This window comes from Streptomyces griseomycini, assembly GCF_014203535.1.
Lineage (GTDB): Bacteria > Actinomycetota > Actinomycetes > Streptomycetales > Streptomycetaceae > Streptomyces > Streptomyces griseomycini.
Genome location: NZ_JACHJI010000010.1, coordinates 1 through 115,343, shown reverse-complemented (window position 1 = coordinate 115,343; position 115,343 = coordinate 1). Strand labels below are relative to the sequence as shown.

The window sequence follows — 115,343 nt, the reverse complement described above, 5'->3', positions numbered from 1 at the left end:
CAGCGCGCAGATCCATGTCGACGTACCCGACCGGGACACCGCCGTGCGCGCCATGTGCCTGGTCTCGCCGTGGCTGCCGCCGCTGCTCGCCCTGTCGGCCAGTTCGCCGTTCTGGCTCGGTTCCGACACCGGCTACGCCAGCTGGCGCACCATGCTGTGGCAGCGCTGGCCGACCGCGGGCCCCGCCGGCTGCTACGAGGACGCGGCCCAGTACGACGCCGCCGTGGAGGAGCTGATCAGCTCGGGCGTCATCAGCGACCCCGGGATGCTCTACCACGACGTCCGGCCCTCGGCCCATCAGCGCACGCTGGAACTGCGCATCTGCGACGCCTGCCCCCGCGTCGAGACCGTGGTGCTGGTCGCCGGGCTCTTCCGCGCGCTGGTGCGCGACGCCCGCGACCGCCTGGAGCGCGGCGAGGAGTCCCGCTGCGACGGACACCACGAGTGGCTGCGCGCCGCCACCTGGCGCGCCGCGCGCTCGGGCCTCGAAGGACAGCTCGTCGACCCGGCGACCCGCCGCGCGGCCCCGGCCCCCGTGGTGCTGCACGGCCTGCTGAACCGGCTGCGTCCCGCCCTGGAGGCGTCCGGCGACTGGACCACCGTCCGCGGCCTGCTCGAGGAGGCCCTCGTCACGGGGAGCGCGGCGCACCGCCTGCGGCGGACGGCGCAGGACGAGGACCTGCTCGCCAGCATCGACCTGATGGTCGCCGAGACCCGCGGCGGCCGCATCGCGCCCTCCGCCTCCGGCCGCCGCCCCCGGCGCCCCTCCGCCCGGCCGGCCGTCTCCCGCACCACCCGCGCCCACGTCCGCACGCCCGCGGCCCCGGGCCCGACCGGCTGACCCGGCGAGGCCGTCACGGCGCCGGCCCGTGGCCGTCCCCCACACCCCTGCGCGTTCCCGCGCGCAGCCGACCAAGGAGAGTGTCACACCGTCATGTCCAGTACGCGTACGTCCACCCACCAGGCCCCGGAACCATCCCCGGAGGGCGATGCTCCCTGCCCGTCCGCCGGGCGGGCGCCCGCACCGGGGCGCGGACAGCGGCTCCAGGGCTGTGTGCTGCCGCCCTGCCGAGGCGCGGCCTCCGGGGGAAGGAGGGCCCTCTGATGTGCGGGCTCAGCGGTGAGATACGTTTCGACGGCGGTCGCCCGGACGTCGCGGCGGTGGAGCGCATGACCGACCGGCTCGCACCGCGCGGCCCCGACGGACGCGGCCTGTGGGCACAGGGGCCGGTGGCCCTCGGACACCGCCGATTGAAGATCATCGACCTGTCGGACAGCGGCGCCCAGCCCATGACCGACCCGCGCGGCCGGATCGCCGGCGTGTTCAACGGCTGTGTCTACAACTACCGCGAACTGCGCGACCAACTGCACGCGCTCGGCCACAGCTTCTTCTCGGAGTCCGACACCGAGGTGGTGCTCAAGGCCTACCGGCAGTGGGGCACGGCGTGCGTCGAGCGCTTCCGGGGCATGTTCGCCTTCGCGATCGTCGAGCAGGACACCGGGCGCGTCGTCCTGGCCCGCGACCGGCTCGGGATCAAGCCGCTCTACCTGTCCGGGACGCCCGAGCGCCTGAGGTTCGCCTCCTCCCTGCCCGCACTCCTCGCGGCCGGCGGCGTCGACACCTCGCTCGACCCGGTCGCCCTGCACCAGTACCTCAGCTGGCACGCCACCGTCGCCGCGCCCCGCACGGTCCTCGACGGCGTGCGCAAGCTGCCCCCGGCCACCGTGCGGGTCGTCGAGCCCGACGGCAGCCACCACGACCACCGCTACTGGCAGCCCGCCTACACCCGCCGCCCCGAACACGCCGGCCTGAGCGCCGACGACTGGACGGACGCGGTCCTGGACGCCCTGCGCACCGCCGTGCGCCGCCGCATGGTCGCCGACGTGCCGGTCGGCGTGCTGCTCTCCGGCGGCCTGGACTCCAGCCTCATCGTCGCCCTGCTGGCCGACGAGGGGCAGCACGACCTCGCGACCTTCAGCGTCGGCTTCGAGTCCGAGGGCGACGAGGAGGGCGACGAGTTCCACTACTCCGACCTCGTGGCCCGGCACTTCGACACCCGTCACCACCAGCTCATGGTCCCCTCCGACCGGGTCGCCGGCGCCCTGGACGGAGCGGTCCGGGCCATGAGCGAACCCATGATGAGCCACGACGTGGTGGCCTTCCACCTGCTGTCCGAGCAGGTGGCCAAGGAGGTCAAGGTCGTCCAGAGCGGCCAGGGCGCCGACGAGGTGTTCGCCGGCTACCACTGGTACCCGGAGATGGCCGGTGTGCCGCGCACACGCGCCGCCGAGGCGTACATCGACACCTACTTCGACCGCTCGCACACCGAACTCGCCCGGGTGCTCCACCCCGACCTGCTGCCCGACCGCGACACCTCCGCCGAGTTCGTGCGCGCCCACATGGCGGCCGACGGCGCCGAGACGGCCCTCGACGCCGACCTCCGCCTCGACACGCACGTGATGATGGTCGACGACCCGGTCAAACGGGTCGACAACATGACGATGGACTGGGGCCTGGAGGCCCGGGTGCCGTTCCTCGACCACGAACTGGTCGAACTGGCCGCCGCCTGCCCGCCGGAGCTGAAACTCGCCGACGGCGGCAAGGGCGTCCTGAAGGCCGCCGGCCGCAAGGTCCTCCCGCGCCAGGTCGTCGACCGGCCCAAAGGCTACTTCCCGGTCCCGGCGATCAAGCACATGGCCGGTCCCGTGCTCCAGCGGGTCCGTGAGGCCCTCACCGCCCCCGAGGCCAGGGCCCGCGGCGTCTTCCGGGAGGAGTACGTCACCGAACTGCTCACCGCACCCGACGCGCACCGCACCAGGCGAGGGGCGAACGCGCTGTGGCAGATTGCGTTGCTGGAGATATGGCTGCAGACGCACGGAATCCGCTGACGGAAGCGGGGCCGGTCACGGCGGCCGCCGCCCCGAACGGCGCCGGCCCCCCGCGCATCCCGCGGCCGACGGCCGACGTCGGTGCCTCGGCCCCCCACCACGCACCGGAGGCCCTGCTCCTCGCGGACACCTCGGCGCCGTACGGTGCTCCGCTCGAGCCCGCCCACGGCTGCTGGTACCCCTCGGCGGACCCCGGGGGCCGGCACGTCGCCTTCGTCTGCGACCGGGCCGGGGTGCCGCAGCTGTGGACCGGCCCCGTGGACGGCGCGGAGGTGCACCTGCTCGACGCCGACCCGCATCCGGTCACCGAGGTGTCCTGGTCCCCGGACGGCCACTGGATCGCCTACACCACGGCTCCGGGCGGCGGCGAACTCACCCGCGTCCTGTGCGTACGCCCGGACGGCACCGGGCGGCACCTGCTGGCCGGCGGCGAGGTCGGCACGTCCGCGCTCCTGGGCTGCTGGCAGCACGACGGCTCGGCGGTCGCGGTGACGGTCACCGACCCCGTCCCGCCGCGCTCCGCGCACGCCGGCCCGACGGCCCCGGAGCCGCCGAGCGCGTCCGAGGCCGCCCACCGCGACGGCCATGCCGTCCTGCTGGACGCCCCGGCGTCCTGGCGCACGGCCGGACGGGGCCCCGCGGACGAGGTCGCGTCCGTCCAGGAACCGGCACCGAGGACCCTCTCCGCGTACCTCGTCGACCCGGAGGGGGTCGGTGCGCCCGTGCTGCTCGCGAGCGAACGCGGCGCGTCCACCCTGCGGGTGTGCGACCTCAGCCGGGACGGCCGGCTCGCCCTCCTCTACCGGGGACCGCGAGGCCGCCGGGAGGCCCTCGTCGTCCGCACCCGCGACCGGGCGGTGACCTGCGCGCTGCCGGTCGCCGACGGCGACCCGTGGATCGGCGGCTTCTCCCCGGACGCGGGCACACTGTGGCTGCGCAGCGACGGCGGCCGGGAGCACGCCGCCCTCGTCGCCGCCCGCCTGGACCCGCAAGGACAGTTGCTCGGCACCACGGTGGTGGCACAACGACCGGACTGCGACCTCGAGTTGCTCGCCCTGGGACGCGACGCGCGACGCGCGGTGCTGGTGTGGAACGTGCGCGGGGTGAGCGAGTTGGAGATGGTCGGCCTGACCGCGGCAGGCCGCGGACCGGACGCCTCCGCGTCCCCCGGAGCCGCGCCGTCCGGGACCGCCCCCGCGTCGGCCGGAGCCGCGCGGACCGTCACGCTGCCCCACGAGGTGGTCACGCGCATCGCGCCCACCGCCGACCCCGACGCCCCCGTCGTGGCGCTGTCCGGGTCCCGGCGGCATCCCGGCGTGTGGTGGCTGCCCCACGGGCTGCCGCTGCGCACGCCGTGGTCCTCGCGCGACGAGGACGCGGCCCTGGCGGGGCGCACGCCGGTACGGCCCCTGCCCATGAGCCCCGTGGCCCGCGACGGCCTCGTCCTCGGCGGCTGGTACTACCGCGCGCCGGGCCGCTCACCGGGGGAACCGGCGCCGTGCGTCCTGCACCTGCACGGCGGACCGGAGGAGCAGGAACGCCCGATCCTCGAACCGCTCTACCTCGAGCTGCTCGGCCGGGGCCTGGACGTCTTCGCGCCCAACATCCGGGGCTCCTCCGGCCACGGCCGCTCCTTCGTCGACGCCGACCTGGGCGCGGGGCGGTTCGGCGCGATCGACGACGTCGCGGACTGCGCGGCGCACGCGGTCGTGGAGGGCCTGGCCGATCCCCGGCGGCTGGCCGTGATGGGCCGCTCGTACGGCGGCTACCTGGTGATGGCGTCCCTGGTGTGGCATCCGGAGCTGTTCCGCACCGGTGTCGCGGTCTGCGGCATGTCGGACTTCGCCACCTTCTTCGCCGGGACCGAACCCTGGATCGCCCAGTCCGCCGCCCACAAGTACGGGCACCCGGACCGCGATCGTGACCTGCTGCGCGCGCTGTCCCCGATGAGCCGCATCGAGGCGCTGCGCGCCCCGTTCCTGGCCGTCCACGGCGAGCACGACACCAACGTGCCCCCGGGCGAGTCCGAGCAGTTCGTCCGGGCCGCCAGGGAACGCGGGCTGGAGGCGGAGCTCCTCCTCCTGCGCCACGAGGGCCACGACTTCCGCCGCGCCGACAACCGCCGCCTGTTCCGCCGGACCGCGGCCGACTGGATGGAGCGCCACCTGGTGGACCGGGGCCGTGAGGGTGCCTGACGGGCCCGGTCCCGCGCGGGACCCGGCCGCGGCGGGCGATGTCACAGGTACCTGTCACACTTCAGGGGGCGTGCGGGGAAGCGGCGCGGGTAGTCGCGCGGGTGTGATCGGTGAGTGAAGGCGGACCGGATGGAACCAGTTCCTGTCGACGAGGGGGCCACGGCGCCGGGCGCGTCACGGCTGCGGGCTTCCTACGCCCTGGAGGGGGGCGGCGCGTGGATAGCGCAGGCCCGCCATCTCGCCGCGGCGTTCCTGACGCGGGCCCGGGCGGAGGACGACCTGCCGGTGTCGACCCGCGTGGTGGAGATCACCCAGCTCGTGGTCAGCGAGCTGGTCACCAACGCCCGTAAGTACGCGCCCGGCCCCGTCCGGCTGGATCTGCGCGTCCTCGACGACGCCCTGGAGGTGGTGGTCCGGGACGGCAGTTCCGTGCTGCCGGTGCCCAGGGCCGCGGATCCGGGCCGGGTCGGCCAGCACGGGCTGGAGATCGTGATGGCCGTCGCCCAGGAGCTGGACGTGCGGCAGGAGCCGACCGGCAAACGCGTCACGGCCCGCATCTCCCTCCTCGACACCCCGGCCGCCGGTTAGTGCTCCGACCGGGCTGACGCCCTCGTCCTCCGGCCTCGACGTCGACCCCACGGCACCCCTCGCGGAGAGCCGGGCGACGGCGCCTGCGCGCGGACGGCGCAGCGCCGTGAGGAGCAGGCCGGCGACCGGACCGACACGGCCCTGCTGCACCGGCCGTTCGACCACACGGCCGGCTTCGGCACCGGGGACCTGCATGCCGGGGGCCGGGTCGCGATCCTCCCGGCGGCCACCCCCTCGGCGTCCGCCCCCACCCGCGGCTCGTCGAGACCACCGGCCCCCCGGGCGGCCCCGGCTCCCAGGTGCGCGACCGCACACGACTCACCCGGCTCATCGCCCTCGGCCGTGCCCGCGTCGTCGTCCCGGAGGCGGGCGGCACCGGTCTACGCAAAAGCATCGCCCCGGACCGGTTCCCGAGGCCCCGCGGTCATCGCCCGACCCCCGTACGGTCGTTCGACACGTCGAACGGTAGGTGAGGGGCCGGCTCGGGAAACCCCGCGCCACGCGGGACCGAGGGAAGGTTCGCGCTCGATGCTCCGGTAGACGGCGGCCCTCCCGGGTACTCGCCGCAACGTGAAAGGAGGTCCGACATGAGCACCGTCAAGGAAGCAGTGGAAGTCGAAGTTCCGGTTCGCACCGCCTACAACCAGTGGACCCAGTTCGAGGAGTTCCCGAACTTCATGGAGGGCGTCGAGGAGATCACACAGCTCGACGACCGCCACAACCACTGGACCACCAAGATCGGCGGCGTACGGCGGGAGTTCGACACCGAGATCGTCGACCAGCTCCCTGACGAGCGGATTACCTGGCGCACCACCAGCGGCGACATCCAGCAGAAGGGCATGGTCCGCTTCCAGCGCGTGGACGACACGCACACCCGAGTGGAACTCGTCATGGACGTCGAACCGAGCGGAATGGCGGAGAAGGCCGCGGACATGCTGGGGACGATCGACCGGCGCGTCAAGGGCGACATGCGGCGCTTCAAGGACTACATCGAGCAACAGGGGGATGAGTCCGGGGCCTGGCGCGGCCGCATCACACCCGGCTGAGCGCGATCGGCTCGACGCCACCGCGGTGGGGCCGTGTCGTCCGTACGCGCGCCTCACCGCGGTGCGTCGGCCCACCGAGAAGCCTTCCGGGCCGTCTCTCGCCGGTCACCGGCAGGTGACCGGCACGACCGCGTAGAAGTTCCAGACGGATTCGTGGCGGATGCGTCCGCCCGCGAGTGCGGCTCGTGGAAAGGCAGGTGCACCCGACTGCGGAACCGGGTGGTCGACGGCGCCGGGGGCGCGGGTCTTCACCGCTCTGCTCGCTCAGGCGACGCCGGGGGCGACCTGGAGCGGGGTGGTCGCGGTCGACTCCACGACCGCGCGCCGGAACGCCGCCGGGGCCACGAAGAAGGGCCTCCGGCCGGCGAGCCCGCCCGTCGTGCGAGCGGACGCTCCCGCTGCGGGCCGACCGCGAAGACCCACCCTGCCGCGGGCAGCCGCTGCCACCCGTCGTGCTCCGTCCTCGACTCCCGGTCAAGCGGGCGGCGCACCCGCGATTCGAGTACCTCCCGGTCGTCCCGCACACCCTCAGGGCCGCCGGCCGCCCGTCGGCGGAGGACCGCCGCCGGCTTCCGGGCGGGCCGCGCCGAGCAGCCGCGGCAACGGCGGCCGGGGTACAGCGCCGGGACGGTGCCGGGCCACGGCGGAGGTCTCGCTCACCCCCTCGTCCGCCACCTGCCGCCCCGCGCGGCCGACCGCGTAGCCGGCAGGTGCCGTACGTCGCGGTGGAGCGTGCCCCGCCAGCCGGCGACCGCGCGCTCGCGGTCCCGCGGGGCGGTCCGCCCCCGGAGCCCTCGACGAGCGAACAGCCGGCCCCCGCCGCCCTGCCCACCGGGCACGGGGGCCCGGAGGGCGTGCGGAACAATCGTGTGCGCGGCGGAGTTGTCGTTGCTGAACGCGATCAGCGGTGATCGATGACGGTCGACAGCGCGTCCGGCGCGAGCCGGACGAACCAGCCGGAGACCCGGGAGAAAGGCGAGACGAGATGACCAGGACCGAGGAGAGGGCGCTGCTCGCGGGCGGCTGCTTCTGGGGCATGCAGGAGCTGATCCGCACGTTCCCGGGCGTGCTGACCACGCGGGTGGGCTACAGCGGCGGCGACGTGCCCAACGCCACCTACCGCAATCACGGGACCCACGCCGAGTCGATCGAGATCACGTACGACCCCGCGGTCACCGACTACCGCACGATCCTGGAGTACTTCTTCCAGATCCACGACCCGACCACGAAGAACCGCCAGGGCAACGACATCGGCCTGAGCTACCGCTCCGCCATCTTCTACCTCGACGACGAGCAGAAGCGCATCGCCGAGGAGACGATCGCCGACGTCGACGCGTCGGGACTGTGGCCGGGGGCCGTGGTGACCGAGGTGGCCCCGGCCGGCCCGTTCTGGGAGGCCGAGCCGGAGCACCAGGACTACCTGCAGCGCTACCCGGACGGCTACACCTGCCACTTCGTGCGCCCCGGCTGGCGCCTGCCGAAGCGCGCGGAGTCCTGAACCGGGGCCCACGGCCCGGGAGGCCGGGGCCCACGGCGTGGAAGGAGGGGCGTGCCCGCCCCTCCTTCGCGTCCGGGCCGGGACGGACGCCGGTCAGCCGAACTGGCCGGGCCGGTAGTCGCCGGCGGGCTGCTGGTTGATGACGTTGATGCGGTTGTAGGCGTTGATGACGGCGATCAGGGAGACCAACGCGACGAGCTGGTCCTCGTCGTAGTGCTTGGCCGCGTCCGCCCAGGCCTCGTCCGTGACCCCGCCGGCCGCGTCGGCGATGCGGGTGCCCTGTTCCGTCAGTTCCAGCGCGGCGCGCTCGGCGTCGGTGAAGACCGTCGCCTCCCGCCACGCCGCCACCAGGTTGAGGCGCTGCTGGGTCTCCCCGGCCGCCGCGGCGTCCTTGGTGTGCATGTCGGTGCAGAAGCCGCAGCCGTTGATCTGGCTGGCCCGGATCTTCACCAGTTCCTGGGTCGCGGCCGGCAGCGTCGAGTCCGACACGGCCTTGCCCGCCGAGTTGATGTGCTTGAGGAGCTTGGCCCCGAGGGCGTTGCCGAAGAAGTCGAGACGTGCGTCCATGATGAGCTCCTTGGTCAGCTTTGCGGTGTACACAGCACTGACGGGTCGGCCCCACCGTGTGTGACAGGAACGCGGGTGTGACCTACGTCTCTTTGCCGGGCGGCGCCGTGCGACGCGTCGTCCGCGGCGCGCCGGACGACCGATAACCTGGCCGAGTGGACGGGGAGCGGAGCGTCGGTGAGTGAGCGTCGGGAACGCGACTGGACGGACATGACGCCCGGGGACTTCGACCGCGACGCCCCGCTGTGCCTCAACGTGGGAACCGGCCCCGTGGTGGTGCCGGCCGAGCCGGACGAGTACGGCACGGCGCCGCTGTTCGGGGAGGAGACCCCGGTGCGGCGCCCCGGACCGCCCCGTGCCCCGCGCCGGGCCGCCCCCGCCGAGCAGGGGCGGCTGTTCTGATCCGGGCGCGGGGCGTCACGCTCAGGGGAGCCGGACGACCTCGGGCGGGGTGGTGTCCGTTCCCGACGCGGGGGCGTCCGCGTCATTGGTGACGATGTGTGGTCGCAGTAGCCGACCGGTGCCCACGCCTCGTGCTCCTCCATCGAGTCGGCGACCCTGTGGGCCGCGTGCTCGACGAACAGGCCCGTGGCGAGGGCGTCGTCGCCGTCGACGACGACGGAGCCGGTGGCGCGGCCCGGGCCGGCACCGCCGATGCGGATGAACACGTCCTGCATGGTGGCCGGGTTGGCGGAGTGGTCCGCGGAGGAGCCGTCCGGGCCGATCCGCGGCAGGGTGCCCGAGGTGACCGGTCCCGCGTCGATCAGGAAGCCGGCCGGCCGGGCACCGTCGACGTCCGCCACGCGCATGGCGTCGATCCCGCCGTCCGGGACGATCGTCGCCAGACCGAGCCCGGGCGCGACCGTGCCGGCGCGGTCGACCTCGACGGTCTCGTCGATGTGGTGAACCCCCGGCGTGAACAGCGGGTCGAGGCCTTGGTCGAGAGCCGCGTCGACGGTCGCGGCCGTGGCACCGGGCCTGACCGCGTAGAACCGGTCGGGGGCAGCGAGGTGCCGCCGGTGTCGGCGGGCCAGGGGACACCGCGCGCGCCGGTGCGCTTGGCGGGCGCGAACACCCTGTACTCGTCGCCGGCGAGACGGGGGAACGGCTTCTCGCGGGGGACCGGGGTGGTGCCGAACGTGGTGTACGGGCCGGTCGCGAAGTCGGTCGCCGGAGCGCCCTGGACACCCGAGAACGTCATGTTCCCCACGCCGTTGGCCCAGCCGCCGACGGAGCTGTCCCGCGTGTACCGCTGCCGCTGGGAGTACCCCCGGATGCGAATCGGTGCACGGGCGCCCGCAGGGGGCGCGTGTCGCGCCGGATCCGCATGCCTCGACTCCCGGGACGGGGGTACGAGAGCGGGGCGGCGGATCCGGCGGGGGCGGAGAAGGGGAGTGCGGAGCGCGGTGCCCCGGAGGGGAGGGGTCACCTCGTCGGAGGGGGCTCGCCGCGGGAGCGGTCCCTCCGTGAGGCGTTGGCGGCGCCCGGTGCACCTTTCGGGCGCTTTGCCCCGTTCGATCGCCCGCAGTCGACAACCGAACGCACGGCCACCCGTCCGTGGCCGGTCCGAACGTGGAGGAGTGTCATCCCATGAGCGAGGCCAACCCCGTCAAGCGGGTGGCGAAGAAGATCGCCGGAAGCCTGCAGGACTCCGTGTCGGCCCCGGCCGACGGGATTCCCGGACGGCCGGGCCCCCAGCCGCCGACCGTGGCCGAGCCGACCGAGCCCCGCGAGCCGCTGCCGCCGAAGCCGGACCAGAGCGGCCCGGACGGCATGTCGCCCACCGGCCAGCCGACCGGGGCCGACCGGGCCAGGACGGCGCAGTCCGGGAGCTACCTGACGAACGCGCAGGGAACGCGGCTGTACGACACCGACCACTCGCTCAAGGCGGGCCCGCGCGGCCCCGTGCTGCTCCAGGACCACCACCTGCGCGAGAAGATCATGCACTTCGACCACGAGCGCATCCCGGAGCGCGTGGTCCACGCCCGCGGCGCGGGCGCGCACGGGGTCTTCCGGAGCTACGGCACGGCGGCCTCCGTGACCAGGGCGGGATTCCTCGCCCCGGACGTCGAGACGCCGGTGTTCGTGCGGTTCTCCACGGTGGTCGGCTCGCGGGGGTCCGCGGACACCGTGCGCGACACCCGCGGATTCGCGACGAAGTTCTACACCAGCGAGGGCGTCTTCGACCTGGTCGGCAACAACATCCCGGTCTTCTTCATCCAGGACGCCATCAAGTTCCCCGACGTCGTCCACGCCGCGAAGCCGCACCCCGACCGGGAGATCCCGCAGGCGCAGAGCGCGCACGACACCTTCTGGGACTTCGTCTCGCTGCACACCGAGGCGACCCACCACACCATCTTCTTCATGGGCGACCGCGGCATCCCGCGCTCCTACCGGATGATGGAGGGCTTCGGCGTCCACACCTTCCGGCTGGTCGACGCCGAGGGCGCCACGACACTGGTGAAGTTCCACTGGAAGCCGAAGCTGGGCGTGCACTCCCTGGTGTGGGACGAGGCGCAGCTGATCAACGGCGTCGACCCGGACTTCCACCGCCGGGACCTCGCCGACGCCATCGAGGCGGGCGCCTACCCGCAGTGGGAGCTGGGCATCCAGACCTTCCCCGACACCCCGGAGCAGACCTTCGAGGGCATCGATCTGCTGGACCCGACGAACATCGTCCCCGAGGAACTCGCCCCGGTGCAGCCGGTCGGGCTGATGACCCTCAACCGCAACCCGTCCAACTTCTTCGCCGAGACGGAGCAGGTCGCCTTCCACGTCGGTCACCTCGTGCCCGGCATCGACGTCACCGACGACCCGCTGCTCGCGGGACGGCTGTTCTCGTACCTGGACACGCAGATCACGCGCCTGGGCGGTCCCAACTTCCCGCAGCTGCCGATCAACCGGCCGCACGCACCGGTCAACGACATGCTGCGCGACGGCGTGCACCAGACGGCCGTGCACCGGGGCGTGGCGCCCTACCGGCCCAACTCCCTGGACGGCGGCTGCCCGTTCACCGCGGGCGCGGACACCGGGGCGTACACCGAGGCGCCGGTGCGCGTGCCGGAGGCGAGGAAGGTGCGGGAGGCGCCGGAGTCGTTCGCCGACCACTTCAGCCAGCCCAGGCGGTTCTGGCTGAGCATGAGCCCGGTGGAGCGCGAGCACATCATCGGCGCCTACACCTTCGAGCTGGGCAGGTGCTACGAACAGGCCATCAGGGAACGGACGCTCCAGGTCCTGGCCAACATCGACCCCGAGCTGTGCGCCGGCGTCGCCGAGGGCCTCGGCCTGCCCGCTCCGCAGCCGACGGTGCCCCTGGCCGACGTCGAACCGAGCCCGGCCCTCTCGCAGGTCGGGCGGACCTGGCCGGTGGACGGCCGCGTCATCGGCATCGTCGCCGGCCCGGACGGCGACCTCGACGGCGTGCACGCGGTGCGCGAGGCGGTGCTCGAAGCCGGCATGGTGCCCCTGGTCGTCGCGCCGACCGGCGGCGCGCTCGGCACGGGCGAGGGCGCGCTGACGGCACAGCGCAGCTACGTCACCGCGCGTTCCGTCGAGTTCGACGCCGTCCTGCTGGCCGGCGCGCCGGCCGTGGGCGACGACGCGTACGGCGCGCGCGACGCCAAGGGCGAGCCCTCGGCCGCACGGCTGACGACGATCGACCCGCGGATCGACCTGCTGCTGTCCGAGGCGTTCCGGCACGGCAAGGCGATCGGCGCGTGGGCGGGCGGCGAGGCGGCCCTCGAGGCGGCCGGCGTCCCCACCGACGCGCCCGGCGTCGTCGTCACCGACTCCGGCCCCGCCGCCCTCGGGCGGGTCCGCGAGCTGCTGGGCTCGCACCGGGTCTGGGAGCGCTTCACCACCCGGGCCTGACGCCCCGGCCGCGGCCGTCCGCACGGACGCGATCACGGCCGCGGCGGGGCTCACGCCACCGGCGCCCGTACCGCCGCTCCGGGGTACCGACGGGCGCCGGTGAGTCCCCCCGCGGCCTGCCCGGCCGCGGACCGCCGCCCCGCCGCCGGGCAGGCCGTACAGTGGGAAGGACGGCCGTGCCCCCGACGGGTTCCGCTGAACCCGGCCGACGGGCGCTCCGCACCGCCTCCCCGCCAGAGAAGCCGACGAGTACATGCACCACCGCCCCTCCCCGTCCCACGGCCCGCAGGAACCGCTCTTCGGTCTCGACGAGATGCCACGGTCCCCGGCGGCCGAGCCGGCTCCGTCCGCCCGCGCCTTCCGCGACTCGGAGCAGGCGCGCCGGCTCCTCGCGATCCGCGAGATCCACGCCGAGCCGGCCGCCGCCGCCTCGCCCCGGGGCCGGCAGGTCCTCGCCCGCTTCCCCGGGGCCCGGCTGATCGAGGTGGACTCCCACTGGCGCATCCCCGAGCTGCACGGGAACGAGGGCAGCGCCGACGACTGGATGCGGATCAAGCGCCGGACCCTGGTGCTGGGGGTGAAGAAGACCCTCACCACGCGCCCCAACGGCCGCTCCGCCGACTGGATCGCCCCCGGCCCGTCCAACGGCTGCGCACTCTCCTGCGTGTACTGCTACGTGCCCCGCCGCAAGGGCTTCGCCAATCCGATCACGGTCTTCACCAACATCGACCGCATCCTCGCCCACCTCGGACGCCACGTCGCCGCCCAGGGCCGCAAACCCGAACCCAACCAGTGCGATCCCGAGGCGTGGGTGTACGACATCGGGGAGAACGGCGACTGCGCGGTCGACGCCCTCGTCTGCGACAACACCGCCGACCTGGTGCGCGCCTTCCGCGACTGGCCCACCGCGAAGGCGTCCTTCGCCACCAAGTTCGTCAACCCCGACCTGCTGGAGCTGGACCCGCGGGGCCGCACCCGCGTCCGGTTCTCGGTGATGCCGGCCGACGACTCACGCCTGCTGGACCTGCGCACCAGCCCGGTCGACCGGCGGATCGCCGCCGCCGCGGACTTCCTCGACGCCGGCTACGAGGTGCACTTCAACCTCTCACCGGTCGTCGTACGGCCCGGCTGGCAGGACGCCTGGGCACAGTTGCTGCGGCACATGGACGACGTGCTGCCGACGCGCGTCAAGCGGCAGGCGCGGGCCGAGGTGATCATGCTCACGCACAACGCCGGCCTGCACGAGGTCAACCTGCGCTGGCACCCGCGCGGCGAGGACGTGCTGTGGCAGCCCGCGGTGCAGCAGACCAAGCGGTCCCAGAACGGCGACCTCAACCTCCGCTACCGCGACGACGTCAAGCGCCGGGCCCTCGCGGACCTGCGTGGACTGGTCGCACGCCACGCCCCGTGGCTGGGCGTCCGGTACGCCTTCTGAGGGCCGGTCCGAGGGCTCGGCCGGCACGTCCTGCCTCCCTGAAGATCACCGCCCGATAACGCGAAATAAGGCTAGGCTAACCTTGCTGCGTGATACCTGGTGAAGAGGCGGCCCTGGGCCCGCGTGGTCACGAACTGTCGGCCACCGATGTGACCGTGGCGTACGACGGCGCGGACGTCGTGCACGACGCCGAACTGACCCTGCGGCCGGGCGAAGTGACCGTCCTGGTGGGTCCGAACGGCAGCGGCAAGTCGACGCTGCTGCGCACCGTCGCCCGGTTGCAGCGGCCACGGCGGGCCACGCTCACGATCGACGCCGGCACCGACGCCCTCGCGCTCAGCCCCCGGGAGTTCTCCCGCCGCGTGGCGCTGCTGCTGCAGGGACGTCCCACCCCCAGCGGTCTGAGCGTGCGGGACGTCGTCGAGTTCGGCCGCTACCCGTACCGCGGCCGCTGGGGCGGGGCGGACCCCGGCGGCCGCGCCGCCGTGGACCGCGCACTCGCCCTGACCGGTGTCGCGGAACTCGCCGAGCGCGGGGCCGAGCACCTCTCCGGCGGACAGCTCCAGCGCGTGTGGCTGGCCGGCTGCCTCGCCCAGGAGACGGGCGTCCTCCTCCTCGACGAGCCCACCACCTACCTCGACCTCCGCTACCAGGTCGAACTCCTCGACCTCATGCGCGACCTGGCCGACGACCACGGCATCGCCGTCGGCGTCGTCCTGCACGACCTCGACCAGGCGGCGGCCGTCGCCGACCGGATCGTGCTGCTCGCGGGCGGACGCGTCGTCGTCGAAGGGCCGCCCGAGGACGTCCTGACACCGGAGCGTCTGACCGAGGTCTACGGCATCCGGATCGAGGTCGACACCGACCCCCTGACGGGCCGGCTGCGCACCCGCGCCATCGGCCGCCACCACACCCGAACCGAAAGGCTCCGCACCACCTCATGAGACGTCTCCTGCTCACCGCGCCCGTGGCCGCCGCCGCCCTGCTGCTGACCGCCTGCGGCACCACCGAACCCGCCGCCGACGACTCCAAGGAGTCCGCGGAGGCCATCACCCTCACCGACGCCTCCGGCGCCGAGGTGGAACTCGACGGCCCCGCCAAGAAGGTCGTCGGCACCGAGTGGAACGTCGTCGAGCACCTGATCTCGCTCGGTGTCGACCCGGTCGGCGTGGCCGACGTCAAGGGCTACAAGACCTGGGACACCGCCGTCCCGCTGAAGAACGAGCCCAAGGACATCGGCACCCGCGGCGAACCCAGCATGGACACCATCGCCTCGCTGAAGCCCGACCTCATCGTCGCCACCACCGACCTCCAGCCCTCCGCCGTCAAGCAGTTGCGCGAGGTCGCCCCGGTCCTGGAGGTCAAGTCCGCCGACGCCTCCGACCCGATCGGGCAGATGCTGGAGAACCTCGACCTCATCGCCGAGGCCACCGGCACCACCGAGCGGGCGGCCACGCTGAGGAAGGACTTCGAGGCGAAGCTCGCCGAGGGCCAGAAGACCCTCGCCGACGCCGGCCTGGACGGTGCGGAGATCGCCTTCGCCGACGGCTACGTCACCTCCAACCAGGTCTCCGTCCGCCCCTACACCGCCGGTTCCCTCATCGGCGCGGTCAACGAGCGGCTCGGTCTGAAGAACGCCTGGAAGATGAAGGGCGACGAGGCGTACGGCCTGGCCGCCACCGACGTCGAGGGGCTGACCGACCTGGGCAAGGTCCACTTCGCCTACATCGGCAACGACAAGGACCCCAGCAGCGACCCGTTCGGCAAGGAGCTCGCCGAGAACTCCGTGTGGAAGTCGCTGCCGTTCGTGAAGTCCGGTGACGTCCACCGACTGCCCGACGGCGTCTGGATGTTCGGCGGCACCGGCTCGATGGAGGCGTACGCCGGCTCCGTCGTCGAGGCACTGACGAAGAAGTAGCGCGATGGCCGTCACCGCTACGACTCCCACCGCCCGTCCGGCGACGGCCACGTCCCGGACGGGCGCGGCCGCGGTGACGGGCGCGCTCGTGCTCCTGGTCGCCGTCCTGGCCGTCGTCGACATCACCCAGGGCACGGCCGCGGTCGGCCCGGCCGAGGTCCTCAAGGCCCTCACCGGACGGGCCGACCCGGCCGACGCGTCCGTGGTCATCGCCTCGCGGCTGCCCAGGATGGCCGCCGGCCTGCTCGTGGGCGCGGTCCTCGGCATGGCCGGTGCCGCGCTGCAGGCCGTCAGCCGCAACGTCCTCGCCTCCCCGGACACCCTCGCCGTCAACGCGGGCTCCTACTTCGCCCTCGGGCTCGCCGCCGTCAGCGGCGTGTCGCTGCCCTTCCTGGCCTCCTCGGGCGTCGCCTTCGCCGGGGGACTCGCGGCGGCGGCCGTGGTGCTCGGCCTGTCCGGGCTCGGCGCGGGAACCGTCCGGCTCGTCCTCGCCGGCACCGCGCTCGCCCTCGGGCTCACCGCCGTCACCGAGGGTCTCCTGCTGCTGTTCCCGCAGGAGACCGAGGGCCTCTACCAGTGGAACCAGGGCAGCATCGCCCAGAACGGCTTCGACGGCGTGGTCCAGATGGTGCCCGTCGCCGTCGTCGGACTCGCCGGGCTGCTGCTCGTCGCCCGCCGGGTCGACGCCCTCGCCCTCGGCGACGACGCGGCCCGCGGACTCGGCGTCCCCGTACGGGCCACCAGGGTCACGGCGGTCGTGCTGGCGACGCTGCTGTCCGCGGCGGCCGTCACCCTGGCCGGTCCGATCGGCTTCGTCGGCCTGTGCGCCCCGGCGCTCGTCCGGCCGCTCGCCCGCCGGCTCCGCGGGTTCCTCCGGCTGCGGGCGGCCGTGCCGGTCGCCGGCCTGGTCGGCGCCGCGCTGGTGCTCGGGGCCGACGTGCTGCTGCGCGCCTTCGTGGCCGCGGACACCGCCGTCGCGGTACCCACCGGTGTGGTCACCAGCCTCCTCGGCGCGGCGTTCCTCGTCGTGATGGCGGCCCGGCTGCGCGACACCGCCGGCGCCGCCGCGCCGGACAAGCTGCGCATCCGCAGCCGCCGCGTCTTCCTCACCACGCTCACCGTGCTCGTCGTCGCCCTGGTCGGCGTCACGATCGCCGCCGTCCTGCTGGGCGACAGCAAGCTGCTGCTGGGCGACGTCGTCAACTGGGCGCAGGGCCGGGCCGGCCGGACCGTCTCCTTCGTCCTGGACACCCGCACCCCCCGGGTCCTCGGCGCGCTCCTCGCGGGCGCCGCGCTCGCGCTGGCCGGAACCCTGGTGCAGGCCGTCACCCGCAACCCGCTGGCGGAACCCTCCGTCCTCGGCGTCTCCGGCGGCGGCGCGCTCGGCGCGGTGATCCTCGTGACGACGGTGCCCGCCGCCGGGGCGTGGGGCGTCGCCGGAGCCGCCTTCGCGGGGTCCGCGGTCACCGCGGTCGTCGTGTTCGGTCTCGCCGCGCGCGGGGGCTTCCAGCAGAACCGGCTGGTGCTCGTCGGCATCGGTGTCGCGACCGCGACGACGGCCCTGATCAGCCTGCTGATCGTGCTCACCGACCCGTTCAACGCCACGAAGGCCCTCACCTGGCTGTCGGGTTCGACCTACGGCCGGACCCTGCCCGACGTGCTGCCCCTCGCGGGCGTTCTCGCAGCGGGCATCGCGGTGGCCGCCGTGCGGCACCGGGAACTCGACCTCGTCTCCCTCGACGAGGACACCCCCCGGCTGCTCGGACTCGACCTGGGCCGGGGCCGGTTGGGCTTCCTCGTCATGAGCGTGCTGCTCACCGCCACCGCCGTGGCCGCCGCCGGCACCATCGGCTTCGTCGGCCTGGTCGCCCCGCACGCGGCACGGGCCCTCGTCGGACGGCGGCACACCCGCGTCGTGCCGGTCGCGCTGCTGCTCGGCGCCGTGCTGGTGTGCACGGCGGACCTGCTGGGCCGCACGGTGATCGCACCGGCCCAGCTGGGCGCCGGGCTCATGACGGCCGTGATCGGAACGCCGTACTTCCTCCACGTCCTGGTGCGCAGCCGCCGGTAGGCCGCGCCCGGCCGGGGCACCGCGGGTCCTGCGGGGGGCGAGGAGAGGAACGCCCTCGTCGCAGGAACCCGCGGTGTCCTCCGCCGCCGGCGGTCCCCGGCCCGGCGTGCGGTGTGCTCAGCCGAAGGCCCTGACGGCCTGGTAGTACGTCCACGCGGTGCTGTTGCAGGCGGTCTTCGTGGCGCCGCCGTAGTTGGCGCAGACCCGCTTGAGGTCCTCGTAGAAGGCGCTGTCCAGTCGTGCCTTGTTGGCGTCGAAGGTGCCCATGGCCTTGTAGTTGCGGTAGCCGAAGTCGTGGCGGGCGCACGACGTCGAGAAGGGGAAGCCGAACGGGTTGTCGGGGGAGGACGAGCAGTGGTCGGTGGTCCAGTCGAATCCGTAGGCGGCCCAGGCGGACTGGTTGGCCCGTGCCGCGCTCCAGAGGCTGTAGCTCGATGCGCTGGTCTGCGTCCAGCTCGCGAGGACCCGGGCCTTGTCGGCGGGGGCGGCGTCGGCCGCCGTGGCGGTGCCGACGACACCGGTCAGGGCCAGGGCCGAAGCGGCGAGCGCGGTGGCGAGTCTTCGGTGCATCCCACACCTCCATGAGACTGCGGCCCGCCCCTCGGGCCGCAGGTTCATGACAAGACAATGCCCGTGATGCCCGCCCCTCCACACCACATGCCGCCCAATGGTCCGTTAACTCTTGGCTGCGGGCGCCATCCCCCGGGGCCGCCCCGTCGAGGGACGAGACCCTTCTCCGCAGCGGGAGGACCGCCGCGGCGCTCGGCTCCGGTCCGCTTCGGCACCACCGCCGGTACGCCGAAAAGCACCTGACAGCTCATGGGCGGCGGGCTATGCTCGCCGCGATGACCACTCATTCCGTTCTCAGATTGGGGGTCCTGTCCGCGCAAGGTGAGTGCTGATGCACCCACGGACCGCGAACGGGAATCCCCGCCTTTCCTTCTGGCGGCGCGTACGTGAGTACGCCGTGCCGCCCTCCATGATCGAGACCGCGACCGCCCGCCGACGCGTCGGGGACTGGGCGGGGGCGTGCGCCGCCGCGGGCGTCGACGTCGACCTGAACCTGCGTCACCTGGCGCGCACCCACGGGCGGGAGCTGGCGACCCGGGTCCGGGCCGACCTCCGGCACCTGGCGCCCGACCTGCTGCGCTGGCACATGCCGCGGATCGCCCCGGACGGACTCCTGCGGCCCGGCCTGACCGTCGCCCTGGCCCGGTACCACGTCCCGGGCCGCGACGGGCCGTGCCGGGTGCACCTGGTGGTCCGGACTCCGCCCGCCTGGGCGGAGGGCGGTCAGCGGATCAGCCTCGCCCTGTGGGACGGCGACCGCCTCCAGGCCGGTGCCGCCCCGCATCCGCATCCGCGTCCCGGCCCGCGGTTCCGCCTCGACCTGCACCGCCACCTGTGGGACGCGCGCAGGTCCGACGAGCTGCGGCTCCGCACCGGAGCCGACCGGCCGGCCCGCGACGACACGCCTGCGACGGACCCGGATCCGCCGGGGCCGCTCCCGCCCGGCCACCACTGTGCCGTCGACCGCTGGGCCGACGAGACGCGGATCGTGCTCCACGACCTGGGACGGACGACCGGTTCCGTCACCGTGCGCGTCGGGGCCCGGCAGCGGCTGCGCCTGGACCTCGCCGAGGACGGGGACAGCCGCGCGGCGCCCGCCCTGCGGATCGGTCCGGCACCCACCGGCGGCTCCGCCCCCGCCCTGCCCGTCCTGCCCGAAGCGGCGACCTACGTACTCCCCGACCTGGAACTGCTCCGCACCGGTGCGATCGAGGCCGGCCGGCTGCACCCGCTGGTCGCCTCCGCACTCGTACCGGAGCGGGCGCCGACCGGCCCGCCCCGGGCCCCGGAGCCGGCAGGGCGACCCCATCTCGTGGAGTGCCGGGGGGCCCGGCACCGGATCGGTCCGGTCGACGGCGTACTGGCCCCGCTGGACCACGACCCGGAGGAGATCGGACGGGAGGAGCTGCTGGTCGCGCTGACCGGCACTCCGCTTCCCTGCCTGCAGGCCATCGACCGGGCACACCGGCGTCCGGACTGCCTCACCGGCGTCCGGGAACGCCTGGACCACGGCGACATCGCCGGCGCGCTGGCCGTCGTCGAGGACCTGCTGGGACCCGAGGCGCGCCTGCGCAGCGGCCCGCTGCGGGACGAACTCGAGGCGGCCGCGGCGCGGCGGCTCGCGTACGGGCTGTACCGGTCGGGTCTGAGCGGACCCGCACCCCAGTGGGTCTACCCGGCCCGCCCCCGTCCCGACGACCGACGCGCACACCCGCGCCACGCCACCCGCGGCTGACGCGCGCCCCGGACACCCACACGCCTGCACCACGACACACACCCCAGGTGATCACCCATGCCTTCACACGCCCTTCCCGCCGCCTCCCGACTCGACGTCGCCGGTGACCTGCTCACCCTCCTGCGCGACACCTCCACCGAACCGCGGCCCGACGTCCAGCTGGAGGCCCTGACCCTGGCCGTCGCCGCCGACCTGCCCGTACTGCTCCGGGGCGAGCCGGGGATCGGCAAGACCGCGGCACTGAACCAGTTGGCCACGTCCCTGGACCTGCCCCTGACCACCGTGATCGCCAGCGTCCACGAGCCGTCGGACTTCTCCGGGCTCCCCGTCGTCGGGGACGACCCCGCCGAACAGGGCGTGCCGATGGCCCCGCCGGACTGGGCCGTGCGCCTGGTACGGGCCGGCCGGGGGCTGCTGTTCCTGGACGAGCTGTCCACCGCGCCCCCCGCCGTCCAGGCCGCCCTGCTGCGACTCGTGCTGGAACGGCGCATCGGGGCTCTCCGGCTGCCGCCCGGCGTACGGATCGTGGCCGCCGCCAACCCGCGCGCCTCGGCGGCCGACGGCTGGGAGCTCAGCCCGCCCCTGGCCAACCGGTTCGTGCACCTGCAGTGGACCCACGACCACGAGGTCGTCGTCCGCGGTCTCGGCGGCACCTGGCCCCGGGCCACCCTGCCCCGGCTCGACCCGGACAGGCTGCCCGAGGCGGTGGACTTCGCCCGCCGCGCGGTGTGCGGGTTCCTCACCGCCCGGCCCCCGTTGGTGCACCGGCTGCCCAACGGCGAAACACGCCGGGGCGGCCCCTGGCCCTCGCCGCGCAGCTGGGAGATGACCCTGCACCTCATCGCCTTCGCGACCGCCGCCGGCTCCTCCCGCGACGTCCTCTCCCTGCTGGTCCGGGGCACCGTCGGCGACGGACCGGGGCTGGAGCTGCTGGCGAGCCTGGACCGGATGGACCTCCCCGACCCCGAGGTGCTGCTCGCCGACCCGGCGGGCGCCGACCTGCCCGAGCGGGGCGATCTGCGCCAGGCCGTGCTCGACGCGGTGGTGGCCGCGGTGCGCGCCCGCCCCGAGAAGTCCCGCTGGGACGCCGCATGGGCGCTCCTCGCCCGTGCGGCCGACACCGGGGCGCCCGACCTGGTCGTCGTCCCCGCGACCACCCTCGCCGCACTGCGCCGCGAGGACTGGGACGTGCCGGCGAGGATCGAACGGCTCACCTCCGTGGTGTCCCTGTCCCGGCGCGCGGACCACGCCGCGGCCCGGACGGCGGCCGGGGCGAAGGCGGGCCGATGACCACCCGCCCGCCGAAGACCCCGGCCCCCGCACTCGACCTCGACAAGCTCCTCGCCGCCCGGCTGCACGCCGCCCGCGTCCGGCCCTACCTCGCCACGGCGTTGTTCGCGCTGCGCCCCGTCGGGTCCCGGCGCGTCCCGACGATGGCCGTCGACCGGCACTGGAGGTGCTACGTCTCGCCGGCGTTCGTGGACCGTACGCCGGTGGAAGAACTGGCCGGCGTCTGGGTGCACGAGGTGTCGCACCTGCTGCGCGACCACCACGGACGCGGCGACCGGGTCGCCCGCGAGCGCGGACTGCACGGCCCGGGGGAACGGCTGCGGATGAACATCGCCGCCGACTGCGAGATCAACGACGACGTGTACGGCGACGGGCTGCCGCGACCCGGCGACGTGGTCCTGCCCGAGACGCTGGGGCTGTCCGCCGGGGAGCTGATGGAGGACTACCTGCGCCAGTTCCGGCTGGGCCCGTACACCCAGGGCATGGTCTGGCTGGACTGCGGCAGCGGTGCCGACGGACTCGAACGGGAGTGGGACCTGGGCCCGGACGGCGCGCACGGACTCAGCGAACAGGAGCGCGACGCGGTGCGCTTCCGGGTCGCGCAGGGCATCACCGCCCGGCCGGGCGACGCGCCGAAGGGGTGGCGGCGGTGGGCGGAGGAGGCGTTCCACCCGCCGCAGCCCTGGCGGGAGCTGCTGGGCGCGGCGCTCCGCTCGGCGGTCTCCGGCTCCGGCGCGGGCGACGACTACAGCTACGGCCGGCCGGCCCGGCGTTCGGCCGGGGTGCCCGGCGCCGTGCTGCCGAGCCTGCGGCGCACACCGCCCCGGGTGTCGGTCGTCATCGACACCTCCGGCTCGGTCAGCGACGGCGAACTGGGCAGCGCGCTGCTGGAGGTGGCCGCGATCTCCCGTGCCGTGGGCGGCCGCCGTGACATGGTCTCCGTGGTGCCCTGCGACGCGGCGGCCGGCGGGGTGCACCGGCTGTGCCGCGCCGAGGGGATCCCGCTGACGGGCGGCGGCGGCACGGACCTGCGGACCGGCTTCGCCAGGGCGCTCGCCTCGCGGCCCCGCCCGGACGTCGTCGTCGTCCTCACCGACGGCCGGACACCCTGGCCGGACACCCGGCCACCCTGCCGGACGGTGGTGGGCCTGTTCCCCCGGCAGTGCTCGGACCCGTCAGGGAACGAGGACGACCCCTACTACGCACCGGACACCCCGCCCGACTGGGCCCGCGTGGTGACCATCGGCGCCGGGCCCGGTGCCCGGTGAGCGGCGCCGGGCCCGGCTCAGGCCCGTGCGGTACCGGGCGGCCGGTACGTCCACTGCCGGTCCGCGTCGGTGATCGGCCGCAGGACGCGGGCCGGGGTCCCGGCGACGACCGTCATCGGCGGCACGTCGGCGGTCACCACACTGCCCGCGCCGACGACCGAGCCCCGCCCGACGGTCACGCCGGGCAGGATCACCGCGCCGGCCCCGATCCACACGTCGTCCTCGATGCGCACTGGCGCCGAGAACTGGCTGCCGTCCCGGCGCAGTTCCGGGTGGACGGGATGGCCGGTGGTGCTGATGGTGACATGGGGTGCGAACATCACGCGGTCGCCGACGAAGACCTCGACGTCGTCGACCAGGGTGAGGCCGAAGTTGACGTACACGTCGTCGCCGAGGTGCACATGGCTGCCGTAGGCGACGTACAGCGGCGGTTCGATCCACACCCCTCGTCCCACCGAACCGAGCAGCTTGTCCAGGAGGGCGCGGCGGGCCTCCTGGTCGCGCGGGCCGGTGGCGTTGTACTCGGCGGCGAGTTCCTTGCCGCGGAACCGCTCCTCCTCGAGGCGTTCCAGGCCGGGCGCGGAGTCGGTGTACAGCTCGTGGTGCGCCATGCGGCGGCGTACCTCGCGCTCGGGGTCGTCGTGTGCCATGGATCCTCCGATGGGGCGGCCGGGTCGTGCCGCCGCGGGGGTGCCGCGACCCGGCCGGCGTCGTGGGACGGGGGCCGGTCAGTCCGTGACGTCCGTGACCGTCCAGCGTTGGTTGGAACCGGAGTTGGGCGGCCAGGTGGTGACCGCGGCGCCCTCGTGCGTGGCCTGTCCGCCGACCTCCAGGAGGCGTCCGGTGGCCGCGTTGACCAGGGTCCAGGTGCCGTCGCCCGTGGTGGACATGATCCACTCGGCGGCCGGGTCACGCTCGCCGGTGTCGGGCTCGGCCACCGGCACGTCGTCCCGTACGGCCAGGCGCCTGCCGTCCACCGGGTTGGTGAACGCGTAGCGCTGACGCACGCCGTCGTCGGGACGCACCGCGCTCAGCCGCCACTGCTGGGAGGCCGAGCCGTCACCCGAGCCGACGACGAGGGAAGTGCCGTCGTCCGCGACGGTGACCGCCTTGCCGCTCTGCACGCCGGTCAGGGTGTAGGTGTGGCCCTTGCGCAGCAGTGGGGCGTCCTTCGCGACACCGGAGACACCCTTGACGACGAAGGACGTCACCGACTGGGCGGGCACGGTGAAGGTGGCCGCGCGGTCGGTGACCCTGATGGGCTCGCGCCGCTCCAGCTTGCCGTCGGCGCTGGTCACGACGGGCGTGACGGTCGCGTTCCGGCCGATGGTGCGGAATCCGGACAGGTCGAGGGTGACGTTCCGCGCCTCGGTGGTGCTGTTGACGTGGACGAGCGAGGCACCCTTGCCGTTCTTCGTCACCGCGGCCGCGCTGGAGGTGTCGTCCACCTTGATCAGCCGGTCGCCGGGCTTGATGAAGTGGGTGAAGTTGCGGGCGGTGTCGAACTTCGTGTTCGTGTAGACGGGGCAGGTCTCGAGAGTGTCCTTCGCGGTGCAGCCGAAGGGGAGCTGGATCTCGCCCCAGTTGCCGCCCGCGGCGGACTCGCCGCCCGGCTTCATGTTGTCGTAGTCCTCGACGGGCTGCCAGAACACCCAGGCCCGCGGCTCCAGTTCACGCAGGTCGTCGACGATGCGCTGGGCGAGGCCGAGACCGGGGCGCATGTCCGTGAAGCTCTGCCCGTCGCCCCAGTCGCCCTCGACCTCGCTCATCCACAGCCGCTTGTCCCCGGCCTTGGCGAGGTCCCGCACGGTGGTGCGCTGGCCGGTGCCGTAGGTGTGGACGTTCATCTGGCCGACGAGAGCGCGGGCCTCGGGGGAGTAGGCGTTCCAGTTCCGCGCGAAGGTGGACGGGTTGGTCTCGTCCATGGCGGAGATCTCCGCCCCGGTCCCCGCCTTCTTCAGCGCCGGGGCGAGGGCGTGCAGCACCTTCTCCTGGAGCTCGGGGCCCATGTGGGCGCCTTCCTGGCGGCCGCCGACGGGTTCGCCGTCCGGGCCGAGCCGGGTGCTCCAGTAGGGGGTGTTCGGCTCGTTGAAGGGGTCGACGGTGTCGACCTCGATGCCGTGCGCCTTCTCCAGCCGCTCGGTGGCGCCCGCGAGGTAGGCGGCGAAGTCGTCGACCGACTCGGTCCTCAGCTGGTCGGCGGTGGCGTCGAAGCCGCCGGAGACGTAACCGCTGACCGTCATGAACCAGGGCGGGGAGTTGCTGAAGGTCTCCCAGTGGGTGATGTCCTTCTTGATGCGGTCCACCCACCAGCGCTGGGTGGCGTCGGCGTTCTCGTTCCAGTCGGCGGGGTCCTCGGCGTCCCACCAGTCGGTGTCCTCGCGGGTGGTGCCCGCGGGCGCCTTCCACCAGCCCTCGACCGCGCCGCCGGCGCGCAGGTAGTCCTTCACGTCGGGGGCGTTGCCGCCGCCGATGTTGTAGCGTGCGATGTTCAGGGCCAGGCCGTCGTCGCCGAAGAGGAGCTGCGCGAGCTTCTCGCGGATCTCCGGCGGGTAGTCGCCGGTGGCGTTGGCGAACCAGACGAGGCTGGTGCCCCAGCCCTCGAACCTCTCCTGCTGGTACGAGGGGTCGGGCCGTACGGTGACGGAGGGGATGTCCGCGGCCTGGGCGGCGGACGTCGGGCCGGGGATCAGGGCGGCGCCGGTGGCCAGGGCGGCGGTGAGCCCGGTGGCCGTGAGGAGCCGTCTGTCGCGGGTGCGGCGTGCCATCGGTGTGCTCCCAACATTGAGGTGTGGTCGCGCTTGTGTGGTCCCTCCTGCCGCACTCGCTGCCGGCGGGAGGGGGCGGCCCCCGGAACGGGTGTGTGCCGTTCCGGGGAGCTGCGGGGTGCTCAGGCGGGCGGCTGCCGCAGTACGGCGACCGCGCGGGGCCCGAGCGTGAGGGCGCCGTCGGCGCCGGTGGCGCCGACGAGTACCTCTCCGGCGATGTCCCGCACCGGGACGGCCCTGTCGGTCCGGTTCACCAGGAACAGGAACCGGCCCTCGGCGCCCCGGCGTACGACCGGCTCGATCGCCCCGCGTACGTCGGCGGGCAGTTCGCTCTCCACCCCGGCCGGCTCCAGCAGCCGCGGCAGCAGCGAGGTGAGCCCGTCGACCCCGAGCCGGGTGGAGACGTAGGCGGCGGAGCCCGTGCCCGTCGGCCGCCGGGTGACGGCGGGCCGGCCGGCCTGCTCGCCGGTGCGGTAGCGGGCCAGGACCTCGGTCTCCGGGGCGGTGACGGTGATCCGGTCGGTCCACAGACTGCCGGTCGTGGCGTCGTCCAGCTCCACGCTGTCGCCGGCGAGCAGCGGACCGAACTCCTCGATGCGGATGCCGAGCAGGTCCCGCAGGGCGCCCGGATAACCGCCGAGCCAGACGTGGTCGTGCTCGTCGACGACACCGGAGAAGTACGTGGTGACCAGATGGCCGCCCTGCTCGGCGTACCGGGTGAGGGTCTTGGCCAGGTCGGCGGGGACCACGTGCAGCACGGGTGCGATCAGCACCTGGTGGCGGTGCAGATCGGCCCGGGTGGTGACGAGGTCGGCGCGGACGCCGAGGGCGAGGAGCGCCGAGTACCAGTCGAGCGCCTCCTGCCGGTAGTCGAGCAGGGAGGTGGGGTGGGAGTCCTGCTCGCTCGCCCACCACGACTCCCAGTCGTAGAGGATGCCGACCCGGGCCGGCTCCCGTTCGGTACCGGCGACGGGCGCCAGCGCCTCGAGCGTGGCCCCGAGTTCCGTCACCGCGCGGAACAGCTCGCTGTCCGCGCCGGCGTGCGGGACCATCGCGGAGTGGTACTTCTCGGCACCCGCCGCCGACTGCCGCCACTGGAAGAAGCACACCGCGTCCGCCCCGTGCGCGACGTGCAGCAGCGAGTCGCGGGCCAGATCACCGGGGCGCTTGGCCACGTTGACGGCCTGCCAGTTGACGGCGCTGGTGGAGTGCTCCATCAGGAACCAGGGCCGGCCGGCGGCGATGCCGCTGGTGAGGTTGGCGGAGAAGGACAGCTCGTCGCGGTCCTGCGGGCCGGGGTGGACGTAGTGGTCGTTGGAGACGAAGTCGATCTCGTCGGCCCAGTCGGGGTAGTTCATGCCCTTGGTGCCGCCCATCACCATGAAGTTGGTGGTGACGGGGACGCCCGGCGTGATCTCCCGCAGGATCTCCCGCTCGGCGCGCAGATGGTCCTTGAGCGCGTCCGACGAGAAGCGCTTGAAGTCCAGCTGCTGCGTGGGGTTGGGGTGGGAGGCGGCCAGCCGCGGCGGCAGGATCTGCTCCCAGTCGGTGTACCGCTGTGACCAGAAGGCCGTGCCCCAGGCGCTGTTGAGCGCGTCGAGCGTGGTGTAGCGGGCGCGCAGCCAGTCCCGGAAGGCGCGGGCGGCGTCGTCGGAGTAGTCGTAGACGTTGTGGCAGCCCAGTTCGTTGTTGACGTGCCAGGCGACGAGTGCCGGATGGCCGGCGTAGCGGGTGGCCAGCTCCCGGACCAGGCGCAGCGCGTACCGGCGGAAGACGGGCGAGGTGGGACGCCAGTGCTGGCGCGCCCCCGGCCACAGCGTCTCGCCGGTGGCCGTGACCGGCAGGATCTCCGGGTGGGCCGTGGTGAGCCAGGGCGGCGGGGAGGCGGTGGCGGTGGCCAGGTCGACGCCGACGCCGCCCTCGTGCAGCAGGTCCAGGACCTCGTCGAGCCAGGCGAAGTCCCAGGTGTCCTCGGCCGGCTGGATGCGGGCCCAGGAGAAGATCCCCACGGACACGAGGTTCACGCCGGCCTCGCGCATCAGCCGGACGTCCTCCTCCCACACGGTGCGGGGCCACTGCTCGGGGTTGTAGTCGGCGCCGTAGACGAGACGGGGGGCGGGGTCACCGTCCGCCCCGGCGGTGCGGGACAGGAGGGTGGAGATCATGGCGGTCCTTCCGGGTGGGGGCGTCGGGCGGCGTGCGACCGTGCGCGCCGCCCGGCGTTGCTACTTCTCGACGGTGAAGCCCTGCTCGTCGCCGTACTCGACGGATGCCTCCTGCCAGGACTTCAGTCCGTCGGCCAGCGTGGTGCCGGAGACGTAGGCCTTGCCGACGGTGTCGTTGAAGATCGAGTTGGCGTACACCTGGTACGGCAGGTACGACCAGTCGTCGGCGACGTTCGCGGCCGACTCGGCGAAGATCTTGTTGGCCTGCTGGCCGCCGAAGTACGGGAACTCGGTGTTCTGGAACTCCTCGGAGTTCAACTGCTCGGTGGTGGCCGGGAAGGCGCCGCCCTCGACGCGGGTGTCGACGCCCTTGCCGGCGTTGGCGTACTCGACGAAGGCGTAGGCGAGGGCCTCGTTGCCGCCGAGTTCGGGCAGGGTGAGGGCGCTGCCGCCGTTCTCCGCGCTCGCCTTGCCGCCGGCTTCCCACTGCGGGAGCGGGGCGACGCGCCAGTCACCGGCGGCGTCCTTCACCCCGGAGGCGAGGTTGGCGGGCATCCAGGCGCCGGTGGCCAGGGTGGCGATGGTGCCGTCACCGAGGCCCTTGTACCACTCGTCGGACCAGCTGGTGACGGGCGCGACCAGCTTCTCGTCGAGGAGCTTCTGCCAGGTGTCGGTGTAGGTCTTGGCGCCCCGGTCGGTGAAGTCGATGCCGACCTCGGTGCCGTCGACCTGGTAGGGGCGTGAACCGGACTGCCACAGCAGGCTGGTGGTGAAGCCCGCGTCGCCGGCGTCGTTGGTGATGTAGACCTTCGGGTCGGCCTTGTGCAGGGCGCGGGCGGCGTCCACGTACTCGTCCCACGTCGTGGGCACCTTGATCTTGTGCTTGTCGAAGACCTTCTTGTTGTAGAAGAGCGCCATCGGGCCGGAGTCCATGGGCAGGCCGTAGATGCCCTCTCCGCCGGCCTTCACACCGTTCCACGGGCCGGGGGAGTACCGGTCGGCGAGCTCGTCGGCACCGAAGCCCTCGAGGTCGGTGAGCTGCTTCGTGAGCGCGTACTGGCCCATGGCGTAGTACTCGACCTGGGCGACGTCCGGGACGCCCTTCTTCGCCGACATGGCGTTCTGGAGGGCCTTGTACTGGTCGTTGCCGGTGCCCGCGTTGACCAGGTTCACCTTGACGTTCGGGTGTTCCTTCTGGAAGTCGGCGGCCACCTGCTTCAGCGTGGGTTCCCACGCCCAGACGGTGAGGCTGCCGCCCTTCTCCAACGCGGCCCGGACGTCCGACTCGGAGACCGACTTCGGGCCGGACCCCTCGTCGTCGGAGCCGCCGCAGGCGGTGGCGCCCAGGGCGAGGGCGCAGACGAGTCCGATGCCGCGCAGCAGGCGGCGGGAGTGCTTGTGCATGGGCGTGCTTCCACTTCTTCGTGGCCGAAACCGTGACGGACGAGTACCGATGAGGGGCGAGGGACGGGGAGGGGCGGCGCTATTCCTTGACGCTTCCGGCGGCGAGTCCCGACTGCCAGTACTTCTGCAGCATCAGGAACGCGGCGATCAGCGGGACGATGGTGATCAGTGAGCCGGTGACGACCAGATGGAAGACGGGCTGGCCGCCGGCGGTCGCGGCCTGGGCGTTCCAGCTGTGCAGACCCAGGGTGAGCGGATACCAGTCGGGGTCCTTGATCATGATCAGCGGCAGGAAGAAGTTGTTCCAGGTGGCGACCATGGTGAACAGCGAGACGGTGACGATGCCCGGTGCCAGCAGCGGCAGGGCGACGGTGAAGAAGGTGCGCACCTCGCCCGCCCCGTCGATCCGGGCCGCCTCCATCAGCTCGGTCGGAATGGCCTCGCCGGCGAACACCCACATCAGGTACAGGCCGAACGGGGAGATCAGCGAGGGGATGATCACCGCCCAGGGCGTGTCGGTGAGGCCCATGGTGCTGAACATCAGGAAGGTCGGCACCGCCAGCGCGGTCCCCGGCACCGCCACCGCGCCGATGACGACGGCGAACACGGCCCGGCGTCCGGGGAAGTCGAACTTGGCGAGCGCGTAACCGCCGAGCACCGCGAGGAAGGTGGCGCCGCCCGCGCCCACCACCACGTACAGCAGGGTGTTGAGCAGCCAGCGGGCGAAGACCCCGTCGTCGTAGGTGAACGTCTCGGCGATGTTGTCCCAGAGGGCGAAGTCGCCGTCGAACCACAGGCCGAACGAACGGGACAGCCCCTCCTGGGTCTTGGTGGCGCTGATGACCAGCCACACCAGCGGCACGAGGCTGTAGAGCAGCACCAGGCCGGTGAGCACGGTCAGCAGGACACTGCGCCGCGGCCGGCCGGGGGAGTGCCGGCGCCGGGGCGTGCGCAGCCGGACGGCGGAGCCGGACGGACCCGGCGGGGAGGCCGCGGAACCGGTGGAGGCGGGGGTGACGGTACTGGCCATCGCTGCTTCACGCTCCCTTGCGCATGCCGCGCAGCTGGACGACATAGGCGATGACCATGGTGATCAGCCCCATGACGATGGCGACCGTCGCGGAGTAGTTGTGCTGCTGGCCGGAGAAGGACAGCGAGTACGTGTAGTAGTTCGGGGTGTAGTCGGTGGTGATGGCGTTGGGCGCCAGCTTCTGCATGACGCTGGGCTCGTTGAACAGCTGGAAGCTGCCGATGATGGAGAAGATCGTCGCGATGACGAGCGCGCCGCGGATCGCGGGCAGTTTGATGGCGGTGACGACCCGGATCTGACCGGCGCCGTCGATCTCCGCCGCCTCGTAGAGGGAGTGGGGGACGACCCGCAGCGCCGAGTAGAAGATCAGCATGTTGTAGCCGACGAACTCCCAGGTGACGATGTTGCCGATCGACGCCAGCACGAGGTCGGGGGAGAGCGGGTCGGGCAGCGAGAGTCCGAAGGCGTCGCCGAGGTCGCCGACCAGGCCGAACCGGGTGCCGTACATGAAGCTCCACATGAGTGTGGCGACGACGGCCGGCACCGCGTACGGCAGGAAGATCGAGACGCGGAAGAAGTTCCTGCCGTACAGCCGGCCGCTGTCCAGGGCCAGGGCGACCAGCAGGGCGATGCCGAGCATGACCGGCACCTGGACGCACAGGAAGAGCGAGACCCGGCCGAGGGCGGCCCAGAACCGGTCGTCCCGCAGCGCCTGCTCGTAGTTGTCGAGGCCGACGAAGGTGGTCCCGCCGATGAGCTGGTCGCGGAAGAGGCTCAGGTAGAGCGAGTACGCGATCGGGGCCAGGAAGACCAGGGCGAACACGGCCACGAAGGGACCGATGAAGCCCCACCCCGTCCAGGAGCGGCGGTCCCGTCCCGCCGGGGGCGGGGCCGGCCGCGGCTCGGCGGCCGCCGGCGGTTGCAGCGTCGTCATGTCGTTCCTTGCTCGTCAACGTTCCGGAACCGATGGCTCTGCCCCGGCGCGGAGCCGGACGGCATGCCCCCTGTACACGATGTTTACGCAAACATCAGCCGCCGCGAGGAGCCGGAAGCTGTTATGTTTACGTAAACATCAGATGGCGGCATGTCTACACTGCCCCGAGGACGACGGTCAAGGGTCCCCCGGGAAACCGTGGCGCGAGCAGCGACAGGAAGGCGGCTGACGGCGAGTGGACACGGTTGAGAGAGCGCCGGCGAACCTGCCCGGTCCCGCGGCCGAGGCGGCCGGTACCGCGCGGGACGCGGCCGGCGACGCTCCGGCTCCGAAGCGCACCCGTGCCCGTACCACGGCGTCCATGGCGGACGTGGCGCGTCTCGCGGGTGTCTCGTCGCAGACCGTCTCCCGCGTGTCCAACGGCTACGCGGGCGTGAACGAGAAGACCCGCCGCCAGGTGCTGGCCGCGATGAAGGAACTCGGCTACCGGCCCAACAGCGCGGCCCGCGCGCTCAAGCGCGGCGAGTTCCGCACCATCGGCGTCATCACCTTCACCCTCTCCACCACCGGCAACGTGCGCACCCTCGAGGCGATCGCCACCTCCGCCGCGCACGAGGGGTACGCCGTGACCCTGCTGCCGGTCGCCCTGCCGACCCAGGCCGAGGTGCGTGGTGCGTTCTCCCGGCTGGAGGAACTCGCCGTCGACGCCGTCATCGTCATCATGGAGGTCCACCTGCTGGACGCGGCGACGGTCCAACTGCCTCCGCACGTCCAGGTCGTGGTCGTCGACTCCGACGCCGGCGACCACTACACGGTCGTCGACACCGACCAGGCCGGAGGCACCCGCGCCGCCGTGCGGCACCTGCTCGACCTCGGTCACCGCACCGTGTGGCACCTCGGCGGCCCCGAGGGCTCCTTCGCCGCCCAGCGCCGCACGGACGCCTGGCGGGCCGCCCTGGTCGAGGCCGGACGCGTCCCGCCGCCCCTCGTCCGGGGCGACTGGTCGGCGGAGTCCGGCTACCGCGCCGGTCTCGAACTCGCCGCCCACGACGACTGCACCGCCGTCTTCGCCGCCAACGACCAGATGGCCCTGGGGCTGCTGCGCGCCCTGCACGAACGCGGCCGGCGCGTGCCCGAGGACGTCAGCGTCATCGGCTTCGACGACATCCCCGAAGCCTCCTCCTTCCTGCCCCCGCTGACCACCGTCCACCAGGACTTCGCCGAGGTGGGGCGGCTCTGCGTCCGGGCCGTGCTGCGCAAGATGCGCCAGGTCGGCCCGGAGCGGGGCACGACCCTGGTGCCGACGCGGCTGGTGCGGCGCGACAGCACCGCGCCCCCACCGGAACACCCCTGACGGCCCGGTGGGCCCGCCACTCGGACGGCCGTCGCTCCGGCGGCCGCCGCATGAACACGCCCGTGTCCGCAGGGCGGCCGCCGGTCAGGCACCGCCACGAGAGGGAACAGTGCGACCCGGGTACCCGGCTTCCTGTGCCGCCGGCCACCGGGCCGTCCCCCGTCACCGCCACGGTCTCCCGCGCACTCGGTCCGATTCCCGGCTCCCCCGGCGGGGCCTCGGCCACCGAAGGGAACTCGGCGGCCGGGCCCGGCGCATCCGCACCCTCGGCGCCGGGCCCGCTGCTCGACGAGCCCCTGCAACGCCCCAACGCCGTCGAGAACGTGCTCGCCGCCGTCGTCAACACGGTCGCGGCGGCCTTCTTCCTCTTCGTCGCCGACTTCGACCGGACGGCCGTCGCGCTCATCGCGGCCGGTTCCGCCCCGGGGCGGGAACGGGCCGTCGGTCCGGTCCGCGGGGCGGTCAGGGCAGGATCGCGTCGACGTAACCGCCGTCCACGCGCAGGGCCCCGCCGGTCGTCGCGGAGGCCTGGTCGGAGCTGAGGTAGACCACCATGTGGGCGATCTCCTCGGGCTCGATCAGCCGTTGCAGCAGCGACTGGGGGCGGTGCGTGCGCATGAAGGCGCGCTGCGCCTCGTCCCAGGGGAGATCGCGGTCCACCAGCTCGTAGACGAAGTCCTCCACGCCCCCGGTGCGGGTGGGGCCCGCGATGACCGAGTTCACCGTGACACCGGTGCCCGCGGCCTGCTTGGCGAACCCGCGGCTCACGGCGAGCAGCGCCGTCTTGGACATCCCGTAGTGGATCATCTCGGCGGGAATGACGATCGCGGAGTCGCTGGCGATGTACAGGACGCGTCCCCAGGCGCGCTCGGTCATGCCCGGCAGGAAGAGCCGGGTCAGCCGCACGGCGGCCAGGACGTTCACCTCGAAGTAGCGCCGCCACTCCTCGTCGGTGATCTCCAAGGGGTCGGCGGCGCCGAAGACGCCGAGGTTGTTGACGAGGACGTCCACCCGCGGGAGGGCCTCGGCCACCTGCTCGGCACCCGCCTGAGTGGTCACGTCCGCGGCGACCGGCACCACGTCGGCGCCGGGCACCTCCCGCGCGAGCCGGTCGGCGCTGTCCCGCACGCGCTCGGCCGAACGCCCGTTGACCGCGACCCGGGCACCCGCCCGCGCCAGACCGGTGGCGATCGCCGCACCGATGCCCTGGGTGGAACCGGTGACCAGCGCCGTGCGGCCCGTCAGATCGATCTGCACGTCGTGCGACCCCCTTGCCTGGGTGGGACGGAAGGAACTGCTCGCGCATCAGGTGGACGCACGCTGTCCGCCGGGTGTGCCGTTTCTCCGAACTATACGATCGGATCACCACAAATCGTCCGCGCGGCATACGCTGCTCGTAGTGCACCCGAACAGGTGGGAGACGACGTGACGGCCGAGCATGCGGACACGCCGGACGGCCCGGCGGAGACCGGGGGCACCCGTGCCGGAGCGACCGGTGACGACCTGCTCCACGGACTCGAGGTGGACGACCGGCGCCCGGAGCGGCCCGTGCTCCTCGACGCCGACGGCACCCCGATCGAGACATGGCGGGAGAACCACCCCTACGACCGCAAGATGCGCAGGTCCGAGTACGAGAGGACGAAGCGGATCCTGCAGATAGAGCTCCTCAAGATGCAACGGTGGGTGAAGGACACCGGCCGGCGGATCGTGGTGGTCTGCGAAGGACGGGACGCGGCCGGCAAGGGCGGCACCATCCAGAGGTTCACGGAACGCCTGAACCCCCGCGGTGCCCGCGTGGTCGCCCTGGAGAAGCCGACCGAGCGGGAGGCGGGGCAGTGGTACTTCCAGCGCTACGTGGCCCACCTGCCGGCCCGTGGCGAGATCGTCTTCTTCGACCGCTCCTGGTACAACCGCGCGGGGGTCGAACGGGTCATGGGGTTCTGCACGGAGGCCGAGTACCGCCTGTTCCTCGAGCAGGCGCCGATGTTCGAGCAACTGCTCACCGACGACGGCATCCTGCTGGTGAAGTTCTGGTTCTCGGTCTCCCGGGCCGAGCAGCGCACCCGGTTCGCGATCCGCCAGGTCGATCCGGTGCGGCGCTGGAAGCTGTCCCCCATGGACCTGTCCTCGCTCGACCGCTGGGACGACTACACCACGGCCAAGGTCGAGATGTTCCGCGCGACCGACACCCCCCACGCGCCGTGGACGGTCGTGAAGAACAACGACAAGCGCCGGGGCCGGCTCGAGGCCATGCGCAGTCTCCTCGACCGCTGCGACTATCCGGCGAAGGACCACGAGGCGCTGGGCAGGCCGGACCCGTTGATCGTGGGCTCGGCGGACACCCTGCTGGAGGCCGGTGAGGAACCCGCGGCCCTCTCACCGACCCCCCTCGCCGGCCCCGGCTACGGGCCGGGCAGCCACCCGGACACGGAGTGAGCGCCGGCCCGCGCTCCGGTCACCCCAGGGGCACCGCCACCTCGCCCGCGCCCCGCGCCTGAGCCCCGCCGGCGACGCGCACCGTGAACGGGCGGTCGGTCCCGGAGGCCGTGACCCGCAGGACGTCGCCGTCCCGCCGGACGCGGAAGGCCGCGGCCGGCAGCCCCGCCGTGTCCGGCACGGTGATCTCGGCCGCGTAGTCGGGCGCGGCCGGAGGGTGCACGAGCAGGACCGGCGCGTCCAGCCAGTCGCCGTCGGGCCGTGCGTCGTCGCCGGCCAGCGGCAGGACGGCGCCCTCCCGGACGTAGAGCGGAAGGCTGTCGTAGCCGTGCCGCTCGGTGCGCCACCGGGGGCCGGTGACCCGTTCGCCGCTGAGCAGGTGGGTCCAGGTGCCCTCCGGCAGGTAGACCTCCACCTCGCCGTCCTCGGTGAACACCGGCGCGACGAGGAGGTCGGGACCCAGCATGTACTGGCGGTCGAGGGGACGGCACGCCGGGTCGTGCGGGAACTCCAGCACCATGGGCCGCATCATCGGGACGCCCGTGCGGTGGGCCTCGACGGCGGCGCCGTACAGGTACGGCATGAGGCGGTGCTTGAGCAGGGTGAACCGCCGGGCGACGTCGACCGCCTCGTCGCCGAACTCCCACGGCACCCGGTACGACGAGGAGCCGTGCAGCCGGCTGTGGGAGGACAGCAGGCCGAAGGCGAGCCAGCGCTTGAAGACCGAGGGCACGGGCGTGCCCTCGAAGCCGCCGATGTCGTGGCTCCAGAAGCCGAACCCGCTCAGGGACAGGGACAGACCGCCCCGCAGCGACTCGGCCATCGCCTCGAAGGACGACCAGCAGTCACCGCCCCAGTGCACGGGGTACTGCTGCCCGCCCGCGGTCGCGGACCGGGCGAAGAGCACGGCCTCGCCCTGCCCGCGCTCCTTCTCCAGGAGCTCGAACACCGTCTGGTTGTACAGGTGGGTGTAGTAGTTGTGCATCCGCTCGGGATCGGAGCCGTCGTGCCAGACGACATCGGTGGGGATGCGCTCGCCGAAGTCCGTCTTGAAGCAGTCCACCCCCTGGTCCAGCAGGGGCTTGAGCTTCGACTGGAACCAGGCGCGGGCGTCCGGACTGGTGAAGTCGACCAGACCCATGCCGGCCTGCCACAGGTCCCACTGCCACACGTCGCCGTCCGGACGGCGCACCAGGTGACCGAGGGCGGCGGCCTCGTCGAAGAGCGGTGACTTCTGGGCGATGTAGGGGTTGATCCAGAGGCTGATCCGCAGCCCCTTCTCCTTGAGCCGGGCCAGCATGCCGTCCGGGTCCGGGAAGACGTCCGGGTCCCACCGGAAGTCGCACCACTGGTACTCGCGCATCCAGAAGCAGTCGAAGTGGAAGACGGACAGCGGGATGCCGCGCTCGGCCATGCCGTCGACGAACGACGTCACCGTCCGCTCGTCGTAGGACGTGGTGAAGGAGGTGCTGAGCCACAGGCCGAAGGACCAGGCGGGCGGCAGGGCCGGGCGGCCGGTGAGGGCCGTGTAGCGGGTGAGGACGTCCTTCGGGGTGGGGCCGGCGACGACGTAGTACTCCAGCGACTGGTCCTCGACGCTGAACTGGACCTGGCCGACGGACTCGGAGCCGACCTCGAAGGACACCGCGCCGGGATGGTTGACGAAGACGCCGTAGCCGCGGGAGGACAGGTAGAACGGGACGTTCTTGTAGGCCTGCTCGCTGCTCGTGCCGCCGTCGGCCTGCCAGACGTCCACGGTCTGGCCGTTCTTGACGAACGGGGTGAAACGCTCGCCCAGGCCGTAGATCTGCTCGCCGACGCCGAGCGCCAGCCGGCTCAGCATGTGGTGCGCCCCGTCACCGGTCGTGGCGAAGGCGGTGCTCTTGGCGCCCGCGCGGGTCAGTTCGCGTCCGTCCGCGTCGTGGAAGGTGAGGGCGAAGGGGCCGGCCCCGTCGAGGCGGAGGGTCAGCGGTCCGCTGGTCAGCTCGGTGACGGTGCCGTCCCGGCGCACCGTCCCCGCGCCGTCCGCCGCGCCGGTGAGGGCGAAGTCGGGCCCCGGGCGTCGCTTGCCCGCGTGATGGGTGACCCGGACGCCGATGACACCTTCGGCGGGGGAGAAGCACTCGACCGTGAGCAGAGGCGCGTTGAGCGTGTCACCCCTGCGGGTCACTTTCCTCACGGCGGCGTAACCGGTGAAGCGCTTCGATTCAGGGCGTACATCACGCACTTCGGTGGCGTACGAGATCTGGACACCCTCACGGATGAGCCAGAAACCGTCGGTGAACTTCATGGTCTTCCTCGGAGGGGGAGGGGACAGAGGCGGAAGGAAAGCCTCTGACCAGGAACTATGGCAGGAGTGGCGGAACCTGTCACGCCCCGGCGTGAGTAGGTCGTACGGTCGGGGGGCTAGCGCGACCGGCTCTCGCTGACGTATTAGTAATCAGGCCAAACAAATTACACCCGGTGCAGCGCTGCGCAACACCTCGGCGGGATCCGCCACAAGTCGAAGCGCTTCACCACCCTCCCCCGAAGAGTCACCAGCTCAGCGCCCGTTGAGCCGGTCCCACACAAGGGCACCCACCGTGACAGCACATCCTCCGGTCGCCGCACCCCGCACGCGCGGACGCTCGCGCAGAGCCGTCACCTCGTTCGCCGCCGTCTCCGTCCTGATCTCCTCGGCGGCGCTGGCCGGCTGCGCACAGCAGCGCGACGACGACGTGTACACCGTGATGAACTCCTCGACCGACGAGACCTACCACCGCTGGGACGCCGAGGCGATGGCCCGCTGCGGCAAGCGGCTGGGGGTGACCGTCGAGCAGCAGAGCGTCCCCGCGTCGCAGGTGATGACGAAGGCGCTGCGCATGGCCTCGTCGAAGTCGCTGCCGGACATCGTGCAGTTCGACGCCTCCGAGATGCCGACCTTCGCCGAGGCCGGCGGGCTCGTCGACCTGCGCACCCTCGGCCTCGGCACCGAGGACGTCCCCGAGGGCATCGTCGACTTCGGCTCCTACGAGGGCACGTACTACGGTGCGGCCCGCTCCGTGAACACGCTCGCGCTCTTCTACAACAAGGACATCCTGGACGAGGCGGGCGTGAAGGTGCCCACCACCTGGGAGGAACTGCGCCAGGCGGCGAAGAAGCTGACCCGGGGCAAGCGGTACGGCCTGGCGCTCAGCGCGGGCGGCGCCGAGGACGGCGTCTTCCAGTTCACGCCGTTCATGTGGTCCAACGGCGGCGACGAGACGGACCTGGACAGTCCGGAGGTCGTCGAGGCGCTCGACTACTGGAAGGCGCTGCTGCAGGACGGGTCGCTGTCCAAGTCCACGGTCAACTGGACCCAGGCCGACGTGAACGACCAGTTCATGGCGGGGAACGCCGCGATGATGATCAACGGCCCGTGGCAGGTCGAGACCCTCAACACCAAGAAGTCGCTGCACTGGGAGATCGCGCAGATCCCCGTCCCCGAGAGGGGCGCCGACTCGGTGGGACCGCTCGGCGGCGCCGTGCTCACCGTGCCCGACACGGGCGACACCGAGCGCGAGAAGACGGCGGGCCGGATCGTCGCCTGTCTGGCGAGCGAGGAGGAACAGCTCACCTACGCCCTGAACAGCTGGATGGTCCCGGCCAACGAGAAGACCGCCGCCGAGTGGCGCGAGCGGGTGCCCGAGCTGGACGCGCTGGCCGACCAGGTCGCCGCCGCCCGCTCCCGCACCGCCAAGCTCGGCGCCGGCTGGTCGGGCGTGTCGCTCGCCCTGCAGAGCGCCTTCCAGTCCGCCCTGACCGGCCAGTCCAGCGAGGCCGCCCTGAAGCGCGCCCAGCAGCGCGCCACGAGCGGGAACTGAGGTACGCGCCCATGACCACGTCCACCGTCACCGCCCCGGTGTCCGCCGAGACGCCGGGGAAGACCGCCGCGCCGGACCCGGACCGGGCGCGCCTGCGCCGCAGAATCGCCCAGTGGGGCTTCGTCGCCCCCGCCGTCGTCTTCATGCTGCTGTTCTTCGGCTACCCGCTCGTCCGCAACGTCGTGATGAGCTTCCAGCACTACACGCCGAAGACGTTCTTCACCGGTGAGGCACCCTTCAACGGCACCGACAACTGGTCGGCCGTCTTCCAGGACGCCCTCTTCGGCAAGGCGCTGTGGCACACCCTCGTCTTCACCGCCGGCTCCCTGCTCGGCCAGTTCTGCATCGGCCTCGCCCTCGCCGTCTTCTTCAACCGCAGGTTCCCCCTCGGCGGCGTCCTGAGGTCGCTGATCCTGCTGCCCTGGCTGGTGCCCATGGTGGTGTCCGGCATCGTCTGGCGCCGCATCCTCGACCAGGACACCGGCGTGCTGAACACCTTCCTGGACGCCCTGGGACTCGGCGGTCACACCCCGTGGCTCACCAGCCCCGACATGGCCCTGCTCTCGGTGATCCTGGTCAACATCTGGATCGGCATCCCGTTCAACATGGTCATCCTCTACGGCGGCCTCCAGGAGATCCCGAAGGAGCTGTACGAGGCGGCCTCCCTGGACGGTGCCTCGGCCTGGCGCACCTTCCGCTCCGTCACCCTGCCGATGCTCAAGCCGGTGATCACGGTCGTCCTCGTCCTCGGCTTCATGTCGACGGTCAAGATCCTCGACCTGATCCTCGCCCTCACCGACGGCGGCCCCGCCGACGCCACCCAGACCCTGGGCACGCTCACCTACCAGAACTCCTTCGTGGAACTGGACTTCGGTGCGGGCGCGGTCGTCGGCAACGTGCTCATCATCGTCTCCGCGGTGTTCGCGGTGTTCTACCTGCGGGCCAACCGCACCGAGGGGAAGTGACCGACATGGCCGCCCACGCACCCACCGCGTCCCGGCGCCGCTGGGGCTCCACCGTCGCCGGTGTGCTCGTCCTCGCCGTGATGCTCTTCCCGCTGTACTGGATGCTCAACACGGCACTCCAGCCCGAGTCGGGCCTGCTCCAGGTCGACCCGGTGCCCGGCAGCCTGGACCTGTCCGGATTCTCCAAGGCCCTCACCGACCAGGGCGGTCACCTGCTGACCTCCCTGGCGGTCTCGCTCGGCGCCGTCGCCGTCTGCCTCGCGGTCTCCGCCCCCGCGGCCTACGGGCTGGCCCGCTTCGGCCTGCGCGGCTCGCGCACCATCGTCTTCGGCACCCTGATCACGCAGATGGTGCCGGGCATCGTCATCGCCAACGCCCTCTACAACTCGTACGTCGACCTGGGCCTGGTGAACTCCTACTTCGGCCTGATGCTCGCGGACGCCTCGCTCGGCATCCCGTTCTCCATCGTGCTGATGCGCTCCTTCATGGTGTCCATCCCGGGCGAGGTCATCGAGGCCGCCGAGATCGACGGCGCCGGACCGGTACGGGTCTTCCTGCGCGTCGTGCTGCCGATGAGCCGCAACTCCCTGATCACCTCCGGCCTGTTCGCGTTCCTGTTCTCGTGGAGCGACTTCATGTTCGCGCTCACCCTGAACACCACCGACGACGTCAAGCCGATCACGCTGGGCATCTACCAGTACATCGGCGCCCACGTCGGCGACTGGGGCTCGGTGATGGCCGCGTCCGTGCTCTCCGCCGTTCCGGCCGCGGTCCTGCTCGTCCTCGCCCAGAAGTACATCGCCGCCGGCATCACCGGCGGTTCCGTCAAGTGACCACCGCACGTCTGGAGACAGCCACCCGCATGAGTGACCTCCCCCGCTTCCCGTCCGGCTTCGTCTTCGGTGCCGCGACCGCCTCGTACCAGATCGAGGGGGCGGCGCACGAGGACGGCCGCGGCCCCTCGATCTGGGACACCTACAGCCACACCCCCGGTCTGGTGGCGAACGGCGACACCGGCGACGTCGCCTGCGACCACTACCACCGCTACCCCGAGGACGTGGCCCTGCTGCGCGACCTGGGCGTGGACTCCTACCGCTTCTCGATCGCCTGGCCGCGCGTGGTGCCCGGGGGGTCGGGCCCGGTGAACGCCAAGGGCCTGGACTTCTACTCCCGTCTGGTCGACGAACTGCTCGAGGCGGGCATCGAACCGGCCGCCACCCTCTACCACTGGGACCTCCCGCAGGCCCTCGAGGACCGGGGCGGCTGGCGGGTGCGGGAGACGGCGGAGCGGTTCGCCGAGTACACGGCGGTGGTCGCGGAGCACCTGGGCGACCGGGTGCCGCGCTGGATCACCCTCAACGAGCCGTGGTGCAGCGCCTTCCTGGGCTACTCCGTCGGCCGGCACGCCCCCGGCGCCCGCGAGGGCCGGGGCGCGCTGGCCGCCGCCCACCACCTGCTGGTCGGCCACGGCCTGGCGGTCGAGGCACTGCGGGCGGCCGGGGTGCGCGAGGTCGGCATCACGCTCAACCTCGACCGCAACCTGCCGGCCACCGACTCCCCCGCAGACCTGGCGGCCGTGGTCCGCGCCGACACCCAGCACAACCTGGTGTGGACCGAGCCGATCCTCGCGGGCCGCTACCCGGCCACGGAGGAGGAGACCTGGGGCGAGCTGATCACCGGCGCGGACTTCCGGCGGGACGGCGACCTGGAGCTGATCTCCCGGCCGCTGGACTTCCTCGGCGTCAACTACTACCGGCCGATCGTGGTCGCCGACGCCCCGTACCGCGAGAGCGACCCGGCCCGGCGGGTGGCGACCGACAACCGCTACGAGGAGGTCGAGCTCCCCGGCGTGCGGCACACGGCGATGGGCTGGCCGGTCGTCCCGGACGCGTTCACCGATCTGCTGGTGCGGCTGAAGGAGCAGTACGGCGACGCGCTGCCGCCCGTCCACATCACGGAGAACGGCTCCGCGGAGGACGACCGGGTCACCGCCGACGGCGCGGTGCACGACGCCGACCGGGTGGCCTACCTGCGCGACCATCTCACCGCGCTCGGGGCGGCGATGGACGCGGGCGTGGACGTGCGCGGGTACTACGTGTGGTCGCTGCTGGACAACTTCGAGTGGGCCTTCGGCTACGACAAGCGCTTCGGCATCGTCCGGGTCGACTACGCCACCCAGCGGCGCATCCCGAAGGACAGCTACCACTGGTACCGGGGCATGATCGCCGCCCAGCGGCCCTGACGGGTCCCGGGCCCCCAGGCCGGGCGGCGCCTTCACGGTCGTCGAAGGCGCCGCCGGTCCACCGTGCCCGCCGACTCACGGTGCCGGCCGGGGCGCCCTGCCCGCCGGATCGCGCCGTCCGGCTCACCGGGCGGCGACCCGCGCCGGTTCCGCGCCGCCCGCCCCGGGAACGGCGGCGGGCTTGCGGAGCAGGAGCAGCGCCGCGTCGTCGTGGAGCCGGCCGCCCACATGTCCCAGCAGTTCCTCGTGCAGCGCCGCGAGGGTGCGGGCCGGCTCGTCGCACAGGTGCCGGGACAGGCACTCGGCGAGCGGGTAGAACTCACGGCCCTCGTCACGGGCCTCCGTGACACCGTCGGTGTAGAGCAGCAACTGGTCCCCCTCGCCGAACGACAGCACCTGAAGGCTCGGTGTCTCGCCCGACAGGGCCCGCAGGCCCAGGGGCGGCGCCGGGCGGACGGGATCCACGGCCACCACGTCGGAGCCGCGGATCAGCAGGGGAGGCGCGTGTCCGCAGTTGACCACCTCCAGGCGCCCGGTCTCCGGGTATCCGGCGACCACGGCGGTGACGAAGTCGTCGGCCCCGAGGTTGCGCGCCAGGCTCCGTTCGATCCTGCTGACGACGTCCAGCAGATCCGGCTCGTCGTGGGCGGCCTCCCGGAAGACACCGAGCACCAGAGCGGCGGTCCCCACGGCCGGCAGGCCCTTGCCGCGCACGTCGCCGACGATCAGCCGGACCCCGTGGGGGGTCGGGATCAGTGCGTAGAGGTCACCGCCGATCCTGGCCTCCGCCGCGGCCGCGCTGTAGTGGACGGCCACCTGGAACGGGCCGACGGTCTCGGGGACCGGCGCGAGCAGGGCGTGCTGCGCGGTCTCCGCGACGGAGCGGACGGCCGCCAGCACCCGCTCGCGACGTGCGCGCAGGGCACTGGCGAGCGTGCCCGCCAGGGTGACGGTCGCCAACGCGGTGAGCACGGCGGTCAGTGCCGATGCGGGCACGCCGTGACGGACGCCGATCGTCGCGCCCAGGAGCGCGGCGAGAGAGCCGACACCGAGGACTTCGTACGGTCCGCTGGTGGCCGCCGCCAGCGCGGGCGCGGTGGCGAGCAGCGGCAGCCAGATCCTCCCCGTGCCGTCGGCGAGGTTGACGAGCACGACGATCCACACGATCAGCAGGGGCAGCGCGGGCGTACCGGCGACCAAGCGCGCGAGGGCCCGCGTCCGGGGCGATGCCGCGCGTTCCGTTCTCCGCCTGTACCGCCGTGTCCGCCAATGGTCGCGTCCTTGCTGTCGGGCGTGACTCATGTGTCGTCCGCTGTCCTCACCTTTGCGCGGCATGCGCTCCTGAAATGTCTGCTTTATCAGCAAAGATGATCGTATCGAACGTCACAAGGGCGTGTTTTTCAGATAGTGAGCGAAAGTCCCCGGGTCACGCGTCCCGCGGCCGGGAGAAGCCGCTCGCGGACCTCGTCGAGCCGGGACAGCCGGTCCGCCGGCATCGACACGCCGAGCGCCCCCAGCGTCCGCCCGCTGCGGACGGGCACCGCGACGCAGACGGTCCCGAGGGAGTACTCCTCCAGGTCCGCGACCGCCGGGGCCAGCGGGGCGGACTCCAGCTGGCGGATCAGCTCCGTGGCCGTGGTGATCGTCCGGGGGGTGAGGTCGTTGAGGGGGTGCCGGGAGAGGTAGTCCTGGCGCGCCTCGTCGTCCAGCTCCCGCAGCACGGACTTGCCCAGCGCGGTGGCGTGCCCGGCGTCCTCGAAGCCCACCCAGAGGTCGACCCGGGGCGTGCGGGGACCGTCGACGATCTCGGCGACCCGGATCTCGCCGTCCTCGTAGAAGGTGAGGTAGGCGGCGGTCGAGAGCTCGTCCCGCAGCGCGGCGAGCGCCGGCCGGACCCGGCTGAGCAGCGTCTGTCCGCGGCTCGCCGTGTGCAGGGTCTGCAGCCTGTCGCCCAGGACGAACCCGCCGTCGTCCAGTTTGCGCAGGTACCCGTCGTGCACCAGCGTGCGCAGCAGGTGGTAGGCCGTGGCCAGGGGCAGTCCCGTCTCGCGCGCCAGCTGTTTCGCCGGCGCGCCGTTCTGATGTGCGCTCGCCGCCTCCAGCAGCCGGAAGGCCCGCTGGACGGAGGAGATGAGGGTCGGACCCGCACCCATGTGACCAGCCTGCGCCAGGCGTCCGCCACAGGCAAGGGCGGACGGAGCGCTCCGCCGTCGCCCCGGGGATCCGGGCCGGTCGACACTTCCCATCATGACGCGACTGTTTGCCTAAATCCTGTAGGCAAATGCATAATCGGCTTCGTCGACAGGGAGGACGGTTGTGGCACGTGCAGGACTGACCGCGGAACGCCTGGCCCGGGCGGGAGCCGAACTCGCCGACGAGGTGGGGTTCGAGCAGGTGACCGTGTCGGAGCTCGCCAGGCGCTTCGACGTCAAGGTGGCGAGCCTGTACTCGCACGTGAGGAACTCGCAGGACCTCAGGACCAGGATCGCGCTGCTCGCCCTGGAGGAACTCGCGGACCGGGCCGCCGACGCGGTGGCCGGGCGGGCCGGCAAGGACGCGCTGGCCGCCCTCGCCGACGTGTACCGCGACTACGCCAGGGAGCACCCCGGCCGCTACGCCGCGGCCCAGTTCCGGCTCGCTCCGGAGGCGGCCGCGGCCAGTGCGGGCGTGCGGCACGCGCAGATGACGCGGGCGATCCTGCGCGGCTACGACCTGACCGAGCCGGACCAGACGCACGCGGTGCGGCTGCTGGGCAGCGTCTTCCACGGCTACGTCAGCCTCGAGATGGGAGGCGGGTTCAGCCACAGCGCCCCCGACACGCAGGAGACCTGGTCGCGCATCCTCGACGCCCTCGACGCCCTGCTGCGCAACTGGCCCGCCGCCCCCTGACGACTGGCCCGCCCCCGGACGCGTCCGGGGCTCCGACCGACCGGGCAATCCCGCTCCGCACCACAGACAGGCCGACCCGTGCACGACCACATGCCCAGCTGGACCACCACCCCCCTCACCGCCGGCCTCCTGCGCGGCGCCCTCGACCTGGAGCACACCGCGCGCGGGGTCCTGCCGCACCGGCTGCCCGCCCGGGCCCGTGCCCAGTGCACCGACGGACAGCTCCTGATGGCCGAGTCCCAGCCCTCCGGCGTGCGGCTCGTCTTCCGCACCCGGGCGACCGCCGTCGAACTGGACACGCTGCCCACCAAGCGGGTCTACGCCGGAGCCCCGCCACGTCCGGACGGCGTGTACGACCTGCTCGTCGACGGACGTCCGGCGGGCCGGGGCACCGTGCCCGGCGGCAACACCCTGTTCATCGACATGGGCAGCGGAACGTTCGACAGCCGGCCCGGCCCCGTGGGCACCCTCCGCTTCACCGGCCTGCCCGAGCGCGACAAGACCGTCGAGATCTGGCTGCCGCACGACGAGACCACCGAACTCGTCGCACTGCGCACCGACGCGCCCGTCGAGCCCGCACCCGAGCCGGGGCGCCCCGTGTGGCTGCACCACGGCAGCTCCATCAGCCACGGATCCGACGCCGAGAGCCCCACCGCCACCTGGCCCGCGCTCGCCGCGGCGCTGGGCGGTGTGGAACTGGTCAACCTGGGACTGGGCGGCAGCGCCCTGCTCGACCCGTTCACGGCGCGGGCCATGCGCGACACCCCCGCCGACCTGATCAGCGTCAAGATCGGCATCAACCTCGTCAACACCGATCTGATGCGGCTGCGTGCCTTCACCCCGGCCGTCCACGGCTTCCTCGACACCATCCGCGAGGGCCACCCCACCACCCCGCTCCTGGTCGTCTCGCCCCTCCTGTGCCCCATCCACGAGGACACACCCGGCCCGAGCGCCCCGGACCTCGGCGGCCTCGCCGAGGGCAGGCTCCGGTTCCGGGCCGCGGGCGATCCCGCCGAGCGGGCCGCCGGCAAACTGACGCTCGCCGTCATCCGGGACGAGCTGAGCCGCGTCGTGGCGCAGCGGGCCGCCGACGACCCGAACCTGCACCACCTCGACGGCCGGGACCTCTACGGCGAGGCGGACTTCGCCGAGCTGCCGCTGCCCGACGGCCTCCACCCCGACGCGGCCGCCCACCGGCGCATCGGCGAGCGCTTCGCCGCCCTCGCCTTCGCGGACGGCGGCCCGCTTTCTCCGCCGGACCGGCCCGGACGAGAGGGACCGCGGTCCGGCAGGTGATGACCCGGGCCGGGGAGGTTACTCGGTGGCCGAACGGAAAACGTCGAGCCATCACAGCCATCACCGGGAGAAGTACTCATGTCCCACACCACGAGCGCACGCGAAGTGGTGGACGCCATCAAGGACGCCCACTTCCCCGCGGGCAAGGACGAACTGATCCAGGCGGCCCGCGAGGCCGGCGCCTCGGACGAGGCCGTCGCGGCGCTCCGCGGCATCCCGCCCGAGAGCTATGCCAACCGTGAGGAGGTGGCCCGGTCGGTGCGTGTGGACCCCGCCTCCGACCTCGGGACGTCTCCCGCGCAACGGGCCGAGCAGGCGCGTGCGGGGGGCAAGCAGGGGCAGTCGCAGCATCTGCGCGACGTGCCGAAGCCGCCGGTCGAGGAGGAACTGGACCGCTGAGGACGGCCCGGCGGCCGGGGCGCGCCGGGTGAGCGGACGGGGCCACCGGGCACGCCGGCGGCCCCGCTCCTTTCGGCGTGCCGGGACGAGGGTCAGGAGTAGAGCGCCTCGATCTCCTTGGCGTACGCCTCCTGCGCCGCTCGCCGCTTGACCTTGAGCGAGGGGGTCAGCAGCCCGTTGTCCTCGGTGAACTCGCCTTCGACGAGGGTGAAGGCGCGGATGGACTCGGCGCGGGAGACGGCCTGGTTGGCGTAGTCGACGGCCCTTTGGACGTCGGCGCGCATGCGCGGATCGCGGACGACGTCGGACAGCGGGGTGTCGGCGGGCATCCTGCGGACCGACAGCCAGTGGGCGACCGCCTCGGGGTCCAGGGTGATCAGCGCGGCGACGAAGGGGCGGTTGTCGCCGACGACGAGGCACTGGCCGACGGGCGGGCGGCTGCGCAGGCGGTCCTCCAGGACGGCCGGGGAGACGTTCTTGCCGCCGGCCGTGACGAGGATGTCCTTCTTGCGGCCGGTGATGGTGAGGTAGCCGTCCTCGTCGAGGGAACCGAGGTCACCGGTGGAGAACCAGCCGTCGTCGAGGACCTCGTCCGTGGCGGCCGGGTTGTTCCAGTAGGACCCGAAGACGATGCCGCCCTTGATCTGGACCTCGCCGTCGGCGGCGATGCGGACCGCGGTGCCCGGGACGGGGAGGCCGACCGTGCCGGGGCGCGGGCCCAGCGGCGGGACGATGGTGGCGGCGGCGGAGGTCTCGGTCAGGCCGTAGCCCTCGTAGACCATGATCCCGGCCGCGTAGAAGAAGAGGTTGAGGTCGCGTTCCAGGGGCGAGCCGCCGCTGATGGCGTACCGCAGGCGCCCGCCGAGCTCTTTCCGCACACGGCGGTAGACCAGCAGGTCGTAGAGGGCCCAGGCGGCGTACAGGCCGGGGCCGGGACCCCTGCCCCGGCCCAGGAACCGGTCCAGGTGGGCCTCGCCGAAGCGGACGGCGACGCGGTGGGCGCGATCGAAGGAGGAGCCGCGGCCGATCTTCTCGGCGGTGGCGCGGCCGGTGTCGTGGATCTTCTCGAAGAGGTACGGGACGCCGACGAGGAAGGTCGGGCGGAACGCCTTCAGGGCGGGGCGGAGCTCGTCGGGCTTGATGCTCGGGCAGTGGCCGATCTCGATGCGCGCCATCAGGCAGGAGATCTGCAGGGTGCGGCCGAGGATGTGGGCGAGCGGGAGGAAGAGCAGCGTGGAGGCGGCCTGGCCGGTGACCTCCTTGAAGACCGGGTGCAGCAGCTCGACGGTGTTGGCCGCCTCGGCGTGCAGGTTGGCGTGGGTGAGGACGCAGCCCTTGGGGCGCCCGGTGGTGCCGGAGGTGTAGCAGAGCGTGGCGGTCGTGTCGGGGGTCAGGGCGCCGCGGCGCCGGGTGACCTCCTCGTCGGGGACGTCCCGGCCGAGCGCGGTGAGCTCGGCGAGGGCTCCCGCGTCCAGCTCCCAGACGCGCGGGGGAGAGGGGCGGGCGGCGGTGGCGGCGGTGACGGTGGCGGTGTTGCCCGGGGTCTCGGTGACGACGTACCGGGCGCCGGAGTCACGGACGATCCACTCCACCTGCTCCGCGGAGGAGGTGGCGTACACGGGGACGGTCTGGCCGCCGGCGGACCAGACCGCGAAGTCCAGGACGGTCCACTCGTAGCGGGTGCGGGACATCACGGCCACCCGCTCGCCCGGTGCGAGACCGGCGGCGATCAGCCCCTTGGCCACGGCGGTGACCTCCTGGGCGAAGACCGCCGCCGTGACCGGTTGCCAACCGCCCTGCCGCTCCCGGCGCAGGACGACCGCGTCCGGCGCCTCGGCGGCGTTGGCGAAGGGGATGTCGGCCGTGCTGCCGGTGGTCGGCCGCGGGGCGAGGGCCGCCGCCCGGGCCTCGCGGACGACGCCGTGCTCGTCCCTGGTGATCTCGACCCGGCTGCGACGCGCCAGGCCGGTGCGTCGTTTCGCTCGTTTCAGATCCTTGCGTACGCCCATGACGGCTCCCGGTCGCGGCTGATGCTGTCGTACTGGTGCTGTCCTGCCCACTTACTTACTCAGGAGTCAACTTACCCGTGCGTAAGGATCAGTCAATGGGCCGGGTCAGGTCAGGCGGTCCGCCGTGCGGATCACCTCGGCCAGCTCGCGGACGTCCTCGTCCTCGGTCCTGTCCGCCAGCTCGGCGGCATGCTCGGAGAGCTCGCCGAGTCCCGGGGCACCGGGCAGGGCGCTGTGACGGCGGTCGGAGGAGCGCAGGGCGTCGGCGAAGTAGGCGGCGGTCGCGGTGAGGGTCAGGTCGCGGTGCGCCGTCCACACGGAGTCGTCGAGGTCGGCGGTCTCCACGTCGCCGGTCTCCTCGTGGGGCGCACGGGTGTCGGGGTCGAGCCAGCGGACGGTGACCGTGGCCAGGTGCCCGTCGGCGTCGGCGTACGTGCGCACCGCGTACAGGGCGGTGACGGTGTGGCCGGGTCCGACCTCGCCGCCGTCGACGCGGTCGTCGCGGAAGTCGTCGTCGGCGACGCGGCGGTTGTCGTAGCCGACGAGGCGGAACTCGGAGACCGCGGCCGGGTCGAAGGCGACCTGGGCCTTGGCGTCACGGGCCGTCAACTCGATGGCACGGGGCAGTTCTTCGCAGAAGACCTCGCGGGCGTCCTCCTCCTCGGACACGTACACCGTGTGGCCGTCGCCCCGGTCGGCGAGGCGCTCCATGAGGGCGTCGCCGTAGTCGCTGCCGACGCCGACGCCGAAGAGGGTGATGCCGTGCGCGCGGCGGGCCTCGAAGATGCGCTCGAGGATCGCGTCGGCGTCGGTCTCGCCGGTGTTGGCGAGGGCGTCGGAGACGAGGACGACCCGGTTGGTGGCACCCTCGCGCAGCCCCTCGACGGCGGTCTCGTACCCGGTCTCGACCCCGGCGCCGAGGTTGGTGGACCGGGTCGGCTCCAGGCTGTCGACGGCGTCGTGGACCTCGGCGCGGTTGCCGCCGAGACGGGTCATCGGCAGGACGGTCTCCGCCTCGTCGCTGAAGGTGACGAGGGCGACCGAGTCGTCGTCGCGCAGCCGGTCCGTCATCACGGAGAGGGACCTCCGGGCGAGGTCGAGGCGTCCCGGCTCGGCCATCGAGCCCGAGACGTCGACGACGAACGTGAGGGCGGCGGGCGGGCGTTCGCCGCCCGGCTCCGCGGACCGGGTGGCCAGCCCCACGCGGACCAGGCTCCAGTCCTCCTCGTCGGTGCGGGCGCCGTCCACGGTGACCGTGAAACCGTCGCCGTCGGGACGTTCGTAGTCCTGCCGGAAGCTGTTGACGAACTCCTCGGGGCGGACGGTCGCCGGGTCGGGCAGCCGGCCCTCGGCGAGCGCGCGGCGGGCGTAGCCGTAGGAGGCGGTGTCGACGTCGAGGGCGAAGGTGGACAGGTGGCCGGGGGCGACCTCGCGGGAGTCCTGCTCGCCCTCGCGCCGTTCACCGCCGTCCGGTCCGCCCCGGTCGGGGGCGGGCAGCGGGACCGAGCCGTTCCCTCCGCGATCGTACGAACCGTCACTCGCCTTGCCGCTGTTGTCGTTCGTCCCGCTGCACCCGGTGAGCAGCAGGCCGCTCGCCGCCGTGAGCGCGAGCAGCGCCCCGCCCAGCCGTCGTGTCCCGTGCCACTTCATCGTCCGTTCCCCCTCGGTCCGTCGACATCGGCTTCTGCGACTGTGACGCCGGAGCGGGCCGGAACGTGCGGTACGGAGCGTTGCAGGTGAGTCTCGAAGAGGGCACGGCAAGGGCCCGCCGAGACCGGTAGGTGATCCTCCGTTGACCTGGGGCGCCGTGTCTGCGCGCGTGGAACCGCGGAAGGCCAGGGAGAACGGCACGCGTGCGCGCGTTACGAAGAACGGGACAGGGGCGGGCTCCGGAGCGGCCGTCCCCCCTCGGTCGCAACCTGCCGCCGCCCGGAGCAGGGGCGGCGCCCCTGCCGATACGGCTCCGGCCGCCGCCGGAGACGGCCCGCGCCGCGCGCCCGACGTCGGACCGCCCGTGGGCCGGCCCTGGCGCGCTCGGTCCCCGCGGGCTGCCCGGCACACGGGGACCGGTGTGCCCGGGCCGATCCCGCGGCGTCGCTCCCGTCCCTCACCACCGGTTGCGCGCCTCCTCCGCCCATCCGGTGAGCCCGTCGAGCTCCACCCATGTGCCGTCGTCGGCCCGCGCCCGCCCCGTGAAGCGGCCGAAGCACGGGTGCGCCTCGTTGGCCGCCACGCCCAGGCCGGTCCTGGCGGCCCTCTCGTGGAACGGGCGGAACTCGGCCCCCGCACGGGGCCCGGTGACGCGCCGGGGACGCAGCCGGTCCGTGCGGTCGTAGGTCCAGGCCGGCTCGTCGCCGATCTTGTGGAGGCGGCCGTCGAGGAACAGGGCGTTCTCGGTCGAGCCGGTCCCGTCGGTCCACGTGCCGCCGAGCTGGACGGCGCACCCGGGACCGCAGCCCGCCGCCCAGTTCCAGGTGACGGCGCACGGCCACTTGCCGCACCCGTGGTCGAGGGCGGCGAAGCAGTCGGACCCGCCGATCGGGAACTGCTCCGAGCCGAGCGTGAGGAGTCCGCGCACGGGACGGCCGAGGTCCTTCACGGTGTACTGGAAGCGGCGCCGGCTCCAGGGCACGACGCCGAGCGACCGTGGCCGTCCGGCAGCGGGACCCCGGCCCGCAGGCCGAAGCCCGGGGCGACGGCGCTGATGGTGGTGCTGGGCGAGTTCGATCGCCACACCGCCGCCCCGGACCGAGGCCGTCCCGGCGCCGCTGCGTTCGGGCATCCGGACGCCGCGCGACGGCGGCGTCACGACGTCCTCGGGCAGTTCGCGGCCGGTCGACCGGTCCAGGACGTAGACGCCGTGCACCCCGGCGTGGTCGAGCGAGGAGGCGACCAGGCCGACGATGTGCGAAGGGGTGACGATGCCCCAGTGCTCCCAGCGTTTGGCACGCCCCAGCCGCGCAGGTTCGAGCGGTGCGGCGGGCGCCGGGTCCAGCCGACCGCGGCGGGATCGAGCCGACCGTCGGGCAGGCACGGGTCGACAGGGGCGGTGATCTCGCGTCCGGTGGTCACGGCAACCGCTGCCTTTCGTCCGGGTGAGGAGGTCGTCGACGTGAGGCCGCCGGTGGCCGAAGCGCCGGTGACCCGCACGCGGCCGTCGACGGACGGACCGTGTCCGCCGTGCTCCGGCAGGACGAGGGCACCCCGGTCCGCACGTCGAACGGCACCACGAGGGCCTCCGCGCCGCGCCGGACCTTCCCCGCACACCCCCTTCCTCCCTTCGGCGGGCGGAACGCGTACCGTCCGGCCGTATGGAACCACCGGCTCACCCACAGCCCGCACCCGGCACCCGGCGCCGGGCCCGTGACCTCGGCATCGTCATCGGGCAGGCCGCCACCGGGCCCCTCAACGCGATCACCGATGTGCCGGGCGTCCGCGTCGGTCACACCACCGTCCGCCGGCAGCCCGACGTGCACAGCGGGGTCACCGCCGTCGTGCCCGATGCCGTCGGGCCTCACGCACCGCTGCCCGCAGGGGTGTTCACCGGCAACGGCTACGGCAAACTCATCGGCACGACCCAACTCACCGAGCTCGGCACGCTGGAGACCCCGATCCTGCTCACCTCCACCCTGTCGGCCTTCCGCGTCGCCGACGCCCTCGTCGGCTGGATGCTCCAGCGGCCCGGATGCGAGGAGGTGCGGAGCCTCAACCCCGTCGTGGGGGAGTGCAACGACGGCTTCCTGTCCGACATCCGCGCACGGCCCGTCCACGAGGAGCACGTCCGGGCCGCCCTCGACACGGCGTCCGGCGGGACGGTGGCCGAGGGCTGCGTCGGCGCGGGAACAGGCATGGTCGCACTGGGTTTCAAGGCCGGCATCGGGACCGCCTCACGCACCGCGGACCTGGGAGGCCGGTGCTTCACCACGGGCGTCCTGGTGCAGGCGAACTTCGGCGGCACACTGCGGGTGCTCGGCCGCACCGTCACCCCGCAGTCCACGGGCCTCGACGCCGGCGGGCCGGAACCGGTCGCGGAGACCGGCTCCTGCATGATCGTGGTGGCCACGGACGCCCCTCTCGACGCCCGGCAGCTCACCCGTGTCGCGCGGCGCGCGGTGTTCGCCCTGGCCCGCACGGGCGCGGCCTACAGCCACGGCAGCGGCGACTACGCCGTGGCGTTCGGCACGCGGCCGGACGCCGGCGCCCCTGTGCCGGACGCCGGACTGGGGCCGCTGTTCGAAGCGGTCCTCGACGGGGTCGAGGAGGCGGTGCTCAACTCCCTGCTCGCCGCGACGACGACCACCGGCTTCGGCGGCCGGACCGTGCCGGCGCTCCCGGCGGACCTCCTGCTCGCCGCCCTCGCGGCCCCCGCGGTGTCACCGGCGCGCTGACGGCGGACAGTTCGCCGCCGAGGGGAGCTCCGGGGCCGGGCACCCTCCCGCCCGGCCCGGCCGCACGGAGCGGCGTCGGCCGGAACCAGCGGTTCACGAGCCGGCCCCCGCGGCGGGCGGCCTCAGCGAGAGCGTGCCGTCGGGCTCGAGGACCGGGCGCACGCCGGCGCTGACCCGGTCGAGGGTCGCGTGCATCCAGGAGGCGTCCCGGTACGGGGCGGGCTCCAGCCGCATGCGCCGGGAACGCAGGGGCACCATGCGCAGGCCGACGAACCGGCCGGTGTCCGCCGCCACCGTGACGAAGTAGGCGAGCCGGAGGTCGTCACGGTACTCCTCGTGACCGCCGATGCCCTCGTAGTCGTCGATGAAGTCGCCGCAGCCGTGCAGGACCAGCCTCCGCCGGTGCACCTCGAGGGGGCGGGGGTGGTGCGAGGAGTGCCCGTGGACGAGGTCGACGCCGCCGTCCACCAGGGCGTGCGCGAAACGGGTCTGCTCGCGGGGGACGCGATACCCCCAGTTGGAACCCCAGTGCACGGACACGACCACGATGTCGCCCGCACGCTTGGCCCGCCGGACGCGCCGCACCACCGCGTCGGCCGTGGCGGCCGACAGGTCGGGGACGTGGGCGACGCCCGGCCGGGCGGCGGTCGCCGCCCAGCCGGGCGGGATGCCGCTGGAACTCGCTCCGAGGGCGAGGACGAGGACCCGGCCGCCGGTTCCGACGGGGACGGCCACCGGCCCGTACGCCTCGTCGTCGCTCCGCCCGGCGCCCGCCACCCGCAGGCCCGCGCCGGCGAGGGTGTCCAGCGTCTCCTCCAGGCCCGCCCGGCCGAAGTCCAGCACGTGGTTGTTGGCCAGGACGCAGACGTGGGGCCGGGCCGCGGTGAGGGCGGGCACGTTGGCCGGATGCATGCGGTAGTGAACCCCCTTGCCGGGGGCGAACGCGTCACTGCGCGTGACGGACGTCTCGAGATTGACGATCCGGACGTCCGGGTCGGCCGCCTCCAGCAGCCGGAGTGCCTCACCCCACGGCCAGGACGGGGGCACGGGGGCCGGGATCGGGCCGTTGACCGACTCGGCCATGCGCACGTAGGACCGGGCGTCCGTGACGTAGTCCTCCCGCAGCGCGGGATCGCCGGGCCGCTCGAGGATCTGATCGACGCCGCGCCCGAGCATCACGTCGCCGCACAGGAACAGCGTGACCACACCGCCGCTGGTCATACTCCCACGGTAAGAGCTTCCGCCCGCCACGAGGGCGCGGGACCCTCCCGGGACCGGGAGGACCGCCGCCGTGCCGCCCGCGGAGCACGCCCCGGGCCGACAGGTCCGCTCCGGCCTTGTCCGCCGTTCCGGCCCGGCACTACCGTGCTGCGGTGGATCTCTTCTCACGCTCCTGGACGGCATTGCGCACGGCGGTCGCGGAGACCCCGGACGAGGATTTCGAGCGGCCGTCCGGCTGCTCCGGCTGGCTCGTGCGGGACCTGGTGTGCCACCTGGTCGTCGACGCCCAGGACGTCCTGATCACCTTGGTCACCCCCGCCGAGGACGAACCGACCGTGGACGCGGTCACCTACTGGAACCTCGTCGAGCCCCCGACCGGGGAGGACCCGCTCGATGCGCTGATCCCCCGGCTGGCCGCCGCCTACGGCGAGCCGCGGTGGCTGAAGTTCCACCTCGACGACGTCGGTTCCGCCGCGGGCCGCGCCGCCGGACTCGCCGATCCGGCCGCCCGCGTCAGCACGCGCGGCGAGGTGCTGACCGCGGGCGACTACCTGTCCGCGTACGTGCTCGAATGGACCCTGCACCACCTGGACCTGATCGCGCACCTGCCGTCGGCCGCCGGGCCGCCCGCCGAGACCCTCGCAGCGGCACGCGCGTCGCTGGAGAAGATCGCCGGGGCGTCCTTTCCCGCCTCGCTCTCCGACCGGGACGCGTTGCTGATCGGTACCGGACGCCGCACGCCGACCGACGCGGAGAAGGCCGCGCTGGGCGATGTCGCCGCGAGGCTCCCGCTCGTCCTCGGGTGAGCGGCCGTCCCGTGCCCCATGACCCGGACCGGGGCGGACCGCTCGTGCTCCCCTTCCTCAGGTTCCGCCACCGAAGGCCCGCCCCCCGCCTGCGAAGACGATCCGCGGCGGGGGCGGCGGGCCGGGGCACGGCGTCCGGTCCCGTCACCGGCCCACCCGCCCGTCGACGCGCTCCCGCAGCAGGTCGGCGTGCCCGCGGTGACGGGCGTACTCCTCGATCCGGTGCACCATCAGCCCCCGGAGCGGGGCCCGGTCCTTGTACGCGGCGTCGGCCACGGCCTGCTCGGCGACGGCCCCGTGGAGGCCGGCGTCACGCCCGCCGTACAGCTTCGGCGGCGGATCGCCGTCGCTGATCCGGTCGCGCCGGTCCCGTTCCACCTCGGCGAGGTGCCGCACCAGGCCGAGCGGCGACATCGTCGACGGCCGGACCGACCGGCGGGACAGCTGCTCCGCGTCCGGGCCCTCGCGCTTCGTCCGCCGGGTCATGCGGTGGCCGGACAGGAAGTCCCGCAGCGCCGCGGGTTCGCCGTCCGGGCCGGCACCGTCGCTGTGGCGGGGGCCGTCGGCGGGTTCTCCGGTCAGGGCGGCCGGAAGGGACGGGGGAGGGCCGACCGAGGGCGATCACCGTCGAGAACGGGTGTGCCGCCGCGGTGTCTCCGTGCCTCGGCCCGGGAACCGTGACCGCTCACCCCGACGGCGTCCTGCCGGGCGGCCTCCCCCGGGCACTGGTACGTTCCGTTCGGAGCGGTACGCCCCCGGAAAGGAACGCAGCCACGTCCCCCACCGACACCGGGCCCGTGCCCGATTCCGCAGCGGTCAAGCGTCACCCAGCCCTGTTCCGTGCCGTCAGACGCCGGCAGAACCCGCGGCTGCGCCGGTCGGACATCACGGTGACGGACGAGCGGGCGGTCAAGCGCGCTGTGAAGGCGGCCTCGCTCGGCAACGCCATGGAGTGGTTCGACTTCGGCATCTACGCCTATCTGGCCGGCACCATCGGCCGGGTCTTCTTCCCCTCCGGGAGCGAGACCGCGCAGTTGCTGTCGTCCTTCGCCACCTTCGCCGTCGCCTTCCTGGTGCGGCCGCTCGGCGGTGTGGTCTTCGGGCCGATGGGCGACAGGATCGGCCGCAAGCAGGTCCTCGCGCTGACGATGATCCTGATGGCGATCGGCACCGCCGCGATCGGCATGCTCCCGACCTACGCGGCCGTCGGCTTCTGGTCGCCGCTGCTGCTGATCGTCTTCCGGCTGCTCCAGGGGTTCTCCACCGGCGGCGAGTACGGCGGCGCCTCCACCTTCATCGCGGAGTACGCCCCCGACAAGCGGCGGGGCTTCTTCGGCAGCTTCCTGGAACTGGGGACGCTGGCCGGGTACACCGGCGCGGCGGGCCTGGTGACGGCGCTCACCGCCTGGCTCGGCACCGACACGATGGACGCCTGGGGCTGGCGCATCCCGTTCCTGGTCGCCGGGCCGCTGGGCGTCATCGGCATCTACCTGCGGCTGAAGCTGGACGACACCCCGGCGTACCTGAAGCTGGAGAAGGGCAACGTCCACGTCTCCGAGGCCGCGGACGCGGTGGAGACCACCGCCCGGGGCGACCTCGCCAAGATCTTCCGGCGGCACTGGCGAACGCTGGTGCTGTGCATCGCGCTGGTCGGGGCGTACAACATCACCGACTACATGCTGCTGTCGTACATGCCGACGTACCTCTCCGACGAGCTGCACTACACCGAGACCCACGGTCTGCTGATCCTGGTGGCCACCATGGTGGTGCTGATGACGATCATCAACCAAGTGGGCCGGCTGTCCGACCGGTTCGGCCGCAGGCCCCTGCTGATGACCGGCATGCTGGGCTTCTTCGTCCTGTCCGCCCCGGTGTTCCTGCTGGTGCGGCAGGGCAGTCCGCTCGCCGTCTCGGCCGGCATGCTGATGCTCGGCCTGTCGCTGGTCTGCCTGCTCGGCACCATGTCGGCGGCGCTGCCGGCCATGTTCCCGACGCCGGTCCGCTACGGCTCCCTGTCGGTCGGCTACAACCTGTCGGCGTCGCTGTTCGGCGGCACCACACCGCTGGTCGTCACCGCACTCATCAGCGCGACCGGCTCGGACATGATGCCGGCGTACTACGCGATGACCGCGGCCCTGGTCGGCGTCGTCGCGGTGGCCTGCATGAAGGAGACCGCGCAGCGGCCGCTCGAGGGCTCGCCGCCCTCGGTGCAGACCCAGGAGGAGGCGGCCGAGCTGGTGCGGGCGCAGGCACCGGCGCCGAAGTTCTGACGGCGCCGGTGCCCGTGCCGGCCCGTACCGCTCGATCGCGACGGGGTCACGGCAGCAGCCGTTGCTCCTTCGCCACCGCGACCGCGCCCGCGCGGGTGTCGACGCCCAGCTTGTCGTAGATGCGGCGCAGATGGGTCTTGACCGTGGCCTCGCTGATGAACAGGGCCCGGGCGATCTCCCGGTTGCCGAGGCCGAGGGAGAGGTGGGCGAGGATGTCGCGTTCACGGTCGGTGAGGGAGGGCCGCGGGCTGCGCATGTTGGCCATGACCCGGCTGGCGACCGGCGGGGAGAGCACCGTACGGCCCCGCGCGGCGGCGTGGATGGCGGCGAACAGCTCCTCGGGGCGTTCCGCCTTCAGCAGGTAGCCGGTGGCACCGGCCTCGATGGCGCGGGTGATGTCGGCGTCCGTGTCGTACGTCGTCAGCACCAGGACGTGCGGGGCGGCGCCGGGCGCGGCGGTGAGGCGGCGGGTGGTCTCCACGCCGTCGATGCCCTCGCCGAGCTGGAGGTCCATCAGCACCACGTCCGGCCGCAGCCTGGCGGCCAGCGCCAGGGCCTCCTCCCCGGTGCCCGCCTCGCCGGCCACCTCGATGCCCGGGGCGCTGTCGAGCAGGGCGAGCAGTCCGGCGCGGACGACGACGTGGTCGTCGCAGACCAGGATGCGCACCGCGGCGGAGCCGGAGTCGGGGACGGTCATCGAGGGCCTTCCAGAGGGACGGCGGCGGACAGGACGGTGCCCTCGCCCGGTGCGGACTCCACGGTCAGTGTGCCGCCGAGCTGCCGCAGCCGGGCCCGCATCGCGGGCAGGCCGTGGCCGCGCACCCCGGCCGGACGGTCGGGCAGCGCGGCCGGGTCGAAGCCGCGGCCGTCGTCACCGATGTCCAGCAGGACCTGGTCGTCGAGGAGGGTGAGGGTGAGGGTGGCCGTGCCGGCGGACGCGTGCTCGCGGACGTTGGCCAGGGCGCCCTGCGCGATGCGCAGCAGCGCCGACTGGACGCGGTCCGGCAGCAGCGGGGCCCGCCCGCCGTCGTCGACGTGGACGCGGACGGTGAGGTGTTCGCCGCCCTCCCGCTCGGCCAGCGCCCGCAGCGCCGGCGCCAGACCGCCGCCGCGGGCCAGGTCGGCCGGGGCGAGGTCGTGCACGAAGCGGCGGGCCTCGGCGAGGTTGTGCTCGGTGACCGAAGCGGCGGACCGGACGTGGTCGCGCGCCTTGTCCGGGTCGGACTCCCACACCCGTTCGGCGGCCTGGAGCAGCATCCGCTGGCTGGACAGGCCCTGGGCCAGGGTGTCGTGGATCTCCGTGGACAGCCGCTGCCGTTCGGCGAGGGTGCCCTCGCGGCGCTCGGAGGCGGCGAGTTCGCGACGGGTGCGGATCAGGTCGTCGATCAGGGCGCGCTGCCGGGCCGTCTGCCGCTCGGTCTGCAGGAACACGCCCGCCGCGACGGCGGCGACGGCCGGCGGCGCCAGCAGCAGGTTCGGGTCGAAGCGTCCGGCCATCCGCAGCTGCGCCGCGACGACGAGCGCGGTCAACACGGTGACCAGGACGAGCGCCGCCCGGACCGGCAGGGTGCGCAGACCGGTGTAGAACAGCGGCACGGCGCACCAGGAGAAGCTGGGCGCGAGGACGACGAGCACCATCCACACCACGACGACCGGCCCCAGCCAGGCCGACCGCCGCCGGGTGGGCCGCGCCCCCGGACCGCCGAGCACCGGACCGAGCAGGTGCAGCAGGGCCAGTGCGGCGGACAGGGCGACGATCCACGGAGTGCGCGGCTCGCCCGGGTGATTGATCAGGAACCGGGCCAGGGCCCCGCCGAGCAGCAGGAAGAACGCCGCGTGCATCACGGCGCCGAGCCACCGGGCGTCCGGGTCGTACGGCTCCGGCATCGGGCACGCCTCCTTCCGCCGACCTCGTGGGCTGTGCGCCGGACTGGACGAACACCTTCATTGTCGCCGCCGTCCACGGCGGGGCGGGTCAACCGATCGGATGACCCGCCCCGCCGTGCTGCCGCCGGGCCCGCCCGGGCGCAAGGCGTACGCCGCCGTCCCCCGGAACGCGCCCACCCCGCCCCGATGCCCGCAGGTCCTGGTTCCGGCCGGAGCCCCCGCGGCACGACCCGGGTCTTGTCGTCCGTCACGGACGACAAGCTTCCCCGGTGCTCGGTTCAGCCCTGCTCCCGCTCCACCGGAAGCCACAGTTCGGCGTCGGCCCCGGCGCCGTCCGGCGACCGGCGGACGCGCAGGACCTCAGGGCCGGGGCGGTTGCGGTACGGGTGCGACGGGAACCGCTGCGTGAGCACGTCCCGCCACAGGTACCGGACGGCCTCCGGGGCCGGCCCCGAGGTGGTGAAGACCGCCCGGGTGCCGGCCGGGACGGGGAGGGCGGTCGCGCCCTCGGGGCCGCCGCCGACGTGATCACCCCGTGGTGACGGTCGAGTTCGGTGCCTCCGCCCCGGCTCCAGGTCGTCGCAGACCGCGACGACGCCCCGCAACTCCTGATCCGACAGTTCCTCCAGCCGCTCCGGCACGCCCGGTCCCCTTCCTCTTGACGACCACCGCGCCAGGCAGCACCCACCATGCCGGGCCCGTCCCCTGCCGCCCGGTTCGCGGACCACGCCGACCCCGAATGTTTCGGAGCGTTCCCGAGAAATCCTCCTTCGCGGATCACCCCGTCTGACCTGCGCCTTCGAATTCTCTTCGACACTTCCGCGCCCACAGTCTTGTCAGGGACATGTATGCCTTCTACAGTCCCGTTCGAACCGGTTGATGGGAGCGCTCCCATCGTTGGGGAGGGAAAAGTGCTCCCGCCGGTCGGCCCCCGCACCCTCTTGGAGAGGTCCCCCCGCATGCGACGGTTACCGCACCGAACCCGCGCCGTACGCGGCCTGTTCGCAACGCTGCTCACCGCCCTCGCCACGGTCGCGGCGCTGGTGACCGCGACGGCGCCGGCCCAGGCTGACACCACGATTTGCGAACAATACGGATCGACCACCATCCAGGGGCGCTACGTCGTCCAGAACAACCGCTGGGGCACCAGCGCCACCCAGTGCGTCACCGCCACGGACACCGGCTTCCGCCTGACGCAGGCCGACGGCTCGGTGCCGACCAACGGCGCCCCGAAGTCGTACCCGTCGGTCTTCAACGGCTGCCACTACACCAACTGCTCGCCGGGCACCGACCTCCCGGCACGGATCAGCGAGATCTCCGGCGCGCCCAGCAGCATCTCCTACGGCTACGTCAGCAACGCCGTGTACAACGCCTCGTACGACATCTGGCTGGACCCGACGCCCCGGACCGACGGCGTGAACCGGACCGAGATCATGATCTGGTTCAACAAGGTGGGTCCGATCCAGCCGATCGGCTCCCAGGTCGGCACGGCCACCGTGGGCGGGCGCACCTGGCAGGTGTGGTCGGGCAGCAACGGCTCCAACGACGTGCTGTCGTTCGTCGCCCCGTCGGCGATCAGCAGCTGGAGCTTCGACGTCATGGACTTCGTCCGGGAGACCGTCGCGCGCGGCATGGCGCAGAACGACTGGTACCTGACGAGCATTCAGGCGGGCTTCGAACCCTGGCAGAACGGTGCGGGGCTCGCGGTGAACTCCTTCTCCTCGACCGTCGACATCGGCGGCGGCAGCCCCGGGGAGCCCGGTGGCCCGGCGGCGTGCACGGTGTCGTACGCCACGAACGTCTGGCAGGGCGGCTTCACCGCGAACGTCACCGTGAGGAACACCGGTCCGTCCGCCGTCGAGGGCTGGAAACTCGCCTTCACCCTGCCCTCCGGGCAGCGCGTCACCCACGCCTGGAACGCGTCCGTCACCCCCTCCTCGGGCGCGGTCACGGCGAGCGGGCTGGACAACAACACGCGGATCGCGCCCGGCGGGAGCCAGAGCTTCGGGTTCCAGGGAACCTACGGCGGCACCTTCGCGCAGCCGGCCGGCTTCAGCCTGAACGGCACCGCCTGCACGACCGCGTGACGCGACCGGCGGGCCGCGCGCCCGCCGTGTCCCCCTGCTCCGGGCCCCGCCCCTCCTCCCTGCACCGACAGGGCGGGCCCCGGAGCGGCCCCACCGCCGGACCGTCCCGGAGCGCACCGGTGCCTGGCGCACGACCGGCCCCCGCCCCTCCGGTCCCCCTGTCCCTTCGATCCCCCCACCCCCGATCCCCCTGCCCGTCCGGTCGGCGCCTCTCCCCGGACGGGCAGGGGTTCCACCTCCTTCCGCCCCCCACGACCAGCCCACCACCGGTACAGGAGATCCCATGGCCTTACGACGCAGATTCGTCTCCTTGGCAGCAGTGCTGGCCACCCTCCTCGGAGGGTTCGGCCTGAGCTTCCTCTGGCAGAACGACGCGCAGGCGCACGGCGTGGCGATGATGCCCGGCTCACGCACCTACCTCTGCCAACTGGACGCCGTCACCGGCACCGGCGGACTCGCCCCGACCAACCCGGCGTGCAGGGACGCGCTGAACGAAAGCGGCTCGTCGGCGTTGTACAACTGGTTCGCCGTCCTCGACTCCAGGGCGGCCGGGCGCGGCCCCGGCTACGTTCCGGACGGCACCCTCTGCAGCGCCGGGGACCGGTCCCCGTACGACTTCTCCGCCTACAACGCGGCCCGCGCCGACTGGCCCCGGACGCACCTGACGTCCGGAGCGACGGTCAAGGTGCAGTACAGCAACTGGGCCGCCCACCCCGGTGACTTCCGGGTCTACCTCACCAAGCCCGGCTGGTCGCCCACGTCCCAGCTGGGCTGGGACGACCTGGAGCTCATCCAGACCGTCACCAACCCGCCCCAGCAGGGCTCACCGGGCACCAACGGCGGCCACTACCACTGGGACCTGAAGCTGCCCTCCGGCCGCTCCGGCGACGCGCTGATCTTCATGCAGTGGGTGCGTTCGGACAGCCAGGAGAACTTCTTCTCCTGCTCCGACATCGTCTTCGACGGCGGCAACGGAGAGGTGACCGGCATCCGGAACCCGGGCGGCACGCCGACCCCGGACCCGACGCCGACCCCGACGGACCCCCCGCCCCACACGGGTTCCTGCATGGCCGTCTACAACGTGGTGAACTCCTGGGACGGCGGCTTCCAGGGCTCCGTCGAGGTGATGAACCACGGGACGTCGCCGCTCAACGGCTGGGCCGTGCAGTGGAAGCCCGGTTCCGGGACCCGGATCAGCAGTGTGTGGAACGGTTCCCTGTCCACCGGCTCCGACGGCACGGTGACGGTGGGGAACGTCGACCACAACCGTGTGATCGCCCCTGACGGGAGCGTGACGTTCGGCTTCACGGCCACGTCGTCGGGCAACGACTTCCCGGCGGGGACGATCGGCTGCGTGGCGCCGTAGCGTCCGTCCCACCGGCCGGGCGGAGCGGTGCGGCGTGGACGACGCCACAGGTTCCGTGCGGAAGGGCCCGGCGACCGCCGGGCCCTTCCCCCTGACGTGGCCGGACTCGTGCCCGTCCTCCCGGCCGTCCGGCTCCGCGAACCCACCGGACGGTCATGCGCCGCGCACGGCCCCGTCCGGTTCGCGCACCATGAACACGTCCACCGCGTCCTCGGTCTCGAGCGTGAACCCGTGCCGCTCGTACAGTCGCCGGGCCGGACTGCCCCGCAGCACGTTCAGCCGGACCGGGGTGTCGTCGCGGTCGCACTGTTCCAGCAGCCCGCGCAGCACGGCCGTCCCGATGCCTCCGCCCTGCAGGTGCGGAGCCAGGTAGAAGTGCTCCAGCCAGTGGGCGTCCTCGGCCGGCCGCAGCGACACGCAGCCGGCGAACGCGCCGCCCACCTCGATCACCCAGGTGTGCTCCGGCGCGAACCCGTCCCGCAGCCGCTGCCGCACCCGCTGCCCGTCGTACCGCCCGAGCCGCTCCAGATCCTCCCTCAGCACCACGGCCCGCAACTCGGCCACCGCCTCGACGTCCGCCGCCGAAGCCGGCCGGATCCCCCAGTCCTCCATGATCGTCAGACTACCGGGCCGAGCTCCTCCCGCTCTCGGTGATCCTCCGGCTCGGGGAAAGGGCACCCCGTTCGCTCGTCGCGCGGTGCCTCACCAGATCAGACACCAGTAGCTGCCGTGACGGCCGATGCCGATCCGGCTGTCCCGCGGGACGAGGCCGGGATCCGGGCGGCCCACGGCCGACATCGAGCAGGCGGGGTCACCGACCGTGTCGGCGGCGGCCATGCGCTGGGCGGCGGCCACCGCGACCGGGGAGGTGTACCACGTGGTGGTCACCGGTTTGCCGCCCCCGGCCGTCGGCGTCGGCGTCGTCGGTTTCCGAGGGGGTGAGGCCGGAGCGGACGATGGCGGAGTGGACGGCGCCGGAGCGGGCGTCGACGCAGGGGGCGGCGGAGTGGGAGGTGACGGCTCCGGTCGCGTCGCCGGGGTCCGCGCCGGCACGGTCCGCCGGGGCGGTGCCGGCGGTTCGGTCGCTGCGGAGCGTGTCGGCGCCGGCGTCGGTGTCGCCCTCGGGGGCCGTGCGGCCGACGCGTCGGCCGTCGGCGGGCGGGGTGTCGGCCGGTGGCCCGGCGGTGCCGAACGACGGGGACGGGCCGTCGTCGGCTCGGGCGACGGCGTGCGCGTCGGCGTCTGCCGCACTGTGCCTGTCGGCGTCGGCGTCTGCCGTGCCGTGCCTGTCGGTGTCGGCGTCTGCCGTGCCGTGCTCGACGTCCGTGGTTCGGGCGTCCAGGACGGCAGGGGGTTCAGGGTCGGCAGGGACAGATCGGCCGAGGCCGACGGCGTGGGGCGGGGCGTTCCTCCGTCCTGCGCGACCAACACCCACACGCCGATGCCACCGAGGAGGAGCACAGCGGCGCCGCCTGCGATCCACGGGGCCCGCCGGGGTGGGCGTCGGTGACGGTTCATGGTTCTTACTGTCCTACGCGACCCGGCGGAGCGCTTGCCGCATCGGCCGGATGTTTCGTTCCCCCGTACGATCGGTCCGCTCGTCCGGGTGACGCGCACGGTCCGCGGCAGCCCTCCGCAACCGCACCGCACCCGCGGTGGCGGCTTCGTCGGGGCCGCCCGCGCCGACGGCCGGCCGAGTGCCGCTCAGCCCCGTGCCCCGACCTCACGCCAGAAGGCGTCGACGCGGGCGTTGAACACGTCCGGGACTTCCTGGAAGGGCTGGTGCGCCTCCCCGGGCAGTACCTCGAACCCGGCACCGGGAATCCCCTCGGCGACCACGCGGCCGAGACGCGGAGGGGTGGCGAGGTCGAGCTCGCCGGCCAGGACGAGCGTCGGCGCGGTGATCCCCGCCAGCCGGTCGAGCGTGTCGTGGCCGGCGAAGGAGGCGAGCTGGCGCTGGAAGGCGTCGACGGACTGCGGGTGCGCGAAGGCCAGCGCCTCCTCGATGATCCGGTCGACCGTGCCGTCGGCGTGTGCGCGCGGCGTGTAGACCCACAGGTAGAACGCCTCGAGCATGGCGCGCTCGCTCGGGGCGCGCTCGGCCATCCAGTGCCAGAAGCCCGTCATGGTGCGGAAATAGGCGTCGGGCCGGGCACATGTGCTCATGAGGACGAGACTGCGGACGAGTTCGGGACGGCTCAGCGCCAGTTCCTGGGCGATGAAGCTGCCTCCCGAGAAACCGGCGACGTGGGCGGCCGGGACCTCCAGGGCGTCCAGGAGCGCGGCGGCGTCGGCGGCCATCAGGGGCACCGAGAGGGGCCCCTCGGGCAGCGGAGTGCGCCCGGCGCCACGGTTGTCGAAGGCGGTGAGCCGATAGCGGTCCGCGAGCCCGTCGAGTTGGGACTGCCACGCCTCGGCGGTGTCACCGAGCCCGGCGATGAGCAGGACATCGGGTCCCGTGCCCCGGCGCTCGACCCAGAGCCCGACGTCGCCCACGTCGATCATCTCACCCATCTTCAGCCTCCTGGACGGCCGGTGCGGGGAACCTCCCGCATCCTCGTGGGGCCGTGACCGGGTCGGGAGGCCCGGGCGCGGCCGAACGGAGGTGAGGGCGGCCGCCCGCCTCGGGATCCGTTCGCGGGCTCACGGTCTGCGCGCGGCCGACGCGAAGAGGCCGTCCGGGTCGTACGCGGCGCGGGTGCGCTCGAGCCGTTCCTCGTGCGAGCCGAAGACCGCGCCCCGCAGCTCGCTCGCGTCCTCGCCGAGCCCGGCGAAGTTGACGTACGTCCCGCCGCTGGAGAACGGTTTCATCGCGTCCCAGGCCGAGCGCGCCCAACCGATCGCGGTCTCGTCCAGCGCAGGATCCTGCCAGCCCGCGTCGATGCTGACGTTGTAGCGCGCGGCCCGGTGCGCGAACGCGCTGTCGTCGGGGCCGACGTGCGCCACGGCGCCGCCCAGGGTGCGGACGACGATCAGGCTCTCCGGGGTCGGCCGCCGGGAGTACCAGTCCACGAGGGCCGTGATGGCCTCGTCGCTCAGCTCGTCCACGAAGTGGGACTTCATGAAGTAGCGCTCGCCGTCGGGGAAGCGCCACGTGTTGGCGCTCTGCAGCGCGACGTAGGGCACGGTTCCGCTCAAGTCGAGGAGCGGCGGCCCCAGTTCGCGCTGCGGTGCCAGCGCGGCAGCGGCGCCGTCACCCGGCGGGCCCCCGTACACGGCGCCGACCATCACGCAGTTCGTCCGGTGCAGTTCGGCCGGGATCGCGGGATCCGCGGGCACGGTCCAGAGCAGGAGCTCCGGTGTGACCGTCTCCGGCGCGGCGCGGGACGCGTCCCGCCAGGCCCGCAGCACCTCCTCGGCACGCTCGTACGGGTGGAGGACCAGCACGCCGGCCACCTCGGGGCCGAGCGGGTGAAGGCCGAACTCGAAGGACGTGACGACTCCGAGGCCCCGGCCGCCGCCGCGCGCCGCCCAGAACAGTTCGGGTTCTTCCTCCCGGCTCGCCGTGCGTACCGTGCCGTCCGCGGTGACGATCGTGAGGGAGCGGAGGCTGTCGCAGCTCAGGCCGAACGTCCGCATCACGAATCCGAAGCCGCCGCCGAGCGTGAGACCTGCGATCCCGGTGGCCGAGATCTCCCCGCCCGGTGTGGCCAGACGGTGCAGCTGGGTCTCGCGGTCGAGCTCGCCCCAGGTCACGCCCGCCTGGGCCCGCGCGGTCCGGGCGGCGGGGTCGACGTGCACGCCCTTCATGCGCGACAGGTCGATCACCAGCCCGTCGTCGCACACCGCGCTGCCCGCCACCTGGTGCCCGCCGCCGCGGATGCTGACGACGGGACGGTGCTCGCGCGCGACCCGTACGGCCTCGACGACGTCAGCCGTGCCCGTGCACCGGGCGATGAGCGCGGGGCGGCGGTCGACCAGCCCGTTCCAGACGGTCCGGGCCTCGTCGTATCCGGGATGCCCGCGGTCGATCACCTCGCCTCGCAGCGAGGAGCGGAGCCCGTCCGCCATCGCCTGCTCCGCAGCGGCTGTCAGTACGGCCCCTCGTGTGTCCGGCATCGGCGTCACCCTCCCGGTGCGCGCTGCTGGCTGCCGCGGTCCCTTCCACGCTAGTGCGGAGTGGCCGGGTCCGCATGCGGACCCGGCCACTCCGCTTCACGGCGACGGCGTCACCGAACTGCCGCGCACCGGGTGCTTGCTCAGGACGGAGACCCGGTTGAAAGCGTTGATGCTGATCGCCACCCGGATCACGGCGGAGATCTCGTCGTCCGACAGGACGCCCCGCGCCTCGGCGTGGGCGGCGCTCTGCGCGCCGGCGTCGGCGGGGCGGGTGGTGGCCTCCGCGAGCGCGAGCGCCGCGCGTTCGCGGGGGGAGAACAGTCCGGTGTCGCGCCAGGCCGGCAGGACGCCCAGGCGCTGGGCGGTCTCACCGGCCCGCAGCGCGGCCCTGGTGCGCAGGCTGAGGCAGTAGGCGCAGGCGTTCAGCTGGGAGACCCGGATGTTGACCAGTTCCACGAGGAGGCGGTCCAGCCCGGCCGCCGCCGCGACGCCCCGCACCGCCTCCGCCGTGGCCCTCAGCGCCTCGTACGCGTCGGGGCTCTGCTTGTCGACGAACACCCGTCGCCCGTCGGCCGCCCCCGGCGTCTGCGTCGGCGTCTGTGCCACGTGGACTCCTTCATCGCGCGGTCTCTTCCTGCCCGTCCTATCATCGACCCATGAATGTTGAAAATGAAACTTTCTCTTCGGAGGGCGGGAGGGCCGCACGGTGAGCAACACGGAGACGCATCCCGCGGAGCTGAGGTGCGGGGCCCTGGAGGACGGCGTTCCCGGTGCCGGAGTGGAGGTCCTCACCGCCCGGGACGTCCCGCTCGGCGGTCCGCGCGCGATGACGGTGCGGCGCACGCTGCCCCAACGGGCCCGGACACTGATCGGGGCCTGGTGCTTCGCCGACCACTACGGTCCCGACGACGTCGCCGAGTCGGGCGGCATGGACGTCGCTCCCCACCCGCACACCGGACTGCAGACGGTCAGCTGGCTCTTCAGCGGCGAGATCGAGCACCGCGACAGCCTGGGCAGCCACGCGTTCGTCAGGCCCGGGGAACTCAACCTCATGACCGGCGGCTTCGGCATCAGCCACTCCGAGGTGTCCACGCCGGGGACCACGATCCTGCACGGTGTGCAACTCTGGGTGGCCCTGCCCGGGGAACACCGCGACGCCGACCGGGACTTCCAGCACCACGTGCCGTCCCCGGTGCCCCTGGACGGCGGTGAGGTGCGGGTCTTCCTCGGCTCGCTCGCCGGTGACACCTCGCCCGTGCGCACCTTCACGCCCCTGCTGGGAGCCGAGGTGTCCCTGGCGCCGGGCGGCACCGTGACCCTCGACGTCGACGCCGGCTTCGAGCACGGCGTCCTCGTCGACAGCGGTGACGTGCGCGTCGAGGGCACGGCCGTGCGGCCGGCCGAACTGGGCTACGTCGCCCCGGGGTGCACGACGCTCACCCTGACGAACGAGGCGATCGACCCCGCCCGGCTGGTGCTGCTGGGCGGGCCCCCCTTCCAGGAGGAGATCGTCATGTGGTGGAACTTCATCGGCCGGTCGCACGACGAGATCGTGCGGGCCCGCGAGGACTGGATGAAGGGGTCCCGTTTCGGTGAGGTGCACGGATACGACGGGGCTCCACTGCCCGCGCCGGAGCTGCCGAACGCACCCTTGAAGCCGCGGGGAAGGGTGCGCCGACCTGCGTGAACGTGGCCCCTGAACCGAGGTGCCCGAGATCGTTGCTGCGCCCGCCCGGCGACGTGGCCGCCCCCGGGCTCGGGCCTTCGCCCCCCGCCTTCCCCGCCACCGCCGCGACCCCCGCGTGTCACCGCGGACTCACCGAGTGAGATGACGTCCGAGGGGCGGCGGCGGATGCCGTGACGGGGACGGCCCCCACGCACGGCGAGGTGTGCGCCGCCACCCGAGGTGCGGGCTCAGTCCCGCGGCCCGGCCGGCTCACGCGGCCGGGCCGGAGGGATCCCGGCGCCGTCACCTCGTCTCTACGCGGCTGTGGCGGTGGGGATGACGCCGAGGGCACTGCCGACTGAGGCGAAGGCGTCCAGGATCCGCGTGATGTGTTCGTCCGTGTGGGCGGCTTGCGCGGTGATGCGGATGACGCAGCGTCCTTCGGGAACGGCAGGGGAGCCGACGGCGTTGGTGAAGACGCCCGCGTCGAGGAGTCCCTGCCACATCCGGGTGCAGACGGTGGCCTCTCCGGCGAGGACCGGGATGACGGGGGTGGTGGAGCGTCCGGTGTCGAAGCCGAGTTCGCGCAGTCCCTGCCGCAGTCGCTCGGCGACCTCGGTGGCGCGTCGGCGCCGCCAGGGCTCGGTTTCGATGATGTCGAGGGCCGCGCCGGCTGCCGCGAGCGCCGCCGGCGGCAGGGCCCCGGAGAACAGGATCGACCGGGCGGACCACCGCAGATACTCGATGACGTGCGCGGGACCGGCGAGGAACCCTCCGGTCGAGGCGAAGGTCTTGGCCAGGCTCCCGGTGTAGAGGTCGACGGCGTGCTGAAGCCCGAAGTGGTCGCCCACGCCGCGCCCGTTGGGGCCGAGCACGCCGATGTCGTGCGCGCCGTCGACGATGACCCTGGCCCCGTGACGGCGGGCGAGGGTGAGGAGTTCGGGCAGGCGGCACATGTCGCCGTCCATGGAGAACAGGCCGTCGGTGACGATCACCTTGGCCGTTCCCCGGGAGCGGGCATCGGAGTCGGTGCGGGCCAGGAGCTCGGCGAGGCGCTCCGTGTCGGAGTGGCGGTAGGAGATCCGGCGGGCGCCGCTCAGACGGATGCCGTCGATCAGCGAGGCGTGGTTGGCCGCGTCGCTGAAGACGGTGGTGTTCCTGTTCAACAGGGCGGACAGGGCCTGGTTGGCCTGGAGGCCGGAGGGGGTGACGGCCGCGGCCTCGGTCCCCAGGAAGGCGGCGAGGCGCGCTTCGAGTTCGGTGTGCAGTGCGCGGGTTCCGTTCATGGCCCGGGCGCCGGACGAGGAGGTGCCGAACTCTTCGAGGGCCTTGACGGCCGCGCCGGTGACGCGCGGGTCGGAATGCAGACTCAGGTAGTCGCTGGAACCTGCCATGACCACTTCGTTGCCGTCGACGGTCGCCGTTCCGTCCCGTTCGTTCAGCGTGCGGTAGAAGGGCCGGACGTCTGTCTTCTGCATGGCCTGGAAGATCGTGAAGGACGAGTAGAAGTCTTCAAAGTCGAAGATGTCAGCCATGGTGGGGCGATCCTTCCGGGGCGCGCGGAGTGGCGCGGGGCGGGTGAGTGTCGTCGACGAGACCTGGTGGAGGCGCCGCCTGCCGTGGTGCAGCGCACCGTGCATCAGGCCGCCGGTACCGGTGAGGTGGCGTGTGCACGGGAAGGGACGGCTTGAGACCCGGCCTCGCGTGGCGCGCCGTGCTCGCTGTCGACCCACGGCCGGACTTCCCGAGAGCCCCACAGCGAGGCGACGGTGAAGACGGCGAAGCCCACCTAGGAGACCCTCTTGCGGCCCGGCCGGCTGGCCGGCGAAACGGCCGCCACCAGGAAGATCGCCAGCGTGAGGGCGTAGGCGTCCACGCTCGGGCCGAGCATCAGCATGAACGTGCCCAACGCGATGACCCCCGGTGTCCACCACCTTGTGGGCGGGGGTGCGCGTTCTGCGGACATGCAGGATTCTCCAAAATTGATCGGGTTCGTCAATAATGGAAAAATAGATGATTGAGAACTCTGCGGTCAACCGCTGTCGCGGCCTGTAGTGTCTGACCGGTTGTCGGCGGCGGGTGCGTACGCCGTCGCGAGGAGTCATCGATCCGGTGCGGGCCGAGGGGCGTCTGTCGGCGGTCGGCGGCACGGGGCTCGGCCGACTTCGTGAGCCCCCGGTCCTCGCGGCCCGGGTGAGAGGGGAGAACGGTATGGCCGGGGGGATACCCGATGACGGCGACGACGCGGTGAGGGTCGCCGGTGAAGCGAGCGGCGAGGTTCCGGGGGAGGAGCCCGGCGAAGGGACGCGCGCGTCGGCGGTGCGGCCGGACGAGAGCCTCCTGCACCGCCCTTCCGCGTCACGCAAGCGCCGCACCGCGCACGCACTGGTGGTCGGCGCCTCCGGTTTCATCGGAGGCCATCTCGCACAACGACTCGTCGAGCAGGGGTACCGCGTTCGTGCCCTTGTCCGTGCGAACAGTGACCAATCCGCGCTTCCGGCCTCCGTCGACACCGAGACAGGCTGTCTGGAGGACAGGGAAAGCCTGCGCCGGGCCACGGCCGGAGTGACCCACATCTACAACTGCAGCGGGATGTCCACGGATTGGGGCCCGTGGGACGATTTCCGGAGGGTCAACGTCCTGGGCAGCCGGAACCTTGTGGAAGCAGCACAGCACGCCGGCACCGTCAAACGCCTCCTCCACGTGAGCACCACCGATGTCTACGGCTACCCGGTTCGTCCCTGTGACGAGACCGCGCCGCCACGCGACGTCGGCCTCCCCTACAACCGCAGCAAGCTGCTCGGCGAGCAGGTGGTGCGTCGAACGGCTGAGAGCAACGGCGTCCCGTACACCATCGTGCGCCCCGCGACGGTGTACGGACCGCGGAGCAAGGACATCGTCGCCACGCTCGCCGAGCTGCTGCTGACGAAGCGGATGGTCTACATCGGTGACGGTGAGGTGCCAGCCGGCCTGCTCTACGTCGAGAACGCCGTCAGTGCCATGATCGCGGCCTGCGCCGCTGAGACCGCAGCGGGGAGGACGTACAACCTGCGCGACCCGGAACCGACCACGTGGAAGGAGTACATCGAGGCTCTGGCCGACGGAATCGGAGCCAAGCCGCCATCGGTCAACCTCCCCGGCCCCGTGGCCCTCGGCTTGGCGACCGCGGCTGAAAAGCTCTACACGGCGTTGCGGGTCCGTTCCCGCCCTCCCCTCACCCGGCATCTCGTGTACCTCCTCGCACGAGACCAGTCCTACGGTATTCACCGAGCACGCAGGGACTTCGACTTCCGAAGCGAAGTCGCGTTCGACGAGGGCATGCGCCGCACAGTGCGGTGGTTGAACTCAGCCGAGGGCCGTGGCCACCTGCCCGGTTCCTGAGGAGTGGTCTGGCGCCCGGGGCCGCCGCGGTCGACGTTCAGACGGCCGAGCGGGCCGGCAGGCCCTGGGAACACTCGTGCAGCGGCGGCCGGGGCGCCAACGCACTCCCCGCCGCCAGCGTCGCGCGGCGCCCCTCGACTGCCGGTAGCCGCACCACCTCCGGAGCCGGCACTTCCGCCCGCAGGGGCCCGTCGGGCGCAGGCGGGCGGAGTACCACCGGGGAGCCGGACCGCAGTCCGGTGGCCGGCCGCGTCCCAGCGCCGTTCCTCGGCTTCCCTCTGTTCCTGCTCGGCTCGCTGGAACTCCTCGCACACCTCTCGCAGTCGCTGTCCGGCAGCGGACACCTGCTGACGGGCCCGGTCGTGCCGGTCGCGTGCCTGCCGTAGCACCGCGCCGGCTTCCGCTTGTACGGCGTGCCGGTAGGAACCCGTTGTGGCCGGGGTGGTCGGCCCCACGGCTTCGGACGTCGTTTCACTCGGTGAGCCTGCGGTGACACGTGGGGGCCGCGGCGATGGCGGTGGAGGCGAGGAAGTGTCCCGGCTCGCGATTGCGCCGACAGGCGGCGGAGAGGTCACGGCCGTCGAGCACGATCCGGCTGGAGGAGTGGCAGGCGGTGCTGAACCGCACCGCCGTGGTGCCGCGGACCAGCGCGGTGACGACCAGGTGCTGGAGGGCGAGCGCGTCGAGCCGCGCCGCCACCGTCACCAGCGCCGCGGCCGGCACCGGGTCGCAGGCGACCGTCAGCGGCCGCTCGCGCACCCGGTCCACCCGCCCGCCACCCCGCCCACCAGTCGCCCACGGCCCTGACCGCCACCCTGAACAGGGCCGGGACCTCCACCCGGTCCCGGCCCGCCACCGGCGCGGACACCGCCGACGGACGCACAGCCTCCCGCACGTCCGGCGTGCGGCGCGTCGCTGACGTGCGGAAGCGGAAGGCTCCGGTCCTGCCGTCCGGGGCGAGCCGGACGTGGCCCTCCGGGCTCAGGTCACTCGGGCCAGGCGGAGTTCTCGATGACGTCGACGAAGTCGACGCGCCGGAAGCCGGGCACGAAGTGCTCCAGCACGTCCGCGTTCACCGTTCCGAAGGTGGTGTCCGGGCGGTGCTTGAACCCGTCGGCGAACGCCTGGAGGATCTGCTTCTTGAAGTCCGGGCGGGGATGCGCGGCGGTGACCGCGTCGATCTGCGCCCGGGGGATGTCGGCCAGGTGCAGGCCGAGCACGTCCGTCTCGACACCGGCGGTGGTCGCCGCGATCTCCGGTGCCATCCGGTACGGCACCTCCGGGGTGGTGTGCAGGGCGACGGCCGCCCACACGGTGTCCGCGTCGGCCTCGGAGAGGCCGTGGGCCAGCAGGAAGGCCCGCGCCTGGTCGGCGCCGTCCAGCTCGAAGCGCTGGTCGTCGCCACGGTACGGCGGCACCAGGCCGGTGTCGTGGAAGAGGGCGGCGACGTACAGCAGCTCCGGATCGGGCCGGATGCCCCGGGCCGCGGCCTGCAGACTGCCGAAGAGGTAGACCCGGCGCGAGTGGTGGAAGATCAGCGGCGGGGTGGTGTCGCGGATGAGCTCGGTGGCCTCCTGCGCGAGCTCGCTGTCGGGGATCTCGACGTCGGCGATCTTCTCGGCCATGACTGCCCTCCCGGGGACGGCGCTGTGGTGTGTGCTCCCACCTTCCGTGAGACAGGGCGCCGGCGTCCGCTGCCCGATGGCCGACAACCCCTCGGAAACGGCCATAGTCCGCGCGGCCGTCTCATCCGGTGGCCGTCCGCGTGCGGGAGCCCGGTGCGGTCGTGGCGAACCGCTGCTGGTACCGGATCGGAGACAGCCCCAGGTGACGTGCGAAGGCCCGGCGCAGACTCTCGTAGCTGGGGAAACCCGACAGCGCGGCGGCCTCCGTGGCGTTGTGCCCGGCGTCGAGCAGGGCCTTGGCCATGTCGAAGCGGATCAGCTCCACGTACTTCACGGGGGTGGTGTCCAGCTCGGCCCGGAACATGCGGGTCAGATGCCGTGGACTGACCCGCACGCGCGCGGCCAGGGCCTCCAGGCCGTGGTCGGCGGTCGGGTCGCCCTGCACCGCCTCCTGGACCAGCCGCAGCACGGGTGTCCGGGGGGCCGGGCCCTGGAGCGAGGCGGAGAACTGGGACTGACCACCGGCCCGTTGCATGTACACCACCAGCGAGCGGGCGACCTTCCGGGCCAGGTCCGGTCCGTGGTCCTCCTCCAGCAGGGCGAGGGCGAGGTCGATGCCCGCGGTGACGCCGGCCGAGGTGTAGGTGGTGCCGTCCTTGACGAAGATCGCATCGGGCTCCACCCGCGTCGACGGACAGCGCCGGGCCAGCGCGGCGGTGTGCTGCCAGTGCGTCGTCGCGCGCCTGCCCTCCAGCAGCCCCGCGGCACCCAGGACGAAGGCACCGGTGCACACCGAGGCGACCCGTCCCGCCCTGTCCGCCAGCGCCTTCGCGGCCGTGCTGAGACCGGGGTCCACGGGGGCGCCGGGCAGGGCGTCGCCGCCCACCACGACCAGCGTGTCGTAGGCCGCGGCGGCCCGCGCGTCCACGTCGGCCGGTACCCGCACGCCGATGGACGAACGCACCGGGGCCCCGTCCGCCGAGACGATGCTCAGCCGGTACTCCGCGCCGTACCGGTTGGCCTCGCTGAAGACCTCCGCCGGCCCGGACAGATCGAGCATCTTCATGCCGTCGAACACGAGGACGCCCACGCTGTGCGATCTCGACGCCATGCCTTCCTCTCCCGGGGACGGTTCCCGCGGTGGCCCCGTCGCCTTGTCCTTGCGCCGGCGCGGCCCGCGGTGCGGACCCCGTCGGCCGCTGCCGCACCGCACGCGGCGGCCCCGCCGACCGGCCGGGTGAACTACCCCTCGGGTCGACCCGCCCAGCCGGTTCCGCGCTCCAGGACGCGGCGGGCCGCCTCGGCCTCCGCCGCCGGCGGGGACAACTCGTCCAGGGTGTCGAGCTCGGTGTCCGCCTCCAGCTCCCGCTCCCAGGCCGCCGCGAGCTCTTCCTGCTCCTCACGGGACCTGGCACCGACGGCCTCCCGGTGGTCCGGGTCCAAAGCCGCCAGGAATCGTCCGACCGCATCCGTGGGCATGCCGTGCTCCTTGTCGCTCGGAAAGGGCCCTCCGGGCCCAGCATGGCCAGCCGGGCCCGAGGAGGCCGCCCGACACGTCAGGCGACCACCCTGATGGCCTTGAACGCGCGCGTCCGGCCGGCGAACCGGCCCCGCACCGGTCCGGAGCGGAACGACCGGGTCAAAGGCCGGTGACCTTGGCGTTCGCGGACACCTCGTAGACGAGGGTGACAGTGCGCCGGCCACCGGGCCCCAGGGGGACGTTCCAGCGTACGACGCCGTCCGCGTCGACCGCGTCGGGAGCGGGGGAGCAGGCTTCCTCACGCAGGCGCACCTCCACCGCCGAGACCTCGGAGACCGGGATCCGCTCCCGGAGGACGATCACCCTCTCGTCGTGCTCGGCGGGGGCGGAGAACCGGGACAGGTGCAGCCGGACGGTCCGGGTGAGGACGGTCCGCTGGGCGAATCCGGCGGTGTCACGGGTCTCCTCGGCGTGCCGCAGGACCCGGTGATCGTCGCGGCTGCCGAAGGCGAGGTCGACGGAGGCGCCGGGGGCGGTGAAGTCCAGTGCGCCGCGGCCGCTGAACCCGCTGTCGCGGACGAGGTCGACGGGTCCGGCGAGCAGCGCGTGGCCGGACCGGTTGTCGAACCGCACCACCTGGCTGACCAGCGGCGACAGCTCGGGCGAACAGGCGTACTCACTGTGTGCCGGCGTGGTGAAGGAGGAGAGCGGCACGCGGTGGGCGCGACCGTCCGAGGGCACGGAGACCGGTGCGGGGGAGTGCAGCACCCGCACCTCGCCGCCGTCGTCCACTCCCGGCAGGCCGAGCACGGGGGCGGGGCCGAGGTCCGCGATCTCCTCCTCGCGCAGTTCCACGTGGACGGTGCGGCGCTCCGCGGGGGAGCGCTCCTCGAGCGTCAGCCGGTCCTCGCCGAGCCGGGGCGGTTCGGTGGCCCGTGCGGAACGGGCCGTCGACAGGGTGAGCCGCACGTCCGACCAGTCCTCACCGGTGCGCTGCCAGACCATCGCGTCGGTGTCCAGCGTGAGGGAGTCCCCGTCGAGCACGGCCCGGTAGACGGGCCGCCACAGCGCACACGGGGTGAGGTGGCTCAGGCGCAGTCCGGCCGGTCCGGCGGCCGCGGCCCGGACGGTCAGCTCGATGTGGCCGACCAGCTCGGCCGGCTCCGTCTCGGAGAGCTCCAGCGCCCGCTGGGCCTCGGACAGCTCGGCGGCCAGGGCGGTCAGCCGGGCCTCCACGGTGCGCAGCCGCTCGCCGGAGGAGCCGCGTTCGTCGTCCACGCGGTCCAGCTCGCGCGACCAGCGGGCCCTCTCGGCCTCTCCGCAGCCGGCGCCCTCGCCGATCTCCCGCAGCAGATCGGCGGCGAGACGGCCGAGCAGGTCGAGGCGGGCCCGCAGCCGGTCACGCCGCTGCCCCAGGGCGGTCCGCTCCTCCTCGAGGGCCGTCATGCGGTGGCGCAGGGCGGAGTCGTCGTCGGTGGGCCGCGGTCCGCGCGGCGTCCAGCTGCGGACGATCCGCACGTCGAGCACGGTCGCCTCGTGGCCGGCGGTCAGCTCGGCGTGGAGGGTGCGGTCGACGGCCAGCGCGCTGACCGGCCCGAGACGCAGCCGCTGGACGCCGGCCTCCAGATCGAGCACGACGGCGCGCTCGACGTGGGCGCGGTCCTCCAGGCAGGTGACGGCGGTGACGGGGAGGGGGATCGGCTCCGGTGTCGTGGACATGGGGTGTGTCAGCTCCTGCGGTTGCCGCCGGTCAGGGCCTTGCCGGCCGGGATACGGATCTCGTAGCCGCCGTCGAGAGCGGCGGTGCCGCCGGCGGGCAGCCGGACCCGCCACAGACGGGTGCCCGGCGCGTGGTGCTCCGGTTCCGCGCCGTCCTCGGGAGCCGTCCAGTCGGCCCGCTCCTCGATCCGGACGTCCGCGTCGGAGGTGACCGGCACGCGCTCGCGCACCTCGACGGTGACGGGCGCCGCAAGCCGGTTGGCCAGCTCCACCCGGACGCGGTGGTCGAGCACCGTGACGTTGTTGCGCAGACCCGCGGTCGACTCGTGCAGGTTCGCACGGCGTGTGACCCCGACGGCCTCGGCCGGTCCGAGCCCGACCCGGCACACACCGCCGGGGGCGAGCGTGGGCAAGGACGCGGTCAGCAGGAACTCCTCGTCCACGGTCACTTCCACCGGGCCGGCCAGCAGGGCCTGGTCGGTGGCGTTGGAGAGCACCAGCGTCGCGTACACGACCTGCTCCACGGACGGCACGCACACGTACTCGGTGCGCAGACCCACCGGGATCTCGCCGACGGTGACGGTGTGCCAGGTGCCGTCCGAGGGAACGTCGGCGGGGGCGGCGGCGTCGAACCGGTGGTCGAAGGAACCCGCCGACTCGCGGGGCCGCACGGCGTGTCCCGGCAGGGGCAGCGAGGCCACCCTCTCGGCGCGCCGGCGGTACTCGGCCGTCACCGGGTCGAAGGCGGAGCCGGGGAACAGCCGGCCTCGGCGACCCTCCTGTTCGTCGGGCCCGCACAGGACGAGGGCGGAGTAGTCGAGCTCGGCGCCGCTCGGCCGGGGCGGCCCGGCCACGGGCGCGGGAGGCGGCGCCACGGGCCCGGCAGGGGCCGCGGGTGCCGCCGGCGGTGGCGGCGCGGCCCGGCCGGGAGCTGCGGGGGCCGGCGCGGCCGAAGCCGCGGCGAGCCCGCCGCCGGCACGCGGCCTGTGGCGGGGTCGGGACGGGGCCGGCGGTGGTGCGGGGGCGTCCGCTCCGCCGCCGAAGAGCTCGGCGGAGGCCCCCGCCGTGCCGCCGGGGGCGGGGAGCCCCGCGGGCGGCCCGCCGTAGTGCACCGGTGCCGGCGGCGGAAGAGGGCCGGCCGCGAGGCCGGCTCCCCCGGCCACGGCCACGGGCGTGGCCGGGGAGTCGGGGCGGGGACCCGCCGCGTCGTACCCGGCGAACAGGTCGGCCAGCCCCGCCGGGGGCTCGCGCCAGCCCGAAGGCGTGGGGGCGGGCTGACGGCGCCCGATCCGGGCCGAACGGAGCCGGGGCAGGTCGGTGCGGCGCCGCAGGTCGGCGGTGGCCAGGGCGATGCGCACGCCGGTCCAGTCCTCGCCGGTGCGCTGGGCGACCGAGGCACGCAGCAGCAGGCGTCCCTCGTCGTCGCCCTGACGGTGGGTGAGACGGTAGGCCGGCACCCAGACGGCGCCGGGCACCCCGTACTCCACCTCCACCTCCACCTCCACCTCCGTGTCACCCGCACCGTCGAGGGCCAGGACCGCACACACCGCGGTCTCCACGTGCGCCGACGGTGCGTCGGTGGAGGCACGGGAATGCCTGTCCACCGCGACGGTGAGCTCGTGCTCGACCCGGCGCAGCTCCTCCTCCAGTTCGAGGAGCCGGCCGTGCAGCCCGGTCAACCGCTCGTCGACGAAGTCGGCGAGCTCCAGCCACGCGTCGACCGGGGTGCGACGGTGCGGATCGTCCCGCCTGCGGGCCGGCGGGACCGGGCGCAGGGCGCCGACCTCCTCGATCAGGCCCAGCTGCCGGTCCCGGCGGTCCTGCGCCGCCGCGAACTCGTCCTGCAGCCGCTCCACTTCGCGCTGCAACTCGTCGGGCACGCCGGTGTCGAGCGACTCGGCCTCGACCTCCACCCGGGCCTCGGCGACGCGTGCCCCGGCGGTGCCCACGACACGCACCCGCAGCGAGCCCGGGTCCAGCGAGCGGGGCAGTCCCGCCACCCGCACGCGTCCGTCCGCCGGCACGCGGCCCCGGGCCAGGCGGCGGCAGAGCGCGCCCTGCGCGTACACCACCACCGAATCGAGTGCCGATGCCCATCTCCGGGCCGCCTCAGCCGTCATGCGCTCCCACCCCAGCCGTGTCCGTGCCGAGGGGAAGCCTACGCCTGGACACACCGCTCACCCCCCCCGTCGCCTCCCGACGCCGCGCGTCCCTTCCGCCCCCCTTGCCGTCCTACGCGCATGACGCCCCGCCCGCCGTCGAGGCCGACCGCGCACCGGGTCCGGCAGCCGGGATCCGCACAGCGACCCTCATCACCGCGGACCCCGCGCCCGCAGCCGGCCGATCTCGGCGAGCACACGGTCCACATGCGGACGGACCTGCGCCCGCAACGCCTCGCTCCAGCTCTCCTCGCAGTAGCGGCGGTCGAGATAGAGCCGCCTGGCGTGCTCGAGGACCGGGCGGTGCTCGGGCGGGAGCCGGGTGAGGGCCCAGTCGGCGGCGGCGTCCTTCGACCTGATCCGGCCGGTGGCGAGCGTGCTCCAGACGCGGGCGAGGGTCAGCAGGACGTTGCGGGTGTCGCCGTCCAGGTCGTCGAGCAGGCCGGGGACGCCCGCCACGCTCGCCCGGACCAGGTCGGCGTGCGGGACGGGGTCGAGGACCTGCGCCGGGCGCGGACCGGTGAGGGGGTGGTCGCCGGCCAACGCCATGGTGACCAGCAGGGCCAGGTCGGGCATGGGCTCGGGCCGGGGGACCTTCCCGGCCTCGTACTCCGTGCGCAGCCATTCGCCGTACAGGAAGTCGCCGGTCGGCGGGTACCGCCACGGCCGGACCTCGGACTGGACGACCACGGTGAGCTCGACCGGACGGGCCTTGTTCCGGGAGCCGGAGATCCCGAGCAGTCCACGCAGGAGCGCCCGGCGCCCCTGCTCGTCCATCCGCCGCCGGGAGACGACCAGCACGTCCACGTCGCTGGCCGGCCTGAGACCGCCGAGCACGGAGGAACCGTGGAGGTAGGTGCCGATGACGTCCGGGCCCAGCACACCGCCGACCAGCCCCACGATCTCCTGCGTCCGGTCCACCGTTGCAGTCTCCCTCGTCGTCCGGGCCGACCGCACGCGCAATCCGGCTCCGCCGCTGCGACGGGGCCCGGGACCACGAGTGGCCCGGCTCCTCCGGCACGGCGAGAACTCGGGGGCGCCCGGCGACCGGCTCTCGGACAATGATCGTCATGACGTCCCTCCACACCAACCCGCTCTTCGCCCGGCTCGCCGGTGCCGAACGGATCCTCGTCGCGGGCGCGGGCGGCGGTTTCGACATCTACTCCGGTCTGCCGTTGGCTCTCTCCCTCCTGCACCAGGGCAAGGAGGTGCATCTCGCGAACCTCTCCTTCAGCGCGCTCGCCGGGCTTCCCCCCGACAGCTGGGCCGCCGACGACCTGGCCGTCGTCACCCCCGACTCCGCCGCGCACCAGAGCTACTTCCCGGAGCGGACCCTCGCCCAGTGGCTGCGCCGGCACGGCTACCCGGCCACCGTGTACGCCTTTCCCCGGACCGGCGTGCGTCCGCTGCGCGCCGCATACCAGGCACTGGTCGAACTGCACGACGTCGACGCCGTGGTGCTGGTCGACGGCGGCACGGACATCCTGCTGCGCGGCGACGAGGCCGGCCTCGGCACTCCGGAGGAGGACCTGACCAGCGTGGCGGCGCTGGCCGCGCTGGACGGCATACCGAACCGGCTCGTGGTGTCGGTCGGTTTCGGTGTGGACGCCTACCACGGCGTGAACCACGTGCAGGTCCTGGAGAACATCGCCGCGCTGGAGCGTGACGGCGCGTACCTCGGCGCGTTCTCGATACCACGTGCCACCCGCGAAGGCGCGCTGTACCTGGACGCGGTGGCGCACGCCCAGCACCACACCCCCGAGCACCCCAGCATCGTGAACGGCTCCATCGCGGCCGCCGTGCGCGGCTCGTTCGGCGACGTCCGGTTCACCGACCGCACCCGGGGCAGCGAGTTGTTCGTGAACCCGCTGATGTCCCTGTACTTCGCCTTCGACCTCCCGGGCCTGGCGGCCCGGTGCCTCTATCTGGACCGGATCGAGGACACCCACCTGATGCGCCAGGTCCACTCCCGCATCGCCGAGTTCCGCGAATCCACGGTGTCCCGCCCACCCCGCCGCTTCCCGCACTAGGCGTGCGGCTGACGGACGCACGGCGGGCCCGGCTCGAGCCGCTGTCGCCCAGGGGCGAGAAGCCGGGCCGGCCTCCGATGCGGACCCGGCGGCAACTGGTCGACGGCACACGGCGGCGAACCCGGACCGGAGCACCCCGGCGGGGAGTCCCGGAGCGCCGACGGGCCCTGGACCCGCGTCGGCCGGGAAGGCCCCGCGTCCGGCCCGGCCACGTGCGCGCGCAGGCGCACGGCTCCCGGACAAGACCGACCACCGCCGGCTCACGCGGTCGAGTGCGGCACCAACCGTCCCAAGGGACACCGGGCCGTGGCCACGAGGCACGACGGAAGCGGACGGCCGGTCACGCCGCTCCGGAACCGGGCCGGCTCACGGGCGTCCGCGCAGTCGATCGCCGCGTTCCGCACCACCGGGACCACACGCGCAAACCTTCCTCGTCCCCGCTCCGGACGCCACCGAGTCGCACTCGGCCTCCGCGCACGGCCCAGGAGCAGGACACCGCTTCCGGTCGGTCATCGACGCCCTTCCCACAGGTGGCGCCGTTCGGCTGCGGGGTCGTGGACCTCCGTGGCCGTACCGGCGCCGATGCGCAGTACGGTCCGGTCCGTCGCGTACGGCCGCCAGGCCCGGGCGCCGCGCGGCGGGGTGGGTCTCCCGTCCCGGGCGAAGGAGACCCAGGCGGCTCTCACCTGGTCGGACAGATCCTGTGCGTCGGGACGCCGGTCTGCGGGCGATGTGTCCAGGGTGCCGAAGACGAACGGCAGCTCCGCCATGTGGCAGGCTCCGAGCGTGCCGTCGGCGGCCGTGGAGGCGCGGGCGAACTCGTAGACGTACGTGTGGGCGTCGTGCCGCGCGCGGCTCTCGGCGACCCGGATGGCGGGGATCCGGTAACTGTGGTCCGTCATGACGGCGCTGAAGACGTCTCCCGGCGTGGCGTTCGGGCCCGCCGCGAGGGTGTAGAGCGCATGCGCCCTCTCCGCCGGCAGGCCGATCCCGGTGAGGAAGCCCTTCACCACGGTGTCGTCCATGCGGTGCACGATGCCCATGGGCACGGCGAAGAGCCTGAACTCGTCGCTCGTCGTGCCGGTCAGGAGGTCGACCTCCGTACCGGCGCCCGCGGCGATGGCGTCGACGGGACGGGAGGGCAGCGTCACGCCGTCGACGACGGGCAGCACGGTGGTGCCGCCGCCAGCCGACTCGCCCCACAGGCGGGGTTCCCGCGAGCGGGCGATCTCCTGGCCCAGCGCGGTGTCGGCCGCCACGAGCACGTCCGGGGGAGTCGCGGCCAGGGCCGCCCGTGTGCACGGCACTCCGGCGAGAGCGGCGATGCGCTCCGTGATCAGGCGACCGATGCCGGGGGTGTGGACGTGGTGTCCGGCGCCGCTCTGGGTGATCGCCCTGCGGAAGAGCCCCCGGGCGCCCGGCATGGTCATCAGTGCCGTGACGGAGATCGCGCCGGCCGACTGTCCGAAGACGGTGACGTTGTCCGGGTCACCGCCGAACGCGGCGATGTTGTCCCGCACCCAGCGCAGGGCCGCTATCTGGTCCAGCAACCCGAGGTTGGCCGTCCCGTCGGGCAGCAGGAGAAAGCCCTCCGCGCCGAGGCGGTAGTTGAGCGTGACGCAGACGACCCCGTCGGCGGCGAGCCGGGAACCGTCGTACAGCGCGAGGGAACCCGCCCCGTTGCGGAAGGCCCCGCCGTGGACGAAGACCATGACCGGCAACCGCTCGCCGGCACGGCCGGGGGCCGCCGGTGTCCAGACGTTGAGGTTGAGGCAGTCCTCGCCCTGCGGACCCGCCTCCTCCAGAAGGCCCGCCATGGCGGGGCCGTAACCGGGCTGGGGAGCCGACGCCCCGTACACCGTGGCGTCGCGCAGCCCGCCCCAGGAGGCCGGCGGCTGGGGCGGCCGCATCCGCAGCCTCCCGAACGGCGGCGCCGCGTACGGGATTCCGAGGAAGGCGAGGACGCCACCGCTCTCCCGGCCCCGGAGCGCTCCGTGGGAGACCGACACGGTGACGTCGTTCATGACACTGCCTTTCACATGCGGAGTGGGGAGCGGACACGACGGTGACGACCTGCGCGACCGGCCCCTCGGTGCCTGAGCCACCCCGGCCGACCGGGACACGGAGGTGATGCCGCCGTGATCTTGAGACTATGGGGGAGTGCGCTCACGGCCAACCGATTTACCCGGAATCGGGCAGAGGGAGAGACGAAGCCCCACCTCACACCCGACGGCAGGCCACCGGGCTTCGACGGCGCGGCACACGAGCGGCACGACACCGTCGAGTGCCGCGTCGACGGGCTCGAGCAGTGGCGCGGTCCGGCCGCTCGGTACGGCAAGACCGCACCCAGCCGCCTGACCGGACTCCGCACCGCGGGGTGCTCGCCGACGGCCCGACGCGGAGCACGCGCACCCGAGCACGTCCGGGGCGGGGATCGACCCGCCGTGCCTCAGGGCGAGTCAGGCCCGGACCGCCGGTCTCGTGCCTCCTCGACCGTCACCGTCCCGGCCGCACCGTCGACCGTGATCACCTGGCCCGTGCGGACGCGTTCGGTCGCTCCCGGGACGCAGATCACCGCCGGGATGCCGTACTCCCGGGCCACCGTCGGCCCGTGTGCCATCACCGCGCCGGTCTCGGTGACGAGGCCGCCCGCCGTGAGGAACAGCGGTGTCCAGCCCGGGTCGGTGGTCGGGACGACGAGGACCTCGCCCGGTTCGAGGGCCGCGTGCACCGGATCGCGGACCACGCGGGCACGGCCGGTGACCTTGCCGGGTGCGGCGCCCATGCCGGTGAGCGTCCGGTCACCGGCCGCACGGGGCGGAAGCAGGGTCTCCACGTCCGTGCCGTCGGACAGCAGGGCCACCGGGACGGTGCGGCGGCGCAGTTCGCGGTCGTACGCGGCGCGCCGGTCCGCGATCCTCCCCGAGAGCGTGTGCCGGTCGGCACCGCCCTCCACCGCCGTGCGCAGTTCCGGCAGCGTGAGGAACATGACGTCGTCCGCCTGCGGGAGCAGCCCCTGCGCGCGCAGTCCGGCGCCGATCAGGAGCAGCCTGCGGCGGCGGTCGCGCAGGGCGTAGAGCCCGGCGAACTTGCCCGCCTCGCGCAGCCCCGTCAACTCCCGTGAGCGGCGCAGGAAGAAGCCCGCGACCCGGCCGCGCAGCCGGTGCGCACGCCGGGCGCGGAGGTCGAGTTCGGCCAGCGTCGCCTCGGCCCGCGCCGCAGCGCGCCGGAACCGCACGTCCGGCGCCTGCTCCGGGTCGGTGACCCGCAGGCAGTTGGCCAGCATCGTGAACACCGGCGTCGGGTCCTCCGACCAACGCGGCACACCGACGTCGACCTCGGCGGCGGACCGGTTGCCGTACCGGGCGAGAAAGCCGTCCAGGCCGAAGTCGGGCAGCTCGCCCGCCAGGTGGGCCGCCGCGAGCTCCTGCGGCGGTGTGGTCAGGAGCCGGTCGCGGTACGCCCGTGCGCGCCGGGCCACCTCCCACAGCGCGAGGTCCATCTCGATCGTGACGTTGTGGGGCATGCCGCCGAGCACGGTCCGTATCTCGTCGTCGCTCGCGACGCCCTTCAGCAGCGGCGGCAGCGCGGCCGAGACCACGAGGCCGCTGACCACCGGCCAGACGATCGCGTCGGTCCGCGTGCTCGACTCGTCCTCGACCAGGGCCAGGAGCTCCGCGGCCGTGGCCGGGTCCGCGACCGGTTCCCGCCGCAGCCGTTCGATCTCGTCGAACACCGTGGCCCGCGCCCCGGCGGGCCGGGCCAGCGCGCCGAGGATGCCCGCGACCGCCTTCGGGCCGGTCCTCAGCGCCGCAGCACCGCGCCGGCGGGCGGACTTCCGCGGCGCGAACCGTGGATCGTCGAGGAGATGCTCGACCACCCGCTGTGCCCGCGGCCCGAAGTCGACCGCCATCAGCTTGACGAGGCGCTGTCGCGTCGAGGGGTCGCGCATCGCGTCGGTCAGGTCCCCGTACAGCCGTCCGCCGATGTCGACGATCTCGACGGTGAGACCGAACGAGGCGAGCATGCCCGCCAGCATCGACCTCAGCGTCGACATGCCCATGGGCGTGGCGGGCCGGAGCATGCCCTGGACGTGACCGAACTCGACGTACAGGCGCGTGCCGGCCTTCCCGCTCGGCGGTGGCGCGGGGAACAGCGTCGTGATCGGGCGGGACTGCAGCAGCCACAGCGTTCCGTCGCCGTCGTAGGCCCATTCGACGTCCTGCGGTGCGCCGAGGCCGTCCGCGAGCCGGGAACCCGTCGCCCGCAGCTCCTGCAGACGGCCGGGGGAGAGGCACCCGTGGTCCGCCACCGCCGTGCCGTTCAGCACGTAGTGGTCCGCCGGAGCCGTCCCGTCGACGACCGCCGTGCCGGGCCCGGGTGCCGCGTCGACCACGGTCTCGGTGCGCGAGCCGGTGACCGGGTTGGCGGTGAACAGCACGCCCGCCACCTCGGCGTCCACCATCCGCTGCACGACGACGGCCATGCGTGCGTCCTCGTGTGCGGCGCCCGCGGCCTCGCGGTAGGCGACCGCGCGCTCGCCGTGCAGCGAATCCCAGCAGGAACGGATCGCCGCGAGCAGCTCCTCGGCGCCCGTGACCCCGAGGTACGTGTCCTGCTGACCGGCGAAGCTCGCGTGCGGCAGGTCCTCGGCGGTGGCGCTGGAGCGCACCGCGACGGGTCCACCGCCCAGACGCTCGTACGCGGCGAGCACCTCGGCCCGCGGCACCTCGCCGCCCTGGTACGCCTCGGTCGTCACGCAGAAGCCGTCCGGTACCCGCTCGCCCAGGCGGATCAGCGCGGCGAGACCGGCGGCCTTGCCGCCCACCAGGTCGTGCTGCCCGCCGTCGATCGCACTCAGCTCGAGTACGCGCACGTCGGCCACCCCCTTTCCCACTGTCCAATACGACTGCAATGTATACACGAGACAATACAGTCGCAATGTAAAGTGGGCCCATGCCTCGCAAGGTCGACCACCGTGAGCGCCGTGAACTGCTCGCCGACGCACTGATGAGACTCGCCGCCACCCGCGGCCTGGAAGCGGTGAGCCTGCGCCACGTGGCGGCCGAGGCGGGGGTCTCGACCGGGATGGTGCAGCACTACTTCCGCACCAAGGACGAGATGATGGGGTTCGCCCTCGAGATGGTCATGGACCGGATCGAGGAGCGCTCGCGGGCCGCGCTCACGCCCGGCTCGCCGCGCGAGATCGTCCGTGCGCTGCTGCTGCAGATCCTGCCGCTGGACGAGACGCGCAGGCTGGAGGGCCATGTGGGGCTCGCCTTCCTCGCCTACGCCGCGGTGAAGCCGGCGATGGCCGTGGGGCTGCGGGAGGCGGCCGACGGCATGCGGGGGTTCCTCGCGGACCAGGTGCGGGCGGCCGCGGGGCCCGGCGTGGACCCCGACCGCGCGGCGACGGGGCTGCTCGCGCTCGTCGACGGACTCGGACTGCAGCTGCTGTCGCGGCAGTTCGGCGAGGAGGACGCGGTGGCCGCCCTGGACGCCCAACTCGACCTGGTCTTCGGGCAGTCCTGAGCCCGGAAGTGCGTTCGTGACGCTTGAGCGGCCCCGCCCGGGCGGAGATCGGCGGGGACCCGTCCACACCTGCGCATGAGCTCCCCGCCGGCCCTGCGCCGGAAAGGCGGGTGGGCCTCGGCCCGGTCGACCACGGGGATCCGCGTGGTCGTGGGCCGGTCCTTCCGCCTCTCCGCTCCTGGGTGCGGGCACGACCAGCGGTGCTTGACGCCGGCCCGGGCGGCGGAGCCCTGTCCTGCGGCAGGACCGCCTGCCGCTGGCGCCTTGCGGCGGTGCTGGAACGAGGGAGGGGCATCGGGGGACACCGGCGGGCTCGGCGGACCGCCGCACGGGCTGTTGCGCTGTTCGTGACGACGGGATGCGTCCGGTCCGGTTCGACGCCGCCGCGCTGGGACCGCAGGCGGGGAGAGGCCCTTCGACGGGGAGGTTCCGCAGCGCTGAGCACGGCGCTCGGCCGGCGGCCGCGTGGGCACGTGAGTGGCCGGGGCTGCGGCTGGAGGCTGTGGGCCGGGGGTCCGTCGACGCCGACCCCCGCTCGTCCACGCGCCCGGCCTCGGCCAAGAGCTGGGCGAAGTCGCGGCACGGGTGCTCCGACCGGCGGCCGGTCTCGTTCGAACGGGCACGAACTCCGGTTGCGGGCGGAGCCGTTGAGTCGGCGGTCGCTCTCGTGGATGCTTGCGGGGTGAACGAGTCCGGCGCATTCATGCTGAGACGACTCCAGGAACTGGACCCCGCGGTGCGCGCGGACGTCCTGCGCGTCCTGGACCGCGTCGTCCGGGGCCTGCCCGCTCACTGGCGGCGTCGCAAGGGGGTGCCTCAGCTCATGGTGTTCCTCGACGGCCCGGAGAACGTGCGGATGGAAAGGACCACCTTCCGGGAGCTGTCCGAGCACGGGTATCTCGACGAGTTCAGCCGCTGGGCCGCCGGTGTCCCGGCGGCGAAGGCCAAGGAACACGGCTGTGCCGCCCTGGTGTACGGCGACCGTGTCCATGCGAGGATCTTCCAGGTCGGTCCCTTCGGATCGGCCTGGCACCTTCCGGACGTCCGCGTCGACGTCTGCACCGCGCACCGGGACCTGCGGCTGTGTCAGACCTTCTCACTCGACTTCGAGGTCGAAGGCCGGTTCTTCCCACGGCTCGTGTTCAAGGAATGGGTGCACGACGCTATCGCCCGGGCCCGGCAGGATTGACCCCGCACCGGGCACTCCTGTCGTACGGGGAAACTCTCCGGCCGCCGTCACGCGGCGCAGCCGACCCGCTCCCCTGGACCGACCCCCGCATCGTCGAGGCCGACCTCCTCGGCACCGCCGGCACCTCGACGCTGCCGCCACTGAGCTGCATGAACCCCGTCGAGGGACCGCCTCACGCGCAGGACCCCCGGAGAAGGCCCGGACCTCTGCTCGACAACGACGACGGGGAATCAGTCCCGCCTGTGACCGAGCGCCGTACTCGGCCGGTCGGGCCGAGTACGGCACCCAGTCAGGTGCGTCAGCGGCGAGCCAGGTCGCCGAGAGCGGCCGGCGGCATCACTGCTCGGTCGTGCCAAGGATCTGGTCGGCCGTCGCGAAGCGGTGCTTTGCCGGCTTCAGCACTTCGTGGAGGTAGCCGAAGTAATCCGTTTCCGCCGTTCCTGTGAGCACTGCCAGCAGGAAGGCGAGGCACCCCATGTCGTGGTGCTCCCACAGGGGGCCGCGCCCCTCGTTGTAGAGCACGGTCCAGTCGTCGGGGGACTGCCCGGGCCGCGCCAGCCAGTACAGGAAGGCTCCCGTGCCCTCCTCGAACGCCCACGGCAGGACCCTCGCCCCCGCCTCCTGCAGGCCGGCGGGCTTGTCCTCGAACTCCCACAGGTCGGTCAGGATCTCGTTCCGCTCCGTCGTCTGCGCGTGCAGGTCGCAGTCGTCGTGGGCGGAGCCGGGGACGAGCAGCCAGATCGTCTCGTCGAAGATGCCGTCGCCGTACGTCTCGACGAGCTGCTTGTAGTCCGTGGGCAGAGCCGTACCGAGGGCGCGCTCGGCTTGCGCCCAGTCCACCGGGGGTGGCGGCTCGGCGGGCGGCGGACAGAGGCGAACAAGCGCATCGAGGGCGACCATGAAACGGACGCTATCGGAACACCGGCCGGCCTGCGGCGGACCGTCCGGGGCAGAGGCGTGCTGCTCCGGCCCGCCGACGGCACTGCCCACCTGGTGCTGGCGCGCGCCTTCGCCCGGGGCCGGCACCGGCGGTGGCCGCCACGATCGACACGGGCGGCACGACGGCGGCTGAGGCTGAGGACCGCAGCGCTGAGGAACGGCTGGAACGGGCGCAGTGCGGGCGGACCGCACCGTGCGCGGGGACGGCGTCGGCGCTGCTGAGGAGGGTCCTGCTGCCGGAACCGCTTGCCCAGCAGCCGTTCACCGGCGGGACGGTGGAGTTCCAGGCGGTCCCGGGGCAACCGGTCGACCGTTCGTCGAAACCCGAGGCGTGAACCACAGGGCGAAGACATCGCTGGGATCATCCGGCATGCCCCCACCGAACTCGACCGCGCCGAAGTCTTCCTCGACGACTGGTTCCGGCAGCGGGAGGGCACCCGGAGTCCTTGAGCCGAGTCCTGAGCGCCGGCGGGATGACGGACCGGCTCCACGGCTGCGGGTGAGCGGCTGTGTCACTTCTCAGGGATGTCGTTCCGAGATGAGTTCGGGATTCACTCGCGGAGCCTTTTCGTGATCGATGTCGGTCTGAACCGATGTCACCGGGGCGCCGCGGCAGCCGTCAGTGCCCCAGGAGCGGATCGTCGCCCTCGACGTGAGAGGGTGGCGGCAGCTCCCGCCCGGGTGTTCGTTGAAGCGGCTGCACGGGAGGCGGGTGCCCGGCTGGAGGCGTAGGTGAAGAGCCCTGACATGTCCCGCGGTGCCCGTCTGGCCGCCTACGGTGCCGCTTCCACATCGCTGGCGCTCTGCAGTGATCGCAGACTGCGCGAGCTCGTGGACGCCGCCACACCGATCGGTTCCGGCATCGGCGGGAAGACGGTGCTGCTGGAGGTCGACGGAACCTCGGTCTTCGTCAAGCAGGTACGCCTGACCGATCTGGAGCGACGGCCGGAGAACGTCCACTCCACGGCGAATCTGTTCGGACTGCCGGTCTTCTGCCACTACGGCATCGGCAAGATCGGCGGCCCGGGGTTCGGGGCCTGGCGGGAGCTGGCCGTGCACACCATGACGACGAACTGGGTGATCGCGGGAGACCACGAGGGTTTCCCCCTGATGTACCACTGGCGGGTGCTCCCAGACCTTGGCCGGCCGCTTCCCGAGGAACTGGCCGATGTGGAACGAGCTGTCGCCTACTGGGGAGGCGGAGCGGAGGTGCGCAACCGGATCGAGGCTCTTCAACAGTCCACGGCGAGCCTCACGCTGTTCCTGGAGTACATCCCGCAGAACCTGCACGACTGGTGGGGCGTCCGGACCGGCGCCGGTGAGGAGGCGGCCGAGCGGGCCTGCACCATGGTGGACAACGAGCTGAGAGCCGGCATCTCGTTCATGAACGCCCGCGGGCTGCTGCACTTCGACGCCCACTTCGAGAACATCCTGACCGACGGCCGACGGCTCTTCTTCACCGACTACGGCCTCGCGATCTCCTCCCGCTTCGAGCTCACCCGGGACGAGGCCGACTTCTTCGACCAGCACCGTACCTACGACCAGTGCTACACCGTCACGCACCTGGTGAACTGGCTGGCCGTCGCCCTGTACGGGCACGACACGGAGGAACGCAAGGCGTTCGTGCGCACCTGCGCCGAGGGGACTTCCCCAGAAGGAATCCCAGCGGCAGTCGCGGCAGTCCTCGTCCGCTACGCGCCGGTCGCCGCAGTGATGGGGGGCTTCTCTCACCAGTTCCAGCAGGAGAGCCGGGCAACCCCCTTCCCCCTGGAGGCGATCCGCCAGGTCGGACAGAGGGAACAGCCAGCCTGACACGGCGACGGGGCCATCCGGAGGAAGGCCGCGCAACTCGTGCACCGCCTCGCGTCTCGTTCGACAACGGGCGCCCCCAGCGGTGCCGGGTGATGGTGTCGCCGTCCGGCGGGAGGCCACCTGATGGGGGAGACCAGGCCGGGCGGCCCGGGGCCGGAGCCGTCCTGGTATCGGTTCTCCGCCCCGGTGGGAGGGGAGCACCGTGAGAGGGCGCCGACCCCATGACCGTCCAGCCGACCGCCGCGATCGCCACCGACCCCGTCGGCCGGGCTGACAGTTCAGGGCTGACCGCTCGTCTTCGCCGTCACCGGCGAGAACACCAGCGACTGCACCCGGTTCGCGGCCGTGAGGGAGGCGATCCGGGTGCCCCGGCTCGGACCAGGAGAGCGCAGGATCCGGGCTTCGGCCCCCATCACCGACCGCCGCTGCCGTTCATCGAGGTGTGGGAACAACACCTCGAACCCCACAGCGAGTCGACCGCGGACCTCGTCGAAGACGCTCGTACCACGACAACGAGCCCCATCATCGGGAAGCACCACCTTGATTCTCTGCAGGCCCCCGGCCGGCGGGTGGCGCTTTCGGCCCCGGCGCGTCCCTCGACGGGGGGACCGGGGCCGGAAACCGCGCGGGGACGCGGACGTCAGTCGTCGTACGACAGGCCGTGCCCGGAGCGGAAGAGGACCTTGGCCGGGTCGTCGGCCCGCTGGATGGGCACGGGCAGCTTGCCGCGCGGCTCGACCCGGCCGGCGATCACCCGGGCGGCGGCGCGCAGTTCGACCTCGGTCCAGCAGTAGGAGACCAGCGAGGCCGGGACGTCGCCGAGGTGGGCGATGTCGTAGGGGTTGCGCACCGCGAGGTGGACGACGGGGACGCCCGTCGCGAGCAGCCGGGACACCAGGGTGCGCTGGGCACTGGTGGCGTCGACGTTGTCGGTGGTGACCACCACCGCGTCCCGTCCCTGTGCGGCGGCCACGGCTTCGTCGATCTTCGCCGCGTCGGGCGCCCGGCCGGTGGCGAGGTGGGTGGTGCTGTAGCCCAGTTCGTCGAATGCCTTGGCCAGTTCGGGCACCGTGGTGCGGGTGCTGTCGGTCGGGAAGGCGGGGCTGGCGCCGACCACGAGCAGCTTCTTCTGCCTGCGGCGCAGCGGGAGCGCTTCGTCCTCGTTGACCAGCAGGGTGGTGGTGCGCTCGGCGATCCGGGCGGCGGCGAGCCGGTGCTTGCGGGCGCCGACGACCCGGTCGACCTCCTTCGGGGAGGTGTAGGGGCTGCCGCTGAACAGGCCGGCCTTGTCCTTGACCCGCAGGATGCGCAGGACCGATTCGTCGAGCCGGTCCTCGGTGATCTCCTTGCTGCGGACGGCGGCCAGGACGCCGTTGTAGGCGACGTCGATGTCCGGCGGGAACAGCAGTTGGTCGGCGCCGGCCTTGAGGGCGAGGACGGGCACGCGGTCGTCGCCGTACTTGGTGCGCACGCCGCGCATGTTGAGGGCGTCGGTGACGATCACGCCGTCGAAGCCGAGTTCGTCGCGCAGCACGCCCTTGAGGATCGCGGGCGACAGGGTGGCCGGTTCGTTGCCGGGGTCGAGCGCGGGGACCTGGAGGTGCGCGGTCATGATCGAGTCGACGCCGGCGGCGATCGCGGCCTTGAAGGGCGGGGCGTCGATGCGCTCCCACTCCTCGCGGGTGTGGGTGATCACGGGCAGCCCGGTGTGGCTGTCCTCCCCGGTGTCCCCGTGGCCCGGGAAGTGCTTGGCGCAGGCCACGACGCCGGCCTGCTGGTAACCCGTCACCTGGGCCGCCACCATGCGGCCGACCTCGCGGGCGTCGGCGCCGAAGGAACGGACGTTGATGATGGGGTTGGCCGGATTGACGTTGACGTCGGCGACCGGGGCGAAGTTCTGGTGGATGCCCAGGGCGGCGAGTTCGGTGCCCGAGATCCGTCCGGCGGTGCGCGCGTCGGAGAGCGAGCGGCCCGCGCCGAGCGCCATCGCGCCCGGCAGCTGGGTGGCGCCGCTGCCGATGCGGACGTTGGCCCCGTGCTCCTGGTCGATGGAGATCAGGCACGGGATGGGGGTGGGCAGGGCGAGCGAGGCCCGCTGCACACCGTTCGACAGGTCCGCGACCTGGCGCGGGTCCTGGATGTTGTTCGCCCAGCCGGAGAAGTAGATGACACCGCCGATGTGGTACTTGGCGATGAGCTCGGCCACGGTGCGGACGCCGAGTTCCCTGAGGTTGCGGTCCTGGTCGAACTGGCTGGGAGAAGTCGCCGACGTACCGTAGAAGTACGGCACGAACAGCTGGCCGATCTTCGCCTCGATGCTCATCCTGGAGATGATCTTCTTGAGGCGGTCGTCGCGCTCGTGCGCGACCGCGGAGGTGGCCGTCACACCCACGACGCCCGTCGCGCTCGCGGCGACCACGGTCGCGGAGGCGAGAACGGTTCGTCTGGACAGACTCCGGTCCTGCATGCGGACATGCTCCTTCCAGCCTTGCTCGCCAAGGGAGTTGAAGGAAACGTGAAGTACTCCGAACAGCGGGAAACGTAGCCCGCGGATCACGGGCGGGCAAGAGGTCTAGACAAAATAGGTCTAGACAAAATGAGGGCCCTCCTGCCGTAGGTGTCCGGTGCGCCTACGGGGTGCCGCGCGTCCGCAGTCCGTGAATCGGTCCGTCTGGGGTCCGGTGCCGGTGTGGTGGCGGCTGTTCCTGCCCGGGCGGCGGGTGGCGGATGCCGGCTGCCGGGTCCCCGGCCGTGTTGTGTCCGAGGTCACGTGGCGCGGGGAGTGGCGGCTGGCTCTGGGCATGCTCGGCACCCTGGCCGGTCGGGGCGTGAGCCGTCCGCGGCCGTGGCTGACGCCGTCCACGTCGCCGGCGCCCGCTTGCGGGCCGGCCTGGCCCGGCGGGGAGTCGACTATGTGGCGGCTGTTCGCGCGGACGTGAGTGCCTCCCCGTTCGGCGCGAAGCCGGCGGCTTCGGGGCGGAAGGGTTCCGTCGGTCGCCGGCCCCGGCCCCGCTGCGGCCGGCCCGCACCGCCGGTGGCGGCTCTGGCCGCCGGCCTCGAGCAGAAGGTGTTCACCACCGTTGCCCGGCGGCAGGGCTCGCGCGGCGGGTCGCGGTCCCGCTTCGCTGCCGTGTGCGCCCGCCCGGGCGGCAAGGCCGTCGCCCCCGTGCACACCCCCGTCCCGGCCGCATGACCACACACCCGGACCCCGCCCCGGCCTGTGGGAACGCGGCCCTCTGCCATGTCCCTCATGGCTTGTTCCGTATGCGGTCCGTGAACGGACGGGGGCACGGCTCGTCGTCCGTCGGGGCGCGTGTCTGTTCGGCGGGGGCGAGTTGTGCCGGCGGGCAGTGCCGAGGAACGCATGGCGGACGCCTTCTCCTCTGAGGCGGCGGCCGCGGAGGATCTTCCAGGTCCTCGTGCGGGCGGAGGTGCGCTTGGTGCGGGCGCGGACCTGTGGGCGGGAACGGTTTGTCCCGTTTCAGTCTTCCCGGTCATCGGCGAAGGGGTCACCGGTGAAGACGACCTGGTCCCTGCCGTCGCCCGCGACGACCCACCATCGGGTGCCCTCGAACGTCGGTTCCTGGGAGGCGCGCCGCAGCCCCAGAGCGAAGACGAGTTCGTCCCTGCCGTCCGCGGAGAAGTCGCCTGCCGCGTAGAGGTCCGCGTGGGCAGTACCGCGTACCGGGGGGCCGGCACGGCTGAGCGAGCGCCTCGACTCGATACCGGACGGGGTGAGGGTGAGCAGTTCGGTGCGCAGCTCGCAGCAAGCGGCGTCAGGGCCGACGCGGACCTGGGCGGCGAACTCGTCGCGGCCGTCGCCGTCGGTGTCGGCGGCGAGCGGTGGGCCGAGGATGTCCGGCAGCCGGAAGTCGAGGACCCGGTCACGGCCGTGGAAGTAGACCGTGACCATCTGGTCCACCCCGGGGGCCGCCGACTCGGTGACGCCGTCCTCCATGGTGCGGCTGCCGTCGTCGGCGACCGCGACGTCCCGGCGCCCGTCCCCGTCGAAGTCGCCGAACGCTGTCCCGTTGCCGGCGCGCAGCTCGCGACCCGGGGCCCGCAGGCCGTCGGGGCCTGCCTCGAACAGCAGGCCACCGGACTGCTCACCGGAGTTGCTGAACTTCAGCACCAGGTCCGAGGCCTGGCCGGGCACGGCCGGGGCAGCGACCGGCCGCCCGTGCGGCCGTGGGGGGATCGGCAGGCTCTGTGTCCGGGCGGCACGGCCGCCGCGGTCGAACGGCCCGTACAGAACGGACAGTTCGGGCGGTGCTGCGTCGCTGCCGGTGGAGCCGCCTGTGACCGCCAGGTCGTGCTGTCCGTCGCCGTCGAAGTCGCCGACCGCGAGCGGGGCGTTCACGCCCAGCCGTGCCGCGATGCCCGGCACGGGAAGGCGGGTTGCCGCCGCCCCCGGACGCGGGTGTCCCGCGGGCGTGCCCCAGGCGATGTGGGGGACTGCCTTCGGGCCGGAGACCCCGTACCGCTCCTCGACCGCCGGGTCTTCGGCGACCCACACCCGGGTGATGAATTCGGGGAAACCGTCGCCGTCCAGGTCGGCGGTCGTCAACGACTCGAGGCCCGCGGCGTCCTGCTGTCCCGACGGCTCGGGCAGTCCCAGGGAGTCCGGGGTCAGCGCGGTGCGGACGGTGGGCCGCAGTCCGGTCGGCGAGCCGAAGAGGAACGTGGCGCTGTCGCGCAGCCCGCTCGGGGGTCCCAGCAATGGGCGGCGGTAGTCGAGTTCGAGATCCCGGTATCCGTCACCGTTGATGTCGTCGGGCAGCTTGCCGCCCTTCCCCTGGGGGACGGGGCCGGCGGCCGTGGGCGTGACAACGGCCGGCGATGGGGTTCGCTGCTGCTTGCGGTCCTGCGCACCGCCGTCACGATCGGAGCTGCAGCCGGTGAGCAGCAGGGCGGCAACGCAGCAAACGGCTGTGATCGGCCCTCGCAGTGTCATGCGCACAGCCCACCCCACACCACGGCCCGCGGACCACAGCGCAGGGTCGGCTGTTACCGGCCCGTGACGATTCCGGGCTGCCGGATGAACCGGTGCCCGTGGCGTCGCGGAGTGCGGCCCTGCACACCCGGTCCGTGTGCTCGGCCGCCTGAGGTTCTGCCCGGCCGACCGGGCCAGGTGGCGCAGGCCATGGCCGCCCGGCGTGGTGAACCCGCTCGGTGGACTCCACAGCCGTGCGCGCTCATCAGCACGCCGCCGGGGTCCGCAGAACGGGGACCCGGCGGCCGGGCCGGCCCAGGGTGATCGGGATGGTCAAGCGGAGCACCTCGCGGCGGCCGGGAGGCACAACGCCGCGGGCGGCGGCCGGCGGACAGCCGGCCGGGCGACGCGGACGAACAGCGGCAAGGTGCTCGGCGGCGGGACACGTCTGCGCGGGGCGGTCAGTCGACCGCGCGCAGTACCAGCCGCACGACGCTCATGACTCCTCGCCCGACCCACCCGAGCAGTCCTGTCTCCACGGCCAGCTCGGCAGCATCCGCGGCCGTATCCCCCCGGTCCGACCGGGAAGGGCACCGGGAACAGGAACGAGGCCAGCGGCGCTTCTCCGCACCGCACTTCCTACACATCGCCATGGCCCCATTCTCTCCTCGTCCCCGGACCGCCCGTACACGCCAGGCCCTGCCCGCCCGTCCGCCTTCCGCGATCCGGGTCTGGGCGAGGGCGCTGCCGTTGTCGCCGGCGTTGGCCTGCGACCGGCGTAGCCGTGGCGGGCCGGCGAACGGGCGGCGGGGTTGGTTACGTCCCGTCGACGTGGTGCAGGACGACGGTGCGGCGTACGTCGGCCACCTGGCGGGCGGCCCGGTCCACGGCCCGTCCTTCCCCTCGTCCTGCCGAGCTTCGTGAGCGTGCGGTACGCATGGTCGCGGAGACCTGCCCTAACTGCTCGAGCCCCACTGATCTGTTCCCCGTGGTGCGGGCACCCGGAAGGCCCGTCGGGGACAGCAACCACCGGAGGCGAACACGTTGTCGGCTGTGACAGGCTCGTTGAAACTGTGCCAAGTGGTGCTCGACAGCACTGACCCCCGAGGCCTCGCCGAGTTCTACCGCGAGCTGCTCGGCCTGGTCTACCGTCCGGGAGACGAACCTCCCCGGCCAGGACAGCCCGACGTGCGAGGGCAGGACTGGCTGGTACTGCGCACCGCGGACGGCACCCCTCAGATGGCCTTCCAATACGTCGCCCGGCTGGCGCACCCGACGTGGCCCGAGGGCCCGGTGCCCCAGCAACTGCACCTCGACCTGAGCGTGTCGTCGATCGAGGACCTCAAGGCACAGCACGAGCGTGTCCTGGCTCTGGGAGGCCGCCTGCTCCGCGACAACGAACAGGGACCCGACGAACCCTTCCGCGTGTACGCCGACCCCTCGGGCCATCCCTTCTGCGTATTCGTCGCCTGACCGCCCGGTCCCGCCGTGCCCCCTCTACGCCCAGTGCATGCCGGCGGCGGAGAACTGCTCGATCCGCTTCGGGAGAGCATCGCCGCCCGGCTCCGCTGGTTGCTGATCCGGGTGTCCGGGAGCGGTCTTCCTGATCAGTGGGTCATGGGGTTGTCCTGTTCGTGGGGCATGAGACTGTCTGGTCGTGCCGGAGACGACGAGCGGGCTGGAGGCGGCCTTGGCCGGGGCTTCGTCTCCTTCGTGGCCGCAGCGTGCTCGTGCCGGGCGTGCCCTTGCTTCCTTCGCTGACGTTCCTGAGGCTGCGGGAGCGTTGACGGGGCTGCTGCTGGACGTCGGGGACACGGCGGTGACCCGGCAGACGGCAGAGGCCCTGACCCGGGTGGGGACGGTGGCCGCCATGAGGCTCGTCGCTCTCGCGGTTGCCGCGGCTGACGACAACCAGGTGAACTGGCTGCAGACCGGGGTGCACGACGCGCTCGTGGGACCGGACGATGCGCCGGACGTCGCAGCGGTCTGCGGGCAGCTCGCCCGGGACCCGGAAGAAGCTGTACGCCGGGGTGCCGTGGAGATCTCGGCATGGGCGGACGACACAGGATGTTGATCTGAGTCGGCCTGCCGGGGGCTGGTTCATGCAGCTGTCACCGGGCTCCTGGGTTCGTAGGGGGTTCCGTTGCGGAGCACGGCGGCCGGGACCTCCAGCTCCGCGCCGCCCCTCGAAGCACGCGGCACCCGCTACGTGATGACCGTCGCCTGTTCCACCAGGGCCGGAATCATCGACGACACCGGGATCCGCGTCCGTTGGTCAGCCCCCGGACGCGGGAACCGGTACACGTTCGTCTCCGGCAGGAACGAGCAAGAATGCCGTCAAGTCCACGGCGGCCACGGACGACGAAGGCCGCGGGCTGCACCGCCCGCTGGCGGACGCGACGCACGGAGGCCACACCGCCTCGGGAATCAGCTCGGCAGCACACGGCAGTACACGGCACAGTGGCCCCATGAATGAACGAGGGCTGGACCACGACGGGACGATCGTACGCGAAGGCGCACTGGACCGAGTGCCGCCAGTGTTCGTCCCCGTCGTCGATGCGGCCCGCGCCCGCATCTCCGAGACGTTCGGCAGAGCGCGCCTGCACAGCGCCTACCTCTACGGCAGTATCCCCCGTGGTAACGCCACCCCCGGGGTTTCCGATCTCGACCTTCAGCTCGCCCTCCATGACGAGCCCACTGAAGCCGACCGCGCTGACGCCAAAGCGGTCGAGGCCGCACTCGACCGCGCGTTCCCGCAGATCGACGGCGTCGGGATCCTGCTGACCAGCGCGCGGGTTCTGCTCAGCGATGTCGAACGTCACGACGGCGGGTTCTTCATCGCCTGCCTCTGCACCCCGTTGCTGGGCCCTGACCTTGCAGAAGGACTGCCCCGTTACCGCCCCACGACCCTGCTCGCGCGGGAGACCAACGGCGACCTCGCCCGTGTGCTCCCACGCTGGCGTGCCAGAGCAGCCGAAGCCACCACGGACGCCGATCGCCGGATCCTCAGCCGCTTCGTCGGCCGTCGCGTCGTCCGCACAGGATTCACTCTGATCATGCCCCGGTGGGGTGGCTGGACCAGCGACCTCGACCAGTCAGCCGAGCTCTTCGGCCGCTACTATCCCGAGCGCGTCGAGCAGATGCGTGTCGCCGCTTTTGTCGGCCGGGCACCCTCGCCCGACCCGGCGGTACTCAGGATGCTCATCGACGACCTCGGGCCTTGGCTCGCAGCCGAGTACACAGCCGTGCACGGCGAGAAGGCTCCGCGTCCCTGACGGGCGCGGCCCGGTGCCACGCTCGCCGGACTGCACCTGCCCACAGAGCGGAGACACGCACCGGACGATGCTGTGGGCTCTCGTGAAGAAAGCCACGGGCTGCGTAGTCAGGTTGGTCATGGGTGCGCAGCCCATGTGCGGTCAAGCTGGGGGTGGCTGCGTATCGCTGCTGGGGCCGGCGCCCAGGGTGCGGCGTGCGGCCGGCTGTGCGGGCCTGGGGTCGGCCGGGGCGGTAGTGGGGGTGGAGGGGATGCGTTCAGCGGCGAGGAGTGCGCGGGGCACGGGCGGCAGTCCAGGCGGGAGATCTGTGCGGCTCGGGCCGGTGCCCAGCAAGCGACGACGGGTCATCGGGCGATTGTCTCCCCTCACGCCCTGCCGGACGTGAGGGGCTTCGGCTTTCGAGGCCCGGCTGTGGCGGTGTGCGGCTGCGCGATGATCCGCGCAACGCTGTGACCTGCTGTGGTCGGGCCCTGGTGTCCGTGGTGGGGATCTGTGGAGTGCCCGGCCACGACCTCGACCGTGGCTCCGACCATGGCGGTTGGTGCTGTGACCGGGAAGGGTCACCGGGGCGTGGCCGGGCTAGCCTGGCCCGCATGGAGGAGTTCGACGGGGTGGAGGTCGTCGCGTTCGCGGATGCGGCGGCCTTCGAGGACTGGCTGGCTGAGCATCACACCCGCCGTGAGGGCGTGTGGGTCAAGGTGGCGAAGAAGGCCTCGGGGATCGCGTCGGTCACGGATGACGAACTGGTCGACGTGGGGCTGTGCTGGGGCTGGATCTCCGGGCAGCGTCGGGGCCTGGACGACCGGTATTACCTGCAGAGGTACGGGCCGCGGCGGCCGAGGAGCCTGTGGTCGCGGGTGAACGTCGAGAAGGTCGCGGCGCTGGCGGCGGCGGGCCGGATGCGGGAGCCCGGCCTCGCCGAGGTCCGGCGGGCCCAGGAGGACGGCCGCTGGGACCGCGCGTACGCGTCGCAAGCGACCGCTGTGGTCCCGGACGACCTTGCTGTGGCGCTTGCCGCGGATCCGGCGGCGCGTGCGGCGTTCGACGCGCTCGACCGGACCGCCCGCTACCTCGTGATGCTCCCGCTGCTCCAGGCCGCAACGCCGGAGATCCGGCGGACACGGCTGGAGCGAGCGGTACGGGACCTGGGGGAGAGGCGGCAGGCAGGCGAAGGGTGATCGTCCCGGTGGAACTCCCGGGCCGCTGGTGCTGCGACCTGAAGCAATCACCGGGTCGTGCCCTCGTCGGGAGGCGAGCAGCCCCCGCTGGGGCACCAGGACCATCCCCGCACCCGCGGGAGCGTTCCGCCTGAGCTGGACCCTCCACCGCCAGGGTCGCGCCTCGGCGAACGCCGTCCTGCCGTCACCACGATCGACGGGGGCTTCTGGCCCTGCTCGACGGCCGGGTGCGGCTTGGTGGTGGACCCGCCGCGCGACCGTCCCGGCCCGTGATCACGGGGCTCGGTGAAGACGCCGCCCGGTGGTTCCTTCCGCAGGTCGCCCTGCTTGCGGGCCCCGGTCGCATGCGGATGGGCGCGGCAGGCCGTGGAGTCGACGCTCAGGTCCCACGTGATCGCACCCTTCGTGTCGGCCAGGGTCCGGAGCCGGGTGAGGATCCGGTGCCGGGTGCCGTTCCGCTGCCACCGGCGGAAGCAGGTCGTGGACGCGGCCCCACGGCCCGTACTCGGCGGGGACGTCCCGCCACGGAACACCGGTCCGGACCCGGAACCGTATGCCGTCGACCAGCTGCCGCCGAGGCCGGACGGGCGGCCGCCCCGCCCCGGCGCCCCTCGGCGACAACGGCTCCAGCACCGCCCCACTGCTCGTCCGTGAGATCTCCCCGACCCATGAACAGTGATCATGCACAGCCCGAGATCCACTCTCGATGCACGGCCTGGCACGATCAGCCGGAAAATCATCCCACTCGGCCGACCGACGTGACAGCGCCCGCTCGACCGCTGGCCGTGCGTGGGCTGCGGAGCCGGTGTGGGTGTACCGGCCGCTGTGACGGGTGACCAATAAGTGGAGCAGACCCACTCGAGGCGAGGAGCGTGCGCGTATGGGGACCGTCGTCCATGTCCCGCAGACCCGGGACATGATCGGAGAGGAACTCTCCGGCGACGAGGCGTTCGCCGCGCTGCGGCACTACGGAAGCCTGCGGTTGCTCACCGACTCCTTCGCCCGCTTCCGCTACGCGGACGGGTTCACCAACGCCCGGGCGCTCGCCTTCCAAGTGGTCCTCGGCCTGGTGCCGTTCACCGTGGCGCTGGTGGGCCTGGCGACCTCGGTGCACACCGAGGGCGTGGGGCGGGTCATCGAACTCACCCTCGGCCGGATCGTGCCCGGCGCCAGTGCCGACCTCGTCCAGGACGCCTTCGACGGGACACGGCGCAGTGCCCACGGCGACATCGGGGCCACGCTGGCCCTGTGGCTCGGTCTGGGCTTTGCCCTGCTGAACCTCGCCTCGGCCATGGGCCAGATCGAGCGGGGTGCCAACCGCATCTACGGCATCGAACGCGACCGTCCCCTTCCTCGTAAATACGGCAGGGCCGTCCTCCTCGCGCTCACGGCCGGCTTGCCTCTGGTGCTCGGTTTCATCGTGCTCGTCGCCGGCGACGCTGTCGGCGACGCGGTGGCCCGTGTGATCGGAGGACCGGGCAGCGGCACGGGGTGGTGGGGTGCGCTCGACCTGCCGGTGGGGCTGGCGCTGGCGTGGGTCGCCTCCGCGGTGATCTTCCGCTGGTCCCCCCGACGGGTCCAGCCCGGCTACACGTGGCTGGCCTTCGGCTCGGCCGTCCACCTCCTGCTGTGGGTCGCGGCGACGTGGCTGCTCGCGCTCTACGTCGAAGGAAGCGGCGCGTTCGGCGCCCTGTACGGACCACTCACCGCCTTCGTCGCCCTGCTGCTGTGGGCCAACCTCACCGCCGTCGCCCTCTTCTTCGGCATCGCGTTCGCGGCCCAGCTGGAGGCAGCGCGTGCCGGTATCGACGCCGCGGTACAGCCGGACCCCGGACCGGGCCCCTGACCGGTGAAGGGACGCGTCGGCGCCGGAACGGGCACGCCGTCGCCGTGTCGTCGGTTCTGCGGCCCCTGTCACGGCAGCCCGGCGAAAGCGGCCTGCCGGGAAAGCGAGCCCTGGCACGTGGTCGTCGTGCGCTGTGCCCACTCCGACGTCCGCCCGACCTGGCCGTCACCGTCCGGGTTCCACTCCTGGGAGCCGTGCGGGTGCCGGCCCGCCCACCAGGGAGGCGGCCCCTGGCTGGCCACGGACATCGAACGCAGGCCCCCGCAGGAACCCGCCCCCACCGAGAAGACCGTCGACCGGGTCCTGGCCGCGGCAAGGGCACCGGTCGAACGCGGCGTCGCCCGCCTGGGGTCCTGGCGGATCTCCCGCAGATCCCGGCGCAGTCCGAACCGCATGACGCCAATCGCCGAGGCTGCCCTCACCCTGGAGCGGCAACGCTGAAGAGGCTCACTGCTCAAGCCCGCGCCGCACGACTCCGAGCGCGACGACGACACCTGCCTTCTCCTGTGCCGCAAGGCCCCGTCGCCCGCCCCACCCCACTTTGTCCCGCCCGTGGGAAAAGTGGCGAGATCTTGTGCGGAATGGGTTCCGGGGTTCAACAAAGCCCGCTAACTTCCTTGAAATGAACCGGTCATGAGGACTGTCGGCCGGTGTCCACGGCGCGACGGCGCGCGCCCGTAGCCCCCGGGCAGCCCCCTGAGGGCTGCCGTCATCCCACCCCCCGGGAGACCTCTGTGCGCACGAGATCGCTCAGACCCAGACGCGTCCGCTTCTTACTCACCGCCGTGGCCTGCGCCGTCGGCCTGCTGCTGCCGGTGTCCCCGGCCACCGCCGCGCCCGCGGACCCCGACCGCGGCGCCGAGGCGCCCGCCGCCCCGGAGTTCCAGCAGGTCACACTCGCCAAGGGCGTGGCCGAGATGGGCGAGCCCATGACGCTGGCGGTGCTGCCGGACCGCTCCGTCCTGCACACCTCGCGCGACGGCACCGTCCGGCTGACCAACGCCGCGGGAACGACCACGGTGGCGGGCAGGCTCGACGTCTACAGTCACGACGAAGAGGGCCTGCAGGGCATCGCCGTGGACCCGGGCTTCGCGTCCAACCGGCACGTCTACCTCTATTACGCCCCCAAGCTCGGTACCCCGGGCGGTGACGCCCCGGCGGACGGCACCGCCGCCGACTTCGCCCTGTTCGACGGGGTCAACCGGCTGTCCCGGTTCGTCCTGAAGACCGACGGCACCCTGGACCTCGGCAGCGAGAAGAAGATCCTCGACGTGCCCGCCTCACGCGGCATCTGCTGCCACGTCGGCGGCGACATCGACTTCGACACGGCGGGCAACCTGTACCTGTCGACGGGCGACGACAGCAACCCCTTCGCCTCGGACGGCTTCACCCCCATCGACGAGAGGCCGTCCCGCAACCCCGCCTACGACGCCCAGCGTTCCTCCGGCAACACCAACGATCTGCGCGGCAAAGTCCTGCGCATCAAGGTGAACGCCGACGGGTCGTACTCGATCCCGGACGGCAACCTGTTCCCGCCCGGCACCGCGAGGACCCGGCCCGAGATCTACGCGATGGGCTTCCGCAACCCGTTCCGGATGAGCGTCGACAAGGCGACCGGCATCGTCTACCTCGGCGACTACGGCCCCGACTCGGGCACCGCGAACCCCCGACGCGGCCCCGAGGGCCAAGTCGAGTTCAACCGCATCACCAAGGCGGGCAACTTCGGCTGGCCCTACTGCACCGGCGACAACGACGCCTACACCGACTACGACTTCGCCACCGGCACCTCGGGAGCCGCTTTCAGCTGCTCGGCGCCGAAGAACACCTCTCCGCGCAACACCGGCCTGACCGATCTGCCGCCCGCCCGGCCCGCCTGGATCCCGTACAACGGCGGCTCGGTACCGGAGTTCGGCAGCGGCTCGGAGTCCCCCATGGGCGGCCCCGTCTACCGCTACGACGCCGCCTCCACCTCCGAGGTGAAGTTCCCGCAGGAGTACGACGGCGACTTCTTCGCCGGCGAGTTCGGCCGCCGCTGGATCAAGCGCATCGAGTCCGCCGGCGACGGCACCGTGCAGTCCATCAACGCCTTCCCCTGGAGCGGCACCCAGGTGATGGACATGGCCTTCGGCCCGGACGGCGCCCTGTACGTCCTCGACTACGGCACCGGCTACTTCAACGGCGACCAGAACTCCGCCCTGTACCGCATCGAGCACGTCACCGGCGGCCACGCCCCGGTCGCCCAGGCGAAGGCGAACGTCACCTCCGGCAAGGCACCCCTGTCCGTCTCCTTCTCCTCGGCGGGCAGCTCCGACGCCGACGGCGACGCCCTGAGCTACGCCTGGACCTTCGGCGACGGCGCCACCTCCACCGCCGCCGACCCCACCCACACCTACTCGGCCGACGGCCAGTACACGGCCACCCTCAAGGCCACCGACAGCACCGGCAAGTCGGCGACGGCCTCCGTGCAGATCACCGTCGGCAACACCGCGCCCACGGTGCGACTCGACCTGCCCCTCGACGGGAGCATCCACGACTTCGGTGACGCGATCCCGTTCGAGGTGACGGTGACCGACCCCGAGGACGGCACCGTCGACTGTTCCAGGGTGAAGGTCACCTTCATCGTCGGCCACGACAGCCACGGCCACCCGCAGACCTCCGCCACCGGCTGCACCGGCACCCTGCAGACCCTCGCGGACGGCGAGCACGACCCCAACGCCAACATCTTCGGCGTCGTCGACGCCGAGTACACCGACAAGGGCGCGAACGGCCAGCCCGCGCTGACCACCCACGACCAGCACATCACCCAGCCCACCCACCGCCAGGCCGAGCACTACGGCGACTCCTCCGGCGTCCAGGTCGTCAACCACGCCCCCGCGCACGGTGGCAGGACCGTCGGCCACATCGAGAACGGTGACTGGATCTCCTTCAAGCCCTACGCCCTCGCCGACGCCGGCACGTTCACCGCCCGGGTCTCCTCGGCGGGCGCCGGCGGCACGATCGAGGTGCGCACCGGATCCCCCACGGGCACCCTGCTCGGCACGGCGACCGTACCGGTGACCGGCGGCTGGGAGACCTTCGAAGACGTCTCCGCCCCGCTCACCGGCCAGCCCGCCGGTTCCACCTCCCTCTTCCTCGTCTTCAAGGGCGGCAGCGGCTCGCTCTTCGACGTCGACGATTTCTCCTTCACCACCTCCGGCGCCGGCTCCCGCTCGGGTGAGGTGAAGGGGGTGAACGGCAAGTGCCTGGACGTGGACGGTGCGCAGACGGCCGACGGCACGAAGGTCCAGCTGTGGACGTGCAACGGTACGGGTGCGCAGAAGTGGACCGTCGGAGCCGATGGCACGCTGCGGGCGCTGGGCAAGTGCCTGGACGTCTCCGGCGGGGGCAGCGCGGACGGCACGAAGGTCCAGCTGTGGACGTGCAACGGCACGGGCGCTCAGCAGTGGGCGCCCCAGGCCGACGGCACGGTGCGCAACCCCCGGTCGGCCAAGTGCCTGGACGCGTCCGGCGGCACCTGGAACGACGGAACCCCCGTCCACCTGTGGACCTGCCACACCGGCCCCAACCAGAAATGGACCCTGCCGTAGAAAGGAGGCGACCACCCGTGCGCACCCGACTCAAGGCCGTTTTGGGCCTGTTCACCGCAGCCGCGCTGTGCCTGACGGCACCGCAGAGCACGGCCGCCGCGCCCGCAGCAGCGGGTCAGACCCGGACCCCGGGCGCCGAAGCCCACGCGGCCGAGGACCCGGCGTACACAGTCCTCGTCTTCTCCAAGACGGCCGGCTTCCGCCACTCCTCGATCGACGACGGCATCGCCGCCCTGCGCGACCTCGGCACGGCGAACAACTTCAGCGTCGTCGCCACCGAGGACGCCCAGGCGTTCACCACCGGAAACCTCGCCCGGTACAAGGCGGTCGTCTTCCTCTCCACGACCGGTGACGTGCTGAACGCCGCCCAGCAGACGGCTTTCGAACAGTACGTGCAGGGCGGCGGCGGATACGTCGGCGTCCATGCCGCCGCCGACACCGAGTACGACTGGCCCTTCTACGAAGGGCTGGCCGGTGCCCTGTTCCACTCGCACCCGGCCGTCCAGACCGCCACCGTCGAGGTGGAGGACCGGGCGCACGACGCCACCGCCCACCTGGGCGGCACCTGGCAGCGCACCGACGAGTGGTACAACTACCGCACCAACCCGCGCACCACCGCCCACGTCCTCGCCTCGCTCGACGAGACCAGCTACTCGGGCGGGAACATGTCCGGCGACCATCCGATCGCCTGGTGCAAGGACTACCAGGGCGGCCGGGCCTTCTACACCGGAGGCGGCCACACCGACGAGTCGTACGCCGAACCGGCCTTCCGCCGGCACCTCCTGGGCGGCATCCGCTGGGCCGCCGGCATGACCGAGGCGGACTGCCGCCCCGAGACCGGCTACACGCCCCTGTTCGACGGCTCGTCCGCCTCGGGCTGGAGCCAGGCCGGCCCCGGCGGGTTCACCCTCGCCGACGGCACCCTCACCTCGCACGGCGGTCTCGGCATGCTGTGGTACTCCGCCGAGGAGTTCACCGGCGACTACTCCCTCAAGCTCGACTGGAGGACGGCCGGGGACGACAACTCCGGGGTGTTCATCGGCTTCCCGTCCTCGGACGACCCGTGGTCGGCGGTGAACAACGGCTACGAGATCCAGATCGACGCCACCGACGCGCCCGAGCGCACCACGGGCGCCGTCTACGGCTTCCAGTCGGCCGACCTCACCGTCCGCGATGCCGCACTGAACCCGCCGGGGGAGTGGAACACCTACGAACTTCGCGTCACCGGCGAGCGGTTGGAGATCTTCCTCAACGGCCGCAAGATCAACGACTTCACCAACACCGACCCGGCACGCAGCCTGCGCCAGGGCCACATCGGCATCCAGAACCACGGCGACGGCGACGAGGTGTCCTTCCGCGACATCCGCATCAAGCAGGGCGACGGTCAGCAGCCCTCCCCCCGCTCGGGTGAGGTGAAGGGGGTGAACGGCAAGTGCCTGGACGTGGACGGTGCGCAGACGGCCGACGGCACGAAGGTCCAGCTGTGGACGTGCAACGGTACGGGTGCGCAGAAGTGGACCGTCGGAGCCGATGGCACGCTGCGGGCGCTGGGCAAGTGCCTGGACGTCTCCGGCGGGGGCAGCGCGGACGGCACGAAGGTCCAGCTGTGGACGTGCAACGGCACGGGCGCTCAGCAGTGGGCGCCCCAGGCCGACGGCACGGTGCGCAACCCCCGGTCGGCCAAGTGCCTGGACGCGTCCGGCGGCACCTGGAACGACGGAACCCCCGTCCACCTGTGGACCTGCCACACCGGCCCCAACCAGAAATGGACCCTGCCCTGACACACACCGACCGATGACCGGCACCACCCCGCCCCTCGCGCGCGACATGTGTGAGGGGCGGGGCGGTCCGGCACACGGCAGAAGAAAATGAGCTGACGCGCCCCTGACAACAGAAGATTTCCGTGGCACTCTGCCTCACGCACGTCTGTCCGCACCGCTCTTCATCCCCCCACCCTGCCCGGACCCGCTCGACGGGTCTCGGCGCGGCAGAAGGAGATCCGCGTGAGACGACACCGCACTGCTGCCGGCATCCTGATGACCGTCTCGGCCCTGCTGACCGGCGGCCTGGTCGGCACCACCACCGCCCAGGCGGCACCCTCAGGCACATCCCCGGCACCACAGGCCGAGGTCCGCACCGTCCCGCTCGCCGAACAGCGCACATCCCGCACCTTCTGGACCGCCGAGCGCATGCGCAGCGCCACGCCCCTCGATCTTCACCTGACTCCCCAGGCAGCCAGGAGCCTCAAGGTCCCCGAAACCAGCGGGAGTACGCCAACGGTCGTCCCCGCCACCGCACCCACCGCCTTTCCGCAGGCAGGCGGCCCGTGGACCGGCGACGGAGCAGTGGTCTCCACCTCGGGCCGGGTGTTCTTCACCTTCCAGGGACGTACCGCTTCCTGCTCCGGCAACGCCGTCACCAGCCAGAACGCCAGCACGGTCATCACGGCCGGGCACTGCGTGAAGTACCAGGGCAGCTGGCACACCAACTGGGTCTTCGTGCCGGCGTACGACAACGGCAACGCCCCCTACGGCCAGTGGACCGCGACCCGCACGCTGACCACGCCGCAGTGGGAAGCGAGCGAGGACATCAACCACGACGTCGCGGCAGCGGTCGTCGCGCCCCTGAACGGCCGGAAGCTCACCTCGGTCGTCGGCGCACAGGGCATCCAGTTCAACGGCGGCTACAACAAACGCATGTACGCCTTCGGCTTCCCGGCCGCCTCGCCGTACGACGGCTCGAAGCTCATCTACTGCAGCGGCAACAGCTCGAAGGACTTCCTCTTCTCACAGGACCACAGCCTCGCCTGCAACATGACCGGCGGCTCCAGCGGCGGTCCCTGGTTCACCGGCTTCGACGAGACCACCGGCACCGGCCTGCAGGTCTCGGTGAACAGCTTCGGCTACACCTTCCTCCCCAACCGCATGTTCGGCCCGTACTTCGGTGACGTCGCCAAGGCCCTGTACGACAAGGCCCAGGCTTCCTGAGCCCCGACCCCCGTCCCCCCTTTCGAGTGACCGGTGCCCGGAGGGGGTGCGCAACGCACGCCGGCCGAGCGGTTCCCGGGCGGACACCGGCCGGCGTGCCGGCCGCCTTCCCAAGCGCCCGCAACACCTCCCGCACCCGCCCCGACTGCGGGCACACAGCGAGGGAGAACCGTGTCACCCAAGCCGACTTCACGTGCGCCTCGTGCGGCTTCACCGCCGACGCGGACCACGTCGGCGCGATGAACGTCATCAACAGGGCCGGGCTGGTCCCCTGCGACGTGGCTTAGCCACCGGCACAGGAAGCCCGCGCCCCCAGTCGTGAGCGGAGCCACCTCATCGGGCATCGCCCAGTGGGCGAGGTCGCCCGAGACGGATGCCTGTACGGCGCCGAGTACGGCGGCGTCGACGTGGCCGCCGCGGATCACGCCGAAGGAAAGGGCGGAGCCGAAGAACGAGGCTCCGGGCACGGCCGTGCACCGCTCGGCCGTGGGGTCGCCGGGAGTGACCCGGACCACGCGCTGGACGAAGAGGCCGGGCGGGCGGTGGGTGCGCGGACACGGGTGCCGTCCGCGCGCCCACCCCCAGCGAGGTGTCGGCGACCACCTCCTCCGTGTGGGCGGGGACAGCCGGGAGAGGCTCAGGCGGGACAGCCGGAGTCCGCGACGACGTAGTACCCGGGCGCGGTCTGCTTGAGGGTGCGCGTGGTGAATGCGTTCCACAGACCCATGGCCTGGCCGGAACCCTTGGCGTAGGTGTGGCCGCCGCTCCGGTAGGCGCGTCCGGCGACCGTGTGGTCGTAGTTGCTGGTCGTGTGGCACGTGGGCGTGTACCCGGTGGTGGTCGCGGCCGCAGCCGAGGAGACCGCGCCTGCCGCACCCGCGGAGTCCACGGCCGCCACGGTGTAGCTGTACGTCGTGCCGGTGGCCAGGCCCGTGTCGGTGTAGGAGGCCGAGGTCGTGGTGCCCACCTTCGTGCCGCCGCGGTGGACGACGTACGAGGCCGCGTCGGGTACCGCCTTCCAGCTCAGGGAGGCGGTGGTGTCGGTGGTCCCGGTGACGGTCAGGCCTGTGGGCGCGGGCAGGGCGCCGGTCCCCTGGTCGTCGCTGTCGAGTCCCCAGAAACGGGCGGTGTGGTAGCTGGAGCAGATGGTGTCGAGGTAGTAGGTGCCGGTGCTGCCGCACTGCTCGGTGCCGCTGCCCGGGTCGACCGCGAGCCCGTGCGCCATACCGGCGACGGAGTAGACCTCGACGGCGGGACGGCCGGAGGCGTCGTCGTGGACGCTCAGTGTGGTGCCTCCGGTGAGGCTTTCGGTGCGGGAGGGCGTCTGGCCGACGCCCCACACGTCGGTCCACTGGTCGCGCAGCTCGGTGGCGTTGGCGGGCTTGACGGTGGTGTCGGCGGTGCCCTGCCAGATCGCGACGCGTGGCCAGGAGGTCGTACCGGCCGGAGCGGCGGAGCGCACCAGGTCTCCCCATCGGGCGGGGCTCCTGTCCGGCGGGCTGTACATGCAGGTGTACGCCGCGGACACGCTGTTCGCGCAGTACGCGGGCAGTCCGGAGTCGATGGCGCCGCCCGCGAAGACGTCGGGGTAGGCGGCGAGCATGTTCGCGGTCATGCCACCACCGGCGGACAGACCGGTGATGTACACCCGCCGGCTGTCGCTTCCGTACTGGGCGACGGCCTTGTCGACCATCTGCTTGATCGACAGCGCCTCGCCCCGCCCGCGCTCGCTGTCGCCGGGCTCGAACCAGTTGAAGCAGGAGCTGGCGTTGTTGGCGCTGCTCGTCTGCGGGAAGACCACTGCGAAGCCGTAGCGGTCGGCGAATGTCGGCCAGCCGGAGTGCGCGTAGTAGTCGCTCGCGCTCTGGGTGCATCCGTGCAGCGCGACCACCAGCGGGGCGCCGGCCGGCAGCGCGTCGGGTGCGTAGGCGTACATGGACAGGTTGCCGGGGTTGCTCCCGAAACCGGTGACCGGCGTCAGACCCGCGGCGGACGCCTGCGGGCTCACGGCGACCGTGCCACCGGTCAGGGCCAGGACACCTGCGGTGGTGGTGATCCAGCGGCGGATGCCTCCGACGAGGCGGCGGCCCCTCGCGGAGCGGAACGGAGGATGCGACTGTCCCATGACGACTGCCTCCTGAGGTGTGAACCCGTCGTGCACCGATGCCGGACGAAGGCCGGTCGCCGGTGTGGCGTGAATCATGCGGGCACGCTCGTCGGCGTTGGCATGGGGGGGACGGCCAGGCTTGCCGGATTCCCTGTGTGACGGGCATCCATGGCCCGGTCCACGATCAGCCGTGTATGGGGGATCTCGCGGAGCAGGACCTCGCACGGCCACCCGGCGCAGTGGTGTTGGGAACCATCACCGCGCGACGGACGGTAGGCGGCCAGCCCATATACCTGATACTGCCTCTGAACACGTTGGTGGCGCGCGACCTGAGCACGGTGGTGACACGCGAACCGGTCAGCGCCCCGGCCGGGCTGCGACGTCGCCCCCGACCGCCGCCGTCGTGGTCCCGGCGCACGGCACCGACCGCTCCGAGCGGGTTCACGTACGGCTGGGCCCGGCGTCTGGTCGGTCCCGGTCCTGTGCCGTGGCGGCTGCACTGTCGCCGGACGCCCGGGGGGCGCCGCGGTGGGCGCAGGCCACCAGGTAGCCGGGGGGATGGAACCCGCAGCGCAGGCGCACCGGCGCGCCGCAGTCGGCGGCCAGGGCGCGCAGCGCGGACGGGTGGTAGGCCTTGCGCAGGCTGATCGCGCCGTCGTGCGCGGCCGCGGTCCCGCCGAGGAGGAACAGCAGCGGGACGACGGCCAGGTACGCCGGGTTCCGCCAGGCGTCGATGACGAGCAGACGGTGTGCGGCCCGGGTGCCCTCGCGGAACACCATGCGCACCTGCGCCGGCTGCAGGTGGTGCAGGGACATCGTGAAGACGGCCAGGTCCCAGGAGCGGTCGGGGGCGTCGATGGCGGTGGCGTCGATGACGCGCGCGGTGACCCGCGGGTGATCGCCCAGAGGGCCCGCGCGGAACGCCCGGACGGAGTCGGGGCTGATGTCGCTGACGGTGACGTGTGCGGTGGGGTGGTCGCGCAGGAGCCGTTCAGCGAGGTGGCCCCGGCCCGCTCCGAGCTCGAGGATGCGGGGCTCACGCGGCCGGCCGACCTCGGCCAGGGCCAGTCGGCTGAAGGTGCGGTAGGCCAGTGACGCGCGCTGGAACCGGTCCAGCTCGCGCAGTCCCCTGCGCGCCCTCTCCGCCAGCCGGGGATCGGGGTGGTCGACGAAGTCGATCCACTCGGCCCGGTCGGTTTCGTACAGGCGGTCCCACCAGGGGGCTCCCGGGCCGCCCCGCGGAAACTTCCCGTCGTGCACGGTGCTCCACCTCCCGCGGTGATGTGTGCGGATGCCGTCGTGGTGTGCGGATGCCGTCGTGGTGTGCGGATGCCGTCGTGGTGCGTGCGGACGCCGTCGTGGTGCGGATGTGCGGCATGGGGGTTCAGGAGGCAGCGAGCTGACGGACCGCGGCGCGGAAGGCCGCCGGCGCGGCCCGGCATCCGGGCACCAGCAGCGAGCGGGCGCCGGGGTGGGCGGTGGCGAGGACCAGGGCGCGGGTCAGCCACCGGTAGCGGCGCGTCAGGCGCCGCCAGGCGTGGCCGTAGCGGGCGGGGGAGCCGGCGACCAGGGCGTCGACCGCGGCTTCGGCCTGGGCCAGTGCCAGGCTGATGCCCTCGCCGGTGAGCGCGTCCTCGTACCCGGCCGCGTCGCCGGCGAGCAGGACGCGGCCCACGACACGGCGCGCCGGGTACTGCCGCATCGGGCCGGCGCCGCGCACGCTGGACGCCGGATCGGCGTGAGCGAGCCGGCGGCACAGGTGGGGGAAGGTCTCCAGCAGCGCGGCGTAGGCGTGGTGCGCCGCCGTGTCCGGCGACGCGGCGGCGGGGCGGTACAGGACGGCGACGCCCACCTGGTCCGCGGCCACGGGGGTGATGTAGGCCTCGGCGTGCGGGCCCCAGACCACCTGCACGCTCCGGCTCCAGGGCTCGGCGCGCCAGTGCCGGCGCAGTCCGAAGCGGCGCGGGAACCCGCGCCGGACGGGCACACCGAGGTGGCGGCGCAGCGGGGAGTGCAGGCCGTCGGCGGCGATGAGCCAGCGTGCCCGCACCCCTGCGGCGGTCACCCCGGTGGCGTCCTGCGCCACCGCCGTCACGCGGACGTCGAGCCGGTGAGCGCCTGCGGCGTGCGCGGCGGCGGACAGCGCGGCCTGGAGCGCGGTGCGGCGCACGCCCATCCCGGGCCCGGCCGGGAACGGCGCGTGGGCCCGGCGGCCGGACGGATCGAGGTAGTCGATGCCGACCAGGGGCACGCCCTCCGGCCGCACCCCGAGGGCGTGGAGCCGTCGCACCCCGCCGGGCATCAGGCCTTCACCGCACGCCTTGTCCACCGGGTCGGGCCGCTTCTCGCAGACCGTCACGGACATGCCCGCCCGCGCGGCGTGGAGCGCGGCGGCCAGTCCGGCCGGACCCGCGCCCACGACGAGCAGATCGGTGTCGTACACGGCGCCGCTCACCCGGTGAGTCCGAGCGCCGCGTTCTCCACCCGCAGGCGCACGGTGAGGACCGCGGCGTTGGCGGCGGTGAACACCAGCGCGGTCAGCCACGCACCGTGCACCAGCGGCAGCGCGACCCCCTCCGCCGCGACGACCAGGTAGTTCGGATGCCGCAGCCACCGGTACGGGCCGCGCCGCACCAGCGGCAGGCCCGGAACGACGATGACCCGGGTGTTCCAGCGCGGACCCAGCGACCGTACGCACCACCACCGCAGCCCCTGCAGCAGCACCACGGCGCACAGCGCACTCCAGCCCACCACGGGGACGAACGCCCGTCCGGCGACGGCGACCTCCACGAGGACGCCGGCCAGCAGGGCCGTGTGGAGGGCCACCATGACCGGGTAGTGGCCGCGTCCGTGTTCCACACCGCCGCGCGCCCGGGCCCACCGGGAATGCCGCACGGAGACCACCAGCTCCGCCAGCCGCTCGGCGGCGACCGCCGCCACCAGCACGACCAGCCACGCGGGCAGCGCCGCGACGCCGTGCCGCATCACACGCCTCCCGGCGCTGTTCGCCGGGCCGGCCGCGCTCCGCGCGCACCGGTCAGTCCCGCGGGGCGGCGTGTGCGGTGCCCGGTGAGCGCGGGGACCAGCCGTTCCGGCCGCGCTTTCTCGGAAAGGGACATGTACCGGCTCCTCGAGGTGGTTCGCAGGCGGGCGGAAGGGGAAGCCGCCGCGGTCGGACGGGGACGTTCCGGGTCACCAGCGCAGCAGGACCAGTTCGCTCGCGAAGCCCGGCCCCATCGCCGTGAGCAGCCCGGCGGAACCGGGGGCGGGAGGGGCCTCCAGCGTCGCCCGCAGCACGTCCAGAACCGACACCGACGACAGGTTGCCCCGCGTGGCCAGGGAATGACGGGTGTGGGCCAGGGCCTGCTCGGGCAGGTCGAGGGCACGCTGCACCGCGTCGATGACCCTGGGCCCGCCCGGATGGCAGATCCACGCGGTGACGTCACCGACCGTCAGGCCGTGATCGGCCAGGAAGGCGGTCACGTCCTTGGGCAGTTCCCGCTCCGCCACCGAGGGCACCTCCGGGGACAGGACGATGCCGAAACCGTGCGCGCCGATCTGCCAGCCCATCACGTCGGCGGTGTCAGGATAGAGTCGGCTACGGGTGGCCACGACCTCAGGGCCGTGCACGTCACGGGCCCGCCGTTCCCCCACGGCGACGAGCGCCGCGGCACCGTCCCCGAACAGGCCGGCGGCCACCAGGCCGGCCGTGGACCAGTCGCGGCTCTGCACCGTCAGCGAGCACAGTTCGACCCCCAGCAGCACCCCGACCTGGTCGGGGAACGCCCGCAGGTAGTCGTGCAACCGTGCGATGCCCGCGGCCCCGGCGGCGCACCCGAGACCGAACAGCGGGATGCGCTTGACGTCCTGGCGCAGCCCGATCCGCTGCGCCAGGCGGGCCTCCAGGGAGGGCACCGCCAGGCCGGTCACCGTCGTGCTGATCACCACGTCCACCTCGTCCGGTGCCACCCCGGCCGCGCTCAGCGCCTCGTTCACCGCCTGCTCGCCCAGTTCCAGGGCCGTGCGCAGCCAGACACGGTTGGCACCGGTGAACCCGCCCAGGGTCGCGTACTCCTCGAGCGGCAGCGACAGGTTCCGCGTGACCACCCCGGCGTTCGCCGAGAACCTCCTCAGCGCGCGGTGGGCGCTCGCAGGTCCGGGGAACAGCTCCGCGTGCGCCGCCGTGATGTCCTCCTGCCGGTACTGGTGCGGAGGCACGGCCACCCGGACCGCCGCCACCCGCGGCCCGGCACCGCCCGGCCCCCACTGCGGGGGCGGGCGCTCTGCGAAGGCCGGTGGGCGGCTGTGGGTCATGCCTCTCGCCTTCCGTCCGAGCGTGCCGCTGCCGCCCGGTGCCCAGGGCCGGGCACACAGGATGCGCCGCCTCAGGGGCAGGCGTCGAGGGCCGGAGCGCGTAACCGACAGTAAGAAGTTCAGTACGTATGGTAATCGCATGTAAGGTGCCCGCATCCGAAGACGGGGTCCGGGGAGCGTCCGGGCGAGGACGACCGCCGTGGCGCAGATGTGGAGGGAAGCCACCTCCGGGCGGATGCCGACGGCTGACAGGTACGGCCCGCTGTCCGGGTGAACAACCTCGGGTGGGGGCACGGCCTGAGGAAGATGCACCGATGGCCGGTGAGAACGTGACCGGGGTCGAGTCCGTCGAGCAGTCTGGACCGCAGCCGGCGGGGGCGGTGGATGATCGGCTGACCGACGTGGGGCTGCTGGAGATCGTCGTGTCCCGCGGCCGGGGCGGCTCGTTCGAGCCGAAGACCGTCAGGAAGCGGCACAAGCGCCTGACCGGTGTCGACGAGATGGTGATCCCGTCGGCCGCGAAGGGCCTGACCACCGGTGAGGTCCAGGCTCACCTGGCGGAGGTTCGTGGCGCCGAGGTCTCCCGGCGGACCGTCTGCACGATCACCGACGAGGTCCTGGGCGGCATGGCCGGGTGGCTTCAGCCGGCCGCTCGACGTCGTCTGTCCGGTGGTCTTCGTCGACGCCGTCCACGTGAAGATCCGGGTTCTGTCGACGATCTTGTGATCCGGACGGTTGAGCGGGGTGTGCCGACTGTTCGCGATCATGCCTCGGGTGCTCTCGTGATGTGCTCCTGGAGTTGTTTCCGTATCTGTCCACGCTGCTGA

90 protein-coding genes and 5 pseudogenes (1 of these 95 running past the window's edge) are annotated in these 115,343 nt (G+C 73.0%); 48 read left to right on the top strand and 47 right to left on the bottom strand.

The genetic code is table 11. From position 1 onward, the window contains the following. The 6 genes from FHS37_RS26530 to msrA all read left to right on the top strand — a co-directional run. A protein-coding gene (locus tag FHS37_RS26530; protein WP_184825661.1) for a carboxylate-amine ligase crosses the window boundary here: on the top strand, nt 1-841 show its 3' portion. 359 nt of this gene lie to the left of the window's left edge; only the last 841 of its 1,200 coding nucleotides appear in the window; the start codon falls outside the window, past its left edge; it ends in the stop codon at nt 839-841. 263 nt (nt 842-1,104) lie between these two features. Further along, nucleotides 1,105-2,889: an N-acetylglutaminylglutamine amidotransferase gene (locus FHS37_RS26525; protein WP_184825659.1), complete on the top strand. Its 1,785-nt coding sequence runs from the start codon at nt 1,105-1,107 to the stop codon at nt 2,887-2,889. Further along, nucleotides 2,862-5,084 (top strand): S9 family peptidase, encoded by a 2,223-nt coding sequence (locus FHS37_RS26520; protein ID WP_184825657.1) that lies wholly within the window; start codon nt 2,862-2,864, stop codon nt 5,082-5,084. Before FHS37_RS26525 ends, FHS37_RS26520 begins: the two co-directional genes overlap by 28 nt. A 129-nt stretch (nt 5,085-5,213) precedes the next feature. Then, the gene (locus tag FHS37_RS26515; protein ID WP_184825655.1) at nt 5,214-5,672 is read left to right on the top strand and encodes an ATP-binding protein; all 459 of its coding nucleotides are present in this window, start codon (nt 5,214-5,216) and stop codon (nt 5,670-5,672) included. A 587-nt stretch (nt 5,673-6,259) separates the two neighbouring features. Then, nucleotides 6,260-6,718: an SRPBCC family protein gene (locus FHS37_RS26510; protein WP_184825653.1), complete on the top strand. Its 459-nt coding sequence runs from the start codon at nt 6,260-6,262 to the stop codon at nt 6,716-6,718. 985 nt (nt 6,719-7,703) lie between these two features. Then, the gene (gene msrA, locus FHS37_RS26505) at nt 7,704-8,216 is read left to right on the top strand and encodes a peptide-methionine (S)-S-oxide reductase MsrA (RefSeq protein WP_184825651.1); all 513 of its coding nucleotides are present in this window, start codon (nt 7,704-7,706) and stop codon (nt 8,214-8,216) included. 93 nt (nt 8,217-8,309) lie between these two features. Here the strand turns inward: msrA and FHS37_RS26500 are convergent, their stop codons facing one another. Then, nucleotides 8,310-8,783, bottom strand: coding sequence for a carboxymuconolactone decarboxylase family protein (locus tag FHS37_RS26500; protein WP_184825649.1), 474 nt, complete (start codon nt 8,781-8,783; stop codon nt 8,310-8,312). A gap of 177 nt (nt 8,784-8,960) precedes the next feature. Between FHS37_RS26500 and FHS37_RS26495 the strand changes: the two genes are divergently transcribed. Further along, nucleotides 8,961-9,185, top strand: a complete 225-nt coding sequence (locus tag FHS37_RS26495) for a hypothetical protein (protein WP_184825647.1) — start codon at nt 8,961-8,963, stop codon at nt 9,183-9,185. Between the two features lie 86 nt (nt 9,186-9,271). Here the strand turns inward: FHS37_RS26495 and FHS37_RS39880 are convergent. Beyond that, nucleotides 9,272-10,050 (bottom strand): annotated as a pseudogene (locus tag FHS37_RS39880) (pectate lyase-like domain-containing protein); the annotation flags it as partial. Between the two features lie 323 nt (nt 10,051-10,373). Here FHS37_RS39880 and FHS37_RS26490 point away from each other — a divergent pair. From FHS37_RS26490 to FHS37_RS26470, 5 genes are all read left to right on the top strand, one after another. Then, nucleotides 10,374-12,653 (top strand): catalase, encoded by a 2,280-nt coding sequence (locus tag FHS37_RS26490; protein ID WP_184825645.1) that lies wholly within the window; start codon nt 10,374-10,376, stop codon nt 12,651-12,653. A gap of 253 nt (nt 12,654-12,906) precedes the next feature. Continuing rightward, a complete protein-coding gene (locus tag FHS37_RS26485; protein ID WP_184825643.1) occupies nt 12,907-14,088 on the top strand; it encodes a spore photoproduct lyase family protein in 1,182 nt (393 codons plus the stop codon). An 89-nt stretch (nt 14,089-14,177) separates the two neighbouring features. Then, entirely contained in the window at nt 14,178-15,032 is an 855-nt protein-coding gene (locus FHS37_RS26480) for an ABC transporter ATP-binding protein (RefSeq protein WP_184825642.1), read from the top strand. Continuing rightward, on the top strand, nt 15,029-16,006 hold the full coding sequence (locus FHS37_RS26475) for an ABC transporter substrate-binding protein (RefSeq protein WP_184825640.1): 978 nt from the start codon (nt 15,029-15,031) through the stop codon (nt 16,004-16,006). Before FHS37_RS26480 ends, FHS37_RS26475 begins: the two co-directional genes overlap by 4 nt. A 4-nt stretch (nt 16,007-16,010) precedes the next feature. Beyond that, nucleotides 16,011-18,077 (top strand): iron ABC transporter permease, encoded by a 2,067-nt coding sequence (locus FHS37_RS26470; protein WP_184825638.1) that lies wholly within the window; start codon nt 16,011-16,013, stop codon nt 18,075-18,077. Nucleotides 18,078-18,194: 117 nt separating this feature from the next. On the opposite strand, the gene FHS37_RS26465 is transcribed toward FHS37_RS26470, so the two are convergent. Then, nucleotides 18,195-18,647: a phospholipase gene (locus FHS37_RS26465; RefSeq protein ID WP_184825637.1), complete on the bottom strand. Its 453-nt coding sequence runs from the start codon at nt 18,645-18,647 to the stop codon at nt 18,195-18,197. A 331-nt stretch (nt 18,648-18,978) separates the two neighbouring features. Here FHS37_RS26465 and FHS37_RS26460 point away from each other — a divergent pair, with 331 nt between their 5' ends. Genes FHS37_RS26460 through FHS37_RS26450 form a run of 3 tightly spaced genes read left to right on the top strand, consistent with a single transcriptional unit; the run spans nt 18,979 to nt 22,940 of the window. Then, entirely contained in the window at nt 18,979-20,382 is a 1,404-nt protein-coding gene (locus tag FHS37_RS26460; RefSeq protein ID WP_184825635.1) for a hypothetical protein, read from the top strand. 57 nt (nt 20,383-20,439) lie between these two features. Then, complete coding sequence (locus FHS37_RS26455) at nt 20,440-21,672, top strand: AAA family ATPase (protein ID WP_184825633.1); 1,233 nt, start codon at nt 20,440-20,442, stop codon at nt 21,670-21,672. Beyond that, entirely contained in the window at nt 21,669-22,940 is a 1,272-nt protein-coding gene (locus FHS37_RS26450) for a vWA domain-containing protein (RefSeq protein ID WP_184825631.1), read from the top strand. The genes FHS37_RS26455 and FHS37_RS26450 overlap by 4 nt, the downstream gene beginning before the upstream one ends. 17 nt (nt 22,941-22,957) lie before the next feature. Here the strand turns inward: FHS37_RS26450 and FHS37_RS26445 are convergent, their stop codons facing one another. From FHS37_RS26445 to FHS37_RS26420, 6 genes are all read right to left on the bottom strand, one after another. After that, nucleotides 22,958-23,590 (bottom strand): sugar O-acetyltransferase, encoded by a 633-nt coding sequence (locus FHS37_RS26445; RefSeq protein ID WP_184825629.1) that lies wholly within the window; start codon nt 23,588-23,590, stop codon nt 22,958-22,960. Between the two features lie 78 nt (nt 23,591-23,668). Then, the gene (locus tag FHS37_RS26440; RefSeq protein WP_184825627.1) at nt 23,669-25,708 is read right to left on the bottom strand and encodes an RICIN domain-containing protein; all 2,040 of its coding nucleotides are present in this window, start codon (nt 25,706-25,708) and stop codon (nt 23,669-23,671) included. 122 nt (nt 25,709-25,830) lie between these two features. Next, nucleotides 25,831-27,873 (bottom strand): beta-galactosidase, encoded by a 2,043-nt coding sequence (locus tag FHS37_RS26435; RefSeq protein WP_184825625.1) that lies wholly within the window; start codon nt 27,871-27,873, stop codon nt 25,831-25,833. 60 nt (nt 27,874-27,933) lie between these two features. Then, complete coding sequence (locus FHS37_RS26430; protein ID WP_184825623.1) at nt 27,934-29,277, bottom strand: ABC transporter substrate-binding protein; 1,344 nt, start codon at nt 29,275-29,277, stop codon at nt 27,934-27,936. A gap of 79 nt (nt 29,278-29,356) precedes the next feature. Beyond that, nucleotides 29,357-30,307, bottom strand: coding sequence for a carbohydrate ABC transporter permease (locus FHS37_RS26425; protein WP_184825615.1), 951 nt, complete (start codon nt 30,305-30,307; stop codon nt 29,357-29,359). A gap of 7 nt (nt 30,308-30,314) precedes the next feature. After that, the gene (locus tag FHS37_RS26420) at nt 30,315-31,241 is read right to left on the bottom strand and encodes a carbohydrate ABC transporter permease (RefSeq protein WP_184825613.1); all 927 of its coding nucleotides are present in this window, start codon (nt 31,239-31,241) and stop codon (nt 30,315-30,317) included. 361 nt (nt 31,242-31,602) lie between these two features. Here FHS37_RS26420 and FHS37_RS26415 point away from each other — a divergent pair, with 361 nt between their 5' ends. Beyond that, the gene (locus FHS37_RS26415; RefSeq protein ID WP_184825611.1) at nt 31,603-32,595 is read left to right on the top strand and encodes a LacI family DNA-binding transcriptional regulator; all 993 of its coding nucleotides are present in this window, start codon (nt 31,603-31,605) and stop codon (nt 32,593-32,595) included. Between the two features lie 462 nt (nt 32,596-33,057). Here the strand turns inward: FHS37_RS26415 and FHS37_RS26410 are convergent, their stop codons facing one another. Further along, a complete protein-coding gene (locus FHS37_RS26410) occupies nt 33,058-33,852 on the bottom strand; it encodes an SDR family NAD(P)-dependent oxidoreductase (RefSeq protein WP_184825609.1) in 795 nt (264 codons plus the stop codon). A 168-nt stretch (nt 33,853-34,020) separates the two neighbouring features. Here FHS37_RS26410 and ppk2 point away from each other — a divergent pair, with 168 nt between their 5' ends. Next, nucleotides 34,021-35,031, top strand: a complete 1,011-nt coding sequence (gene ppk2, locus FHS37_RS26405) for a polyphosphate kinase 2 (RefSeq protein WP_184825607.1) — start codon at nt 34,021-34,023, stop codon at nt 35,029-35,031. Between the two features lie 19 nt (nt 35,032-35,050). Here ppk2 and yicI read toward each other — a convergent pair whose 3' ends face one another. After that, nucleotides 35,051-37,321: an alpha-xylosidase gene (gene yicI, locus FHS37_RS26400; protein ID WP_184825605.1), complete on the bottom strand. Its 2,271-nt coding sequence runs from the start codon at nt 37,319-37,321 to the stop codon at nt 35,051-35,053. Between the two features lie 292 nt (nt 37,322-37,613). Between yicI and FHS37_RS26395 the strand changes: the two genes are divergently transcribed. The 4 genes from FHS37_RS26395 to FHS37_RS26380 are packed head-to-tail and all read left to right on the top strand — an operon-like array spanning nt 37,614 to nt 42,080. Next, nucleotides 37,614-38,873 (top strand): ABC transporter substrate-binding protein, encoded by a 1,260-nt coding sequence (locus FHS37_RS26395; protein ID WP_184825597.1) that lies wholly within the window; start codon nt 37,614-37,616, stop codon nt 38,871-38,873. Nucleotides 38,874-38,884: 11 nt separating this feature from the next. After that, complete coding sequence (locus FHS37_RS26390; protein ID WP_184825595.1) at nt 38,885-39,838, top strand: carbohydrate ABC transporter permease; 954 nt, start codon at nt 38,885-38,887, stop codon at nt 39,836-39,838. 5 nt (nt 39,839-39,843) lie between these two features. Continuing rightward, nucleotides 39,844-40,671 (top strand): carbohydrate ABC transporter permease, encoded by an 828-nt coding sequence (locus FHS37_RS26385; RefSeq protein ID WP_184825593.1) that lies wholly within the window; start codon nt 39,844-39,846, stop codon nt 40,669-40,671. A gap of 29 nt (nt 40,672-40,700) precedes the next feature. Beyond that, entirely contained in the window at nt 40,701-42,080 is a 1,380-nt protein-coding gene (locus FHS37_RS26380) for a GH1 family beta-glucosidase (RefSeq protein ID WP_184825591.1), read from the top strand. Nucleotides 42,081-42,203: 123 nt separating this feature from the next. On the opposite strand, the gene FHS37_RS26375 is transcribed toward FHS37_RS26380, so the two are convergent. Both FHS37_RS26375 and FHS37_RS26370 read right to left on the bottom strand, forming a co-directional pair. After that, nucleotides 42,204-43,382 carry a PP2C family protein-serine/threonine phosphatase gene (locus FHS37_RS26375; protein WP_184825589.1) on the bottom strand — a complete coding sequence of 393 codons (1,179 nt, stop codon included), beginning with the start codon at nt 43,380-43,382 and terminating at the stop codon, nt 42,204-42,206. A gap of 98 nt (nt 43,383-43,480) precedes the next feature. After that, a complete protein-coding gene (locus FHS37_RS26370) occupies nt 43,481-44,233 on the bottom strand; it encodes an IclR family transcriptional regulator (RefSeq protein WP_184825587.1) in 753 nt (250 codons plus the stop codon). 163 nt (nt 44,234-44,396) lie between these two features. On the opposite strand from FHS37_RS26370, the gene FHS37_RS26365 reads away from it, so the two are divergent. The 3 genes from FHS37_RS26365 to FHS37_RS26355 all read left to right on the top strand — a co-directional run bounded on the left by FHS37_RS26365 (nt 44,397) and on the right by FHS37_RS26355 (nt 46,664). Next, nucleotides 44,397-44,969: a TetR/AcrR family transcriptional regulator gene (locus FHS37_RS26365; protein WP_184825584.1), complete on the top strand. Its 573-nt coding sequence runs from the start codon at nt 44,397-44,399 to the stop codon at nt 44,967-44,969. 90 nt (nt 44,970-45,059) lie between these two features. After that, nucleotides 45,060-46,265: a GDSL-type esterase/lipase family protein gene (locus tag FHS37_RS26360; protein WP_184825582.1), complete on the top strand. Its 1,206-nt coding sequence runs from the start codon at nt 45,060-45,062 to the stop codon at nt 46,263-46,265. Between the two features lie 78 nt (nt 46,266-46,343). Then, nucleotides 46,344-46,664, top strand: coding sequence for a DUF2795 domain-containing protein (locus FHS37_RS26355; protein WP_184825580.1), 321 nt, complete (start codon nt 46,344-46,346; stop codon nt 46,662-46,664). Nucleotides 46,665-46,756: 92 nt separating this feature from the next. Here the strand turns inward: FHS37_RS26355 and FHS37_RS26350 are convergent, their stop codons facing one another. The 3 genes from FHS37_RS26350 to FHS37_RS26340 form a co-directional block, all read right to left on the bottom strand. Continuing rightward, the gene (locus FHS37_RS26350) at nt 46,757-48,673 is read right to left on the bottom strand and encodes an AMP-dependent synthetase/ligase (protein WP_184825578.1); all 1,917 of its coding nucleotides are present in this window, start codon (nt 48,671-48,673) and stop codon (nt 46,757-46,759) included. Nucleotides 48,674-48,778: 105 nt separating this feature from the next. Further along, nucleotides 48,779-50,323 carry a vWA domain-containing protein gene (locus FHS37_RS26345; protein ID WP_184825576.1) on the bottom strand — a complete coding sequence of 515 codons (1,545 nt, stop codon included), beginning with the start codon at nt 50,321-50,323 and terminating at the stop codon, nt 48,779-48,781. 457 nt (nt 50,324-50,780) lie between these two features. After that, the gene (locus FHS37_RS26340; RefSeq protein WP_229889891.1) at nt 50,781-51,707 is read right to left on the bottom strand and encodes a DUF2804 domain-containing protein; all 927 of its coding nucleotides are present in this window, start codon (nt 51,705-51,707) and stop codon (nt 50,781-50,783) included. A 277-nt stretch (nt 51,708-51,984) separates the two neighbouring features. Between FHS37_RS26340 and FHS37_RS26335 the strand changes: the two genes are divergently transcribed. Beyond that, nucleotides 51,985-53,061 carry a P1 family peptidase gene (locus FHS37_RS26335; RefSeq protein WP_184825574.1) on the top strand — a complete coding sequence of 359 codons (1,077 nt, stop codon included), beginning with the start codon at nt 51,985-51,987 and terminating at the stop codon, nt 53,059-53,061. A gap of 93 nt (nt 53,062-53,154) precedes the next feature. Here FHS37_RS26335 and FHS37_RS26330 read toward each other — a convergent pair whose 3' ends face one another. Continuing rightward, on the bottom strand, nt 53,155-54,282 hold the full coding sequence (locus FHS37_RS26330) for a CapA family protein (protein WP_184825572.1): 1,128 nt from the start codon (nt 54,280-54,282) through the stop codon (nt 53,155-53,157). Between the two features lie 152 nt (nt 54,283-54,434). Here FHS37_RS26330 and FHS37_RS26325 point away from each other — a divergent pair, with 152 nt between their 5' ends. Next, nucleotides 54,435-55,088 (top strand): maleylpyruvate isomerase N-terminal domain-containing protein, encoded by a 654-nt coding sequence (locus FHS37_RS26325; RefSeq protein ID WP_184825570.1) that lies wholly within the window; start codon nt 54,435-54,437, stop codon nt 55,086-55,088. Nucleotides 55,089-55,232: 144 nt separating this feature from the next. On the opposite strand, the gene FHS37_RS26320 is transcribed toward FHS37_RS26325, so the two are convergent. Beyond that, on the bottom strand, nt 55,233-55,670 hold the full coding sequence (locus tag FHS37_RS26320; RefSeq protein ID WP_184826066.1) for a mycothiol transferase: 438 nt from the start codon (nt 55,668-55,670) through the stop codon (nt 55,233-55,235). A 215-nt stretch (nt 55,671-55,885) separates the two neighbouring features. On the opposite strand from FHS37_RS26320, the gene FHS37_RS26315 reads away from it, so the two are divergent. After that, nucleotides 55,886-57,358, top strand: a complete 1,473-nt coding sequence (locus tag FHS37_RS26315; protein ID WP_184825568.1) for an MFS transporter — start codon at nt 55,886-55,888, stop codon at nt 57,356-57,358. Nucleotides 57,359-57,404: 46 nt separating this feature from the next. Here the strand turns inward: FHS37_RS26315 and FHS37_RS26310 are convergent, their stop codons facing one another. The 3 genes and pseudogenes from FHS37_RS26310 to FHS37_RS26300 form a co-directional block, all read right to left on the bottom strand. Next, nucleotides 57,405-58,055 (bottom strand): response regulator, encoded by a 651-nt coding sequence (locus tag FHS37_RS26310; protein WP_184825566.1) that lies wholly within the window; start codon nt 58,053-58,055, stop codon nt 57,405-57,407. Next, entirely contained in the window at nt 58,052-59,245 is a 1,194-nt protein-coding gene (locus FHS37_RS26305; protein ID WP_184825563.1) for a sensor histidine kinase, read from the bottom strand. The genes FHS37_RS26310 and FHS37_RS26305 overlap by 4 nt, the downstream gene beginning before the upstream one ends. Before the next feature lie 278 nt (nt 59,246-59,523). Further along, nucleotides 59,524-59,904: pseudogene (locus FHS37_RS26300) on the bottom strand (GyrI-like domain-containing protein); the annotation flags it as partial. A gap of 300 nt (nt 59,905-60,204) precedes the next feature. Here FHS37_RS26300 and FHS37_RS26295 point away from each other — a divergent pair. After that, on the top strand, nt 60,205-61,332 hold the full coding sequence (locus tag FHS37_RS26295; RefSeq protein ID WP_184825561.1) for a glycoside hydrolase family 12 protein: 1,128 nt from the start codon (nt 60,205-60,207) through the stop codon (nt 61,330-61,332). Between the two features lie 283 nt (nt 61,333-61,615). Continuing rightward, the gene (locus FHS37_RS26290) at nt 61,616-62,698 is read left to right on the top strand and encodes a lytic polysaccharide monooxygenase (protein ID WP_184825559.1); all 1,083 of its coding nucleotides are present in this window, start codon (nt 61,616-61,618) and stop codon (nt 62,696-62,698) included. A gap of 153 nt (nt 62,699-62,851) precedes the next feature. Here FHS37_RS26290 and FHS37_RS26285 read toward each other — a convergent pair whose 3' ends face one another. The 5 genes from FHS37_RS26285 to FHS37_RS26265 all read right to left on the bottom strand — a co-directional run bounded on the left by FHS37_RS26285 (nt 62,852) and on the right by FHS37_RS26265 (nt 67,363). Continuing rightward, the gene (locus FHS37_RS26285) at nt 62,852-63,310 is read right to left on the bottom strand and encodes a GNAT family N-acetyltransferase (protein ID WP_184825557.1); all 459 of its coding nucleotides are present in this window, start codon (nt 63,308-63,310) and stop codon (nt 62,852-62,854) included. 90 nt (nt 63,311-63,400) lie between these two features. Then, nucleotides 63,401-63,586 carry a hypothetical protein gene (locus FHS37_RS26280; RefSeq protein WP_184825555.1) on the bottom strand — a complete coding sequence of 62 codons (186 nt, stop codon included), beginning with the start codon at nt 63,584-63,586 and terminating at the stop codon, nt 63,401-63,403. Between the two features lie 816 nt (nt 63,587-64,402). After that, nucleotides 64,403-65,212 carry an alpha/beta fold hydrolase gene (locus FHS37_RS26275; protein WP_184825553.1) on the bottom strand — a complete coding sequence of 270 codons (810 nt, stop codon included), beginning with the start codon at nt 65,210-65,212 and terminating at the stop codon, nt 64,403-64,405. A gap of 129 nt (nt 65,213-65,341) precedes the next feature. Then, on the bottom strand, nt 65,342-66,757 hold the full coding sequence (locus FHS37_RS26270; RefSeq protein ID WP_229889890.1) for an FAD-binding oxidoreductase: 1,416 nt from the start codon (nt 66,755-66,757) through the stop codon (nt 65,342-65,344). 96 nt (nt 66,758-66,853) lie between these two features. After that, nucleotides 66,854-67,363, bottom strand: a complete 510-nt coding sequence (locus FHS37_RS26265; protein ID WP_229889889.1) for a carboxymuconolactone decarboxylase family protein — start codon at nt 67,361-67,363, stop codon at nt 66,854-66,856. 100 nt (nt 67,364-67,463) lie between these two features. Here FHS37_RS26265 and FHS37_RS26260 point away from each other — a divergent pair, with 100 nt between their 5' ends. Beyond that, nucleotides 67,464-68,444, top strand: a complete 981-nt coding sequence (locus tag FHS37_RS26260) for a pirin family protein (protein WP_184825551.1) — start codon at nt 67,464-67,466, stop codon at nt 68,442-68,444. Between the two features lie 293 nt (nt 68,445-68,737). Here the strand turns inward: FHS37_RS26260 and FHS37_RS26255 are convergent, their stop codons facing one another. Together FHS37_RS26255 and FHS37_RS26250 are read right to left on the bottom strand one after the other, a co-directional pair. Continuing rightward, complete coding sequence (locus tag FHS37_RS26255) at nt 68,738-69,958, bottom strand: aminotransferase class I/II-fold pyridoxal phosphate-dependent enzyme (protein WP_184825549.1); 1,221 nt, start codon at nt 69,956-69,958, stop codon at nt 68,738-68,740. 254 nt (nt 69,959-70,212) lie between these two features. After that, the gene (locus tag FHS37_RS26250) at nt 70,213-70,389 is read right to left on the bottom strand and encodes a hypothetical protein (RefSeq protein ID WP_229889888.1); all 177 of its coding nucleotides are present in this window, start codon (nt 70,387-70,389) and stop codon (nt 70,213-70,215) included. Nucleotides 70,390-70,634: 245 nt separating this feature from the next. Between FHS37_RS26250 and FHS37_RS26245 the strand changes: the two genes are divergently transcribed. Further along, nucleotides 70,635-71,804: an NAD-dependent epimerase/dehydratase family protein gene (locus FHS37_RS26245; RefSeq protein WP_184825547.1), complete on the top strand. Its 1,170-nt coding sequence runs from the start codon at nt 70,635-70,637 to the stop codon at nt 71,802-71,804. 239 nt (nt 71,805-72,043) lie between these two features. After that, nucleotides 72,044-72,190, top strand: coding sequence for a hypothetical protein (locus FHS37_RS26240; protein ID WP_184825545.1), 147 nt, complete (start codon nt 72,044-72,046; stop codon nt 72,188-72,190). Between the two features lie 85 nt (nt 72,191-72,275). Here FHS37_RS26240 and FHS37_RS26235 read toward each other — a convergent pair whose 3' ends face one another. The 7 genes from FHS37_RS26235 to FHS37_RS26205 form a co-directional block, all read right to left on the bottom strand. Continuing rightward, on the bottom strand, nt 72,276-72,572 hold the full coding sequence (locus FHS37_RS26235; protein ID WP_184825544.1) for a hypothetical protein: 297 nt from the start codon (nt 72,570-72,572) through the stop codon (nt 72,276-72,278). 218 nt (nt 72,573-72,790) lie between these two features. Further along, entirely contained in the window at nt 72,791-73,429 is a 639-nt protein-coding gene (locus tag FHS37_RS26230; protein WP_229889887.1) for an HD domain-containing protein, read from the bottom strand. Between the two features lie 121 nt (nt 73,430-73,550). Further along, complete coding sequence (locus tag FHS37_RS26225; RefSeq protein WP_184825539.1) at nt 73,551-74,540, bottom strand: GlxA family transcriptional regulator; 990 nt, start codon at nt 74,538-74,540, stop codon at nt 73,551-73,553. A gap of 131 nt (nt 74,541-74,671) precedes the next feature. Further along, nucleotides 74,672-74,908: a hypothetical protein gene (locus FHS37_RS26220; RefSeq protein WP_184825537.1), complete on the bottom strand. Its 237-nt coding sequence runs from the start codon at nt 74,906-74,908 to the stop codon at nt 74,672-74,674. Nucleotides 74,909-75,068: 160 nt separating this feature from the next. Next, the gene (locus tag FHS37_RS26215; RefSeq protein ID WP_184825535.1) at nt 75,069-76,628 is read right to left on the bottom strand and encodes a DUF4139 domain-containing protein; all 1,560 of its coding nucleotides are present in this window, start codon (nt 76,626-76,628) and stop codon (nt 75,069-75,071) included. Nucleotides 76,629-76,636: 8 nt separating this feature from the next. Beyond that, nucleotides 76,637-78,748, bottom strand: coding sequence for a DUF4139 domain-containing protein (locus FHS37_RS26210; RefSeq protein WP_184825534.1), 2,112 nt, complete (start codon nt 78,746-78,748; stop codon nt 76,637-76,639). Nucleotides 78,749-78,940: 192 nt separating this feature from the next. Beyond that, nucleotides 78,941-79,708, bottom strand: coding sequence for an aminoglycoside adenylyltransferase family protein (locus FHS37_RS26205; RefSeq protein ID WP_184825533.1), 768 nt, complete (start codon nt 79,706-79,708; stop codon nt 78,941-78,943). 149 nt (nt 79,709-79,857) lie between these two features. Here FHS37_RS26205 and FHS37_RS26200 point away from each other — a divergent pair, with 149 nt between their 5' ends. Then, the gene (locus tag FHS37_RS26200; RefSeq protein WP_184825532.1) at nt 79,858-80,817 is read left to right on the top strand and encodes a DUF1152 domain-containing protein; all 960 of its coding nucleotides are present in this window, start codon (nt 79,858-79,860) and stop codon (nt 80,815-80,817) included. Between the two features lie 509 nt (nt 80,818-81,326). Here FHS37_RS26200 and FHS37_RS26195 read toward each other — a convergent pair. After that, on the bottom strand, nt 81,327-82,841 hold the full coding sequence (locus FHS37_RS26195; RefSeq protein WP_184825531.1) for a carboxylesterase/lipase family protein: 1,515 nt from the start codon (nt 82,839-82,841) through the stop codon (nt 81,327-81,329). A gap of 425 nt (nt 82,842-83,266) precedes the next feature. Next, nucleotides 83,267-85,693 carry a PEP/pyruvate-binding domain-containing protein gene (locus FHS37_RS26190; protein WP_184825530.1) on the bottom strand — a complete coding sequence of 809 codons (2,427 nt, stop codon included), beginning with the start codon at nt 85,691-85,693 and terminating at the stop codon, nt 83,267-83,269. An 80-nt stretch (nt 85,694-85,773) separates the two neighbouring features. On the opposite strand from FHS37_RS26190, the gene FHS37_RS26185 reads away from it, so the two are divergent. Further along, a complete protein-coding gene (locus FHS37_RS26185) occupies nt 85,774-86,349 on the top strand; it encodes a TetR/AcrR family transcriptional regulator (protein ID WP_184825528.1) in 576 nt (191 codons plus the stop codon). 703 nt (nt 86,350-87,052) lie between these two features. Next, nucleotides 87,053-87,538, top strand: coding sequence for a hypothetical protein (locus FHS37_RS26180; RefSeq protein WP_184825526.1), 486 nt, complete (start codon nt 87,053-87,055; stop codon nt 87,536-87,538). A 336-nt stretch (nt 87,539-87,874) separates the two neighbouring features. Here FHS37_RS26180 and FHS37_RS26175 read toward each other — a convergent pair whose 3' ends face one another. Further along, nucleotides 87,875-88,438 carry an SMI1/KNR4 family protein gene (locus FHS37_RS26175; protein ID WP_221500335.1) on the bottom strand — a complete coding sequence of 188 codons (564 nt, stop codon included), beginning with the start codon at nt 88,436-88,438 and terminating at the stop codon, nt 87,875-87,877. A 786-nt stretch (nt 88,439-89,224) separates the two neighbouring features. Here FHS37_RS26175 and FHS37_RS26165 point away from each other — a divergent pair. Continuing rightward, a complete protein-coding gene (locus tag FHS37_RS26165) occupies nt 89,225-90,289 on the top strand; it encodes a protein kinase family protein (protein WP_184826056.1) in 1,065 nt (354 codons plus the stop codon). 640 nt (nt 90,290-90,929) lie between these two features. Here FHS37_RS26165 and FHS37_RS26160 read toward each other — a convergent pair. Then, nucleotides 90,930-92,756, bottom strand: coding sequence for a glycoside hydrolase family 3 protein (locus FHS37_RS26160; RefSeq protein ID WP_184825522.1), 1,827 nt, complete (start codon nt 92,754-92,756; stop codon nt 90,930-90,932). A gap of 150 nt (nt 92,757-92,906) precedes the next feature. Here FHS37_RS26160 and FHS37_RS41150 point away from each other — a divergent pair, with 150 nt between their 5' ends. Then, nucleotides 92,907-93,482, top strand: a complete 576-nt coding sequence (locus tag FHS37_RS41150) for a transposase (RefSeq protein WP_375372321.1) — start codon at nt 92,907-92,909, stop codon at nt 93,480-93,482. A 288-nt stretch (nt 93,483-93,770) separates the two neighbouring features. Here the strand turns inward: FHS37_RS41150 and FHS37_RS26150 are convergent, their stop codons facing one another. After that, the gene (locus FHS37_RS26150) at nt 93,771-95,243 is read right to left on the bottom strand and encodes an FG-GAP repeat domain-containing protein (RefSeq protein WP_184825517.1); all 1,473 of its coding nucleotides are present in this window, start codon (nt 95,241-95,243) and stop codon (nt 93,771-93,773) included. A 1,062-nt stretch (nt 95,244-96,305) separates the two neighbouring features. On the opposite strand from FHS37_RS26150, the gene FHS37_RS26145 reads away from it, so the two are divergent. From FHS37_RS26145 to FHS37_RS26130, 4 genes are all read left to right on the top strand, one after another. Continuing rightward, nucleotides 96,306-96,695 (top strand): VOC family protein, encoded by a 390-nt coding sequence (locus FHS37_RS26145; RefSeq protein ID WP_229889886.1) that lies wholly within the window; start codon nt 96,306-96,308, stop codon nt 96,693-96,695. Between the two features lie 310 nt (nt 96,696-97,005). Next, the gene (locus FHS37_RS26140; protein WP_221500334.1) at nt 97,006-97,296 is read left to right on the top strand and encodes a hypothetical protein; all 291 of its coding nucleotides are present in this window, start codon (nt 97,006-97,008) and stop codon (nt 97,294-97,296) included. 394 nt (nt 97,297-97,690) lie between these two features. After that, nucleotides 97,691-98,497: a nucleotidyltransferase domain-containing protein gene (locus tag FHS37_RS26135; protein WP_184825513.1), complete on the top strand. Its 807-nt coding sequence runs from the start codon at nt 97,691-97,693 to the stop codon at nt 98,495-98,497. A gap of 593 nt (nt 98,498-99,090) precedes the next feature. Further along, nucleotides 99,091-99,675: a YdeI/OmpD-associated family protein gene (locus FHS37_RS26130; RefSeq protein WP_184825511.1), complete on the top strand. Its 585-nt coding sequence runs from the start codon at nt 99,091-99,093 to the stop codon at nt 99,673-99,675. 273 nt (nt 99,676-99,948) lie between these two features. On the opposite strand, the gene FHS37_RS39865 is transcribed toward FHS37_RS26130, so the two are convergent. Beyond that, on the bottom strand, nt 99,949-100,593 hold the full coding sequence (locus FHS37_RS39865; RefSeq protein ID WP_229889885.1) for a transposase: 645 nt from the start codon (nt 100,591-100,593) through the stop codon (nt 99,949-99,951). On the opposite strand from FHS37_RS39865, the gene FHS37_RS26120 reads away from it, so the two are divergent. The 6 genes and pseudogenes from FHS37_RS26120 (at nt 100,556) to FHS37_RS39860 (ending at nt 108,382) form a co-directional block, all read left to right on the top strand. Further along, complete coding sequence (locus FHS37_RS26120) at nt 100,556-101,521, top strand: YihY/virulence factor BrkB family protein (RefSeq protein WP_184825509.1); 966 nt, start codon at nt 100,556-100,558, stop codon at nt 101,519-101,521. The two genes, FHS37_RS39865 and FHS37_RS26120, sit on opposite strands and share 38 nt — an antisense overlap. 210 nt (nt 101,522-101,731) lie before the next feature. Next, nucleotides 101,732-101,962 (top strand): annotated as a pseudogene (locus FHS37_RS26115) (IS5/IS1182 family transposase); the annotation flags it as partial. Nucleotides 101,963-102,255: 293 nt separating this feature from the next. Then, nucleotides 102,256-105,108 (top strand): lectin, encoded by a 2,853-nt coding sequence (locus FHS37_RS26110; RefSeq protein WP_184825507.1) that lies wholly within the window; start codon nt 102,256-102,258, stop codon nt 105,106-105,108. 17 nt (nt 105,109-105,125) lie between these two features. Further along, nucleotides 105,126-106,889: a lectin gene (locus FHS37_RS26105; RefSeq protein ID WP_184825505.1), complete on the top strand. Its 1,764-nt coding sequence runs from the start codon at nt 105,126-105,128 to the stop codon at nt 106,887-106,889. 222 nt (nt 106,890-107,111) lie between these two features. Further along, entirely contained in the window at nt 107,112-108,095 is a 984-nt protein-coding gene (locus FHS37_RS26100; protein ID WP_184825503.1) for a trypsin-like serine peptidase, read from the top strand. A 26-nt stretch (nt 108,096-108,121) separates the two neighbouring features. Then, a complete protein-coding gene (locus FHS37_RS39860; protein ID WP_308436727.1) occupies nt 108,122-108,382 on the top strand; it encodes a zinc ribbon domain-containing protein in 261 nt (86 codons plus the stop codon). 42 nt (nt 108,383-108,424) lie between these two features. Here FHS37_RS39860 and FHS37_RS41330 read toward each other — a convergent pair. From FHS37_RS41330 to FHS37_RS26070, 6 genes and pseudogenes are all read right to left on the bottom strand, one after another. Continuing rightward, nucleotides 108,425-108,577 (bottom strand): annotated as a pseudogene (locus FHS37_RS41330) (CoA-transferase); the annotation flags it as partial. A 155-nt stretch (nt 108,578-108,732) separates the two neighbouring features. Beyond that, nucleotides 108,733-110,220, bottom strand: a complete 1,488-nt coding sequence (locus tag FHS37_RS26090) for an extracellular catalytic domain type 1 short-chain-length polyhydroxyalkanoate depolymerase (protein WP_184825501.1) — start codon at nt 110,218-110,220, stop codon at nt 108,733-108,735. A 423-nt stretch (nt 110,221-110,643) separates the two neighbouring features. Then, nucleotides 110,644-111,462 (bottom strand): class I SAM-dependent methyltransferase, encoded by an 819-nt coding sequence (locus FHS37_RS26085; protein ID WP_184825499.1) that lies wholly within the window; start codon nt 111,460-111,462, stop codon nt 110,644-110,646. Nucleotides 111,463-111,586: 124 nt separating this feature from the next. Next, complete coding sequence (locus FHS37_RS26080; RefSeq protein ID WP_184825497.1) at nt 111,587-112,657, bottom strand: NAD(P)/FAD-dependent oxidoreductase; 1,071 nt, start codon at nt 112,655-112,657, stop codon at nt 111,587-111,589. After that, nucleotides 112,654-113,187 carry an isoprenylcysteine carboxyl methyltransferase family protein gene (locus FHS37_RS26075; RefSeq protein WP_184825495.1) on the bottom strand — a complete coding sequence of 178 codons (534 nt, stop codon included), beginning with the start codon at nt 113,185-113,187 and terminating at the stop codon, nt 112,654-112,656. The genes FHS37_RS26080 and FHS37_RS26075 overlap by 4 nt, the downstream gene beginning before the upstream one ends. Nucleotides 113,188-113,394: 207 nt before the next feature. Continuing rightward, nucleotides 113,395-114,516: a type III polyketide synthase gene (locus FHS37_RS26070; RefSeq protein ID WP_184825494.1), complete on the bottom strand. Its 1,122-nt coding sequence runs from the start codon at nt 114,514-114,516 to the stop codon at nt 113,395-113,397. A 392-nt stretch (nt 114,517-114,908) separates the two neighbouring features. Between FHS37_RS26070 and FHS37_RS26065 the strand changes: the two are divergent. After that, nucleotides 114,909-115,221: pseudogene (locus FHS37_RS26065) on the top strand (transposase); the annotation flags it as partial. Between the last annotated feature and the right edge of the window lie 122 nt (nt 115,222-115,343).

Excerpts from the sequence above, each read along its gene's own strand:
- FHS37_RS26525 (WP_184825659.1), top strand. The coding sequence starts at position 1,105 with ATGTGCGGGCTCAGCGGTGAGATACGTTTCGACGGCGGTCGCCCGGAC.
- FHS37_RS26520 (WP_184825657.1), top strand. The coding sequence starts at position 2,862 with ATGGCTGCAGACGCACGGAATCCGCTGACGGAAGCGGGGCCGGTCACG.
- FHS37_RS26515 (WP_184825655.1), top strand. The coding sequence starts at position 5,214 with ATGGAACCAGTTCCTGTCGACGAGGGGGCCACGGCGCCGGGCGCGTCA.
- FHS37_RS26510 (WP_184825653.1), top strand. The coding sequence starts at position 6,260 with ATGAGCACCGTCAAGGAAGCAGTGGAAGTCGAAGTTCCGGTTCGCACC.
- msrA (WP_184825651.1), top strand. The coding sequence starts at position 7,704 with ATGACCAGGACCGAGGAGAGGGCGCTGCTCGCGGGCGGCTGCTTCTGG.
- FHS37_RS26500 (WP_184825649.1), bottom strand. The coding sequence starts at position 8,783 with ATGGACGCACGTCTCGACTTCTTCGGCAACGCCCTCGGGGCCAAGCTC.
- FHS37_RS26490 (WP_184825645.1), top strand. The coding sequence starts at position 10,374 with ATGAGCGAGGCCAACCCCGTCAAGCGGGTGGCGAAGAAGATCGCCGGA.
- FHS37_RS26485 (WP_184825643.1), top strand. The coding sequence starts at position 12,907 with ATGCACCACCGCCCCTCCCCGTCCCACGGCCCGCAGGAACCGCTCTTC.
- FHS37_RS26475 (WP_184825640.1), top strand. The coding sequence starts at position 15,029 with ATGAGACGTCTCCTGCTCACCGCGCCCGTGGCCGCCGCCGCCCTGCTG.
- FHS37_RS26470 (WP_184825638.1), top strand. The coding sequence starts at position 16,011 with ATGGCCGTCACCGCTACGACTCCCACCGCCCGTCCGGCGACGGCCACG.
- FHS37_RS26465 (WP_184825637.1), bottom strand. The coding sequence starts at position 18,647 with ATGCACCGAAGACTCGCCACCGCGCTCGCCGCTTCGGCCCTGGCCCTG.
- FHS37_RS26460 (WP_184825635.1), top strand. The coding sequence starts at position 18,979 with ATGCACCCACGGACCGCGAACGGGAATCCCCGCCTTTCCTTCTGGCGG.
- FHS37_RS26455 (WP_184825633.1), top strand. The coding sequence starts at position 20,440 with ATGCCTTCACACGCCCTTCCCGCCGCCTCCCGACTCGACGTCGCCGGT.
- FHS37_RS26450 (WP_184825631.1), top strand. The coding sequence starts at position 21,669 with ATGACCACCCGCCCGCCGAAGACCCCGGCCCCCGCACTCGACCTCGAC.
- FHS37_RS26445 (WP_184825629.1), bottom strand. The coding sequence starts at position 23,590 with ATGGCACACGACGACCCCGAGCGCGAGGTACGCCGCCGCATGGCGCAC.
- FHS37_RS26440 (WP_184825627.1), bottom strand. The coding sequence starts at position 25,708 with ATGGCACGCCGCACCCGCGACAGACGGCTCCTCACGGCCACCGGGCTC.
- FHS37_RS26435 (WP_184825625.1), bottom strand. The coding sequence starts at position 27,873 with ATGATCTCCACCCTCCTGTCCCGCACCGCCGGGGCGGACGGTGACCCC.
- FHS37_RS26430 (WP_184825623.1), bottom strand. The coding sequence starts at position 29,277 with ATGCACAAGCACTCCCGCCGCCTGCTGCGCGGCATCGGACTCGTCTGC.
- FHS37_RS26425 (WP_184825615.1), bottom strand. The coding sequence starts at position 30,307 with ATGGCCAGTACCGTCACCCCCGCCTCCACCGGTTCCGCGGCCTCCCCG.
- FHS37_RS26420 (WP_184825613.1), bottom strand. The coding sequence starts at position 31,241 with ATGACGACGCTGCAACCGCCGGCGGCCGCCGAGCCGCGGCCGGCCCCG.
- FHS37_RS26415 (WP_184825611.1), top strand. The coding sequence starts at position 31,603 with ATGGCGGACGTGGCGCGTCTCGCGGGTGTCTCGTCGCAGACCGTCTCC.
- yicI (WP_184825605.1), bottom strand. The coding sequence starts at position 37,321 with ATGAAGTTCACCGACGGTTTCTGGCTCATCCGTGAGGGTGTCCAGATC.
- FHS37_RS26390 (WP_184825595.1), top strand. The coding sequence starts at position 38,885 with ATGACCACGTCCACCGTCACCGCCCCGGTGTCCGCCGAGACGCCGGGG.
- FHS37_RS26385 (WP_184825593.1), top strand. The coding sequence starts at position 39,844 with ATGGCCGCCCACGCACCCACCGCGTCCCGGCGCCGCTGGGGCTCCACC.
- FHS37_RS26380 (WP_184825591.1), top strand. The coding sequence starts at position 40,701 with ATGAGTGACCTCCCCCGCTTCCCGTCCGGCTTCGTCTTCGGTGCCGCG.
- FHS37_RS26375 (WP_184825589.1), bottom strand. The coding sequence starts at position 43,382 with ATGAGTCACGCCCGACAGCAAGGACGCGACCATTGGCGGACACGGCGG.
- FHS37_RS26370 (WP_184825587.1), bottom strand. The coding sequence starts at position 44,233 with ATGGGTGCGGGTCCGACCCTCATCTCCTCCGTCCAGCGGGCCTTCCGG.
- FHS37_RS26360 (WP_184825582.1), top strand. The coding sequence starts at position 45,060 with ATGCCCAGCTGGACCACCACCCCCCTCACCGCCGGCCTCCTGCGCGGC.
- FHS37_RS26355 (WP_184825580.1), top strand. The coding sequence starts at position 46,344 with ATGTCCCACACCACGAGCGCACGCGAAGTGGTGGACGCCATCAAGGAC.
- FHS37_RS26350 (WP_184825578.1), bottom strand. The coding sequence starts at position 48,673 with ATGGGCGTACGCAAGGATCTGAAACGAGCGAAACGACGCACCGGCCTG.
- FHS37_RS26345 (WP_184825576.1), bottom strand. The coding sequence starts at position 50,323 with ATGAAGTGGCACGGGACACGACGGCTGGGCGGGGCGCTGCTCGCGCTC.
- FHS37_RS26335 (WP_184825574.1), top strand. The coding sequence starts at position 51,985 with ATGGAACCACCGGCTCACCCACAGCCCGCACCCGGCACCCGGCGCCGG.
- FHS37_RS26330 (WP_184825572.1), bottom strand. The coding sequence starts at position 54,282 with ATGACCAGCGGCGGTGTGGTCACGCTGTTCCTGTGCGGCGACGTGATG.
- FHS37_RS26310 (WP_184825566.1), bottom strand. The coding sequence starts at position 58,055 with ATGACCGTCCCCGACTCCGGCTCCGCCGCGGTGCGCATCCTGGTCTGC.
- FHS37_RS26305 (WP_184825563.1), bottom strand. The coding sequence starts at position 59,245 with ATGCCGGAGCCGTACGACCCGGACGCCCGGTGGCTCGGCGCCGTGATG.
- FHS37_RS26295 (WP_184825561.1), top strand. The coding sequence starts at position 60,205 with ATGCGACGGTTACCGCACCGAACCCGCGCCGTACGCGGCCTGTTCGCA.
- FHS37_RS26290 (WP_184825559.1), top strand. The coding sequence starts at position 61,616 with ATGGCCTTACGACGCAGATTCGTCTCCTTGGCAGCAGTGCTGGCCACC.
- FHS37_RS26285 (WP_184825557.1), bottom strand. The coding sequence starts at position 63,310 with ATGGAGGACTGGGGGATCCGGCCGGCTTCGGCGGCGGACGTCGAGGCG.
- FHS37_RS26275 (WP_184825553.1), bottom strand. The coding sequence starts at position 65,212 with ATGGGTGAGATGATCGACGTGGGCGACGTCGGGCTCTGGGTCGAGCGC.
- FHS37_RS26270 (WP_229889890.1), bottom strand. The coding sequence starts at position 66,757 with ATGCCGGACACACGAGGGGCCGTACTGACAGCCGCTGCGGAGCAGGCG.
- FHS37_RS26255 (WP_184825549.1), bottom strand. The coding sequence starts at position 69,958 with ATGGCTGACATCTTCGACTTTGAAGACTTCTACTCGTCCTTCACGATC.
- FHS37_RS26250 (WP_229889888.1), bottom strand. The coding sequence starts at position 70,389 with ATGTCCGCAGAACGCGCACCCCCGCCCACAAGGTGGTGGACACCGGGG.
- FHS37_RS26245 (WP_184825547.1), top strand. The coding sequence starts at position 70,635 with ATGGCCGGGGGGATACCCGATGACGGCGACGACGCGGTGAGGGTCGCC.
- FHS37_RS26230 (WP_229889887.1), bottom strand. The coding sequence starts at position 73,429 with ATGGCCGAGAAGATCGCCGACGTCGAGATCCCCGACAGCGAGCTCGCG.
- FHS37_RS26225 (WP_184825539.1), bottom strand. The coding sequence starts at position 74,540 with ATGGCGTCGAGATCGCACAGCGTGGGCGTCCTCGTGTTCGACGGCATG.
- FHS37_RS26220 (WP_184825537.1), bottom strand. The coding sequence starts at position 74,908 with ATGCCCACGGATGCGGTCGGACGATTCCTGGCGGCTTTGGACCCGGAC.
- FHS37_RS26215 (WP_184825535.1), bottom strand. The coding sequence starts at position 76,628 with ATGTCCACGACACCGGAGCCGATCCCCCTCCCCGTCACCGCCGTCACC.
- FHS37_RS26210 (WP_184825534.1), bottom strand. The coding sequence starts at position 78,748 with ATGACGGCTGAGGCGGCCCGGAGATGGGCATCGGCACTCGATTCGGTG.
- FHS37_RS26200 (WP_184825532.1), top strand. The coding sequence starts at position 79,858 with ATGACGTCCCTCCACACCAACCCGCTCTTCGCCCGGCTCGCCGGTGCC.
- FHS37_RS26195 (WP_184825531.1), bottom strand. The coding sequence starts at position 82,841 with ATGAACGACGTCACCGTGTCGGTCTCCCACGGAGCGCTCCGGGGCCGG.
- FHS37_RS26185 (WP_184825528.1), top strand. The coding sequence starts at position 85,774 with ATGCCTCGCAAGGTCGACCACCGTGAGCGCCGTGAACTGCTCGCCGAC.
- FHS37_RS26180 (WP_184825526.1), top strand. The coding sequence starts at position 87,053 with ATGCTGAGACGACTCCAGGAACTGGACCCCGCGGTGCGCGCGGACGTC.
- FHS37_RS26175 (WP_221500335.1), bottom strand. The coding sequence starts at position 88,438 with ATGGTCGCCCTCGATGCGCTTGTTCGCCTCTGTCCGCCGCCCGCCGAG.
- FHS37_RS26165 (WP_184826056.1), top strand. The coding sequence starts at position 89,225 with ATGTCCCGCGGTGCCCGTCTGGCCGCCTACGGTGCCGCTTCCACATCG.
- FHS37_RS26160 (WP_184825522.1), bottom strand. The coding sequence starts at position 92,756 with ATGCAGGACCGGAGTCTGTCCAGACGAACCGTTCTCGCCTCCGCGACC.
- FHS37_RS26150 (WP_184825517.1), bottom strand. The coding sequence starts at position 95,243 with ATGACACTGCGAGGGCCGATCACAGCCGTTTGCTGCGTTGCCGCCCTG.
- FHS37_RS26135 (WP_184825513.1), top strand. The coding sequence starts at position 97,691 with ATGAATGAACGAGGGCTGGACCACGACGGGACGATCGTACGCGAAGGC.
- FHS37_RS26130 (WP_184825511.1), top strand. The coding sequence starts at position 99,091 with ATGGAGGAGTTCGACGGGGTGGAGGTCGTCGCGTTCGCGGATGCGGCG.
- FHS37_RS26120 (WP_184825509.1), top strand. The coding sequence starts at position 100,556 with ATGGGGACCGTCGTCCATGTCCCGCAGACCCGGGACATGATCGGAGAG.
- FHS37_RS39865 (WP_229889885.1), bottom strand. The coding sequence starts at position 100,593 with ATGTCCCGGGTCTGCGGGACATGGACGACGGTCCCCATACGCGCACGC.
- FHS37_RS26090 (WP_184825501.1), bottom strand. The coding sequence starts at position 110,220 with ATGGGACAGTCGCATCCTCCGTTCCGCTCCGCGAGGGGCCGCCGCCTC.
- FHS37_RS26075 (WP_184825495.1), bottom strand. The coding sequence starts at position 113,187 with ATGCGGCACGGCGTCGCGGCGCTGCCCGCGTGGCTGGTCGTGCTGGTG.
- FHS37_RS26070 (WP_184825494.1), bottom strand. The coding sequence starts at position 114,516 with ATGACCCACAGCCGCCCACCGGCCTTCGCAGAGCGCCCGCCCCCGCAG.